This window comes from Desulfosarcina ovata subsp. ovata (assembly GCF_009689005.1).
Taxonomy (GTDB): Bacteria; Desulfobacterota; Desulfobacteria; order Desulfobacterales; family Desulfosarcinaceae; genus Desulfosarcina; species Desulfosarcina ovata.
Genome location: NZ_AP021879.1, coordinates 6,755,172 through 6,870,514, shown reverse-complemented (window position 1 = coordinate 6,870,514; position 115,343 = coordinate 6,755,172). Strand labels below are relative to the sequence as shown.

At 53.6% G+C, this 115,343-nt stretch carries 103 protein-coding genes, 1 tRNA gene, 2 pseudogenes and 1 riboswitch (2 of these 107 cut by a window edge); of the genes and pseudogenes, 28 read left to right on the top strand and 78 right to left on the bottom strand.

What is annotated here, in order from left to right:
• The 8 genes from GN112_RS30170 to GN112_RS30135 form a co-directional block, all read right to left on the bottom strand.
• Positions 1-159, bottom strand: partial view of a thioredoxin family protein gene (locus GN112_RS30170; RefSeq protein WP_155313535.1) — the 5' end (the start) only. The gene continues 1,191 nt to the left of window position 1, outside the view; 159 of the gene's 1,350 nt are visible here — the first part of the coding sequence; it begins with the start codon at positions 157-159; its stop codon lies beyond the left edge, outside the window.
• Positions 160-196: 37 nt separating this feature from the next.
• Entirely contained in the window at positions 197-1,078 is an 882-nt protein-coding gene (locus GN112_RS30165; protein WP_155313534.1) for a peptidylprolyl isomerase, read from the bottom strand.
• 261 nt (positions 1,079-1,339) lie between these two features.
• Positions 1,340-2,743: a type 2 periplasmic-binding domain-containing protein gene (locus tag GN112_RS30160; protein ID WP_155313533.1), complete on the bottom strand. Its 1,404-nt coding sequence runs from the start codon at positions 2,741-2,743 to the stop codon at positions 1,340-1,342.
• A gap of 69 nt (positions 2,744-2,812) precedes the next feature.
• Complete coding sequence (locus tag GN112_RS30155; RefSeq protein ID WP_155313532.1) at positions 2,813-3,610, bottom strand: VPLPA-CTERM sorting domain-containing protein; 798 nt, start codon at positions 3,608-3,610, stop codon at positions 2,813-2,815.
• A gap of 60 nt (positions 3,611-3,670) precedes the next feature.
• Positions 3,671-3,764, bottom strand: a riboswitch (cyclic di-GMP riboswitch).
• A 263-nt stretch (positions 3,765-4,027) separates the two neighbouring features.
• On the bottom strand, positions 4,028-10,081 hold the full coding sequence (locus GN112_RS30150) for a PKD domain-containing protein (RefSeq protein ID WP_162459180.1): 6,054 nt from the start codon (positions 10,079-10,081) through the stop codon (positions 4,028-4,030).
• A gap of 515 nt (positions 10,082-10,596) precedes the next feature.
• On the bottom strand, positions 10,597-11,088 hold the full coding sequence (locus GN112_RS30145) for a hypothetical protein (protein ID WP_155313530.1): 492 nt from the start codon (positions 11,086-11,088) through the stop codon (positions 10,597-10,599).
• Between the two features lie 55 nt (positions 11,089-11,143).
• Entirely contained in the window at positions 11,144-11,317 is a 174-nt protein-coding gene (locus GN112_RS30140) for a hypothetical protein (protein WP_155313529.1), read from the bottom strand.
• A 450-nt stretch (positions 11,318-11,767) separates the two neighbouring features.
• Positions 11,768-14,920, bottom strand: a complete 3,153-nt coding sequence (locus tag GN112_RS30135; protein ID WP_231717178.1) for a TOTE conflict system archaeo-eukaryotic primase domain-containing protein — start codon at positions 14,918-14,920, stop codon at positions 11,768-11,770.
• A gap of 283 nt (positions 14,921-15,203) precedes the next feature.
• On the opposite strand from GN112_RS30135, the gene GN112_RS30130 reads away from it, so the two are divergent.
• From GN112_RS30130 to GN112_RS30100, 7 genes are all read left to right on the top strand, one after another.
• Complete coding sequence (locus GN112_RS30130; RefSeq protein ID WP_155313528.1) at positions 15,204-15,830, top strand: class I SAM-dependent methyltransferase; 627 nt, start codon at positions 15,204-15,206, stop codon at positions 15,828-15,830.
• A gap of 45 nt (positions 15,831-15,875) precedes the next feature.
• Positions 15,876-16,268: a DUF2784 domain-containing protein gene (locus tag GN112_RS30125; protein WP_155313527.1), complete on the top strand. Its 393-nt coding sequence runs from the start codon at positions 15,876-15,878 to the stop codon at positions 16,266-16,268.
• 51 nt (positions 16,269-16,319) lie between these two features.
• Positions 16,320-17,813 carry a succinyl-CoA:acetate CoA-transferase ScpC gene (locus GN112_RS30120; protein WP_155313526.1) on the top strand — a complete coding sequence of 498 codons (1,494 nt, stop codon included), beginning with the start codon at positions 16,320-16,322 and terminating at the stop codon, positions 17,811-17,813.
• 455 nt (positions 17,814-18,268) lie between these two features.
• On the top strand, positions 18,269-18,805 hold the full coding sequence (locus GN112_RS30115; protein ID WP_155313525.1) for an acyl-CoA dehydrogenase family protein: 537 nt from the start codon (positions 18,269-18,271) through the stop codon (positions 18,803-18,805).
• 88 nt (positions 18,806-18,893) lie between these two features.
• Positions 18,894-20,288 (top strand): IS66 family transposase, encoded by a 1,395-nt coding sequence (tnpC, locus tag GN112_RS30110; protein ID WP_155308543.1) that lies wholly within the window; start codon positions 18,894-18,896, stop codon positions 20,286-20,288.
• 37 nt (positions 20,289-20,325) lie between these two features.
• Positions 20,326-21,021: an acyl-CoA dehydrogenase family protein gene (locus tag GN112_RS30105; RefSeq protein ID WP_331457574.1), complete on the top strand. Its 696-nt coding sequence runs from the start codon at positions 20,326-20,328 to the stop codon at positions 21,019-21,021.
• Between the two features lie 66 nt (positions 21,022-21,087).
• On the top strand, positions 21,088-22,698 hold the full coding sequence (locus GN112_RS30100; RefSeq protein ID WP_155313524.1) for a long-chain-fatty-acid--CoA ligase: 1,611 nt from the start codon (positions 21,088-21,090) through the stop codon (positions 22,696-22,698).
• A gap of 108 nt (positions 22,699-22,806) precedes the next feature.
• Here GN112_RS30100 and GN112_RS35490 read toward each other — a convergent pair.
• The 20 genes and pseudogenes from GN112_RS35490 to GN112_RS30000 all read right to left on the bottom strand — a co-directional run.
• Positions 22,807-23,040 (bottom strand): annotated as a pseudogene (locus GN112_RS35490) (DUF2780 domain-containing protein); the annotation flags it as partial.
• A 143-nt stretch (positions 23,041-23,183) separates the two neighbouring features.
• The gene (locus GN112_RS30090) at positions 23,184-24,605 is read right to left on the bottom strand and encodes a dihydrolipoyl dehydrogenase (RefSeq protein WP_155313523.1); all 1,422 of its coding nucleotides are present in this window, start codon (positions 24,603-24,605) and stop codon (positions 23,184-23,186) included.
• A 60-nt stretch (positions 24,606-24,665) separates the two neighbouring features.
• Positions 24,666-25,190, bottom strand: coding sequence for a DUF6691 family protein (locus GN112_RS30085; RefSeq protein ID WP_155313522.1), 525 nt, complete (start codon positions 25,188-25,190; stop codon positions 24,666-24,668).
• 12 nt (positions 25,191-25,202) lie between these two features.
• Positions 25,203-25,424: a YeeE/YedE thiosulfate transporter family protein gene (locus tag GN112_RS30080; protein ID WP_155314455.1), complete on the bottom strand. Its 222-nt coding sequence runs from the start codon at positions 25,422-25,424 to the stop codon at positions 25,203-25,205.
• Between the two features lie 63 nt (positions 25,425-25,487).
• Positions 25,488-26,852, bottom strand: coding sequence for an IS4 family transposase (locus GN112_RS30075; RefSeq protein WP_155308537.1), 1,365 nt, complete (start codon positions 26,850-26,852; stop codon positions 25,488-25,490).
• Positions 26,853-26,938: 86 nt separating this feature from the next.
• A complete protein-coding gene (locus tag GN112_RS30070) occupies positions 26,939-27,250 on the bottom strand; it encodes a YeeE/YedE thiosulfate transporter family protein (protein ID WP_155313521.1) in 312 nt (103 codons plus the stop codon).
• A gap of 200 nt (positions 27,251-27,450) precedes the next feature.
• Positions 27,451-27,657 carry a YfbK domain-containing protein gene (locus GN112_RS30065; RefSeq protein WP_155313520.1) on the bottom strand — a complete coding sequence of 69 codons (207 nt, stop codon included), beginning with the start codon at positions 27,655-27,657 and terminating at the stop codon, positions 27,451-27,453.
• A gap of 473 nt (positions 27,658-28,130) precedes the next feature.
• Complete coding sequence (locus tag GN112_RS30060; RefSeq protein ID WP_162459179.1) at positions 28,131-28,625, bottom strand: DUF2780 domain-containing protein; 495 nt, start codon at positions 28,623-28,625, stop codon at positions 28,131-28,133.
• A gap of 483 nt (positions 28,626-29,108) precedes the next feature.
• Positions 29,109-29,303: a hypothetical protein gene (locus GN112_RS30055; RefSeq protein ID WP_155313518.1), complete on the bottom strand. Its 195-nt coding sequence runs from the start codon at positions 29,301-29,303 to the stop codon at positions 29,109-29,111.
• A 33-nt stretch (positions 29,304-29,336) separates the two neighbouring features.
• On the bottom strand, positions 29,337-30,224 hold the full coding sequence (locus tag GN112_RS30050; protein WP_155313517.1) for a F0F1 ATP synthase subunit gamma: 888 nt from the start codon (positions 30,222-30,224) through the stop codon (positions 29,337-29,339).
• The gene (locus GN112_RS30045; protein WP_155313516.1) at positions 30,178-31,767 is read right to left on the bottom strand and encodes an alternate F1F0 ATPase, F1 subunit alpha; all 1,590 of its coding nucleotides are present in this window, start codon (positions 31,765-31,767) and stop codon (positions 30,178-30,180) included. The genes GN112_RS30050 and GN112_RS30045 overlap by 47 nt, the downstream gene beginning before the upstream one ends.
• A complete protein-coding gene (locus GN112_RS30040; RefSeq protein ID WP_155313515.1) occupies positions 31,764-32,519 on the bottom strand; it encodes a F0F1 ATP synthase subunit B family protein in 756 nt (251 codons plus the stop codon). Before GN112_RS30040 ends, GN112_RS30045 begins: the two co-directional genes overlap by 4 nt.
• A 3-nt stretch (positions 32,520-32,522) precedes the next feature.
• Complete coding sequence (locus tag GN112_RS30035; protein ID WP_155313514.1) at positions 32,523-32,801, bottom strand: F0F1 ATP synthase subunit C; 279 nt, start codon at positions 32,799-32,801, stop codon at positions 32,523-32,525.
• Between the two features lie 36 nt (positions 32,802-32,837).
• Entirely contained in the window at positions 32,838-33,578 is a 741-nt protein-coding gene (locus tag GN112_RS30030) for a F0F1 ATP synthase subunit A (RefSeq protein ID WP_155313513.1), read from the bottom strand.
• Positions 33,562-33,864, bottom strand: a complete 303-nt coding sequence (locus GN112_RS30025; RefSeq protein WP_162459178.1) for an ATP synthase subunit I — start codon at positions 33,862-33,864, stop codon at positions 33,562-33,564. The genes GN112_RS30030 and GN112_RS30025 overlap by 17 nt, the downstream gene beginning before the upstream one ends.
• A complete protein-coding gene (locus GN112_RS30020; RefSeq protein WP_155313511.1) occupies positions 33,861-34,181 on the bottom strand; it encodes an AtpZ/AtpI family protein in 321 nt (106 codons plus the stop codon). Before GN112_RS30020 ends, GN112_RS30025 begins: the two co-directional genes overlap by 4 nt.
• Positions 34,174-34,560 carry a F0F1 ATP synthase subunit epsilon gene (locus GN112_RS30015; RefSeq protein ID WP_155313510.1) on the bottom strand — a complete coding sequence of 129 codons (387 nt, stop codon included), beginning with the start codon at positions 34,558-34,560 and terminating at the stop codon, positions 34,174-34,176. Before GN112_RS30015 ends, GN112_RS30020 begins: the two co-directional genes overlap by 8 nt.
• Entirely contained in the window at positions 34,557-35,957 is a 1,401-nt protein-coding gene (atpD, locus tag GN112_RS30010; protein ID WP_155313509.1) for a F0F1 ATP synthase subunit beta, read from the bottom strand. The genes GN112_RS30015 and atpD overlap by 4 nt, the downstream gene beginning before the upstream one ends.
• 553 nt (positions 35,958-36,510) lie before the next feature.
• On the bottom strand, positions 36,511-36,978 hold the full coding sequence (locus tag GN112_RS30005; protein ID WP_155313508.1) for a universal stress protein: 468 nt from the start codon (positions 36,976-36,978) through the stop codon (positions 36,511-36,513).
• 227 nt (positions 36,979-37,205) lie between these two features.
• On the bottom strand, positions 37,206-37,400 hold the full coding sequence (locus GN112_RS30000) for a hypothetical protein (RefSeq protein ID WP_155313507.1): 195 nt from the start codon (positions 37,398-37,400) through the stop codon (positions 37,206-37,208).
• Between the two features lie 505 nt (positions 37,401-37,905).
• Between GN112_RS30000 and GN112_RS29995 the strand changes: the two genes are divergently transcribed.
• Complete coding sequence (locus GN112_RS29995; RefSeq protein WP_155313506.1) at positions 37,906-38,757, top strand: HD domain-containing protein; 852 nt, start codon at positions 37,906-37,908, stop codon at positions 38,755-38,757.
• Between the two features lie 1,088 nt (positions 38,758-39,845).
• Here GN112_RS29995 and GN112_RS29990 read toward each other — a convergent pair.
• Entirely contained in the window at positions 39,846-41,168 is a 1,323-nt protein-coding gene (locus tag GN112_RS29990; protein WP_231717175.1) for a type II toxin-antitoxin system HipA family toxin, read from the bottom strand.
• Positions 41,150-41,503, bottom strand: coding sequence for a helix-turn-helix transcriptional regulator (locus tag GN112_RS29985; protein WP_155313505.1), 354 nt, complete (start codon positions 41,501-41,503; stop codon positions 41,150-41,152). The genes GN112_RS29990 and GN112_RS29985 overlap by 19 nt, the downstream gene beginning before the upstream one ends.
• A gap of 593 nt (positions 41,504-42,096) precedes the next feature.
• On the opposite strand from GN112_RS29985, the gene GN112_RS29980 reads away from it, so the two are divergent.
• The gene (locus GN112_RS29980; protein ID WP_155309156.1) at positions 42,097-43,215 is read left to right on the top strand and encodes an IS110 family RNA-guided transposase; all 1,119 of its coding nucleotides are present in this window, start codon (positions 42,097-42,099) and stop codon (positions 43,213-43,215) included.
• Between the two features lie 434 nt (positions 43,216-43,649).
• Here the strand turns inward: GN112_RS29980 and GN112_RS29975 are convergent, their stop codons facing one another.
• The 16 genes from GN112_RS29975 to GN112_RS29905 form a co-directional block, all read right to left on the bottom strand.
• The gene (locus GN112_RS29975) at positions 43,650-44,336 is read right to left on the bottom strand and encodes a substrate-binding periplasmic protein (protein ID WP_162459177.1); all 687 of its coding nucleotides are present in this window, start codon (positions 44,334-44,336) and stop codon (positions 43,650-43,652) included.
• A gap of 62 nt (positions 44,337-44,398) precedes the next feature.
• A complete protein-coding gene (locus GN112_RS29970; protein WP_155309028.1) occupies positions 44,399-46,267 on the bottom strand; it encodes a hypothetical protein in 1,869 nt (622 codons plus the stop codon).
• 35 nt (positions 46,268-46,302) lie between these two features.
• Positions 46,303-46,995 (bottom strand): hypothetical protein, encoded by a 693-nt coding sequence (locus GN112_RS29965; RefSeq protein WP_155312427.1) that lies wholly within the window; start codon positions 46,993-46,995, stop codon positions 46,303-46,305.
• Between the two features lie 573 nt (positions 46,996-47,568).
• Positions 47,569-48,090, bottom strand: coding sequence for a hypothetical protein (locus GN112_RS29960; RefSeq protein WP_155313503.1), 522 nt, complete (start codon positions 48,088-48,090; stop codon positions 47,569-47,571).
• Positions 48,091-48,093: 3 nt separating this feature from the next.
• Positions 48,094-48,432 (bottom strand): type II toxin-antitoxin system PemK/MazF family toxin, encoded by a 339-nt coding sequence (locus GN112_RS29955; RefSeq protein ID WP_040874629.1) that lies wholly within the window; start codon positions 48,430-48,432, stop codon positions 48,094-48,096.
• Positions 48,417-48,659, bottom strand: a complete 243-nt coding sequence (locus tag GN112_RS29950) for a CopG family ribbon-helix-helix protein (protein ID WP_040874630.1) — start codon at positions 48,657-48,659, stop codon at positions 48,417-48,419. The genes GN112_RS29955 and GN112_RS29950 overlap by 16 nt, the downstream gene beginning before the upstream one ends.
• Positions 48,660-48,982: 323 nt before the next feature.
• Positions 48,983-49,759, bottom strand: a complete 777-nt coding sequence (locus tag GN112_RS29945; protein ID WP_155313502.1) for a hypothetical protein — start codon at positions 49,757-49,759, stop codon at positions 48,983-48,985.
• Between the two features lie 248 nt (positions 49,760-50,007).
• Positions 50,008-50,721 carry a flavodoxin family protein gene (locus GN112_RS29940; RefSeq protein ID WP_231717174.1) on the bottom strand — a complete coding sequence of 238 codons (714 nt, stop codon included), beginning with the start codon at positions 50,719-50,721 and terminating at the stop codon, positions 50,008-50,010.
• A gap of 168 nt (positions 50,722-50,889) precedes the next feature.
• Positions 50,890-51,195: an NIPSNAP family protein gene (locus GN112_RS29935; protein WP_155313501.1), complete on the bottom strand. Its 306-nt coding sequence runs from the start codon at positions 51,193-51,195 to the stop codon at positions 50,890-50,892.
• Positions 51,196-51,411: 216 nt separating this feature from the next.
• Complete coding sequence (locus tag GN112_RS34105) at positions 51,412-51,741, bottom strand: hypothetical protein (protein ID WP_197743435.1); 330 nt, start codon at positions 51,739-51,741, stop codon at positions 51,412-51,414.
• A gap of 63 nt (positions 51,742-51,804) precedes the next feature.
• Positions 51,805-52,218, bottom strand: a complete 414-nt coding sequence (locus GN112_RS34100; protein ID WP_197743434.1) for a transposase — start codon at positions 52,216-52,218, stop codon at positions 51,805-51,807.
• 147 nt (positions 52,219-52,365) lie between these two features.
• Entirely contained in the window at positions 52,366-52,944 is a 579-nt protein-coding gene (locus tag GN112_RS29925) for a hypothetical protein (protein ID WP_155313500.1), read from the bottom strand.
• 110 nt (positions 52,945-53,054) lie between these two features.
• On the bottom strand, positions 53,055-53,366 hold the full coding sequence (locus GN112_RS29920) for a hypothetical protein (protein ID WP_155313499.1): 312 nt from the start codon (positions 53,364-53,366) through the stop codon (positions 53,055-53,057).
• A 176-nt stretch (positions 53,367-53,542) separates the two neighbouring features.
• Positions 53,543-54,799 carry a hypothetical protein gene (locus tag GN112_RS34670; RefSeq protein ID WP_231716904.1) on the bottom strand — a complete coding sequence of 419 codons (1,257 nt, stop codon included), beginning with the start codon at positions 54,797-54,799 and terminating at the stop codon, positions 53,543-53,545.
• Between the two features lie 141 nt (positions 54,800-54,940).
• On the bottom strand, positions 54,941-56,377 hold the full coding sequence (locus GN112_RS29910) for a hypothetical protein (RefSeq protein ID WP_155313498.1): 1,437 nt from the start codon (positions 56,375-56,377) through the stop codon (positions 54,941-54,943).
• Positions 56,343-56,744 carry a hypothetical protein gene (locus tag GN112_RS29905; RefSeq protein ID WP_155313497.1) on the bottom strand — a complete coding sequence of 134 codons (402 nt, stop codon included), beginning with the start codon at positions 56,742-56,744 and terminating at the stop codon, positions 56,343-56,345. Before GN112_RS29905 ends, GN112_RS29910 begins: the two co-directional genes overlap by 35 nt.
• A 211-nt stretch (positions 56,745-56,955) precedes the next feature.
• Here GN112_RS29905 and GN112_RS29900 point away from each other — a divergent pair, with 211 nt between their 5' ends.
• The 3 genes from GN112_RS29900 (at position 56,956) to GN112_RS29890 (ending at position 59,313) form a co-directional block, all read left to right on the top strand.
• Positions 56,956-58,221 carry an IS4 family transposase gene (locus GN112_RS29900; protein ID WP_155309288.1) on the top strand — a complete coding sequence of 422 codons (1,266 nt, stop codon included), beginning with the start codon at positions 56,956-56,958 and terminating at the stop codon, positions 58,219-58,221.
• A 582-nt stretch (positions 58,222-58,803) separates the two neighbouring features.
• On the top strand, positions 58,804-59,130 hold the full coding sequence (locus tag GN112_RS29895; RefSeq protein ID WP_155313496.1) for a response regulator: 327 nt from the start codon (positions 58,804-58,806) through the stop codon (positions 59,128-59,130).
• Between the two features lie 9 nt (positions 59,131-59,139).
• Positions 59,140-59,313, top strand: coding sequence for a hypothetical protein (locus GN112_RS29890; protein ID WP_155313495.1), 174 nt, complete (start codon positions 59,140-59,142; stop codon positions 59,311-59,313).
• Here GN112_RS29890 and GN112_RS29885 read toward each other — a convergent pair.
• Entirely contained in the window at positions 59,310-59,585 is a 276-nt protein-coding gene (locus GN112_RS29885) for a hypothetical protein (protein ID WP_155313494.1), read from the bottom strand. The two genes, GN112_RS29890 and GN112_RS29885, sit on opposite strands and share 4 nt — an antisense overlap.
• Before the next feature lie 379 nt (positions 59,586-59,964).
• Between GN112_RS29885 and GN112_RS29880 the strand changes: the two genes are divergently transcribed.
• Complete coding sequence (locus GN112_RS29880; RefSeq protein ID WP_155313493.1) at positions 59,965-60,432, top strand: PaaI family thioesterase; 468 nt, start codon at positions 59,965-59,967, stop codon at positions 60,430-60,432.
• A gap of 164 nt (positions 60,433-60,596) precedes the next feature.
• Here GN112_RS29880 and GN112_RS29875 read toward each other — a convergent pair whose 3' ends face one another.
• Positions 60,597-61,352 (bottom strand): sulfite exporter TauE/SafE family protein, encoded by a 756-nt coding sequence (locus GN112_RS29875; protein ID WP_162459176.1) that lies wholly within the window; start codon positions 61,350-61,352, stop codon positions 60,597-60,599.
• Positions 61,353-61,555: 203 nt separating this feature from the next.
• Positions 61,556-63,106 carry a sigma-54-dependent Fis family transcriptional regulator gene (locus GN112_RS29870; RefSeq protein WP_155313491.1) on the bottom strand — a complete coding sequence of 517 codons (1,551 nt, stop codon included), beginning with the start codon at positions 63,104-63,106 and terminating at the stop codon, positions 61,556-61,558.
• Positions 63,107-63,319: 213 nt separating this feature from the next.
• On the opposite strand from GN112_RS29870, the gene GN112_RS29865 reads away from it, so the two are divergent.
• From GN112_RS29865 to GN112_RS33890, 4 genes are all read left to right on the top strand, one after another.
• Positions 63,320-63,625, top strand: coding sequence for a hypothetical protein (locus GN112_RS29865; protein WP_155313490.1), 306 nt, complete (start codon positions 63,320-63,322; stop codon positions 63,623-63,625).
• A 94-nt stretch (positions 63,626-63,719) separates the two neighbouring features.
• Complete coding sequence (locus GN112_RS29860) at positions 63,720-65,048, top strand: efflux RND transporter periplasmic adaptor subunit (RefSeq protein WP_155313489.1); 1,329 nt, start codon at positions 63,720-63,722, stop codon at positions 65,046-65,048.
• The gene (locus tag GN112_RS29855; protein ID WP_155314452.1) at positions 65,048-68,221 is read left to right on the top strand and encodes an efflux RND transporter permease subunit; all 3,174 of its coding nucleotides are present in this window, start codon (positions 65,048-65,050) and stop codon (positions 68,219-68,221) included. Before GN112_RS29860 ends, GN112_RS29855 begins: the two co-directional genes overlap by 1 nt.
• A 1-nt stretch (position 68,222) precedes the next feature.
• Positions 68,223-68,543, top strand: a complete 321-nt coding sequence (locus GN112_RS33890; RefSeq protein WP_176603548.1) for a hypothetical protein — start codon at positions 68,223-68,225, stop codon at positions 68,541-68,543.
• A gap of 397 nt (positions 68,544-68,940) precedes the next feature.
• Here the strand turns inward: GN112_RS33890 and GN112_RS29845 are convergent, their stop codons facing one another.
• Complete coding sequence (locus tag GN112_RS29845) at positions 68,941-70,059, bottom strand: IS110 family RNA-guided transposase (protein ID WP_155310363.1); 1,119 nt, start codon at positions 70,057-70,059, stop codon at positions 68,941-68,943.
• A gap of 74 nt (positions 70,060-70,133) precedes the next feature.
• Here GN112_RS29845 and GN112_RS29840 point away from each other — a divergent pair, with 74 nt between their 5' ends.
• On the top strand, positions 70,134-71,390 hold the full coding sequence (locus GN112_RS29840; RefSeq protein ID WP_155313488.1) for an efflux transporter outer membrane subunit: 1,257 nt from the start codon (positions 70,134-70,136) through the stop codon (positions 71,388-71,390).
• A 30-nt stretch (positions 71,391-71,420) separates the two neighbouring features.
• Here GN112_RS29840 and GN112_RS34665 read toward each other — a convergent pair whose 3' ends face one another.
• Entirely contained in the window at positions 71,421-72,677 is a 1,257-nt protein-coding gene (locus GN112_RS34665) for a hypothetical protein (RefSeq protein ID WP_231716904.1), read from the bottom strand.
• A 220-nt stretch (positions 72,678-72,897) separates the two neighbouring features.
• On the opposite strand from GN112_RS34665, the gene GN112_RS29830 reads away from it, so the two are divergent.
• Positions 72,898-73,851 (top strand): universal stress protein, encoded by a 954-nt coding sequence (locus GN112_RS29830; RefSeq protein WP_155313487.1) that lies wholly within the window; start codon positions 72,898-72,900, stop codon positions 73,849-73,851.
• 46 nt (positions 73,852-73,897) lie between these two features.
• On the opposite strand, the gene GN112_RS29825 is transcribed toward GN112_RS29830, so the two are convergent.
• The 11 genes from GN112_RS29825 to GN112_RS29775 all read right to left on the bottom strand — a co-directional run bounded on the left by GN112_RS29825 (position 73,898) and on the right by GN112_RS29775 (position 85,550).
• On the bottom strand, positions 73,898-74,707 hold the full coding sequence (locus tag GN112_RS29825) for a DUF2914 domain-containing protein (protein ID WP_155313486.1): 810 nt from the start codon (positions 74,705-74,707) through the stop codon (positions 73,898-73,900).
• A gap of 310 nt (positions 74,708-75,017) precedes the next feature.
• Complete coding sequence (locus tag GN112_RS29820) at positions 75,018-75,329, bottom strand: putative quinol monooxygenase (protein ID WP_155313485.1); 312 nt, start codon at positions 75,327-75,329, stop codon at positions 75,018-75,020.
• A 73-nt stretch (positions 75,330-75,402) separates the two neighbouring features.
• The gene (locus GN112_RS29815; RefSeq protein WP_155313484.1) at positions 75,403-76,713 is read right to left on the bottom strand and encodes a DVU_1553 family AMP-dependent CoA ligase; all 1,311 of its coding nucleotides are present in this window, start codon (positions 76,711-76,713) and stop codon (positions 75,403-75,405) included.
• Positions 76,710-78,125, bottom strand: coding sequence for a radical SAM (seleno)protein TrsS (trsS, locus tag GN112_RS29810; protein WP_155313483.1), 1,416 nt, complete (start codon positions 78,123-78,125; stop codon positions 76,710-76,712). Before trsS ends, GN112_RS29815 begins: the two co-directional genes overlap by 4 nt.
• Complete coding sequence (locus GN112_RS29805) at positions 78,106-78,543, bottom strand: DVU_1555 family C-GCAxxG-C-C protein (RefSeq protein WP_155313482.1); 438 nt, start codon at positions 78,541-78,543, stop codon at positions 78,106-78,108. The genes trsS and GN112_RS29805 overlap by 20 nt, the downstream gene beginning before the upstream one ends.
• Positions 78,536-79,258, bottom strand: coding sequence for a DVU_1556 family methyltransferase (gene trsM / locus GN112_RS29800; protein ID WP_155313481.1), 723 nt, complete (start codon positions 79,256-79,258; stop codon positions 78,536-78,538). The genes GN112_RS29805 and trsM overlap by 8 nt, the downstream gene beginning before the upstream one ends.
• 6 nt (positions 79,259-79,264) lie before the next feature.
• On the bottom strand, positions 79,265-79,483 hold the full coding sequence (locus tag GN112_RS29795; RefSeq protein ID WP_155313480.1) for a DVU_1557 family redox protein: 219 nt from the start codon (positions 79,481-79,483) through the stop codon (positions 79,265-79,267).
• A 375-nt stretch (positions 79,484-79,858) separates the two neighbouring features.
• Entirely contained in the window at positions 79,859-81,673 is a 1,815-nt protein-coding gene (locus GN112_RS29790; protein ID WP_155313479.1) for an acyl-CoA dehydrogenase, read from the bottom strand.
• Positions 81,674-81,847: 174 nt separating this feature from the next.
• Complete coding sequence (locus tag GN112_RS29785) at positions 81,848-83,200, bottom strand: sigma-54-dependent transcriptional regulator (RefSeq protein ID WP_155313478.1); 1,353 nt, start codon at positions 83,198-83,200, stop codon at positions 81,848-81,850.
• Positions 83,197-84,408 carry a two-component system sensor histidine kinase NtrB gene (locus GN112_RS29780; protein ID WP_155313477.1) on the bottom strand — a complete coding sequence of 404 codons (1,212 nt, stop codon included), beginning with the start codon at positions 84,406-84,408 and terminating at the stop codon, positions 83,197-83,199. Before GN112_RS29780 ends, GN112_RS29785 begins: the two co-directional genes overlap by 4 nt.
• Positions 84,408-85,550, bottom strand: coding sequence for an iron-containing alcohol dehydrogenase (locus GN112_RS29775; protein WP_155313476.1), 1,143 nt, complete (start codon positions 85,548-85,550; stop codon positions 84,408-84,410). The genes GN112_RS29780 and GN112_RS29775 overlap by 1 nt, the downstream gene beginning before the upstream one ends.
• 423 nt (positions 85,551-85,973) lie before the next feature.
• On the opposite strand from GN112_RS29775, the gene GN112_RS29770 reads away from it, so the two are divergent.
• Positions 85,974-87,140: an iron-containing alcohol dehydrogenase gene (locus GN112_RS29770; RefSeq protein WP_155313475.1), complete on the top strand. Its 1,167-nt coding sequence runs from the start codon at positions 85,974-85,976 to the stop codon at positions 87,138-87,140.
• A gap of 88 nt (positions 87,141-87,228) precedes the next feature.
• A complete protein-coding gene (locus tag GN112_RS29765; RefSeq protein ID WP_155313474.1) occupies positions 87,229-88,968 on the top strand; it encodes an aldehyde ferredoxin oxidoreductase family protein in 1,740 nt (579 codons plus the stop codon).
• A gap of 107 nt (positions 88,969-89,075) precedes the next feature.
• On the opposite strand, the gene GN112_RS29760 is transcribed toward GN112_RS29765, so the two are convergent.
• From GN112_RS29760 to GN112_RS29735, 6 genes are all read right to left on the bottom strand, one after another.
• Positions 89,076-89,387, bottom strand: coding sequence for a hypothetical protein (locus tag GN112_RS29760; protein ID WP_155313473.1), 312 nt, complete (start codon positions 89,385-89,387; stop codon positions 89,076-89,078).
• Between the two features lie 174 nt (positions 89,388-89,561).
• Positions 89,562-90,278 (bottom strand): hypothetical protein, encoded by a 717-nt coding sequence (locus tag GN112_RS29755; RefSeq protein WP_155313472.1) that lies wholly within the window; start codon positions 90,276-90,278, stop codon positions 89,562-89,564.
• 187 nt (positions 90,279-90,465) lie between these two features.
• The gene (locus GN112_RS29750) at positions 90,466-90,990 is read right to left on the bottom strand and encodes a hypothetical protein (protein ID WP_155313471.1); all 525 of its coding nucleotides are present in this window, start codon (positions 90,988-90,990) and stop codon (positions 90,466-90,468) included.
• A 5-nt stretch (positions 90,991-90,995) separates the two neighbouring features.
• Positions 90,996-93,083 carry an ATP-binding cassette domain-containing protein gene (locus GN112_RS29745; protein ID WP_231717171.1) on the bottom strand — a complete coding sequence of 696 codons (2,088 nt, stop codon included), beginning with the start codon at positions 93,081-93,083 and terminating at the stop codon, positions 90,996-90,998.
• On the bottom strand, positions 93,058-95,052 hold the full coding sequence (locus tag GN112_RS29740; protein WP_162459174.1) for a TonB-dependent receptor: 1,995 nt from the start codon (positions 95,050-95,052) through the stop codon (positions 93,058-93,060). The genes GN112_RS29745 and GN112_RS29740 overlap by 26 nt, the downstream gene beginning before the upstream one ends.
• A gap of 210 nt (positions 95,053-95,262) precedes the next feature.
• The gene (locus GN112_RS29735; RefSeq protein WP_155313468.1) at positions 95,263-95,532 is read right to left on the bottom strand and encodes a hypothetical protein; all 270 of its coding nucleotides are present in this window, start codon (positions 95,530-95,532) and stop codon (positions 95,263-95,265) included.
• A 124-nt stretch (positions 95,533-95,656) separates the two neighbouring features.
• On the opposite strand from GN112_RS29735, the gene GN112_RS29730 reads away from it, so the two are divergent.
• Positions 95,657-99,334 carry a response regulator gene (locus tag GN112_RS29730; RefSeq protein WP_155313467.1) on the top strand — a complete coding sequence of 1,226 codons (3,678 nt, stop codon included), beginning with the start codon at positions 95,657-95,659 and terminating at the stop codon, positions 99,332-99,334.
• Between the two features lie 42 nt (positions 99,335-99,376).
• Here the strand turns inward: GN112_RS29730 and GN112_RS29725 are convergent, their stop codons facing one another.
• From GN112_RS29725 to GN112_RS29695, 7 genes are all read right to left on the bottom strand, one after another.
• Positions 99,377-100,087: a winged helix-turn-helix domain-containing protein gene (locus GN112_RS29725; protein ID WP_162459173.1), complete on the bottom strand. Its 711-nt coding sequence runs from the start codon at positions 100,085-100,087 to the stop codon at positions 99,377-99,379.
• A 61-nt stretch (positions 100,088-100,148) separates the two neighbouring features.
• The gene (locus tag GN112_RS29720; RefSeq protein ID WP_231713983.1) at positions 100,149-101,363 is read right to left on the bottom strand and encodes an ABC transporter permease; all 1,215 of its coding nucleotides are present in this window, start codon (positions 101,361-101,363) and stop codon (positions 100,149-100,151) included.
• Positions 101,360-102,079, bottom strand: coding sequence for an ABC transporter ATP-binding protein (locus tag GN112_RS29715; RefSeq protein ID WP_155313465.1), 720 nt, complete (start codon positions 102,077-102,079; stop codon positions 101,360-101,362). The genes GN112_RS29720 and GN112_RS29715 overlap by 4 nt, the downstream gene beginning before the upstream one ends.
• A gap of 4 nt (positions 102,080-102,083) precedes the next feature.
• Positions 102,084-103,400, bottom strand: a complete 1,317-nt coding sequence (locus tag GN112_RS29710; protein WP_155313464.1) for an efflux RND transporter periplasmic adaptor subunit — start codon at positions 103,398-103,400, stop codon at positions 102,084-102,086.
• 5 nt (positions 103,401-103,405) lie between these two features.
• Positions 103,406-104,887 (bottom strand): efflux transporter outer membrane subunit, encoded by a 1,482-nt coding sequence (locus tag GN112_RS29705; RefSeq protein WP_155313463.1) that lies wholly within the window; start codon positions 104,885-104,887, stop codon positions 103,406-103,408.
• The gene (locus GN112_RS33885; RefSeq protein ID WP_155313462.1) at positions 104,868-105,740 is read right to left on the bottom strand and encodes a hypothetical protein; all 873 of its coding nucleotides are present in this window, start codon (positions 105,738-105,740) and stop codon (positions 104,868-104,870) included. Before GN112_RS33885 ends, GN112_RS29705 begins: the two co-directional genes overlap by 20 nt.
• Before the next feature lie 16 nt (positions 105,741-105,756).
• Positions 105,757-106,392: an SH3 domain-containing protein gene (locus tag GN112_RS29695; RefSeq protein ID WP_162459172.1), complete on the bottom strand. Its 636-nt coding sequence runs from the start codon at positions 106,390-106,392 to the stop codon at positions 105,757-105,759.
• 290 nt (positions 106,393-106,682) lie between these two features.
• On the opposite strand from GN112_RS29695, the gene GN112_RS29690 reads away from it, so the two are divergent.
• The gene (locus GN112_RS29690) at positions 106,683-109,904 is read left to right on the top strand and encodes a S8 family serine peptidase (protein ID WP_162459171.1); all 3,222 of its coding nucleotides are present in this window, start codon (positions 106,683-106,685) and stop codon (positions 109,902-109,904) included.
• Positions 109,905-110,107: 203 nt separating this feature from the next.
• Here the strand turns inward: GN112_RS29690 and GN112_RS34660 are convergent, their stop codons facing one another.
• Complete coding sequence (locus tag GN112_RS34660; RefSeq protein ID WP_231717170.1) at positions 110,108-110,248, bottom strand: hypothetical protein; 141 nt, start codon at positions 110,246-110,248, stop codon at positions 110,108-110,110.
• Between GN112_RS34660 and GN112_RS35485 the strand changes: the two genes are divergently transcribed.
• The 5 genes and pseudogenes from GN112_RS35485 to GN112_RS29665 all read left to right on the top strand — a co-directional run bounded on the left by GN112_RS35485 (position 110,195) and on the right by GN112_RS29665 (position 113,283).
• The gene (locus tag GN112_RS35485; RefSeq protein WP_414736156.1) at positions 110,195-110,440 is read left to right on the top strand and encodes a protease complex subunit PrcB family protein; all 246 of its coding nucleotides are present in this window, start codon (positions 110,195-110,197) and stop codon (positions 110,438-110,440) included. The two genes, GN112_RS34660 and GN112_RS35485, sit on opposite strands and share 54 nt — an antisense overlap.
• Before the next feature lie 172 nt (positions 110,441-110,612).
• Complete coding sequence (locus GN112_RS29680; RefSeq protein ID WP_155313458.1) at positions 110,613-112,049, top strand: ATP-binding protein; 1,437 nt, start codon at positions 110,613-110,615, stop codon at positions 112,047-112,049.
• 23 nt (positions 112,050-112,072) lie between these two features.
• Positions 112,073-112,753: a response regulator gene (locus tag GN112_RS29675; RefSeq protein WP_155313457.1), complete on the top strand. Its 681-nt coding sequence runs from the start codon at positions 112,073-112,075 to the stop codon at positions 112,751-112,753.
• Positions 112,754-112,769: 16 nt separating this feature from the next.
• A pseudogene (locus tag GN112_RS35480) lies at positions 112,770-112,892 on the top strand (type II toxin-antitoxin system HigB family toxin); the annotation flags it as partial.
• A complete protein-coding gene (locus tag GN112_RS29665) occupies positions 112,873-113,283 on the top strand; it encodes a helix-turn-helix domain-containing protein (RefSeq protein ID WP_155313456.1) in 411 nt (136 codons plus the stop codon). The pseudogene GN112_RS35480 and the gene GN112_RS29665, both read left to right, overlap by 20 nt.
• Before the next feature lie 87 nt (positions 113,284-113,370).
• Here the strand turns inward: GN112_RS29665 and GN112_RS29660 are convergent.
• Positions 113,371-113,447: transfer RNA gene (locus GN112_RS29660), tRNA-Met, on the bottom strand.
• 76 nt (positions 113,448-113,523) lie between these two features.
• Positions 113,524-115,343, bottom strand: partial view of a zinc-ribbon domain-containing protein gene (locus tag GN112_RS29655; protein ID WP_155314449.1) — the 3' portion only. Its footprint extends 736 nt past the window's final position; 1,820 of the gene's 2,556 nt are visible here — the last part of the coding sequence; its start codon lies off the right edge, out of view; it ends in the stop codon at positions 113,524-113,526.

Sequence of the window (115,343 nt, the reverse complement as noted above, 5' to 3'; positions counted from 1 at the left end):
CATTGTCTGAAATTGCTCATAATCGCTGACCATCACCTCTTTGGGAGCAACCGCCGGCTCGGCCTCTGCAACAATCGCGGCAGCGCCGCTGCCGATCATGCTTAAACCAATAAGAAGTATAAATAACGAAAATTTCCGTACACCTGCGATACTATCCATGGGCTTTTTTCTCCTTAACCGTTTACCCGTTTACAGGTTATTCTTTTTTAGAATCCGATTCCAAGTCGAGCGCGGCATGATCGTTTTCTTTCTTTACGGTCACTTCGCAGGATAGTTCGCGTCCACCGAAGGGATGCTCGAAATCTATGATAAATAGTTTATTGGTAATGTCCACGATTCGTCCGATATAAGGGCCGACCCGTATCAAACTTCCCGGACGCCCCTGAATCTCTAGGTTATAATGATCATCCTTTTCCCGGACAATCGCTTCGCCAAAAGATGGAAGGGTTATCCTCTGGCCTTCTTCAGCCAGATAGCGTATCGTCACGCTGTCTTTCTGTACGTCCATGACCCTCCATTGAAGTGATCTGTCTTCAAACAGGATTTCTCCGACTTTCGGTTCCTTTCCAGCAACCTTGATGAAATCAGCTTTCGGCATGTCGCGCTGCTTCGGCCTCCGTATGATCTTAGCGATTTGCAGATATCTTTCCATTTTCGGCAGGTTTTCGATCGCTTCGGATGCAACGGCCAAATGCAGGATCTGGTCATATGCTTGGCCAATAAGCTGTTTTCCAAGGCGATAGCTGATCTCCTCTTGCAGACCGCGAGTAATCGGTTTTCCGGTTTTTTTCATCTCACGATTGACCATCAAGGGAATGGATCCATAACTTTTCATCGGTACAAAGGCGTGCGATACCTGCGCCTCTTTTTCGAAGACTATTTGTTCTTGCGTGGAAGCCAGAATGTCGCCATTTTCTATGCGACATGTGTAATCTACTAAGACCGCATCCCCTGCGTTTATTCTTTTTACTGATGTGGATGTCGTAGTGCACCCGTATAGCATGCTGAGTGCCAGGGCACCGGCTATAATCGTTCTCCCCAATTGAATATTACGTTTGCACATCATAATTCCCATCATCGATGTTTTTCTCCTGTATTGTTCGGTTTTTACCAGTGTTGAACAGGCAGCAGCAGAATGGTATCGTTGCAGTCTGATTATGACGAATAGATGTTTATATATCTGGCGTGTTAGCGATCGATTAGCAATCGACAGAACAAAAAAAATTAGTATTGGCCTTTCTGGGAGGGTAGTAAGAAAAGCTCTGGAGTAAAAAAAAAAGAGGGCGGGTCTTGAAAAAAAGATCCGCCCATCACTTTTTTAATTTTGCGAGGTTAGAATTTACGGAGCGTAATTACCGGTTTTCTTGGGCCATGTAAAATCATCGGCCTTGTAAACGCGCATGTCACCACCGGCGACCCAGAACTCTTTTCTACTGCAGGGGATGTTGTCACCTTCGGAAGCATAGGCGCACAATTCTGCGATTTTTTCTTTTACTTCCGTGCTCTCATTTTCATCCCAATAGAGCCACTGGGCTGACCAAAAGTCATAGACGCCGTATTTTACCCAATGAGCGTTGCCGTCAGCGCCCATGTAGGTCAAACGTACGATATTTGTATTTTTATCAGAGCCATCCGGAGCGCCACCGTTTTTATCAGAATCAGCGTAGCCAACGGCACCGGCGCCAACAGTATCGATGCAGGACATCATATCCGAAGAGCCTTTGTTGAAGTAAACGACGGGTGTAGCCCCCCCCATATATGCGAATGAGCCTGGCAACACTTCCGTTTTCGCCAACACGGCGTCGCCACGAAAAACATCGGCATCCAGAGTGGCATGCGTCCCAGAACCGGCGTGACGCATGCAGGCGGTAATCGCCTGGGCGGAATAACCAAAGTCTGCCCAGTTATTAATATGGCCTGCAAATATAAGGGTAGCCATGAGCCGGGTCATGTTACCGGTAATGCTGCCCGGAAGAATGGTTGTGTCCCACCAGCCGAACAGTTCCGGATCGCAGACGCCAGCGTACAGCGCTTCGAGATCGACAGTGCTGTTGATGGCGGTGTCCTTATGAGCATAAAAGGAGAACGGCACGATGATCGGCTGGCAGTTATCCAAACCAGTGGTGTCCTCTGGATTGGCATAGGAATCGTACCATCCTCCGGAGGTATCGGGACCATACAGCTCGCCATGGGATTCCTGGCCGAAGGTTTCGCCGGCAACATCCGAGGCGCCGATTGTAATGTCCTTGCAGGTCAGGTCGTCAACGGTTCCGGCAGCAGCAGGGTACGTCCCCCAAGTAATGCTGGCATTATCACCATCCGAGTTGTCCCAGTCAGGAACGGCAGCTTCGCCGTTGGCGCAATTATCGAAGGCGGTGGAGCCTTTCACGGCCTGAATCCCTGCGATGGAAGCGAAGGTGGTGTAAGTGATGACCACATGCTCACCGGTACCCTGGCAGTCAAAACCCTGGGCGGCGCCTGCGTCACGGGTATCTACCGGAGTGGCACCGTCAGGATTGATCAGCGTATCGGTATCTGTAACATCCTCTTTGAGCGCATGCTGAACAATTCCTTGGCAGTCGGCACCACTTGGGCTTGCCAAAAATTCGGGTGCGGCCGAGGTCCAAAACTTGTACTGTGCAGAGGCACCGAAAAGATGGATTTCGATCGTGGCCTGAGCCGGGGCAGCGATCATGAAGGCTGCCGCGCCGATCAGAGCGCCTTTAACGACTTTTTTAAACATTTCTTTCTCCTCTTTGTTTTCTTGTTGGTTCGTGAATCATTTTAATCGCGATTTAGCCATTGATACTGTTTAGCTGTTCTTTCTGCGAATACCGACAAGCCCGATCAGTCCAGAGCTAAGCAGCCAGACGGCAGCGGGAACCGGAACCGTGTTGTGAGTGGCATTCAACACGACATCGCCAGCCGAATAGCCGTCGATGTTGCCCGCGCCATAGATGGTAATAATCGCTTCCCAATCAGTATCAGTAACCACGCTTTCAGACCCATATGCATAGTTGTAAATGTAAATATCGATATAACCATCAGTATCGATGCCGGACAAGGTAGGCATAAACCCGGTATCGTAAATTAAACCAGCATAATAGCCGGTCGTACCAAGAAGTTTTGCTGCAGAACTGTTGTCGCTCAAAGGTGAGTCGATCGTTACGGGACCGGACAAGTTTTCATATCCACTATTGTAGATTGACTGTACAACGCTTACGAAAGCTAAGGCATCAATACCGGTAGGTTTCGTTGTAGCAGTAACACCTGCAAAGGCGTTGGCGAAGGATGCATAGTCAGTTTCGGCGCTATAGATTGCCACTGTGGAACTGGTGTCGGAGACATCAATGCCAGTGGCCAAAATTGTTCCGTCCGCTTGTGCCAATGTCAGGTCTACGTCATATCCAAGTTCATATCCAATCTCCACCGTATCGGTGTAAATCGATAGCGCAAGAGTACTTTGTCCCGCGGAAGTATCTATAGTAAAATTTGCCATCGCGTTGCCGGCCCCGGCAAATACAACCAAAGCAGTTGCTAATATCGTAATAAGTTTTTTCAATTTTTCCTCCAAAAAAAATAACTGTTTTTTTCCAGGCGGATCAGCCATCCTTTGCAACGCTTCTATGACCTAACGCTAATTTTTTTATCCAAGTATCTAACATGAGTTTACTGGATCAAATATCTTTGCGCGGTTTTATTTATCGTGCTTAGGACCCGTATCTTTCCGTCCTCCGGTCACCCGGAGTTTGGCTTTTTCTGGAGGTTTGTGAGTTCTTTAATTTTACTTCATGAATGAAAGGAACGGAATCGAATTAATCGCGTCGTCTTTTTCACCTCCTTTGTTTGGGTGGGTATTGGTAGATAAAAAAAGCCCGAGAAACGTTGACTTCACGTTACTCGGGCTTTCTGGTACTCTGACGAGTCAGCAAAGGACCACGAACGATTTTTATGCTAACTTGTGACGTTCGAACTGATTGCTTTTTACGCGCCGTTTATTAGGCGATTATTAAAGCTATGTTTTATGTCAGTTAATTTTCTTTTGATGAGTGATTCCAAAAATTGCGATTCCGGCGAGCAGGGCCAACACCAGCGATGACAGGCAGGGCCGGCCCGAAACGTCCATGCTGCCGATAAAACAACCCCCGCCGCCTCCACCGCCACCACCACTACCGCTGCTGCTGACTTCGCTCTCGTTTGAAGCGTCTCCCCCCACGGCGTAGAGGGAGAAGTGGTCCAGCTCGCAGACGAGCCACTGGTTCGCCTCATCCAGTTCGACGCCGTCGATGGCCGTCCACTGACCGTCGTCGTACCAGTAGACGATCAGTTGATCGGCGGTCAGCCCGGCGCTGTCAAGGGCTTCCTGACTATAGGGGATATAGACCGTCACCGGCGGATCGAAATTGATGTCCGACGGATCGAACTCGATGGCGGCACCGATACCGATGGCGCCGTCGGGCAGATTCGGTGGATCGGCCACTTCGCTGACTTTTACGGTGAGACTATAATCCTCGCATTCGTCGCCGCAGATCGTCGTCAGCGTCTGTGCATCGATCACCACCCGCAGGCCATCCAGATTGCTACCGTTATCTTCGACCACGATTTCGACGGTTTCCTCGTCGGCGGCAAACACGGTCTGCCGGGCGACCAAGTCTGTTTTCCAAACAGTGGCATCCAGATCCACGAGAAAACTGGCCGTTGCGGTCCAGTCGCTGGTTTTTTCGCCGTCGTTGGCCCTGGCGCGCCAGTAATAGGTGCCGCCGTCGGCCAGGGCACTCTCCATCGACCAGGCGGTGATCAGCGCGTCGTCGGCCTGGCCGGTCTCGAATTGCGCGATGAACGCGGTCAACGCCGCATCGGCATAAAGTTCAAATTCTATGCGGATCGCTTCACTGTCGGCGTCGGTGGCGTTGATCACGCTGAGTTCCGGATAAAGCGTGTTCACTGTGCCGCCGTCATAGGGCTGATTGATCACCGGATCGGTGGGGCGATAGGTGTTGGCATCCACCGTGAATCCTGCATAGTCGCACCACTGGCCACAGGTTTCATCGTCGCAGGCCCGGGCGCGCCAGGCATAACCGCCGCCGTTTTCGATCTCCTCGACACCGTTCGCCGTCCAGGAGACCTGACCGGCTGCGCTGTCCGCCAGGGCGAGGCCGCTCCTTTCCGCAATGGTCTGGTCGAGATTGTCTGCTGTGTAGAGTTCGAAATCGTAAGTCAGACCGGCATCGTCATCATCCACGTCGGTAGCCGTTTTCACGACGAAGGTGGGCCCCAGGGTATCGACGCTGCCTCCGTCAACCGGGCTGTAAACCACGGGGATTCCTGGCGCATCGTTTTCCAGGTTGACGAAAAAGGTACCCTCGCTCCAACTGCTGGAGGCCGTCCCGTCGTGGGCACGAACCCGCCAGTAATAGGTCGTGTTGTCGTCCAGCGTTCCCGGCTGCCATGCAGTGATGCCACCGCCGGCCTCCGCGATATCTCCCGACTGGATTAAATTCTTGCTGTCGTAAGTATCGACGGTATCCAGTTCGAACTGGTAGACCAGTTCATCCCCGTCGGTATCGACGGCATTTTCTATCTCCAGGTCCGGGGTCAGCGTAGCGATGGCGGAACCGTCGTCCGTCGAGCGCAGCAGCGGTGCCGTCGGTGCGGCGTTGGTTGCATTGACCTCGAACCTGACGGCATCGGTCCATTCACCGGTCATGCCGGTGTCGTCGATGGCCCTCGCCCGCCACCAGTAGATCGTGTCTTCGTCCAGCGTTCCGCTTACGGTCCAAGCGCTGGTGCCTTCATCGTAGACGATTTCTTCCGCCTCGCTCGATAAATAATAGTCATTCACGCCGACATCGCTGCCGGTATAGACGCGGAACCCATAAATGAGATCGTCCCCGTCCGGATCGCTGGCGTTGGTTATCTCCAGGGTGGGGGTGGCCGTGGCCACGCTGTCGCCGTCGGTTGGCGACGAAACCACCGGCCGGCCCGGCGGCTCCTCGACGGCGTTCACGAAAAAGTGGGCCGTCGTCATCCAGTCGCCGCATTCTTCGGTGCTGTCGCAGGCCCTGGCGCGCCAGTAGTAAGTGGTGTTCTCACCGAGTTCTTCGTCCGGTATCCAGAATGTGGTCGCCGTCCCCTCGACAATCGCCACCGCGCTCTGGACCAGGTTCTCGATATCCTTGTCGTCATACACCTCGAAGTCGTAGGTCAATGCCGCTAAAGATTCATCGCTTTCATTGTCCGCGTCGACCGCATTGTTGACCGAAATAACGGGACTCGGGGTATCGACCTCACTGCCATCCTTGGGGGTATTGACGCTGGGCGAACCCGGTGCGTGGTTGTTCAAGACGGTGATGGCGACCGTGTCGGTGGCTGATAAACCGGCCGAATCGGTCACCGTCAACCTGAAGGTCAGCGTGAGACGGTCCACGCTCAAAGCCGGGGCCTGGAAGGTGGCGAACTCGCCGGATGCGCCGCTCAAAGCGATCCCCGCGGCGGTGGTCTCCTCCCAGAGGTAGGTCAGGCTGTCTCCCGTGTCGACATCATCGGACCCGCTTGCGTCGAGAGTGACCGTCCGTCTTTCGTAAACCGTTTGAGCATCGCCCGCATCGGCGGTTGGCGGATTCAGGACATCGATCACACAGGTCGCCATCGCGCTGCCGCCATGGCTGTCGGTGACGGTAAGCAGCAGGGTCAACAGACTTGTTGCCGGCGCCTGGAAAGAGGTCTGGTTTGGATTTGCCTCATCCACAGTAATAACCACGCCATCTTCCACTTCTATTGGGTCCGCTTCACTGACCACCTGTTTCCATTGATAGGTGAGCGTGTCGCCGATGTCCGGATCCGCGGCGCCGGCGCTCAGCCAAACCGTCTCTCCTGCGGTAACGGAAGAAGGCGCGTCGATCGAGGCGATCACCGGGTTCTGGTTGACAAATTCGACGGTCACCACAAGGAAGTCGACGCTCGCAAAGCCCCCCGCATCGGCCACTGTCAGCATAAAAGTCAGTTCCGCATCGGCATCCACTTCCGGGGCGGTAAAGGTCGCCTTGGCCGGATTCTCCTCGTCGACGGTAATCGTGACCCCATCTTCCACTTCGGCAGGATCTTGCTCGCTGACGACCTGGGTCCACAGGTAGGAGAGGCTCTCTCCTTTGTCTGGGTCGCTCGAAGCGCTGCCGTCCAGGATCACAGTCTCGCCTTCGGCAACGCGCTGGTCGTTACCCGCATCGGCCGTTGGCGCCTGGTTGATGTTGGTAATCGTCACGGTTACCGTATCCTCGGCGCTTGCACCGGAACCGTCAGTTACCGTCAGGCCAAAAATCAGCACGGCGCCGTCTGCATCGACGGCCGGAGCCGTAAACGTCGGTCGGGCCACCGTGGCACTGGACAAAGTGACGCTGACCGCTTCGCTATCCTGGCGTACCCACGCATAGGTCAGCGTATCACTACCATCCGGATCCGTGGAACCGCTGCCATCCAGCGTCACCGTCGCCCCCTCGGCAACGCTCTTGTCTGCGCCCGCATCGGCCGTCGGCGCATGGTTGATGTTGGTGACCGTCACAGTAACTGTATCTGTCGGCGTGAAACCGGCACTATCCGTTACCGTCAGCCGAAAGGTCAGTTGGATGTCCTGGCCGACGGCAGGCGCCGTGAAGGTCGGTTGGATGGCATTGATGTCCGAAAGCACGACGGTGGTTGCCTCTGTCGGGTTCAGCTGCTCCCATTGATAGCCGATGATATCGTCTGCACCGTCCGGATCAGTGGTGCCGCTGGCGTCCAGGGTAACGACGGTTTGCTCCAAAACAGTCTGTTCTTCCCCGGCGTCGGGCACCGGCGGCTGGTTATCGCCCGTGGAGACGTTGACTTCGCAGGTCGCCGCGTGGCTCCCGCCGTGGTTGTCGGTCACGGTCAGGCGGAACGTCAGGGTAGCGTTCGTGGACGGCGCCGAAAACGTCACCAATTCGGCTGCGGCCGACGGAAGCAGCGTCACATCTGGGCTGCCGCCAATCTGTTCCCAGGCGTAACCAGCGATCGAATCGCCGCTGTCCGGATCGGTGGAACTGCTGCCGTTCAGGGACACCGTCTCTTCGGCGTTGACGTTCTGGGATACCGGCGTGGCAATGGCCACCGGCGGCTGATTTACGAATCGAACCGTTACGGCGATCACATCCTCGTCCGTCGCACCCTCACTGTCGGTCACGGTCAGGCGGAATGTCAGGGTTTCGTCAGCATCCACAGACGGAGAGACAAAGGTCGGTGACATGGTCGACGCACCCGTCAGAACCACCGCGCTGCCGCTCTCCTGGCTCCACGCATAAACCAGCGTTCCAGTGGCCTGGTCCGGATCCGTGGAGCCGCTGCCGTCGAGCGTCACCGTCGCCCCCTCGGCAACATCCTGATCCTCTCCCGCATCGGCCGTCGGCAACTGATTCACGTTGCCGATCGTCACACGAACCGTACCCTCGTCCGTCGCACCCTCACTGTCAGTCACGGTCAGGCGGAACGTCAGGGTTTCGTCGGCATCCACAGACGGCGAGACAAAGGTCGGTGACATGGTCGACGCACCCGTCAGAACCACCGCGCTGCCGCTCTCCTGGCTCCACGCATAAACCAGCGTGTCAGTGGCCTGGTCCGGATCCGTGGAGCCGCTACCGTCCAGCGTCACCGTCGCCCCCTCGGCAACATCCTGATCCTCTCCCGCATGAGCCGTCGGCGACTGGTTGACGTTGGTGACCGTCACGGTAATCGTATCTTCCTCGGAGGTGTTCCCGGAAGTGTCCGTTACCGTCAACCCGAAGATCAATACCGCTCCCTCGGTTTCGACTGCCGGCGCCGTAAACGTCGGCTGCGCCGCCGTCGCGCTGGACAGGGTCACCTCGACCGTTTCGCCGCCCTTGCGCGCCCAGGCATAGGTCAAATTGTCGCCGTCCTCGGGGTCACTGGAGCCGCTGCCGTCCAAGGTCACGGAAGCCCCCTCGGCAACACTCTGGTCGGCTCCCGCATCGGCCGTCGGTGACTGGTTGACGTCGCCAACCGTTACGGTTACCGTATCTTCCTCGGAGGTGTTCCCGGAAGTGTCCGTTACCGTCAGGCCGAAGATCAACACCGCGCCCTCGGCACCGACTGCCGGCGCCGTGAACGTCGGCTTGACCGCGGTGGCGTCGGACAGGGTCACCGCGACTGATTCGCCATCCTTACGCACCCAGGCATAGGTCAAATTGTCGCCGTCTTCGGCATCATCGGAACCGCTGCCGTCTAAGGTTACACTGTCCCCCTCGGAAACACTCTGATCGGTACCCGCATCGGCAGTCGGTGCCTGGTCGGCGTTGGTGATTGTCACTTGGACCGTATCTTCATCGCTGGCGCCGGAACCGTCCGTTACCGTCAGCCCGAAGATCAACACCGCGCCCTCGGCACCGACTGTCGGCGCCGTGAACGTCGGCTTGACCACAGTGGCGTCGGACAGGGTCACGCTGACCGATTCGCTGTCCTGGCGTACCCAGGCATAGGTCAGCACATCACCGTCATCCGGATCCGTGGAGTCGCTGCCGTCCAGCGTCACCCTCGCCCCCCCGGAAACGCTCTGGTCGGCTCCTGCATCGGCCGTCGGCACCTGGTTGACGTTGTTGACCGTTACCGTTACCGTATCTTCCTCGGAGGTATTCCCGGCGGTGTCCGTTACCGTCAGGCCGAAAATCAACTCTGCGCCGTCGGCACCGACTGCCGGCGCCGTAAACGTCGAGCTGACCGCCGTGGCGTCGGACAGAGCAACACTGACCGACTCGTTGTCTTTGCGTACCCACGCATACGTGAGGTTGTCGCCGTCCTCGGGATCACTGGAGCCGCTGCCGTCGAGGGTCACCAGAGCTTCCTCGTCAACACTCTGATCGTCACCGGCATTGGCAACCGGGTCCTTGTCGATGTTCCTGTTGAGCACCACATCACCAGCGCTGTGACCATGCATGCTGGTGCCGTAAATGGTAATAACGGCGACGTAGTCAGTTCCGACTGAATCAAAAAAATCATACTCGTAAAGATAGATGTCAACGTAACCATCGGTGGCAAGACTGCTCAGGCTTGGCATATATCCAATTTCAGTAGTAAGGCCACCATAAGAACCATTCGTACCAAAGATTGTAGAGGCGCTATTATTGTTACTCGTTTGAATTGATACCGGAGAAGACATGTTGTCGTATCCAAGATTAAATATTCCCATAACAAGGCTCTGAAAGGCATATGTATCCACGACTGTTAGCGGATTCTCCGAAGTTACTCCCATCCAAGCCCAGGCGTTAGTTACATAATCGCATTCGGCACTGTAAAGCGCCACAGTTGAATCAAGATCGCTAACATTGACGCCGGAATAGAGTACCACTTCTTTTTGGGTAAGATCCACTCCCACACCCAGATCATAACCGGTTTCCACGCCGGTTTCCGTGTTATAAATGGAGAGAGCCAGAGAACTTGGTAGACCATAATCGAAATCGGCAAAAGCATTACTCGTAAGTACAAAAACAGCAATTAAAGCAATGGCGATCTTTCTCATTATGTCTATTATCCGGTAATATTTTATGGCAAAATCAACATTGATTTTAAAAATCAATCATTCATTACTTGATCTAGTGTATATTTTAGACTGCCGGCATTTGGCCTACCATAATAACGCAACATGATCGTAGTCCCTTCCATTTTCCAGGCCAGCATTTTCATTTTTTTGTTTTTTATCGTCGGGGGCCCAAAAACCGATTCCAGCTGTCTGATCAGACGACCAAGGTTCTCATAACCCGAGAATTGGATATCGACGCCTGAAAATGCATCATCGACAAAAATGTACTCGAGATTATCGACGTCGACATCACCGAATTTGAGTTTTTCGGGTTCACGCGTAGCCCATTTCCATCGCCCATTCCCCCTGGGAATGATGGTTAAATTAGGTATGCTTTCAAGCGGCGTGTTCCATGCGATATCCCGGAATCCAGAAACGGGACTGATATCGGATACGGTTGCCGCACAACCCGCAACCATAAAGGTTATGAGAACAATCAAAGCTGAGAAGCGCATGGCCTTTAAACGAGTAAAAAAATCCCACAAAACGGTTCGTTTCCTTTCGTTCCAGATACAAAAATCGGTCTAATCGCAAAGCTCCTCATTTTTTTAAAATCTCCTCAAACTTCTCTACTCGGCCAATATTGCCTTGAGAGAAATTGACTCTTATATAACCGGTAAATTTCTCAGTACGAATATTGGCGAGATACTCGTAAAGCTGCTCGAGTTTGTCCGGCTTTCCTGTTTTCGGCTTTCTAATGATTTCAGCGGGCATTGGTTGTCCTGAATGGAAAAACAATTTTATTCCAATCCAATAGATACGCATGCGTTACCGTTGGATGACGGAAGTCCGGTTTTCCAAAATTGTACTGAATTGATGTTGATTATGACCCCGACAGCGGGTCTTCGGAAAAATTTTCGGTGAAAAATGTCAACCCTAACGTCTCAAGCGTCAGGATTAACGTTGTTTAGGATCTGTGTGTTAAATTTCGATTAGCAGGGTGTGAATATTTGATTAGATGAGTTAAAAAGTGTAAAATCAGTGTAATTACAAATGATTGTCAATTACTCTTGAACCAGTCGAATTTCAATAGTCACTACCGCTTCTTTTTGTGTGTGACTATGTGTGTTATGCTACGGCAACTCCGGTTTCATAATAGTCAGCGAGGTCACCAAGGCGCTCGGTTGAAGGTGGTGTGATGCACTTAGGAACCACTTCTTCAGATCATTCCCTATCGACGCTCTTCATCAATTCATTCGCGATATTGGAACTTTTGATGCGCATGATGCTTTCCTGTGCGCTCCCATAGCTCAACAGATTGATACTGCCGTACCACACGATTCTTTGATCCATAACTGCAAATTTTTGGTGGATATTGGATTTGAAAACGACACTGGCGTTGCAATCTGTCAACAGGTCCAATGTCTTTTGGATGGAGACCTGATCTCTCGGTTTAAAATCTTCCTTAGGACGGGTAACAATTAAAACACGAATCTTCTTGTCAAATGCCACGTTCAGGTGTTTTGTCATTTGAAGCGTGCGCATTTTTCTGACGAACGGACTTACAATTAGAAGCTCTCTCTTTGCGGCGTTGATATCCTGATTGAAAACAGGCAGAAAATTATCTTTATCAAAGATAATATCCAAAGGTGTGTCATTCAGCTCCTCGCCTTTGGCCTTGTATCCCATGGAAGCGTAGCCATTGAGGCGCTTTTGATACATCTTTTCCAGCATCTTTACCTGGATATCCACATAATCGTAAATTTTGACCTTTTTTTTTGTCTCGTACAATCGGTGGAGTCGCCCGGCATATTGCTGCAAGGTACCTTTCCATGATATCGGCATGGCTAAAAAAAGAGTGTCGAGACGTGGTTCGTCAAAACCTTCTCCGATAAAATGACCGGTAGCCACCAGGATGATATTCCTGTCGGCAGGAATGTCAGCAATGCCTTGAAAGATTTCCCGAGTGGCTTTTCTCCCCATTCCGCCCGTCAGAGCGATAACATTCGGTACTTTTTCCTTCAGTCTTTTGGCAAGCCATTCAACATGGGCGGTTCTGAGGGTCAGTACAATGCAGTTCCTGCCCTGATGATAGTTGTTCAGCACATCGTCAATAATCTGCTGATTGCGAAAATCGCTTTCCATGATTTCGGTATATAATTGCTGGATGGATACTTCTTGTTCGTCTATATCCAGCGGAACCCGCAATGATGTGAAACGGGGAACGATGTAATGCTCAAACGGCCTGTTTTCCGCCTGCTTTTTGGGATTGTCCCGATATCGAATGGGGCCGCAATGCATGAACAGAATCGGATGATGCCCATCTTTTCGTGTTGGCGTTGCCGTCAGGCCGTAAATGTATTTGGCATTGGTGGTTTTCAAGATTTGTTCATAGGTGAATGCCGATGCATGGTGGCACTCGTCGGCAATGATCATTCCGTAATTTTTCACGCATTCCTTAACCTCACCTTTTCGGCTGAGCGATTGCATCACGGCAATATCAACAATGCCGCTTAGAGAATTTTTCCCGGAGCCCAATTGGCCGATCACGCTTACTTTCTTTTTCCGCCCTCTTTTCTTGGCTTGGGTGGCGGGCTGCTCCGGCAACGGCTCATTCACAACCAGGAATTCCGACAACCGTTCTTTCCACTGCGACAATAGGCTGACCTTATCAACCAAGATCAGCGTATTCACTTTTTTCTCGGCAATCAGCTTAATCGCCACAATTGTTTTCCCAAATGCTGTCGTGCCTGAAAGGATTCCGGTATCGTTCTGCAACAGGTGATTGAGGGCCAAGGATTGTTCATCTCGGAGCTGGCCATTGAATTCCACATCAATCCTTCTCCCACTAATTCTTTTATCGCAAATCCGAATTTCAATTCCCAATTCTTCCAGTTCGGAGACCAACTCAGTCTCGCATCCTCTTGGCAAACACAGGTACGCATTTGTTTCATCTGCACAGGAGATGACGCGTGGATGCCCATAGGTCGGTAAACGCATGGCTTGCTGTTTGTAAAACATCGGGTTTTTAAAGGACGCGAGCCGTTTTAACCGATTCATCGCTTTTTGGGAGACACCCGCTTTTGGGATAAACAGCATATTTGCTCTGACGATTTCGATGCACTTCGGGAAATCATCTCTCTGCAAATCGATTTTGGTTTTCGGGGGTTCCCATGGTTTTTCAGAACCATCTTCTTCATCCTGTTTCAAGACGCCCAGTTCATGAACTTCGCCAAGCTCGGAAAGAACCTCTTCAAGTCGGCCTTGAGATATTCTTTGGATTGTGGATAGGAACGCCCATTGGTCCTCATGGGATTGGAAATGCTCATCGACAAACTCACTATTGGATTTCTCTCTGGCCGTTTTTTGTAACGGCAATGCAATCAGATTACCCAATCCCCCTTTGGGCATAGTATCCTGACTGGGAAACAGCCGATCATAGGACTTGAATTGTATTGCATGCCTTTTGTTCATGGCAGTAGTAAGCAGAATCGTGCCAAATTTACGTGCCAAGGCAGAGGAAACCGGGGTTTCGAAAAAAAACCAGATATGCCCGCCGTTGCCGGAACGTGACCGCTCAACGGCAACGGGAATAGCGAGTTCAATACAGACATCTCTGAAAACGGAAATATCACTTTGCCAGTCTGTTTCGTCAAAATCAACGGCCAAAAAGTGGCATGTTTCATCCTGTAGCATTGGATAGACGCCAACAACGATGTTCCCTCTCAGATGATTTTCAATGGCATTTTCATCCAGGGCCGCATAATCTTTGTTTTCACATTTTGAACAGGAAATTTTTGGTTTTTTGCACACTCCTGCCTGCCATTGGTTCAGGCAAACCGGTGAATAGCCGGATGTGCCTTTGTTTTTGCTTTCCCATCGCTTCGCATAAACATCACTGCGGCCTTTGAAAAGCGACATAAAAAGATGAATCTTGGCATTGGAGTCCGACTTATTATCAACATCTGTTTTGAAATTATTCGTAATGGATTCGTCGCAAGCCTTTTTCTCAACGTTTTTTATTTCTTCAGGAGCCTTCCCGGAGGTCTCGGACGTCAGCAGCTCCAGTTGAGCTTTCAAGCGGCTATTTTCTTTTGTTAATCGTTCTACCTCTTCCAATAAGACAGTATATTTCTTCAGCAATTCCTTATGGTCCATCCGCCAAGTCAAATCGTTGCCTCCAGGTAAGGCTGGCGGAAAGAAATAATTCCACCATCCTGCTTGTCTTTGTGCCCATCTACCGTGTTGCCGCCACAGGCACATATTCCCGATATGCACCGGTGGCGGCGCCTTGTAGACGACCCCAAATCCGGCGCGATCTGGGGGAATTATTTTTTTCCGCCAGCCTAAGGCATCATAATATTTTTCACCCGACATACTTTTGCGTATGTGAGCAACTTATCAAGATGTGGAAATAATATGTCTGTTTTTCATCTAAAAAGAAATGGGAAATTTCCAAAGCCGTTGTCTACCAGAGATGGATGACTTTATAGAAGTTATGGCGGTTGGAAAAAGGCGATCACCAGCATTTCGGTGAACATGAAATCGTCACACCGGTGTGCAGAGCTACTTCCCGAGGCAATCTCCTTTTCGTCGCGGTATCGGTTGACATCCCCAGCAAAAAGTCGGAATATCCGTATTGTTGAAGGGACCTGCCGCCATGGGTAAAATCAGACGCAACTATTACGACCTGTTTTCGAAATTCTATGACCGGTTTATCGCCATGCACGCCACCGACGGGCAAGGCGCTTTGCGTGATATCCTCGCCGAACACACCGCCGCCGGGCCTGGAGATATCGTGCTCGACATCTGTACCGGTACCGGTGCGGCCCTGAGGCCCCTGGCCGCCCGGGTGGAAAACACGGGCGTGGTCGTGGGGCTCGATTTTTCATCGGGGATGCTCAGGGCGGCCCACGAAAAGACGCGGAGCAACGCTCGGGTCTGCCTGGTGCAGGCGGACTGTTCCCGGCTGCCGTTCAAAACCGGTGTCTTTGCCGCCATTACCTGCTCCCATGCCTTCTATGAACTGAAAGGCAAAACGCAGGTCAAGACGATAGAGGAAATCAAGCGCTGCCTCCTGCCGGGAAAGCCTTTTTTGATGATGGAGCACGAGGTTCCTGAAAACCGACTGGTACGGCTGCTTTTTTATATCCGGCTGATGTCCATGGGCCGGGAAAGGGCTGTTCAAATCCTGAAGCATGAGCTGGTTTTTCTGAAACGACATTTCCGCCACGTCAAGAAAACGACCACGATAACCGGCAGATCGAAAATCTACACCTGTATCTGATGGTCCGTTGGTATCCCCATTAAAAGATGAACGGAAAGACGGCAGATGGTTTACCGCATATTGGCAGATCTGGTCCTGATCGTCTATTTTGCCGCTGTCATTTTCGCACTGTTTGGTGCATTCGGCGTGCTCCAATGGCGCCGCTTGATCGTATTCCATGTCCCCGTCGCGCTTTGGTCTGCATGTGGGATGCTCACGGGCTGTTTTTTCCCGCTGGGCCCGCTTGAGCACGGGTTGCGTTTAAAAGCCGGTATGGCCATTGATAAAATTGGCGTTGTTGAGCAATATCTGACGCCTTTGCTTTATCCAACGCCGCTTAGCCGGCATTTTCAATTCCTTCTGGGAGCTGTTGTTCTTGTTGTCAATGGTGTGATCTATTCCTGGATACTCTGGCGGCGCCCCAAACCCCGTAACCGTCAGGCGTTAAACGGGAAATGATACAGTGAACTTCACATTGATCTGGCTGAAGAAAATAAAACGGAGCATAAAATGCTGGAAAAACGGATTCGCTTGAAACATCTTCTGGATAAAGTCACTGATCCGGACACGGCATGTCGCCACATTCAAAATGGAACCAATGTATTTATTTCCGGTTTTACCGCGGGCTATCCGAAACTGATTCCCCAGGCGCTGGTCCGCCGCGCCAAAGATGGAGACCGTTTCAAAATCAATTTGTTTGCCGGTGCATCCACCGGAGATGCCGTGGATGGCATTCTGGCCGAAGCCGGCCTGATCGCCTGGCGGCGGCCTTATATGAGCAACCGTGGCATGCGTGAGAAAATCAACCGTGGTGAGATCCGTTTCAAGGACGACCATCTTTCAAGGTTGTCCGCCCAAGTTCGCGACGGTGGCTTGGGAAAAGCCCATGTGGCTGTCGTGGAGGCCATCGCCATCACCGAGAAGGGCCACCTGATTCCCTCCATGTCCGTGGGCAATACGCCGACCTATGTTCAGGAGGCCGAGAAGATCATCATCGAAATCTCTTCGGAGCCCCCCGAACTGGAGGGAATCCATGATATTTTCATCCCCGAGGATCCGCCCTATCGGATGCCCATTCCCATTTACCGCAGCGGAGATCGTATCGGCAAACCGTCCATCGAGATGGACCCGAACAAGGTTGTGGCTATTCTCTATAGCCGGGAGGAGGACAGCTGTGCCGTATTCAATGAGCCGGGAACGGTATCGCAACGCATCGCCGAACACATCCTGGATTTCGTCGCCCACGAAATTCGACATGACCGCATGCCTCCTGCCCTGCCCTGGCAGTCCGGCGTGGGCGATGTGGCCAATGCGGTACTGAGCGGATTCATCGACAACGACTTCTTCCAAAACATTGATATCTATTCAGAGGTGTTGCAGGATGCCGTCCTGGATCTGATTGATCTGGGCAAGGTGCGGGCCGCTTCCGGCTCTGCCATGACGCTTTCACACAAAGCCAGAAACCGTTTTTTCAATGAGATTTACCGCTATCGAGATAAAATCGTGCTTCGACCGGTAGAAATATCCAACTCACCGGAAGTGGTCAGACGATTAGGCGTTATCGCCATCAACACGGCCATCGAGGTCGACATTTATGGTCAGGTGAACTCCACCCATGTGATGGGTTCCCAACTGATGAACGGCATCGGTGGATCCGGCGATTTCATCCGCAACGGCGCTTTGTCGTTCATCGTTACCCCCAGTACGGCCAAGGGGGGGAAAATCTCGGCCATCGTGCCCATGGTCTCCCACGTTGATCACAGCGAGCACTCGGTGGACGTGGTCGTCACTGAGCACGGGCTGGTGGATACCCGTCCCCTGACCCCTCGCCAGGTGGCCGAGCAGGTAATCAAGCGTTGCGCCCATCCTAACTATCGCGACCTACTATGGGACTATTACCAGCAGGCCATCCGGGCCTCGGGCGGTCACGAACCGCATATCCTGAGCGAAGCGTTCAGTTTTCATGAACGCTTTATGGCCACCGGGGATATGCAGGTTCGATAAAGCAGGAGAAAAGCAACGTACCCCTTTCGGGGAAATATCCATGTCCACGAAGTCACCCTAATTTTCGGGTGACTCCCTTAGAACATGAGACCGTCAAATTTGTAGGTTTAAACATTACCGCCCATCAGGCAATCGGCAATATGAAAATCGGTTGCTGACCGATTGAATCTTTCCCCCCCGTTAATTAGGATCGGGGATGAAATGAATTGGACGTAATTGCGCCGGGCTTGTGTTCGTCTTCAAGGCGCATCAAGGGTTGCATACCGGGAGTATGTGGCCGTTGATGCAACGCGGAAGACGGGCGCAAGAACAAGCAATTTTGTTTAATTAATAAAATTCCCGATCCTTAGGGTACAGGCAGTACATTCACCTGCGTTTTCATGCAACCGGACAGCCCGTCTCTGCAAAGTGATTCCCCCATCCCCGGTCCGGACGATAAAAAAAAAGGAGGCAATATGGAGTTTGCACTAACCACCGAACAGCAACAGATCCAGAAAGCGGTCAGGGACTTTGTCAAAGGCGAATTCGACAAAAACCTGATCGCCGAGATGGAAGCCAACCACCAGTATCCCGAAAAAATATGGAAGAAGGCCGCTGACCTCGGTTTCATCGGCATCCATTTTCCCGAAGCCTACTCCGGCCAGGGGATGGGTGTCATGGAGAACATCCTGGTCGCCGAAGCACTGTGCGCAGGGGACTCCACCGTCGGGGCCTGCCTGATTCTGGCCGACTTTGCTTCCGAAATCATCCTGCATTTCGGCAGTGACGCCCAGAAAGAGACCTGGCTGCCCAAGGTGGCCGAAGGTGACGTCCTCTCCTGCGGGGCCTTCACCGAGCCGGATCATGGTTCCGACATCACCTCGCTGAATACGGTGGCGGTGAAGGATGGCGACGATTGGGTGATCAACGGCAGCAAAATTTTCGTAAGCGTTCACGGGGTATATTGGGCGCTCAATCCGGCGCACTTTTTTCGCTCCGCTAACCTCTCGTAATTTCAATATTTTTATACAAAATCAATAACTTATTGAAATAATTAAAAATATCTAGACTTTCCATTTCTAGTATGCTATCGTGCTTTTCATGAAGCCCGATAGACCCATTTCAGATGCCGATTGGCAAGCTACTGCTGAACCGGTACGCCAGTACATCGTTTCTTTGGAAGATGAGCTGCGGGCGATTAAAACTCAAAACGACAAGCTGGAGAAAAACAACGAGAAGCTTGAAAAGCAAAAACGCCAAAACTCGACCAACTCCAGCAAACCGCCCTCATCCGATCCGCCCTATAACAAACCCAAACGCGAAAAGCCCAAAGGCGAACGCAAGCCGGGCGGACAAAAAGGACACCCGGGGCATGGGCAAATGCTGCTAACGCCCAACAATACTCAAAATGTGATGCCCGAGTGCTGCGGTTGCGGTCTCCATTCATCGGATTGGGATAATCTGCGACCCTTTCATACTCACCAACATATCGAATTGCCTGAAATCGAGATGGACATCACCCATTTTGTTCTGCACCAAGGTCAATGCCCTGGGTGCGGCAAGATTGTCAAAGCACAGGTTCCGGAGGCGTTTAGCACCGGCTACGGCCCGCGGTTTTGTGCGTTTATCGCCGAACTGAGTGGTATCAAGGCCATGAGTCGGAGAAATGTGCAGCAACTGGTCCACTCCGTGTTTGATATCAAAATCGCCACCGGCACGATCCAAAAGGTTATCGACCGCGCTTCCGAGGCCATTGCCTCCACCTATGAGCGTATCGGCCAGGTGGCCCGCAGCAGTGAGTGCAACTTCATCGATGAAACCAGTTGGTTTAAAAAGCACAATCTGCAATGGCTCTGGGTAATGGTCAATACGATGGTGGCCTTTTTCCGCATCGATCCGAAAAGATCCAAACAGGCCTTTCTCGAACTGATCGCCGACTGGAAAGGCATCTTGATCAGCGATGGTTATCGCCTTTATTGCAAATGGGTCCATGGCCGGCAAACCTGCCTGGCCCATTTGATCCGAAAGGCCAAGGCGTTAATCGAGAGTAGAAAACTCAACGAAAGGCGAGGCGGCAAGTTAATCTTGGCACATTTGAATACCCTGATCGAATTTTCAAAAAACAAACCGCCACCTTTAAAATGGGAGCGTTTTTATAACTCCTTGTTGCTCATCCTCAGCCTTTTTGAAGACGACACCGACGGTGCCGGTCGCCTGGCCAGGCAAATAATACGAGAAATTGACGCATTGTGGACCTTTCTCGAACATGATGGCGTCGAACCCACCAACAACCGTGCCGAACGCTCTCTGCGCTTTGGCGTGCTATGGCGCAAATGTAGTCTGGGAACGCAAAGCGACAAAGGCAACCGCTGGGTCGAACGAATCTTGTCTGTAAAAGAAACCTGCCGACTGAGAGATAAAGCCACATTTCCGTTTATAGTCGAATGCCTGGAATGTTACTTTGCAGGCATCTCTGTTGATGTGAGTTGGATCTAAGCCTCTCTTCAGCTAATAGCCCCGTGACCGTTTACAAATTTTCATCACCAACGGCGGGCCGCTGGCCGGCTTCTACAGTGTATTGTGCCAGACCGATCCCGAGGCCAGCCCAGGCTACCGCGGCATGAGCCTGATCCTGGTGGAGGCCGATCGCACCGGTGTCTCCACCACCGACGTCGGCGCCAAGATGGGCATCCGCATGATGCACACCGCCGAGGTCACCTTCAAGGATGTACGGGTGCCGTCGAGCAACCTGATCGGCAAGGAGAACAAGGGCTTTTACCAGGTGCTCGAGTTTTTTGACGAAAGCCGCATCCTGATTGCCGCCCAGGCCCTGGGCACGGCCCAGGGGGCCTTTGACCGCGCCCTGGCTTACATCAAATCCAGGGAGCAGTTCGGCCGCAAGATCGCCCAGTTTCAGGTGAACCAGCACAAACTCGCCGACATGGCCACCAAAATCGAGATGGCCCGTCTGATGACCTACAAGGCTGCCTGGAATTTCGATCAGGGACGCATCGATCCCAAGCTGACCAGCATGGCCAAAATGGCCGCGGCCAGGGCCGCCGTGGAAGTATGTGACGAAGCCATCCAATTGCTCGGCGGCTACGGTTACATGCAGGAGTACGAAGTGGAGCGCTTTGCCCGGGATGCCAAGATCACCGAACTCTACGAAGGCACCCGCGAAATCCAGAAAAACACCATTGCCAGTGCACTGCTGGGAAAACTCAAGTAATCATCCCCGGCGGTAATGTGATGGTCTTGTAAAAATGTAAAACTTCTCTCCGAAAGGAATACGACGATGTCTCAACCCACAGTCAACTACGATATCCTCAGCCCGGTAAAGTTTATCGTCCGCAGCGCCATGGTGTTTCCCGACAAAACGGCAGTGGTTTACGGCGACATCCGGCGCACCTACAGTGAATTTTTCGAGCGGGTCAACCGGCTGGCCAGCGCGCTCAAGAAACGGGGCATCGGCAAGGGCGACAAGGTGGCCTTCATCTGCCCCAATACGCCGCCCATGCTCGAAGCCCACTACGCCGTGCCCATGATCGGCGCGGCCCTGGTGAGTATCAATATCCGCCTCTCATCCAACGAGGTGGCCTACATCATCAACCATTCGGACAGCAAGGCCATTTTCGTGGACAATGAATTCGCCGACCTGGTGGCCCCGGCCATGGACCAGCTGGAAAAGGTTCAGACGGTGGTCAACATCTGCGACATCAGCGCCGACACGCCCCTGGACGGCCCGGATTACGAGGCCTTCCTGGCGGAAGGCGATCCGGATCCGATGGAAATAGAGGTCGACGACGAACGCCAGGTGGCCACCATCAACTACACCAGTGGCACCACCGGCCTGCCCAAGGGAGTCATGTACCACCACCGCGGCGCCTACCTCAACGCCCTGGGCGAGCAGCTGGAGTTCAGCACCACAGCCAACTCGGTCTACCTGTGGACGCTGCCGATGTTCCACTGCAATGGCTGGTGTTTCACCTGGGGCATCACGGCCATGGGCGCCACCCATGTGTGCCTGCGCAAGGTGGTTCCGGAGGAGATTTTCCGGATCGTCGCCGAGGAGGGCGTCACCCACCTGTGTGCGGCCCCGACCATTTTGATCAGCATGTCCGCCTACGCCACCGAACACAAGCTGAGCCTGGAAAAACGGCTGGAGATCATGACCGCCGGCGCCCCGCCGGCACCCACGGTGATCCAAAACATGGAAGGTATCGGCGCCAACATCACCCAGACCTATGGCCTGACCGAGGTCTTCGGCCCCCATAGCGTCTGCCAGTGGCAGCCCCAGTGGGACGGCCTTTCCGACGATGAGAAGGCCCAGCTCAAGGCCCGCCAGGGCGTACCCTACATCGTTGCCCAGCACATGGATGTGGTCAACCCGGCAACCATGCAACCGGTGCCCCGCGATGGCCAGACCATGGGCGAAATCGTGATGCGCGGCAACAACGTCATGCTGGGCTACTACAACGACCCCGAAGCCACCGAAACGGCCTTTGCCGGCGGCTGGTTCCATAGCGGCGACCTGGCGGTGATGCATCCGGACAACTACATCCAGATCATGGATCGCAAGAAAGACATCATCATCAGCGGCGGGGAGAACATCTCCACCGTCGAGGTAGAAAACGTACTCTACCGCCATCCGGATGTCATGGAAGTGGCCGTGGTGCCGGTGCCGGATCCCAAATGGGGCGAGGTGCCCAAAGCCTTCATCGTGCCCAAGCCGGGATCGAGCCCGACGGCCGCCGAGATTATCGATTTTTGCAAGGCCAACCTGGCCCGTTTCAAGGCCCCCAAGACAGTTGAGTTTGGGCCACTGCTCAAAACGGCCACCGGCAAGATCCAGAAATTCAAGCTGCGCGAGAAAGAGTGGCAGGGACGCGACCGCCGGGTAAACTGATCGCCGGCAGTCCCGGCCGTCAAAATTCTTTGTAGATCCTGGCCAGGGGATGACCGGGCGCCTCGATGGAAAGATCGAGGTTGGTCCGCCCAGGGCGCTGGAACTCGAACCGCTCGATGAACTCGAACTGGCTGACGAGCTGCTCGACAGCAGGGATGATACTTCGGGTAGCGCATCGGTGACCTTGGAGAAATAGTCGGCACTCAAACCGTTGGAGACGACATCGAAAATTGATCCGGCGCCGCCCTCTGCCTGTTCGGTGGTAATGCCCAGTTTTTCAACCAACGTACCGGCCAGACTCAAGTCGGCCGCACAAACGGGTGCAGCCACAACGTTCAGCATTTAACCCATCATCGCCAACAATCCGATCATTGATACGACGTATTATAGATGTTGCCGCACATTATGGAAAAATGACGATCGCGAGATCTCCAAGTCCAAACTCAAGGATGCAGTGCCCGTGGCTTGGCACGGGCATCGCGTCCCTACCGAGCCGCCGGCAACATGGTTACGCCGGGCATCAGACCCGGCGGATTCGGCAATCCCAGCTCGGTTTGCGTCAGACAGTCCTGCAACGCATCCCGCAGCGTCTCTTCGATCACCGGATGATAGAACGGTTGGGTCAGGCACTCGTCGAGCGTCATCGCCTGCCCGATCGCCATGGCCAGCCAGTGCGCCATATGTTCTCCATCCGCGATCGCAAGCGAGGCTCCCAGCAGGCGGCCGCTCTGTTTGTCGGCATAGATGCGGATCAGCCCATCCGTGTCACCGTTGATCAGCGCCCTGCCGTTCATTTGCGCGCTGGCGCTGCCAATCGCAGTGGTCTCTGCGTCCAGTTCATTCAGCTGAGCACCCACCGAGGCGATTTGCGGCGCGGTGAATGTCACCGACATCCGCACCCTTCGAGGAAACGGTCGGCGTTTGCCATATATGATGTTCAGTGCAGCGATCTGCCCTTCGTCCGCAGATTCGTGCAAAATCAGGCGATAGCCATTGGCATCGCCGATGATATAAACCGGTAGATCACCGATCTGCAGGGTTTCGCGGTCAAACGGCGGAATGCCATGCTCATCCAATTCAATTCCGAGATTCTCAAGCCCAAGATCGCCTATATTCGGCCGTCGTCCGAGGCTGGCCAGCACGCGCTCCACCGTATACCTGCGATCACCGGCCTCAATAACCACCTGGCCGTTTTCCAGATGTGGCACCACACGAGCGCCCATTGTAATCGACATCTCCCGTCCGAAGAGTTCAATGACCTTTTCGGCAGCGACCGGATCTTTCACACCGGCGATGAAACGTCCACCAAAACCATGAACCTCCACACCCAATCGCGCCAGGGCTTGACCCATTTCACAGCCGATGGCCCCCAGTCCGACCACCGCAAGTGAACGTGGTAACGATGTCTGCTCGAACAGGGTATCGGTTGTCAGCAGGGCATCGCCCAGTTCACTAAAGGCAGGAGGAATCACGGGTGAAGAGCCTGTCGCGATAATGATGGCACCAGCCTCTATGCGTTCGCCGTTGACCTCGACGCAATCCGGCGCCACGATCCGTGCGTGACCGCTGATGAACTGCGTATCATCCATGATTTGATGATAACGGCCGACCACGCCTTTCACAAGCTGATCGCGCACGGCACGAACCCGTGCCAGAACCGCCGGTCCATCCACAATCACCCCTTGAGCGCCACGCAAGCCGAATTCATCGAATCGTTCCCTCGCATGATGGAGTGAAGCCGCCTCGATCAGCGCCTTGGACGGCATACAACCGACACGTGTGCAGGTTGATCCCTCTTCGCCACTGTTGATCAGCACAAATGATTTTCCGGCACGCGCCAATGTGAAAAGCGCGGTAACACCGGCACTGCCCGCACCGATGATAACCACGTCAACTTTACGCCTCATAAAATTCCTCCTCTTCTGAAAACAGGAATGATAGAAATATCGGTCTTACCTGCGGTGCGGCTACAGCCCTTTTTTCTCGAACAACCAGAAAAAGAATCCCACGACGATGGCGAAGATCGGTATCACTACCCAATGGCTGACACCCAGCACCTGAGGCAGAGTGATCTTACCGAAATCCCCAAGGGGTACAATCGACGCCTTCAGAAAGGGGTAGGCCCACGCGTGCAGGGCCGCGCCGGCCAACATACCGGCGATCCCCCAGGCGGCGTCGATACGGCCTTCCCCCAGGGCACCGCCGGCCGTTCCGGGGCAATAGCCGAGAACGGCCCAGCCGATGCCGAACAGGCTGCCGCCGAGCACCTGGGCACCGATGGAGGTGGCTTTGAGGTTAAGCTGAATGACGCCCAGATCCTTGAGCAGGTAAATCCCCACGGAACCGACCACGATGGCACTGAGCATGAATTTGAAGATGGTCATATCCTGAAGCCGCAGAGCACCGACTTGTTTGTCGAAACGCAGCACCTCGGCCCGTTGAAGCAAAATACCGAACAGAAGACCGGTAACCAATCCGTAAACAAGACTCATGGCAGCACCTCCCTATTTCCGTGGACCATAGACCAGCCGGGCCGTGACCAAACCGGCAAGAAAAAAGAATGCCAGAGCGATGAATCCGCTCACCGCCAGTTGAGACAACCCACTCAAACCGTGACCGCTCGGGCACCCACCGGCCAGGCGTACGCCAAACAGGGCGATGGCGCCGCCCAGGAAGGCGGCCGTACCCCGCTTCCAGGGGTTGTCACCGAACCGCGCCGACCACATGGGCGGCACCGGCACCACCTTGAAGCTATGGGTGAGCAGGGCAGCCCTTTCAAGGTAGTACTTTTACTTTTTTCTCTCCGCAAGAATTCTTGCGGTTGAGACATGTGGTTTATTTTTCATTGCAATTCGCTTTGGCCGTGGTTTTTTAGGCCCTCGAGGGTGCTTTTGGTACTTTGATAATTTTACGTTGCCAGATAGTTTCTTAAGTAACCGAACCAGGTCGCCTGTTGGCATATCCCGAAAAACAACCCAATGCTCAACGTCGATGACGATCATCATCCCTTGGTAGACGCCTTCGATTTCATTGGCCACATAATAGCCCGATACATTTTGATCTATGAAATCGATACCATGCACACTGCCCAGCGCGGCTTTTACAACGGACATGCCGATGTAGGCGACCAGGGCAACGCAAAAACCGAAAAGGGCAGCACGAGGATAGCCCAAGGTGTTAATTTCAGAATTTAAATATTCAGCGAGACGTTGAAAGGCGGTTTCGATGGTCCAACGGTCCCGATACAACCTCGCGACTGTCTTTGCGTTCGCTGCGCTTTTTGACAGATTCGTGATGATGAGGATCTCGGTATCTCCATCACGGGTTTCGCCCTTCAGCTTCACGCGAATCCGCCTGAAGGGGTGCTCTTCGCCGGCCTCATCACGAACCCGAATGGGTTGCTCATATACCGCTCCGGTTTCAATTTTGCCGATATATTTTCCCTTTCCAATTAACTCGAAAGGATAATTCCCATGCTCCCGGATGATGAACCACGCATCCCGCTTATCGATGCCGCAGGTGAATTCAACCACGCAGAAATTGCGATCGGCAATCCAGACATCATCGGCAACAATGGTTTCAAGCACCGTTTTCAACATTGAGCGTTCTTGTGCATGGCCGTCTTCACAAGGAAACACATCGATGGGCAGGTGTAACATCGGATCATACACAACCAATGATTTTCCTGGAAGCGGACCCGCCGCTATGGACCGCAACTCTTTGATTCGGTGATGACTTTTTTCGATACAGTTGCCATCAAGCAGCTTGATCCGTTTGCCAGGCAAAGGGGAGTTCTGTTTCCCCAACAGCTTTTGGATAATTGGTTCCACTTGCTCAGCGGCATATCGGACCAACGCTGCCGATGTGCTGGGTTCCATGCCGTTCAACTTGTTGTAAATTGACGTGATTGAAACGGTAATATCCTCTTTTGAGGTCTGGAAAGCCGCGTGAATCGACCGCTGGCTGCCCTGGACAACCTGGCTCATCAGGTTAAAAAGGGTCGAAAACAAAAGGTCCTTTGTGTATTGCTCCTTTGCTGTGGTATCGAACCATTCGTCTAACTGCTCGGGATTCAGCACCCGCTCTACCATGCCGCGGGCCATAACGGAAATCGGGGAACTCTTGATGAACGGCGTGAAAACAGGACTCAACATAGGATCCACCTCCTCTGGGTACAGTTGTTTTGCTGTACCGTACTTCAGACAGAGGCATTTGTCCAGTGTTTTATACATAAGTTCAATCAGTTAAAGTGGCCCGATAGTACTACCTTGAAAGGGCTGGTGAGCAGGGATATGCCGAAGGATCCGGCAACAACGCCGATTACGAACATCAACTGCCAGTTTGGCAGGGATCCCGGCCCGTATTTGCCTTTTTTGGCGGTGAAATAGTCGAATCGATTGGTGTCGACACCGGCTTTATCTTCTATGTATGCCGCACTGCGTGAAAATGTGGTCGATGCGCCCAAGTACTGGCCGGCCACGGCCACCGAAGCCACCAGCAGGATGCCGGCAAGGGCTCCCGACAGATAAGGGTTCCACGTTTCGAATTTCATTTTCTCCCTCCTCTATACATCTATCGTCAGGTTATGCATGGATTCAACATCAGAAGAACAAAATTCTCACACTGATATCCCATAGAACCACTTACCGGAAATACGTTACATGAAAAAAGCGAAACAAACTGCAACACTGTTTTTAATCTAACTTATCGATAGGTTAGCATTCCGTTTGGTCCGACCCCATTACTCCATTCCTATTTTGCCAGCATTTGGCACGTCCTCACCATGCGGATCATTTCCGCCCGGTCTCCGTCTTCGTCCGCGCCCTTTGCCCCGGCCGCCAGTATTCTCACACCCTCCCAGGTGAGATCGCCCTTGAACCGGGAATCGCGCAGCAGCATGCCGAATCCGGCCACGGCGGCGGAGAAATGGTGAACAGGCTTTTTCTCCTTTTCGGTTATTCTCTGTTGTTTGGGGACCGATCACAAGACATGGGCGCCGCATCGGGAGCGTCTTATAGGGTTTTCAGGGTCGGATGCCAGGCAAAACGGTCGCAATACCAGAACAGTATACGCATTATCTCCTCATTTCTTGGAGTGCCAAGGCGGCGGAACCGGTTGGAACGTTCCCGGATGGCGCAGGGGATCTCCCATCCTCCTGGCAAAAACATCGGCACCATGATATCCGTGTTTTTGGATGCTATATCCCAAGGATAAAGACCCTTTAACCGTATCTGTATCAGGGTGTTGAAGAATTTTGGCTCAATGGATAGTGGATATCTGCAATCGGGACTATTGAAAAGGTCGGATGCGAGACGAAGCGTACTGAGCCAATCGGTCAGCTAGTCGTCAAGCAAAATTGTCTAAAAATTTTGCACGGGGGTGCTTTTTCTCTTGACGAGCCATTTAATGGGCAACCCCCTTGTAGGCCCATACTATTTGAGGACGGAACCGATCAGGCTGGCGATCTCGCTGCCGCCCTTGGATTCGGCATATTCCAGGATAACGGACGAGAACTTGCTGACCATATCGCTGCCGAGCCCAAAATCGGAGAAGGTGGATGCCAGACTGGCAACGGATGTCAGGTTGCTGGTGCTGCTGCTCTTGCCCATTAGCGAGGTCAGTCCGCCCAGGGCGCTGGAACTCGAACCGCTCGACGAGCTCGAACTATCGGATGAACTGCTCGACAGCAGGGATGATACTTCGGGTAGCGCATCGGTGACTTTGGAGAAATCGTCGGCGCTCAAACGGTTGGAGACGACATTAAAAATTGATCCGGCACCGCCCTCGGCCTGTTCGGTGGTAACGCCCAGTTTTTCAACCAACGTACTGGCCAGGCTCAAGTCGGCCGCATAAACGGGTGCTGCCACAACATTCAGTATGCAACCCATCATCGCCATCAATCCAATCATTGTAATAACCTTGCTCATGTTTGCTCCTTTTTCATTAAAAATTAAAAAACGAAAACCGCTTTCGGTTGCGAAACGCATTGATCAGAGGTTTGTTGATACAATGTTTAAAATAATGTTTTTGGCAAGGCCAGAGGGAGGAAGTCCAAAAGCATTATCTTGAATGCTATAGCATAGTTGGCAGAGCCGTTTCAAGCAAACATCGGGGGAGAGCAGGATAAATTTGTTCTACTTGTAACCCATTGATTTTACATACCTATGAAATATAAAGCGAATCTATCATTTCAGTGGGTTAGCATTAGAACAAATTCACCCTGCGGGGGAAAGCGATACTCGTCGACGTCTTCTCACATTTAGCATAATGTAAAATGATATCTGATAAATCAGTCCATTGCAAACAAAACGGCAATTGCTTTTTGAATGGAAAAATGGCTATTGCGAGAGCTCCAAATCCAAACTCAGGGATACGCTACTTGCCCGTGGCTTGGCACGGGCATCGCGTCCCTACCGAGCCGCCGGAAACATGGTTACGCCGGGCATCATACCCGGCGGGTTCGGCAATCCCAGCTCGGTTTGCGCCAGACAGTCCTGCAACGCATCCCGCAGCGTCTCTTCGATCACCGGATGATAAAACGGTTGGAACAGGCACTCGTCGAGCGTCATCGCCTGCCCGATCGCCATGGCCAGCCAGTGCGCCATATGTTCTCCATCCGCGATCGCAAGCGAGGCGCCTTATAAAGAACCCTCATCGCTGAGTGCTTCGAAACCGGAAACGATATCCAATAACTCGGCGGTGATGGCGGTCTGGCGCTGTTCCCGGAACTGGCCCGTAAGGTCGTCGAGGGTTTCCAGAATATTTTTTTCGGCGGCCTGCATGGCCACGAGCCGGGCTGCGTTCTCGCTCGCCAGGGACTGGGTGAGCGCCCTGTAAAGGAAGATAAACAGATATTGCCTGAAGAGATGGGCGAACATCGTTTCCCGTGAGGCGCTCAGCATGGGCAGGCAGCGTCCCGGCCAGGTTGTGCGCCTGTGTTCTTCAGCCCAGGTTTCATCGAGAGGCAGAACCCGCTGGAACACGGGTGCGTATCCCCCCTGTGCGCCAAGTACATGGTGGCAGATGAAGAACGTTTCCATCTTTTTGGCCGACCACCACTTTTCGATTGCCAGGACTATTTCGTGAATTTTCCGGTTGACGGCATTCAAGCTCCCCGGGGGCGACAAGTGTACGTCATGGACCACCCCCGCATCTTCTATGATGCCCCGCACTTTTTCACCCACACTCCAGTATCTCCATTTCCGTCCGTTGGCCGACTCCGTCTTTGCCACCTGTTCGAGAACAAATGGCCAAAGGGATTCATTGAACTGACCACACATGCCTTGATCGGACCCCACCACCATACAGACGTCTACATCGTTTCGGGACCGCTGGAGCATGGGGCGCCCCATTCTGAGAAACACGGACCATCCCATGTCCACCACGCGGCGGTATTGCTCCAGGGACGCCACCGCCCGCTCGAACTGACGGATATTGACGGCGGCCAGGCTCTTCATGGTCTTGACCACGCTCAACAGTTCATGGGCGGTCCGGATTCTGCGGCCCAATGTCTCCAGCGTCGGCATACGCCTCCTTGAACGGACCGATGGCCGTTGAGATGAGTTGTATCAACCGGTCCCACACCGGATCATCGTCGCCGGCCCTAGTTATGGCCTCTTCAATGTCGGGGATGCCGGCCGTCACCGATTCGAGGATGGCGGTTTCGGCCTCCTGCATGCGTACCTCGGGGACCTCATCCATAAGTCCCTTGGAAACGGCAAACAGCACGGCAATCTGTTCACCGGCCGACATGGTGAGCAATTCCGGCTGCCTGAGCACCGCCCGTACCCGGCGACCGTGTTCGAGGGTTCGACGGGTAAGGTCGTCCAACCGGGTGCCGAAGCGGGCAAAGGACTCCAACTCCTGAAATTGCGTATAGGATAGGCGCAACGCTCCGGCCACCTTGTGATAGGCCGGAAGCTGTGCCTTGCCGCCCACCCGGGAGACCGACTTGCCCACGTCCACGGCCGGGAGCACCCCTTTCTGGAAGAGTTCCGGGGAGAGGTAGATCTGGCCGTCGGTAATGGAGATCAGGTTGGTGGGAATGTAGGCGGATATGTTTTGTGCCTCGGTTTCGGCAATGGGCAGGGCCGTGAGCGTGCCGCCGCCCAGTTCTTCCCGCAGATGGGTTGCGCGTTCCAGCAGCCGGGAGTGCACGTAAAAGATGTCGCCGGGAAAGGCCTCGCGACCCGGAGGACGTCGCAGCAGCAGGCTCAGCTGGCGGTAGGCCACGGCGTGGCGTGTAAGGTCGTCGTAAACGATGAGCACATCCCGGCCCGTATCCATGAAATGCTCACCCATGGCGGTCGCGGCGTAGGGGGCGATATACTGCAGCCCGGGCGGGGCGTCGGCATCTACCACGACCACCACACTGTACGCCATGGCCCCGTTTCGTGCCAATGCATCTACGACCCGGGCTGTCCCCGAACTTCGCTGGCCGATGGCGCAGTAGATGCAAAGGACATCCTTGCCTTTCTGATTGACCATGGCATCCAAGGCCACCGCGGTCTTCCCCGTCTGGCGATCTCCCAGGATCAGCTCCCGCTGGCCCCTTCCTATGGGAATCAGGGCGTCCACCACCTTGAGGCCGGTTTGAAGCGGACGCACCACCGGCGCCCGGTCCATGATCCGTGGGGCATCGTGAAGCACGGTCCGATAGTCTACCACGTCGGGACGGCCCCGACCGTCAAGGGGCCGGCCCAAAGGATCCACCACACGACCGACCAAATCGTTCCCCACAGGCACATCCAGCACACGGCCGCTACGGCGCACTTCATCTCCGGCACATACCGATTCGCTGGAACCGAAGAGGACGATCCCCACCCGGTCGGGCAGGATGTCCAGCACCATTCCGGCGACGCGGGTTCCCACCTGCACCTGTTCCTCGAACTGTACCTGCCCCAGACCGTCGACCCAGGCGATCCCCTGACCGACCGATTGGACGCGGCCCACCTCCCCGGTCTTCAGTTCGGGTAAAAAGTGTTCCACCCCCTGTTTGACGGCCCGGTCAACGTCGCCCAGTACGTCCTCCAGCCCGCTCGTTTCCAGGCTGTGATACTTCTGGTTCATGAATTCACCCGCACATTGTCAAAGAGACTTTCCATGATCTCAACTTCCAGGTCCTGAAGATAGTCGAGCAGGTTCCAAGCGGCCGTGCGGTCGCCCACCACCAGTTGAATTCCCAATCCTATCTGCGGATGCGCCTCCAGCCGGATTGGGGTAGCCGTGGGGAACCATTTTGAAAGACGTTCCCGCAGCATGCGGTCATCCTCATCATCCAGGGGAATTCCCGACTGAACGACAATCTCCCGGTTGGCGGCTTGATGGTTCAGCAGATCTTTTTGGTCGGAAATTTTTTCCATAAAAACCCGAAGCACCTGCTGGTTCAAGCCCTGATCCGAAAGATCCCGGAGCGTCTTCTCGCCGATGCGCACCACCTGCCGCGCCACCTGCCGCTTGAGCCGGTCGAGAAATGCCTGTCGGTCCCGGGACATGCTGGCCATCCAGGCGCTACGAAGTGATTCCACCTCTTCCCGGGCCCTTTCCATGGTGGTCTCCCGCCATTGCGTCACCTCTTCCCGGGCTTCGGCCATGAGTTTTTCCCGGGCTTCGGCAAATGCGACTTTCTCCCGCTCCAGCGCAAGGGAATTGGCCTGCGCCTCCTGCTCGGCCTGCCGTGCCCGGCCCAAGACATCGGCCATTTTCTTCTCCCGCCTTTCCATGGCGCCGCGGATCGGCTTGAAAAGAAAGCGGTTGAGCAACCAGATCAGGATGAGAAAATTGACGATCTGCGCTACGACCGTGAACCAGTCGATCAACACGGGTTATCCTCCGGCCGTTGAAAGAAAGTACTTCCAAAATGGATTGGCGAAAATCAGTATCATGGTCACCACGAAACAATAGATGGCCGTCGATTCCACCATGGCCATGCCCACGAACAAGGTCCGGGTGATGGTACTGGTCTCATCCGGCTGCTGGGCGATTGATCCTAGTGCCTGGGCCAGAGCACGCCCTTCACCCAGAGCCGGCCCGATGGCACCAATGCCCATGCAGACCCCCGCCGACAGAATTGAAGCCAAAGCGACCCAACCGAGTGTATCCATACGATTACCCCCTAAAATTGGCAATTTCGCGACAGGTCAGCTACCTGTGGCTGCGTTTTCACGTGCCGAGCTCATGCCCGTCGGGACTGCCGGCACTTCTTTTTGTGCCGGCACGGTCACCTCCATGCCGGCACTGATATAAACCGCTGCCAGAATGGCGAATATGTATGCCTGCACCATCCCCGTCAACAGCCCCAACAGCTGCATGAGGATAGGAACGATCAGCGGCGCGATGATCAGCAAAATGGCACCGATCATGGTGCTGCTCATGACATTGCCGAACAGGCGCACACAAAGGGCCAGGGTACGGCTGAACTCACCCATAATGTTGAACGGCAGCATAAAAGGTGTCGGTTGAAGATAATTACCCACGTAGCGCTTTACGCCGATGACCCCGATGCCGTATATGGGAACCGCAAAAAAGACGCAGATTGCCAGTCCCGTCGTGGTGGAGAGGGAGCCCGTCGGTGGCTCGAACCCGGGAACCACGGCCAAAAAGTTACATACGGCGATAAAGAGAAACAAGGTTCCCAAAAACGGCAACAGACCTTTGGGCCGGCGGGAAGTAATTTCGTTCAACTGCTGTTCGATAACGTGGACCACCACTTCAAGAACATGCTGCATCCGTGACATCCGGGCACCGGTTTGCAGGCGCCGGCTGATCAGCCAGGAACCGGCGGTGAGGAGCACCATCACGGCCCAGGTGAACAAAATGGTGCTATTGACCTTTAGCAGGCCAAACTGCCACCAGATGTGATCGTCAGGGGTGAGTTGCATGATGAGGACCTTTGCTTTCAGGGCCCAGTATACGGGTCAGAGCGATACGGACCAGGAAAAACCCGGCCAGGGTAAAGAAAAAGGCTGCCGGATCCATCCGCAGTACGATCCAGAAGCCGGACAGGACCGTGGCCAGGCGGACGATGGCACTGATCGCCAGCCAACGTCCCGGCCGTCGTTTGTCGAGCGCCGTCTTTACGGTCAGCCACAACCCGCCGAAATAGAGCAGACCAAGAAAGGCTCCCCACAAGAACGCCAGCCCCCACATTGTGCCATCGACTTTCATGGTTCTTCCCTCTCCCGATCGATAGAGTGCTTTTCCCGCTTCACCCAGAAACCGGCGTTGAGACATCCCAATGCCACGCCGGCAACCAGCAGCATGAGCGTCCAGCTGTAAGGACCGGGCCAGCGCAGATCGATCCACACCCCCAGGAAAATGCACAGCACCGTGGGAATCGCCACGGCCCACCCCACCACACCGAACATTCCCAGGCCGAACCAGATGGGGTCCTTTTTTTTCTCACGAGCCCACAGTTTCCGCTTTTCGACGTTGTCTACCGCATCTGGAAACGTTTTCCGATGTTTTGACAGGTTGTCAGGCATTTTTTCCAAACTCCACGAACCGCCGGATAAAGTCGGCCTCCAGGCGGGCTACCACCGCCCGGGTCTGCCGTTCGCGGTCATCCATGTCGGTGACAAAGCGCCGTACCGCCGCCTGGATGGCGCCGAGCTCGCCTGGAACCGCCATATGCGTGGCCACCTGCACCGTCTCCCCCTGTTTGACCAGGATGCCGCCGTTGACGGCCAGAAAATGTTCGGCGCCATCCGGGGTCCAGTAGGCCAGGATGCCGGGTGACAGGGCGGCAGCCATGTCCAGGTGCCGGGGGCGGAGCCCGAAGGCCCCCTCCGGTCCCTGGGCCACGACCTTGGTCACCGATTCGTCCAGGCACACCGTTTCCGGCTGGAAGACCGTGAGTTTCACCGTGTCACCTCCCCGATGCCTCCGATCATGTACAGGGCGCTTTCGGGATGCTCGGAAAATTCGTCGTTGAGGATCCGCTCGCATCCGTCGATGGTTTCCTCGACCTCCACCAGCTTGCCCGCCAGGCCGGTGAACTGGGTGGTGGTAAAAAAAGGCTGGGTCAGGAATCGCTCCAGGCGCCGTGCCCGGTGAACGGTCCGCCGGTCCTCCCGGGACAACTCCTCGATTCCCAGCATGGCGATGATGTCCTTGAGCTCCTCGTAGGTCGCCAGGGTACGGCGTACCTCGCTGGCCACCCGGTAGTGGCGCTCGCCCAGGATGCGGGGTTGCAGCATGATCGAGCGGGATTGCAAAAGGTCGATGGCCGGATAGAATCCCTCGCTGGCCCGCTTGCGCGAGAGCACGATGGAGGCGGAGAGATGGCTGAACGTGTGGACCGCCGATGGATCGGTGAGATCGTCGGCCGGTACGTAGACCGCCTGGATGGAAGTAATCGCCGCCTGGCTGGTACTTGCGATGCGCTCTTCCAGTTCGGCCAGTTCAGTAGCCATGGTCGGCTGGTAGCCCATGCGCGAGGGCAGCCGGCCCAATAGCCCGGACAATTCCGATCCGGCCTGGATGAAACGGAAGATATTGTCGATCAGCAGCAGCACATCGCGGCCAAGATCGTCGCGAAAATATTCGGCCATGGTCAGGGCCGTGTGCCCCACCCGGAAACGGGCGCCCGGGGGTTCGTTCATCTGCCCGAAGACCATCACCGTATTGGGCAGTACGCCGGCGGCGGCCATCTCCCGGTGTAATTCCTCACCCTCCCGGCAGCGCTCGCCGATGCCGCAGAAAATGCTCATCCCCTTGTGCTTGCCAACCACATTATGGATCAGTTCGGTGATCACCACCGTCTTGCCCACACCGGCCCCGCCGAAAAGGCCCGCCTTTCCCCCCCGTTCCAGGGGAACCAGCAGGTCGATGGCCTTGATTCCGGTAAAAAACACCTCTTGGGAGGTCACCCGCCGGGCCAGTTCGATGGGCGCCTGGTGCACCGAACGGTGGTCGAGCCCGGGCGGTGCCGCCTCACCGTCGATGGGTTGTCCGAAGACGTTAAACATACGCCCCAAAAGCTTTTCGCCCACCGGTACCATGAGCGGGCTTCCGTCGGTCCAGACCGGCTGGCCGCGATAAAGTCCGGCGGTGGTGTTCAAAGCGATGCCGCGCACATGCCGTTCGTTGATGTGGACAGTGGTTTCGATGCAAATCCCGCCGTCCTCACCCGAGCGGATCAGTGCATGAATAGGGGGCAGAGATTCCGGGAATTCAAGATCCACCACGTTGCCGCGTACAGACACAATTTGTCCTTTGATGGTTGCCTCGTCACGCTTCTGGTATGAAACTGGATCCATTTCTCATTTCTCGACTAGACCGCAGGGGTATTTGCCTTCCGTCACATGGCAAGGTCGTGGATGGCTTTCCATGGTGCAAAAGATGTTGACAGATCACCGGATGTTCGACATTCCCCCAATAGATCGGTTAAACTGGCAATAGGTCGTGGTTGAGCGGTTTTGCTGCGTACCGACCGATCTCGTGTATAGACCTGTCGGCCAATGAAAAAGCGCATGCTTGCAAGAAATCATGCAAAATGAATGCACAAAATCGATGAATACTTTTCGTTCAGCAAAGATGTCCGATGTTCTATAGTATTTGAGATAATGTTTTTGGCAAGGCCAGAGGGAGGAAGCCGTATTGTAATACTGCGACGACCGATAACGCAGCCCAAAAACATTATCTTGAATGCTATAGGGCGAACGCGTCCAATTGAGGGCGCCAATCTTCTCATCGATCCATACTGGGGCACCGCATGCTTCAAGGAAGAGAAAAGCATATCTGGGCCTGCGACGGGTCCGTCGGACCAGAGGCTTCATTGGATACTGAGTAAGGTGCCGGTGCGCAAAAGGGTCAACTTGCGCTGGGTTTGAGGTAACGCGAGCGGATTAGCAACAGGGGCCGATCAATGCGATTTAGCACGCTGACGGCAACGCTGCCGTAAAACGTCCGTTCCTCGCCGCCCTCGCCATGACTGGCCATGGCCACCAGATCGGCCGACGTTTGCTTGGCGGCATTGATGATACCGGCGACAACTGCGCCCCGGGCGATGCGCACCTCGGCGGCAATGCCGGTACTCTGCCATTTGTCAGCGATGGCCTGCAAATACAGGTGATGCTTCTTGATTAGCCGTCGACGCGTATCGAGGAAAGAATCCACATCGGGCACCTCATCGCGCTCGAACATCAGATCGGAACCCGCATCCACATAAAGCAAAGCAACCTCGGCATTGAAGCGCAGCGCCAGGCTCTCCACATGGGGCAGTATCGCCTCGGCTCGCAAGGAACCGTCCAAGGGAACGAGTATTTTTTTGTACATCATGTACCTCCCTGGGGTGATAAGGGATGAAATCGCGTAAGGTTGCCGGAAAGAAATAATTCCCCGACAAGCAGGATGGAGGAATTATTTCTTTCCGCCAGCCTTAGACACTCCAAGCCTTTTCCCTTCTTGCCATAGGCCATTGTTTGATAGAAGCGGATGTTATGGACAGCGTTCTCCGTTGATTCGGTGCAATGGATGGTTCGGCCCGTGCGTGATACCAAGACCATTCATGATAATGTTCTTGTTTGATGCGTTACGCCGCCCAATTGCCGTTGAACCTGGCTTGCTATCTGTTGGTCCGTTACACTCTCGTCAATGCCTGGTTGGTAGATGGCTGTTCTGTCGTCGGCGTCCGTATTCAAGCCGACCTTGGCTGGAGGGGTAACCAATTTGCGGGCAATTTTTTTCAACAAAGCTTCCATATTATTGCCTTCCTTTCATTGAGGGGTGAAATGGCTGAGTGGGAAGGATAATGAAACCAACAATGATAATACCTTCTTTTCAATCAATTTTGCCTAATCCTGAATTTTCTCTTCTTTTTTAGGTGATTGGGAACATCAATGCTCTGCAGGACCCGATTCACAAAAACATAACCAAAGTTCAAAATGTTAGCAATTGGTATAAAGGACTATTTTTAGGCGCTTGAATAGGTATTTTTACCGATTGGTTTGATTTTCTATTCGCTGTTATGCTGCTGATCGCCGGCATCGTCATGCTCATTCCTGCCTCTAATCGAAAAGCTTCAACCGAGGATAACGTCAGGTGGTGCTGATCGCCCGATGGGTGCAGTCCCATTGCAGAAAAATATCTTTCCAACGCCGGGGTAGGAATTGTCACTGGCCTTCACAGTTCAAATAGTCCATTTTCTTTTTAGCTTTATTTAAGTATTCATGATATCAATACGCGTATTGTGAAGCAATCAAGGGAATGAAAAACATTGACCGGCAGGATACAACGCCGAAAACAGCGGCCAAAAAAATGAACCTGGATTCTTTGTTATCGAATTTGAAAAAATGGTTTGATGCTTACATCTGCAGGTTTGATGGTGATGATGCGGAGCTTCGCAAAAACATCGACCTGAAGGCAGACCATACCCGGCATGTTTGCAAGAACATCAAAAACATCGCCAACAGCCTGAGCCTTGCGCGGTCCTATCAGGATCTGATTATTGCTGAGACCGCTGCGTTGCTGCACGATATCGGCCGCTTTGAACAGTATCAGCGCTATCGGACCTTTGCAGACCAAAAATCTGAAGATCATGCCGCCCTGGGGGTGCGAATTATCAGGGAAAACCGGCTGCTGGAAGGTTTCGATCCAGGATCGGCCGACGTCATTTTGCAGGCCGTGGCCTGCCACAATCGTTTGGCCCTTCCCCGCCAGGCCGGTGCACGTTCCCTTTTGATCCTCAAACTGCTCAGGGATGCGGACAAGGTCGATATATGGCGGGTGGTGACCGGCTACTACCGCAATACATCAGACAGCCGCAACAAGGCCGTTGAACTGGATCTGCCGGACAGCGATGAATACTCCGAAGCTGTCTGCCAATCGCTTTTACGAGGAGAACTCGTCCGTATGACCGACCTTCGGACCCTGAATGATTTCAAATTGCTGCAGATCGGGTGGATTTACGATATCAATTTCCGCCGGACATTTGAACTGGTAAAGGAAAACAAATACCTGGAAGCCATCCATGATCAGCTGCCGCAGCAGATCCCTGAAATTGATGCCGCTTTTGCACGGGCCCGGGCGTACCTGGAACAAGGGATAAATGGGGTATAAATAATTTCGAACCACCGGAATGTGGTACTTTGTCGAGAACCCGAACGGATTGGGATCCACCATGCTCCCGCTTTGTTGAACAACATTTCCGAATGGATCAAATTCGTAGTGAGCCGCTACCTCTCCATTGTCAGCGCTGACAAGCCGGCCGACATTACCGTCAGGCTCAGAGATTAACAGTTAAACATAGGTTTTGCCATTTTTTCATTGTGATAAAGATATCAACAAACATAACCTCAACGATAACACTCTTTCAGGACGAGGATTGCTGATGTAAAAGGCTTGAAACAGGCGACGTTAATGCATTTGATTTCTCACTTGATTTGAAAGGCTATTAATATGCAGATACCTCGTACAACTCACCAGCGATGCGTTAGGTACATAATGCAGATTATATTTGTCCTTGGCAATTATTTTGGTATGAATTTGGACTGATTCCTATTGTTCGCGGTCAAGGACCGCTCCTACACGTTCTTACGATATGGTTGTTTAATATAGCATTCAAGATAATGTTTTTGGGCTGCGTTATCGGTCGTCGCAGTATTACAATACGACTTCCTCCCTCTGGCCTTGCCAAAAACATTATCTTAAATACTATAGGTTGCGTTGTAAGAGCTGGCCATGCCTGCGACAACGGTTTTCCATAGAGGTTGCCAAATGCGGTGACCCTGTTGGGGGCTTTAAAAACATCGTCGCCGATGGCAAAACAAAATAATGTGTATTGAGCGACGACTTGCTGTGAACCGCCCGCACGGCCACAACGGCCACTCTATCGGCAACACATCGAAAACGGTTTTTCAAGGCTGCCACGAAAGGGAAAACGACAAAATGACTCTCAAGGCATTTCAGGATTACTACCCGGACAATTACGCGCACTGTTATGGCTGCGGCAGGCTTAACGACCACGGGCTAAAAATTAAACAAAATTGCTTGTTCTTGCGCCCGTCTTCCGCGTTGCATCAACGGCCACATACTCCCGGTATGCAACCCTTGATGCGCCTTGAAGACGAACACAAGCCCGGCGCAATTACGTTCAATTAATTTCATCCCCGATCCTTACCGGTTTTGTGGTCAAAACCGGTGACGGTTCATCCAAACCGTTCTAACCGTAGGGTGGCGTGGATCCGATCCCGCCAGTCCGGTGGCACCCCGGCATCGTCGGCATAATCGCGCCAACGGGCAACGACGCGCTGCACGGCTTCAATGATCGCCTCGGCCCGCCCGCGTTTCATCATGGCCGCCCTGGCGCAGGCCCGGAAATCCGCCAGGGTGAAACCGTCCCGTTTGCCGTTCAGTGTCATCTGATGGCTGCCGGTCCATGCACCGTCGGGGTTGTAGCTGTAGGTCACGTCAAATGCGGGTGAGAGTGACCATGCGCCGTCAGGTGTCATCATAAAAGCGATATTCTTCACATGGTCATCCTGGTTGCGGGCGACGATGTTGAAGACCATGCGCCGGAACTGCTCTTCCACCGCGTCCATGGAGAGTCCCAGCTGCCGGATGACCAACAGGGCCTGCTCGTAGGCATAAACACCGGCCAGATTGAAATCCAAATGGGCCATGGCGCACAGCGACTGCATGTGCAGCTTTTCCCCCCGGGGGCCGCGATCGAAGCGCCGGGTCATGAAATGCCGGCGGTCATTCTCCTCAAGCAGGCGGCACTCGCTCATGGTAATGCCGGCATCGGTGGCCATCTTCCAATAGGCGTATTCGACAACACCGTAGCCCCTGGGGTCCTCCAGTTCCTTGTCCCGGTTGCCGCCGACCCCGTCGAATTTGAGCAGCCAGTACTCAAAGCCATCTCCGGCGTCGACCTGCCCCGAACGGACCTCATCCGTTTCCGGGTTCAAGGCGATAATCGCCTTGGCCCGGGCACCGCCCGCAGACGTACCGACGCGCAGGATATTCGCCAGGGCCTTGGCTTTCTGCGGGCCGGCAAACGAATCGGCCAAATGATTGCGCTGGCTGAGGATTTGCGACGCCAGTTCGACGAGCCGGTCGACATTCAGCCGCATGGAACGCCGGTTGCGCGGGCCGATCACCGGAGCGAATTCAAGTGCCCCCGTGCCCCGTTGCCCGACATAACAGAGTCGCTCGACAGCATTGAAGGATTCCGCCGATCGCCCCTGAGTCGCCAGCCAGGCATCGATCAGGGCGTTGCCGAAACGGTCGGGCAAGGAATCGGCAAGCAGACCGGGCAGGCCGTGAAAAGTCCGGTAGGCCAGTTCCGGAAACGCATACACCCGGGTGGAAAGCGGCATCGTCAGGGGAGCGATTTCGATGCCGCTCTTCGCGAAGGCGGGGTCGTATTCAAAGGCGGCGACGGTCTGGCCATCCTGCAGGGCGACCGCACCAATGGTCCGCCCCCAGAGGTTCACTTGCGCATAGGTGCTCATGGGTCCCAGGTCCATGGTTCATCCGCGCCCTGGGTCTTGCGGCTAGATGAGGCTCGCTGGCGCGTCCGGCCCTTGCGGGCGACCAGATCCATCGGCCGGAGGTCCGGCTGGGGAATCCACTGATCGATCCCGGCGACGAGATCCAAAACCCTGCAGATACGGATGACACTCACCATCTGGGCCGATGCGCCGGCTTCGATGCGCTCCACGGTGCGTTTGGAAACACCGGCCTGGTGGGCCAGCGCCGCCTGGGTCAGCTGCCGGTCGATACGGCACCGGGCCATGCGAAAGCCCAACTCGGCCAGAATCGCATCGTCGGTCATGAGTTTTGAAAGTTTGTCAATCGTCATATCAGGCGAATAACTCCTAAAAGTTTACATTAATCGTCATATATGACGTTTTATATATCACATATTTATATCTTTCAAGTCGTCATTGTTGGCGATAAATTTGATAATTTTGCTGTAATTCGCAATAAATGCCGATTTACATTAAATATACAGACGAATCCACCGTTCAATGGCCGCAAAAAAGGCCACGGGTACCGACCGGTAAGGTTCCCGTGGCCTTCTTTTGGAATGAGAATCGTTAGGCGATCGTGGGTCCGGGATGGGTCCGGGGTCACCCATTAAAGTTTTGGTTTACATCGATTTGAATATCGACGTAGGAACTGATGGTGTTTGGGATAGATTCGTCTACTCTGTAAGATGAGCTCAACTATTTCCAATAATGTAATTCATATCGGTCAAGAATTTGATCAAGCTCTCCTGATTTTTTCAAATTTCGTATTCCTTTTGAAAAAGTCTCGGTGTATTTTTTAGACAATATGGTTGAACGTTAACCAAGACGGCAATAAAAAGGCCTGCCAAACCTTGAAAACGTGGGTTATAGTGAGCGGTCCGTAAAAAACCTAACTACAGAGCCAAAATCAAGGAGGCAGGCCATGAACAAGATAGTAAAGTATGTTGGTTTAGATGTCCACAAAGATTCGATTACCATTGCTATCGCCGATGAAGGACGTGACGGAAACGTTCGAGTGTATGGAAAAATCAGCAACGACCTGGGGCAGATTGATAACGTCATGCGAAAACTGATTTCACAAAACGCCGAATTGCATTGTGTTTACGAAGCAGGTCCGTGCGGATATCCGATCTATAGGCATTTAACAAGCAAGGGGATCGATTGCGTTGTCGTTGCTCCAGCGTTGATCCCCAAAAAAACAGGTGATCGGGTTAAGAATGATCGCCGTGATGCAACCCACCTGGCGACGCTCCACCGTTCCGGAGAACTGACGCCGGTGTATGTCCCCGATCAGGCCGATGAAGCGCTTCGTGACCTGGTACGTGCACGAAAAGACATCCAAATATCGCTCCGCAAAGTCAAACAACAGATCAATGCCTTTTTATTGCGACAAGGAATCAGTTATCCAGGTAAAAGCAAATGGGGTAAAGCTCATTTAAATTGGCTGGCGGAGCTGAAAATGCAGCATCCTGCCCAGCATATTGCCCTTACCGAATACCTGGACGCCATGGAAGACCATGAGGCCCGCGTTAAGCGCATCGAAAAAGCGATTGAGCAATGTTGCCAAACCAGTCGACTGCTTCCGGTTATCGAGGCTCTGCAAGCGCTCAGGGGGATTTCTTTGCTCAGCGCGGTGACCGTCGTCGCTGAACTGGGGGATCTGAGCCGTTTCGATACGCCGGCACAGCTGATGGCCTATTTGGGTCTGATCCCATCGGAGCATTCAAGCGGTGGCACCATCAAAAAAGGCCCCATTACCAAAACCGGCAATACCCATGCCCGCAGGACGTTGATCGAATCGGCTCAGGCCTATCGTATGCCGGCCCGGAAAAGTAAGGCGATCCGTAAACGCCAGGAAGGCTTGCCGGACGATGTTTTGGATATTGCCTGGAATGCACAGCTACGACTATGCCACCGCTACCGCAGGTTGATTGCAAAGGGCAAAAACCATAACGTGGTCATCACCGCGATTGCACGCGAGTTGGCCGGTTTCATCTGGGCCATTGCCCGGGCTGTTCCAATCGTGGCCGCTGAAAGATGATTTGTTATAGCGTGGAAACCCAGGCCTATCAAGGCCAAGCCCTAAAGGGTGCTCCCTAAGGTCGCAGCCTTGACAGCCCTGACTTTCCACGCTGGGTGGGAATTAGCGACGGCGAGAGAAGCGCGACTGTTGCTCCGGCTCAAGAAGCTGGATAAGTACTTCTCTATAATCGATGATGCAAATAGAAAAAGAACTTATTGATTTTAAAAATGCTCAAGAAAGGATCGGCTTTATCAAAGAACAAATATAGCCATCGAGCTTTTGGATAGGGGCGCGGTCGCGGTTTGGAGAACCCTCGAAAAAGCTATCGGAATAGGCCTTCAGGCCGAAACTCCCGTCTTTAGACCGAGGCAGCTCCACGACGAAGCCTAGTCATGCGGTATCCAATCCGCGAATATCAGAGTGCTCTACCGTCGTTATTGCAGACCCCGCCTCTATCCAAACGCTCGATGAAAATTATTGGCCCAAGTTTTTTGGGTATGGATAGGTTTTTCTCTTGACAAGTGTTCAACCATATCAGATTTTTTGTTTATTGGTGAAAAGGCGATATACAAATTGGCACTAATATCGGTAACACCTGAATTAATGACCTCGCCCACAACTCCCATTTCTTTGATTTTGTACGTCATGACATTTTCGCCAGCGATAAGGGTATCAAACCTGCCGGCAAGCAACTTCCTTATATTCATAGAAAGTGGGTCATCGCCAGACACATATTGGACACGTTGAGCATTTTTCTCAAAATATGCGTTGAGTTCTTGGCCATATGAGTAGCCCTTTATCAAACCTATTTTTTTCGATTGCAGGGATTCTATTCCAGAGTACGTCCATAGACTTCCTCGCTTGGAATAAAAAGCATATCGTGAAACGCCAAACTCTTCTTCCGGAAAAACAAAATCCGGTGCCTCCTCTTTGTATGCGCCAATAATGGCGTTATACTTCCCTGCACGAGTCTCTTTAATCGCTCTGGTCCAAGGTATATTCAAATATTTAAACTTGTGCCCGGCCGCCTCAAAAACCTGTTTGGCGATCTCAACCCCATATCCGGGGTATGTCGAACCTGCCTTACCGCAATATGGTGGCCATTCATCCGCGACAATAATTATCTCATCGGCATACACTGGGGCCGTAAATAATAGAAAACACTTAAGCGTCATTCTACGGTTGGATTTTACAATATCCCTCAACACGCGACGCGCGGAGCGCGGCTTCTGGCTGCCTTGATGATGCGTTGATTCATATTTTCCGTTCTTACAACATGGCGATCAGCGGAAGATAAAGATGAAGTGGAAAGTTGAAGTATTTTATCCAGATTTGACATCTTTTGGGACGGTAACCCTTTTTCTTTTCTCCGCGCTTCTTCTTTATCGAGTTGTGCAAAAGCAAGAGGAAGACGATCAATGGATCCGCAAACGGCACTGACATAATCGGGTTGGTTCAGATTGTACACCAGCGCTGCCTCAGCCGGTAATCGTTCAAAATCATGTGTGAGGTTTTTCCGCCCACTCCTGCGTCGTTCGCCATGTTTTATGGTGCCGAAAAAATTTTCTATAATTTCGTTTGTACGACTCACAAGTCGCATTCGAGAAGGGGCGTTCTCCGGTAACGTAATAACGTGGCCCCAAAGGTGTTCGCCATGAACATCGATATGTTTCAAGATGATATCAATGGCATCACGCATATCTTGGGCCGGGCCTCTTTTGGGACGACGTTCTTTGAGCGATGCCGTCCAATCGTAAAATCGTTTCCGCATCAAATCAATGTCTGCCACTGTTTCATTTTCGGGCAGTTTTTTCGCGGTCCGCAGTTGATCCCGCAATTCATCGAATAGCTCAGCACGGCGTTGAAGACGCTTGATGATGTGACGAAAAGGAACTTCACATGCAACTTTGGTCAAAATCCGGCCAAGCCGTTTGAGTGCACCCGTTACTTTTCGATCATCGGATGGGATACGAAGAAACGCATCAATCGCTTTTGATCCGATCATGCAGCGGTTAAAAAAATCGAAATAGGGTCGGTCAAATGGAAAATCCAGCCCGGAGGCGTCGGCATGATAGTCGATCACCCATTGGCTTAGCGCACGGACAACCGCTATCCCATTTTTTCCCGGCGGCAATTGATATGTATGGTCTTCCATCTCTTGCCATGCAATAACCGTTTGCCGAGCATCATCGATCTGTAAACCAATCTTTCCGCCGAACTCGCGAATCAGGCGCTTAATGTCGGCCTGAACCTTGGTTCTGCGAAAAAGGTCGCGAAGGGCACAATGGTCAGAATTTAAAAGATCTTTGCCGATATCCGCCAGAAAATGCTGATGGCAGGCCAAAACAGGGATCTCCAATCCCAATTCGGAAACCAAATCGTTCAGCGCCGGTGTGACCGCTCGCCCTAAATCTCGCATCCCCGCACAAGGCGGGCCGAATCTTTCAACGGTGTCGCGCAGACATGGCAAAATAAGTTCAGCTTTCTCAGTGGCTATCTTCCATGCGCCAAGCACCCATTTTCGCCAACCGGCCATCACAACAAAAAGCGTGCCTCGGCCGTTTTCTCCGCTTGCATCGATGTGCATCGGCCATCCACCGTCATTTTCCAATATTTTTCTTATGCGGTCGGCTTTTGCATAATGAAGCCGTAGAAAATATTGTGAAAACCGCATGGCCAAGTCACTGACTTCACCAGCTGAGATACGAATGCCATAGTCGTCATTGAGCGCTGCCATGATCTCTTCTCGCTGCCGATGTTCAAGCAACCGCTGGCGTCCGACAAAAACCATCAAATCATAGCCGGCATTGCAGTTTGGCATAATAGTTTGCGACACGGATAAAGATCTTTGGGTCACCAAGGTGCCGACGGGATGATGGCATCGGCCGGCACAAACATACACTGTTTCACATACTTCGAATACTCCATGTCGAAGGGTCCTGCCTTCATGGCGGTATGTTTTCTGAACTTTCATTGGGCCATGACAGATTTCACAGCGTCCACGCTCCTCTTTGGCCGAAACAACAACATCGGTCAGTCCGAAAGCCTGTTTACAACAACGGTCATTCAAACGACGCGCCTCATCTCTCAAATCGCTCAGGACGTTTAAGGGAGGCTTGCCGTTTTTTTTTCTGTCGGGATCCCGTGTCGAGTAAAAATCTGTTTGACTTGCTCGACTGTAACCGACATCCCTCGTACGTCCAGGCGCTCAGCAACCAACGTTGGAGACACCCTGATCTTTACGGTTTTAAACGCTTCAATCAGCACGGCGATGGTTAATTCTGCTGATGGTGGTTCAACAACCGGTGCTGTCTTTTGCAAAAGAAAACGGCGCGTATTTAACTGCAGTTGTGCTTTTTCAGGATTTGCATCTGTATATAGAAAGAAACGTTCCAGCCGACGGCGACCGATCTGATTGTTTTTAACCAGCCCATGCAGTGCATTATGCAACGTGTTGGGAATTCTTATTTTCAACAAATTCAGCATTTCTTTGGGCATCATGCCGGCATCTGAAGAATGGACGATTTTGATGATGGTGTTTTTCAGCGTGCCATATTGTGAAAAACCAATCCCCTTATGAAACCACAATCCCCACTCATCAAAAATCGGTACATCCTGAAGCGTATAATAACGACCGGCATCCGTAAAACTCGTTAAATATCCCATGCGTTTGAGTCTTCGAAAAACACTCATTCGCGACGTCGTTTGAAGTAAATGATATAACTGGCCAATATCTGCGATATACTTCTTGTTGAAAAAGTTCCGAAGTACTGTCTTGGATTCTTCAAATGAGAGCATATGGCCTCATGATACAATTATTTGTATGAGTTTGAATTCATTCAAATAATCGTATCAATTCGACCCTCCTATGTCAACCCTCAGGTTTAATAATATCAAATGGTTACAAATTTTAGTGCCGCCATAATAATCGAACAGTGATACAATTATGAATGGATGTAGTGATATATTTAAATACATTTCGGTGGGTTAGTGAATCCAACTGTATTCTGACGCTGTAGAGAAAACAGATCGATAAGATTATCCGAAGCGATGACCCATTATAATTTGACTCTTTAACCAGCTCAATCATTTATGTCGCTCAAATTAGGGACATCCTCGGTTTATCGGATTATCAGATAACCTCATCTGAAAGTTTAAACCCTTGCTCTTCGACAATCCGCAAGCCCCTCGCCGCGGACTCGCTGGCCGTCGAGGCAGCGATGTTCAGTCGTTTTGATACCACCACCCCGCTCATCCCAAGTTCCCGCGTCGCCCAATAGCACAACGCGCTGCGCGCCGCTACCGTTTTGCGTTGTTTCCCACCAGTCAACAGCTCCTTTGACGTGAGGCCGAACAAACCGGTCACCAGCCCTACCAACCATTGAAATTAGCAGTAGTTTCCTGAGATTTATCTACAGGCTTTAAGCGCCAAACAAGAGTTGCTGCTAATAATAATAACACCAAAATGATCACAATATTAATAATAATTCGATCAAGCATAATCCCATAATTGTTGTAGTAAACAGGACTCAGGGCATTTCCCAAATTTCCAAGTAATCTCATCTTTTCTTGTGAGGCGTTATAAAAAAGGAATGCAATACGGATGTGTCCAACTGCGCATACAAAAAGAACAAAGAGAACTGCAAACTTTGCAAATCTATCGCTGGCCAAATAATTACGGGCCTTTTCGGAAGTCAGCAGCCAACCGATAACAATAAGTGCTGATCCGAGGGCAGTCCAAAAATTACTTAAGTAGTTTGTGTAAATGCTCTGAAGTGACGCGAGAGCGATATCAAATTGTTTGTCAACATTCATCTGAATTACCCCTTTTTCAATTGTACCTGATAACCCAGCTTCACGCGCGGCGGCTTTTTGCCGTCGCCGTGAAAGCAAAGGTTAACCGCCAATTATTTCATTCAAACCGTCAATGATAAGAGCTAATTCTTCGTCAGATGCTTTTGCTATTTTTTTGCGTATCCGTTTCGTAGAAAGAATTCGAATCTGGCTGATCTTTACCCAAGACCTTTTGGGGAGTTTGGTATCCGATAGTTCCATGGTCAACGGATAGCCAGCCTTTTGTGGCTGGCTGGTGATCGCCACAGCAATGACAGTACCAGATCTGTCGTTGAAAACATTGTGGCTTAAAATAAGAACAGGGCGTAATCCGCCCTGTTCACTACCAATTACTGGATTCAAATCCGCCCAGTATATATCACCCCTTAATATTCTGGCCATTCTTCCAACTCCGATGAGAAGCCCTCCTCCGCTAAGGATTGTTCGAATTCTGGATCTAGCTTAGCGCACTCCTGGGCAAGACGGCTTTTCTCAAGGCGCATTAATTTTTCAGCAACAGCCTCCTGAATAGCTTTGCTGCGGTTTGGAAAAAATTTTGATTTGACGAGAATATCTAAACGTTTAAGTGTGTTGTCGTCGATTGTAATTGCAATTTTAGATGCTGCCATTCAAATCACCTCCAGTATGACAATATATCATACCATTGTGCTATGCAAGCTTAATTTGCCTGACGGTTCGATTGCTTCACCGGCCGGGCGGATAGCCAGAAAAGCTTTTAAAAAAGGTCCCACAATTCATGAAATTACAAGCACTCAAAAGGAATGCCGAGGCCCGCCCGGTCGGGGTTAAAGCGGTGGTTGGCGAAACCTGTTACGTTAACAATGGCAACCTGGTTCTCTGAGGTTGCCATTTTCTTCAATTTATTGCCATGGCTGCATCACCCTCACTCTTTATAAAAATCCCTGTTTCATAACAATGATAATAAAACATGTTACAGAAAGCCTGATAATAAAGTTTGACGTGATTCGAGTCCGAGGTTTTCCGACATTAGCATGACAAAAAGCTTTTCATCATTTTTCGGCATGACGAGGATTTTAAGCATATTTTCCAGAGTCAGGTTCAAATATTCTACAGTGTCCCTGTGCTCTCTTAACTCCTCGATAAATTCATCTACCCGAAACGTTTGGTCCTTCAGTCTGATGACCTCAGGGGCCTTTTCATATGTTGGCTGCCCGATACCAAGCAGAGGATCGAAGCAGGACTGGAGCCATAGTCTGTGTTGTAGTTCTATCGGCACAACATTTATCGGCGATGCAATTCCCTCGGGTGGTATGAGTTTGTTTTCTGGGGCCTCCACGCACTCATAAAGATTCGGCCATCCCTCCGTAGCACATGCGAAATGCACATCTGAAGTTCTTAGCTGATCAAGCAGCAACCATTCTGCAATCCGCTGGATGATAACATACCACGGTTCCATAGGACGCGCGATTTCGTCGATGTACAATATTGGCTGGTTGGGATCTTCGCAAAAGGAAACCAAGTCATCCATTGTTTTCTGTTGAAGTGGGGTGAGGGGCAGTCCGTGTTCTGTCCGTTCGACGGCTTCCCATTGTAAAAAATAGCCATCCTCAATGCTGTTAATGAAATCCTCTATAAGCCTATCGACATCTCCATAGTCATTGATGCTTCCATGAGCGCCCACGAAATCGTAGGTCGGAACATTCTGACAATCATTTTCGAAATGATTATGGATTTCTCTATCATTCATTTATGCTTTTCATTCCTATCGTAATACTGGTTTTCCATGCTGCGAATAAACTGGATATTCTATTACCTGACAACATTCGGTTTTTACAAACCAATTCCGCTTCTTTATCGCCAACGCGGAGCTGAGGGCCGGGCTTTTAAACCCCAAAAGCTCAGATAACAGTTAAATTTTTCTGAACCAAATACTTCCAAAAACGCCGCTCAGGTAGCCCGGTCCCTCTCCAGCGTTTTGTTAACTTATATAATCCATTATTTCAGTTCGTTGGCGAGCTTTTGTCCAAGTTTATAAGCATCGTCCATAGCTCTTTCATCATTTTTTACCTTCGCTTTATCAAAAATTCTAAAAACGGACAGTTCACCAATTATTTCATAGCCAAGAGCTTTAAGTGGGGCTTTCATTGCCTCCAACGTAAAGCCCATATCCTCAACAGATTCTTGCTCGCATATTGCTGCAACAACGGCCTTTCTATTTTGATTTCCAAGTTGGCTGGACCAACTTCGCGGCCTATTGTTCTCAAATGTATAAAAGCAATAAAGACGATCAATGAACGCTTTCATCCAAGATGTGATATTGTAATTGTGGGTTGGAGATACCAATACCAAACCTTTTGATGAATACAGTTTTGGGTATAGTGATGTCATGCCGTCAATTAATCCTGTGCATATTTTTGTTTTTCTGCACTGTTCGCACCCAATACACCCCTTGAATTGTACATCAGTTAAGTTCCATGTTGTTGCAGGAATACTAAGTTGTTTAACTCCTGAAATGATGGTTTTTAACAATATATCTGAATTGCCATTTTTCCTTGGGCTACCGCTAAATCCAAGAACTTTATTTTCAGGTTTGGTATGTGACAAATCAATTATTAATGATTCTGGCATGGTTGTTTTTTCAAAAATTCTCGTGGTAGGAACGCCGGACAGAAAGCCATTACTAACTTTCCTCCCGACAGGGACTTTCACCCTGCAAGATGCACCGAGCTTTCCTCGGCGCGATAACGCTACGCATGACCGGCCGGGAAAACGACCGAGGCCTATGAAAATGCAAAGTTCAATGATGACTGTGAAAAAGCCAAAAAATGGCATCGTTTTCCCGGTCCGCTGTCTATGCGGTTGTTATCTTATGATTTATTATTCGAGCAATGGTTTCATAAAGCTTCGCTCAATGCTTTTAATGCAACGTGTTTCCTCTTTAAACTTAAATGCTTTTTGGCAATCTCCATCCTGAGCTATTTTCATTCTATACTCTTCATATGCTTTCAAGCTTTGAAAGCTGAACAAAGCTATTGCAATATTGTTGGCTCCTTCATATGGAAGCCAGTATCCATGATGAGTGCCTTCAAACTTGTTTACTAATGGAATCCACATTTTGGCGTATTCTTCAAATTGATCAATTTTATATGGATCAATCTCATATCGCAGGTAGCATGTAATCATTATGCCTCCATTTTCAGTTCATGTTGAAAAGATAACAGTGGCAATACGTGGAAAATTTTCCACGTATTGCGGTTATAGGGGTCCGTGGGTGGGGGTCCGTGGGTTGTGGGGGTCCGTGGGTCGCCCAAGATACCCCACTGAAATAATGGACGAATGATTTAATTTCTATTCAATTTTCGGTCTTAGCCGTTCAGTTTTGGGGGCAAAATGCACGCTTTAAGAAAAAGCCTGCCGCCATGGAATCGAATTGGAAAAGCTTAATGGCAAATTGAGAGCCCCCAGGTTCTCATATCCAACGTCGCCATATTTCGAAATGATGTCCCTCAACTGATACCCTTCTGCCGGTAATTCAATCATCCGTCTTCCAATTGCCTGCGATTTCAGAGCGTGGCAAATGTTTTTGACAAATGCCTTGCTTCCGACTGCAAGGCTTTTGCTAAAATGTTCCTGTCGTGTCGGCATTCCCTCCAACTGGCTATCAATCCATCCTTGGTGGGTTTTGACCAATTCATCCTGGTCTTCTGTGTTGAGAAACTGCTTCAACATGTCATGATCAATCAGCCGGTACCGGGTTTTGGGATTTTGAATCTCATGAAACCCGCCCCATTTCTATTCTGAGGGGTGGGACACAACACCAGCTCTGACCATATTCAAATCGATATAAACCATGCACCGCCACAGATGCTTACCAGATTCTATCGCAGTGGCATGATAACGGTCTTCCCAAAGTGCGCCTTTACGATTCTTGCGGCGATTGTATTCCTGGCCAAGCCTGCCAGCAACGAATTGAATCGTTCGGGGAATGGCGTCGGCTTGGGTTGAATCGGAAACGATAAGGTGGATGTGGTTGCTGGTGACGATGAAATTTAAAATGGAAAGTTGATACCGCTTTTTGGCTTTAAATAGAAGATCAATCCAGCGATTCCGGTCTCTGGAGAATTTTAACAAAAACTCCCGCTTATGGCATCGATGAGTCAAATGCCAGATATATCCGGGGACAAAATGTCTGTTGGCGCGTGCCATATAAAATTTTCTTAGAATACGGTTTTTAGTATCAAAACTGACCGGCTAAGAGTAATTTGACCCTATTTTTTCACGCTTTATCTTATGATGTCAATGGATTGGTTTGGCGACCCCGAATTCGATACCCCGAATTCGATTTAACTTTTGCTAAAATTGGAAATGATCATAATATGTTTCAATGTCAATTTCTTTCCTGGCTACAGACAATAATGATTTTAAACTATCAGGATTTTCAGCAAGTTCCCAAAACCTCTCACCTTCTTGATAATACACTCTTTTAAGAATAAATAATCGATCATTTTCTGAAGATAAAACAAACTGAATGACAGGAGAATAAGTAATGATCTGATTTATAACTGCTTCTACTCCCTCGTTCTCCGCTTTAGGAGAGCTTTTAATAACTTCTCTAACCCGATTCACATGTTGGTCAGCCAAATAAATTATAATAGTATTTTTTTCAAACGTGATTTTACAATATTTCTTCTGAATCAGATCGTCCAATCTTTCTTGAACTAACACTACTTCTTTCTCATTGATTAGCTTAGGCTGAATCCTCCGTAAAAAAACTTGAGCATTAGGATTTTCGTATATCTCATATCCATCAGGAATGATGGTTAATGCATTTTTGTCTGATTGTGAAAATGTGTACCGAGAGTTGCCTTTTTTAGTCTTACCTTCATGAAGGAAATATCTTTTACCTTTTCTATTAGTGTATTGAAGTATCATATGTTTTCCTTCGATTTTAATGACGAGTGCCTTTAATCACAGAACGCTTGAGTTGAGACGCGCGCGTTTTTTGCGCGTCGATTCTCAAACGATTTGTTATGTGAATGATGTCATGTTTGACCAAGAACGCTCTCAATAATAGAAACAATATACCACGACCCAAAACCAGCGATAATAATAGCAACGAGATTCAATAAATTGCCCGCCAATTTTCCTTGCATTGGCTTCCTTCTAAAAAAAAGTCGTGGCATTTCTGATATAACTGTTCCCGCTAAAGCAATAAACAAAATCAGCAGCCACCCAAATATGTCGGTTGTGCCATCAAATGGATTTGAACAAAAATGATATGATACTGCATAAATGGTCACCGCCAATAGGAAAGTGAATTTTATAAATGTTGAAAAAGTAAAGTGGCTTTTCATGTCTTTATTGTGAGCACATATCGTTGCAAATAACCGGCTGGTGAAAGATGCAAAGCGAAGCGGCGCAGCTTTTACCAGTCCGAGTTAATTTGTCTTGTTAGCCGCTTTATCTACCCCAGCCAAAGCTAACAGCTCATTCCTGTCTTGTTTGTTCAGCCAAATTAAAAATCCTCTGATTATATCGGATTTTGGGGAGGTCTCCGGTACCCACCCAAAGAAGCCGAAACGTACAAGTTTTGCAACCAGTTGTTGTGATATCTGAATTGGTTTAGCTGTTCCGCCGGACTTTTAAATCCATTGTGCAACTTAACCGTTCGAGGATTGTATGGTGAAAAATTATTGATGAGCGTCCATCCTCGAATACTCAACTGCGCTGCATCCATCGATCCATGAAAATATTGGGTACTGTACAGGTGGCGATCCATTCTTTGCATCAACCGGTCAACCATGTTACTGGTTCGGTGTGCTTTAGGATGATCGTAGGCAACACGATAGGCGGCAATGTTTTTCCGTAACTTCGTTATGGGATCTATGATAACGGATGGCACAGCATTCTTTTCGCACCATTCGTACAACCTTCTTATTCTTTGGGAAAACGATGCCTTACTTTCAGCGCGATAACACTCCCATAGCTTTGATGCGGCGTTTTCAAAAATATCTCGGTATTTCTTTTTGGCACGGTCACGAATTTTGATAAACACATGAAGAAAACAGCAAATGATAACTACTGCCGGGAAGAGGAATTGCCACGCATTTCGGGTGGCTTTCCAGCCGTCCATATTCACGGTTTCCGGTGAATATTCCGGCTTTATACACTGGGCCTCTTGTTTGTACACTTGATACGCATCTGTTAACGCTTGTTCTCCGGCGTCTTTGGCAACGGCTGCACCGAGAATACAGCCATCACCAACTGTCGTGGCCACATACGTTTTTTCACCTAAAATTCGAGTATGCTTTTCATCAGCGGCAAGATGTTCGGGAACATCTTGAGGATTTCGGACAGTTGTTCCGACAATGCTGTTTCGCCCGATAGATTGTTCGATTCGATACCAATACATGGGATCTTTTCCGAAAACACGACTTATGGCCCAAAATGGTATGTCGAACTTTCTAAAAAACATTGCATCTTCGATTTCGTCAACAAATCCAACGAGGTATGGCAGTACAAATGAAGGACGAATGGTGTAAGCAACACCGGATATTTTAATTCGACGGATCCATATGGATTGTTTTTTTGAGTAATAAAGATCCTTCATCCGATATCCATTTTCGATTTCAGCCGGGAATAATTCCGGAAACAGTTCGATCCTTTTGTTTACGGAAGTTCTGAAATCAACCGGGTTGAGTATGTTGCATTCATAATTGCCTTGAGAAAAGGGCAAACATATGATTCTGTTGTTTCGGTTAGCGGATCTTGTATCTGCTATTCCCATATAGTTAGAGACCTCCTTTGGCGGGATGTGTCTCTAACTATATAAAATTATTAGTAAAAAGTCTAGACTCAAATCTTCAATAATATCAACATGTTGTGTTTTTGTCGGGGGATAGGCCACTGTATGTTCGGCTTATTGGAATCAAACTCCCCAAAATCCGTTATAATCAGAAAATCCTGTATCAACGACATTCAGTCGAAGATTTGTCTGGTCATAGTCAAGAATGATTGGCTTTATTTCCTTCTTGGCTTGTAAAGAAGCCGTAGATTGAAGTGCCTGTGTAATATTACCTGGGTTCAGATCCTTGCCCAACGGATGATATGTCTTAAGATCACTTCTGATGTCACTGTACCGAATTCCAGCTCTAAGGTTTGCTATATTGCCTGTTAATACCGGATGTAAAAGCCACTTGTGCATTTGCAATTCTGTTGTTTGAAACCCATCAGAAAACTGAGTGATGAATGAGTTGAATCGTCCAGTTTGTTGGTTTACCACGTTTTCAACAATCTCTGATGCGTCCTGCTCTGACCCGATAGTAACTAATTCGCTTTGAGTGTTATTGATGCCATGTCGTTGACAGCATTGATAACATGACTCTTGAACGATATAAACGCTTTGAAAACAGTTTTCTAATAAATGATTTTTAAAACCATCAGAAAAACTGACATTCAACATCGCTTCTCCATCCGATATTACTTGGCGAAGCTCGGTATCTTGCCACTTATCCGCATCGATAGAAACGACCCTACCTGTAAGGTCTCCGTTGTATACAGTTAGTCTATTTTCTTCAAGCCATACACCAATAATGATAAAGCAATATGGAGACTCCTCGTGAAATGCCTTTAACGCGACCGAGAAGTCTTTTTGGGTTTCAGTAGACAAGTAGTGAAAATCCTCTAACAGTATGTATCTGTTAAATTCAATCTGGTTTAGGCCATTTATAATATCGTTAACGTCTTCTGGATCTAATTCAAGTGGTTGAGTGGTTTTCTGCTCGGAGTGTTGCCTTTCGGCCTCAGCGCCTCCTTCTGCTCCTGATCCCCAAAAAGTAGTTTTAATCTTGGCAAATATTTTTGATTTACCAGAAACAGTTTTGGACGTTGATTGTGTAACTTCGAACCCAGCTTTTTTTAAGATTGCACTATGTATTTCAGAAATTGTCCACTTGTTCGAACAGTGAACGACAATGTAGTCATCATTATTAAGGCAATGCTTTCTCAAGCTAGTCTTACCTTGTTTTGAACTGCCATAGATTACCAGATGCTTATCTCTTGTTAAATTCTCAATAAAAAAATCATCAGCAGATTGGCGCGAAACATAATTCAGAGGCAAATCTCTGGAGATGCCAAAGACATCAGATGCTTTATGTGTTGTTTCCATCATAGAATCTCCGTACATTCGGCTAACGCTCAGCTTCACCGGCCGGGCGGGGGTGATAAGGAAAAAGATAAATAATCGATAGAAAGACATGCAAGTATGGCTTTCCATAAAAATGCCTTCGCCCGCCCGGTCAGAGTGAAAGCGGTGGTTCGCCAGTGGCGGTTTATAAGTGATGAGCAACAATAAGACCTGTCTCATCTAATTTTTCAAGAAGGTCTCTGTGCTCCCTTGCTAAAAACTTAAGCCGTTTCTTTTTGTATGGTTTCACCATTGCAACATCAAGTACAATTCCAGCCAATTTTGCGACCTCTTCGTCTGGAGACTCAATAAGTGAGTGCAAACGTGAAATGTTCTTTTTTGAAATATGCGACTGACTTAAAAAATTGAAAATTTCGTCTTTTTGATCAATTGAATCGATTTCACTTCTTGGGAGTTTTGAGCATACTTTGCATATATGATTTCTGTGACCCTTTCCGCTAAAGGCCTCATTGGGTTTTATTGAACCGCAAATTCTACAGTAATGTCCGTGTCTTTTTTTCATTTTTTGTTTGGCGAACAGTGGCAATACGTGGAAAATTTTCCACGTATTGCGGTTATAGAATGGACTTTTTTCCACGTATTACCGTATTACGTGTGAAAAGTGGAAAATTGACCAATACCGTTCGGCATACATATTGCCGTAACATCTTGTTATTAAAATAAAAAATAGCGCTGGACAAAAAGATCGCTTTGTGTTTTAATCATGGTGGGTACAATTAATTAACCAGGAGGTCTCCATGAGCGAACACATCGACAAAAATGTTTTTCAAACAATTCTATCACCGGTGCTACCATTGATTGAGGTTACTCAAAATAGTCTCCATAATGATTTGGACACTTACAAGCTTTCATTATCATCGTTCACCACAAATTTGCTTTTTGGAATAATAACCAGAATTAAAAGCGTTGGACAAATCGTCACTGAGATCAAAACATCACCAACTGCTAAGGCATTAGGATTGGTCGTCGCATCGAAGTCTATGTATAATGAAGCGTTTAATCGTTATCCCCCAGAAATATTTAAAGATATATTCCATCAGTTGGTAAAAGAATTGGATTTGCATAAAATTCCGGAAATCAGTCATCTTGGAAAAATGCTAATTGTAGATGGTTCGCTTTTTCCGGCCATTTCCAATATGGCATGGGCTTGTTACAAGAAAACCGCTAATGCGATCAAAATGCATTTATCTTTTGAACTCAACCGAATGATTCCAACCGAATTTATCAGTACGGAAGGTAACTTTTCCGAAAAAGAATTTGTTAAGCAAATTCTTCGCGAAGGCATTACATATGTCTGTGATCGAGGCTATATCGCTTTCAATCTGTTCAAGCAGATATCCGACAGCAATGCATTTTTTATTATTCGCGGAAAGTCGAATATGACGTACACTGTAAAAGAGTGTCTCACTGCCACCGTACCGGATACATTCTTGAAATTTTTCAGTGACATCACAGATTCAAATATAATATTCAATAGCGATGAAAACAAAGCAAGTTATCGTATTGTTAGCTTTACGGCTATGGGCGAAAACTACATTTTGATCACAAACAGAAATGATTTGACAACTTACGAAATTATAATGCTTTACGCTTACAGGTGGCAAGTGGAACTTTTTTTTCGCTTCATAAAAAGAACCTTCAAGGGAATTCACTTAATGAGCCAATCTCCTCATGGCGTACAGATACAATTCTACTTGTATATGATTGCTTATCTATTGTTATTATCATTCAAACAAGATACGGAAATAATAAGCAGAGAAAATGAAAAAGATGAGCATGAATCTGAAGAAAATAATAAGAACGAAACCTTGCTAACTTCATCTTCATGCTCCAATTCAAATGCAAAAAGACCATATGTTTGCGGGTTAGTAACTCTTCTTGGAGAAAAATTAAAACAGTTTTATAAAATTGGTCTTCACTGGTTATTAGCAGTAAAAAATAATTTGTTAGAAATATTTGATGTGAATATCGCCAAAGTTATTGCTCAATACTCTTATCAATGACTGTGCCGAACAGTATTGAAAATTGACACAAAAATTTTCCACTTTTCGTTTTCAGAATATACTCATATCTAAAACCACGCCATGTCAACAAGATTTTTGCTGAAAATCAAGACATTATCCTATCGTATAGTGACTCCGGTAATTGCCTTGACTATGTGGCTGAGCTCCGAGAGCAAGAATTACAGATACATTCAGTCATCCTATGGAAAACGAAAATTTGATGAGAAACAGATAGTGAACCAGAATTTTTGCAACCCTTTTTCTGACCATTTTTTGAGACAACACTCCCCTGTGCCGATTTTAAACGGTTTTTTCCAAAAGAACCAAGAACTAGGGTGACGATTTAATCATTGATCTTTCCAGTTCAGCAAAACGGGTGGTTCACCCCGCCCACTGATGTCCGATTGTGGCAAACCGGTATGACAGCGCAACCTGACCTACATACTTAAACCGTCCTTTTCGGCATCGAATACATCGATTTTAGGCCGAAAAATGGGCCTGTTTTTCGCTATAAAACCGCACCAATTAAGCAACCAGCTTGGTGCCCCACCCTTTAATGAGCGACCTGAAGTCACTTAAGATCTGGCCGGAGAAGGGTGTGAGGTTACCACGGCAGACAGTGGCGAGCGGGCCGTGGCCTTGTTGGAGATGATCCACTTCGATCTGGTGATCACGGATCTGGTCATGGACCGTATCGACGGTATCGGGGGCCTCAAGGCCGCCAAAGAAAAAAATCGGGAGACAATGGTGCTGATCCTCACCGGATACGGAGACATGGGGTCGGCCATCGGTGCATTGCGACTGGATGCCGACGATTACATGCTCAAGCCTTGCGAGCCCGATGAGATGAGGATCCGCGTGTCGCGCTGCTTCGACCGATTGGAAGCGGCCCGAAAACTCAAGTTGTAAGAAAAGATTTTGCCCATATGCTGCGTTTGCAAGAAGATACGGGACGACAGCGGCCACGAACCGGGTGGGGGGTCATGGGTATCCATCGAAAAATTCGCCGGGGAAAAAACCGGCGTCGCTCCCACCTCCACCTATTGCCCCCATTGTGCCGAGGCCGTTAAAAAGGAGTTGGGGCTCGATTAATCGAACAACTCGTCGGGTGCTACCTTGCTGTCGGCTTTTTTCCGTGTGAAAATGATTTTGTACTGATTTTCTGATCCTTCGTAACAGGAGGTGCAGGAGGTGCCCACCAAGGGAAAATCGGAAGGCTTCGCATCGGTCACGAAGGGTTCCAGGTGCACTTCGTAGCCGGTTTCCTCATACAGGGCCACAGCTTCGCTCAGTCTCGGTTCGTTGGCCGTGAACTTTCGGGTCCACCCTTCACGCGCCAGGGCCTCCATCCGGGATTCGGACATGGGATCGTTCCTTATCGTTTTTTCGATGTTGCCTTATTCAAATGCGTTGATACATGGGGCTTTGCCATTTGTCAATTCAGGCAACACGGGGCTGTTCAAATGGGTTGAGCGATCCGAAATGTAATGAAGGGATGGCCGATGTGTCAAGTGGAGAGGATGGCCACGTGATAACTGTCGCGGTGCTCCACAAAGAAAGTGTTGTTTGGCCATCATCCTCAATAGGGGGGCTTGAAAAACATCGTCGCCGATGGCAAAACAGGATAACGTGTATTGGGCGACGACTTGCTGTGAACCGCGTACGCACGGCCACAACGGCCACTCTACCGGCAACACATCGAAAACGGTTTTTCAATGCTGCCACGAAAGGGAAAACGACAAAATGACTCTCAAGGCATTTCAGGATTACTACCCGGACAATTACGCGCACTGTTATGGATGCGGCAGGCTTAACGACCACGGGCTAAAAATCAAAAGCTACTGGGATGGGGAAGAGAGTGTCTGCCACTTCAGCCCGCGCAGCTACCATACCGGCGGATTTTCCGACATTCTCTATGGCGGCCTGATCGCCTCGCTGATCGACTGCCACGCCGCCGGAACGGCCTCTGCGGCACAGGCCCGTGAAAAGGGAATCGATCCGGAAACCCAACCCCTGGAACGGTTTGTGACCGCTTCCATCAAGGTCGACTATCTGGCGCCCACACCCGTGGACACCGTCGAATTGCGCGCCAAGGTTCGTGAGATCAGTGGCCGCAAGGTGTGGGTGGATGTCACCGTTTCCGCCGACGGCAAAATCCGCGCCAAAGGTGAGACGCTGATGATTCAGGTTCCCGATCCCGAAAAAAAATAATGCGGTTCTCTATAAAGCGCCAGCTGTCCGGTTCCCTCGCCCCTACGTGGGAATCTCACCTAATCAGGTACAAAACAACTTGCGCTCCCACGCAAGAGCATGGGAGCGAGGGGTCCCTCACTGGAGCGTTATAGAGAAACGCGAACAATAATATACACGGGCCTTTACCACGCCATCAGGGATTGGAGGATCAACAGGCCTGCCAGCAGCGCCAGCAGCCAGCGCAACCAGCGCCGGTACGTGGCCGTGGCCATCCGGTCACGCAGTCGCATGCCCAGCAGCATCACCGTCAGTCCCAGAAGAGCCAGGGGGATCGACACGGACCATACGCCGGCGGTCATCAGCCCCGCATGGGCAAAAACCGCCCCCTGGGTGAGCTTACCGGTCAGAAAACAGAAATTGAACACCTGAATCATCACGGTCTTGGACATGCGCATTTCCAGGGCAACGATGATCAGGGCCGGCAGCATGACATTGACCGTTCCGGCCAAAACGCCGGCCGCCAGACCGAAAACGGCAAAGGCAACGCGCGGATGGCGCGGAATCCAGGCGAATCCGACACCCAGGCGCTCGGCATTGAGATAAAGCACCAGCATGACGGCCAGCACCGGCCGGAACAGCTCGGCGGGAAACACAATCAGCAGCCTGGTGCCCAGGAAACTGCCGATCATGCCGTAAAGCGCCAACGGCCAGTAGACGGCAAGGCTGCGGCCCCACCGCCCGCCCTTGAGGATGTTGGCCACATTGATTGCCGCCGTGGGCAGCACCAGCATCAGGATGGCCGTGCGCACGTCGGTCACCAGCGCCAGGAGCGGGGTGGCGACCATGGGAAAGCCAATGCCGAGGCTGCCGTGGATCATACCGGCGAAGCCGATGATGGCGGCATAGAAAACGATATCGGGAAAAGAGGTGTCGATCATGGGCATGGCGCCTTGCGTGGGGTTAAGGATCGGGAATTTTATTAATTAAACGAAATTGCTTGTTCTTGCGCCCGTCTTCCGCGTTGCATCAACGGCCACATACTCCCGGTATGCAACCCTCGATGCGCCTTGAAGACGAACACAAGCCCGGCGCAATTACGGTCAATTCATTTCATCCCCGATCCTAAGGCGATTCCTGTCACTTACCGATGCCTCCCATAGGGGATACCCAGTTTTCGCATACGTCCGCGCAATGTACTGGGATGAATCTTTAACAAATTGGCCGCACCGTCTATGCCTTCAACTTTTCCACGGGTTTGGGCCAAGGCCTTTTTAATGTGCATGGCTATGACGTCATTCATCGGCAGGATGGATTCATCGGTTTGGTCAGACGGTGTTATTGTGTGATCAACAGATGTACTGGCCAATCTGGAGAAAGATATCGCTTCGACGGGCTTTCCCGTTTTGGTTTGTATCAGTGCGCGTTCCACGAAATTTTCCAGTTCCCGAACATTTCCCGGCCAATGATAGGCCTGAAGCTGCTCGATGGCCTCCCGTGTTATTGACGGCATTTGTTCTATGCCCAATTCCCGTGACTTATGCTCTAAAAAGTGGCTGACCAGAGCCGGAATATCATCAGTGCGATGGCGAAGCGGTGGGATCATTATCGGAAAAACATTCAGCCGGTACAGTAAATCTTCGCGAAATTTTCTGGATTGGGTCATTAATTCCAGATTCTGGTGGGTTGCGCTGATGACGCGCACATCCACAGGAATGACCTCGCTCCCCCCCACCCTTTCGATTTCATGTTGCTGAAGGACGCGTAGCAGCCGAACCTGGGCGGCAGGTGGCAGTTCTCCTATCTCATCGAGAAAGATAGTTCCATGGTTGGCGCGTTCAAAACGTCCTCGTTTGCTTGAAATCGCACCGGTAAAGGCGCCTTTTTCATGACCGAACAACTCGCTGTCGATGAGATTTTCCGGGATGGCACCACAATTCACACGAATATAAGGGTCGTTTTTGCGTTTTGATGAGTAATGAATGGCGTTGGCGATGATCTCTTTGCCTACGCCGGCTTCACCCAACAGGAGTACCGGGCTGTTCAAAGGCGCTACCTGTGAAACCATTTCCATCACACCCCGCATGCCGAAGTTCGCTCCGATGATGGTTTTTCCGGTTATCTCCATCAGTTCCTGCCGAAGGTAGCTGTTATCGTCGGCCAAAATATCCTTGAGTCGCAATATTTCCTGGTGCTGCAAAATATTGGAAATGGCAATGGCGAACGGCTCGTGAAGCAGGGATATCAGATGGGCATGGGATTCGTTATAACGGTTTTTACCTTCCGCGAAGATCGCCAGAATGCCAAGTTGCATTTCCTCCAGCCGCAAACCCATGGTTATATGAGAAGTGTCATTTGGCCACATGGCGGCAAAAGCTTGCTGCAAAGGTTTTTCTTCTTTGCTGATATCATTTATAATCCGTATCCTTTCTTGATTATCCCACCAATTCTTCATCCACCCCCAATACTCCTTAGGAAACACAAAGGTTCGCTTCGGCCTATCGATACCGGGTGGCCATATAAAGGCCAGCAACCGTCCGATATTCAGGTTGGGATCGTATAGCGCGAAGAAGATACCGGAAACCGGCATGTGTTGTTGCAGGTAGGTCATCGCCCTCTGCAAAGCCGTCTCGCTCTTCAGGCTGCTGGAAATTCTTAAGGTCGCCCGCCGAAAGAATTCGTTTTCATCCACCATTTTCAAGTTCTCCCAAGATCGTGGCTATCAAATATGGTAGAAAAATAACATCGAGCTATTTTATATAACAGAAAACTTTTTAATACAACAGCCAAAAGTTTTAGAATTTATATAACTAACTAATATTATAATAAAATTAAAATGGCACGGTCTTGGCTATAAGGATTATGGAACGAATGAAAAACCCAAACCCTTTGCCGGAAATGAGCGCTTATGGATTGGATTGAAATTATTCAATTGCGGTCCCATTCACATCAGGACAAAGCACAAGCCTTGGTGGCCTTTAAACAGCTTTCTTTACCCAAGAGAATAGACCAGTTGAAAAGTGCGAGGATCTTTCGAAATCATACCTTGGCAAGCGATCTAACCATCATCATTACCTGGCATGACGAAAAGCAACAAGGGGGCAAGAGTCCATTGGGGCTTCAACTGGCTGCCGCATTTTCAGAATTCGGGCAGATCTACCATACCACGTGGGAATATGAATTCACTCTGTTCGATAATGAGAAGACACGTTGAAGCGATTCAGATGGAAACTGAAGTTACATGCAAGACAAACTCAGCGAATTAAACACATAGTTAAGTTCGTCAACAGGAGGAAAAAATAACACCGATGTTGCGTTTCAATCAGATGATCCCCATGGCCTTCCTGGCAAAAATTCTGCCGTTTATTTTTTTTACCGTCAGTTGCGACCTCCAACAAGAAACCCCGCCACCGCCGTCTGTTCCTGAAGTAGCCGCCGTGACGGTGCAATTTCAAAAGGTCATGCTGACCACTGAATTGCCGGGCCGTACGTCAGCTTACCGCAGTGCCGAAATCCGGCCCCAGGTCAGCGGTCTGCTTCAGAAGCGCCTGTTTACGGAAGGCTCCGATGTCAAGGCCGGCCAGGTGCTCTACCGGATCGACCCCGCCCCCTTTCGGGCGTCCGTCGACAATGCCGCGGGAAATCTATCGGCCATGCGAAAAACCGCCGACCAGGCACGCGCGGCATTGAAAGCGAGTATCGCCGATGTGGCGCGAGTGCAAGCCACCCTGGAACTCGCCCAAGCGAATCGGCAACGATATGAAGCGTCATATAAAGAAAAGGTGGTCTCCACGATCCAACGCGACCAATACGTGACCGAGGCCAAGACGGCCGAAGCCGCACTGCGGGCTGCCGAGGCACAGGTGGAAAGCAGGCGTGAATCGGTGGCGGCCGCCGAGGCGACCAACGAGCAGGCGCAAGCGGCGTTGAAAACGGCGCGTATCAACTTGGGATACACCGACATCACCGCCCCCATTTCCGGTCGTATCGGAAGGTCCAATGTAACAGAGGGTGCCATACTGACAGCTTATCAAGCGGCGGCAATGGCTACCATTCAACAGCTCGATCCCATTTATGTAGATGTTCCGCAATCCACCACCGAATTGCTGCGTCTAAAAAAACGAGTGAAAGACGGGCATCTCGACCAGGATGGAGCGGATCAGCAAACGGTCAAGATCATCCTGGAAGACGACACGGTTTACCCACAAGAGGGGATACTGCAGTTTAGCGAAGTAACGGTGAATCCGTCCACCGGCTCCGTCATCTTGCGGGTGGTTGTCCCCAATCCCGACGGTGTTCTCCTGCCAGGCATGTTCGTTCGAGCGGTGGTCAAAGAAGGCGTCAAACAACAGGCCATGCTTATCCCCCAACAGGGAGTATCACGGGATCACAAGGGCAATCCGACCGCGTTGATTGTCGATGCGGAAAACAAAGTCGAGTCGCGCATACTAACCCTTGACCGTGCCATTGGTGACAAGTGGCTGGTCTCGTCGGGCCTTACCCCCGGGGATCGGGTAATTGTCGAGGGGATGCTGATGTTACAGCCCGGTACAACGGTAAAGGTTATCCCTTTTGATGAAGAGACATCCGAACCCGGGTCTGCGTCCGAATCCGATTCACAGCCGGGAGGTGCATGATGTTATCACGATTCTTTCTGAAGCGCCCTGTTTTTGCCTGGGTGATTGCCATCATCATCATGACCGTCGGCATACTGGCGATCTACAACCTGCCCATATCGCAGAATCCGTCTGTCGCTCCTCCGTCCATCGCCATTGATGCGTATTATCCCGGCGCCTCGGCGGAGACCGTTGAAAATACCGTGACCCAAATTATTGAGCAGAAGATGACCGGTTTGGGCAATATGCTCTATCTCTCCGGCGCCAGTTCGTCCTCCGGCGCATCCCGCATTGAGCTGACCTTCGCTCCGGGAACCGATCCGGATCTTGCCTGGTCCAAGGTGCAGAACAAGCTGCAGCTCGCCATGAGCAGCCTGCCCGATGTGGTCCAGAGCCAGGGAGCCGATGTCAGCAAATCCACCCGAAACTATTTAATGGTCGTTGGGCTGGTCTCGGAGGACGGGAGCATGAACGGGGTGGATTTGCGGGACTACGCCCAGTCCAATCTGGAAAAGATCCTGTCCCGGGTACCGGGGGTGGGTGAAGTCGAAAATTTCGGTTCCCAATATGCCATTCGGGTCTGGGTCAATCCCGACAAGCTGACCAATTATAAACTGACCATCGAAGATGTAATCCTGGCGCTTCAGGATTACAATGTCGAAGTTTCCGCCGGTCAGTTCGGCGGGGCGCCAGCCCGCGAGGGGCAGCGCCTGAATATCGCCATTGTCGTTCAGCATCTGCTCCAGACCCCGGAGGAATTCGCCGCAATCCCCATCCGTACCGATACCGATGGATCGGTGGTTCGCGTCAGGGATATCGGCCGCACGGAGCTGGGCACCGAACGCTACGACATTGTGGCCAACTACAATGGCAAGGCCGCCGCAGCCATGGCCATCCGCCAGGAGGTCGGCGCCAATGCCCTGGAAACGGCCAATAACGTCAAGAAAAAACTCAAGGAGATGAGCCGTTATTTTCCTCCGGGCATGAAGGTGATCTACCCCTACGACACCACGCCTTTTACTATGGTGGCCATTAACGAGGTGGTCAAAACCCTGTTCGAGGCAATCCTTCTGGTCTTTATCATCATGTATCTTTTCATGGGCAACATCCGGGCCACCCTCATCCCAACCATTGCGGTGCCGGTGGTATTGCTGGGAACCTTTGCGGTTCTTGGATTTTTCGGATTTTCCATCAACATGCTGACCATGTTCGCCATGGTGCTGTCCATCGGCCTGCTGGTGGATGACGCCATCGTGGTGGTTGAAAACGTGGAGCGGATCATGGCCGAGGAGGGGCTCCCGCCAAGGGAAGCCACGGCCAAGTCCATGGACGAAATCACCAGCGCGTTGATCGGCATCGGTCTGGTGCTCTCGGCGGTCTTCGGCCCCATGGCCTTTTTTCAAGGTTCCACCGGGGTTCTTTATCGCCAGTTTTCCGTTACCATCATCGCATCCATGTTGCTTTCGGTGGTTGTGGCCCTGATCCTGACCCCGGTGCTTTGTGCATCGTTTCTTAAACCCATACCGCCCGGTCATCACTCTTCAGACAATGCGGTTTTGTTTCTGCGCCCATTTTTCAGGTGGTTCGACAGGAGTTTTCTAAAAGTCAGGAATTTTTATGTGGGAATCGTGGGTCGGTCATTTTCAAAAACATTGCGCTACCTGATGATTTACATCTTGATCGTAGCGACGGTGGGTTTCCTGTTTCAACGGATGACGAGTTCTTATCTCCCGGATGAAGATCAGGGGGTTCTGATGGTTCAGACGACACTACCGTCCGGTTCGACCATAGAAAAGACCCAGAAGGTCATGGATAAAATCAAGGATTATTTTCTTACACATGAGACAGACTGTGTGGAGTCCTTCGCGTCGGTGGCGGGTGTCAGTTTTTCCGGTCAGGCGCAAAACGTGGGAATCGCATTTTTAAAGCTCAAAGACTGGGAACTGCGCAAACGGCCGGACTTGAAGATTGAGGCCATCATTGGCAGGGCAATGGAGTTCTTTCCAAAAATAATTGAAGCCCGGATATTCGCCTTTTCACCGCCCCCCGTGATCGAACTGGGCAATGCCACCGGCTTCGATTTTCAACTGCAGGACCGCGGCGGCCTGGGCCACGCAAAATTGATGGAGGCCCGCAACCAACTCCTTGATATGGCGGCCCGTGATCCGCGATTGATCAGGGTCCGGCCCAACGGCATGGAAGATGTGCCTGAATACCGGATCGATGTGGACTGGGATAAGGCGGGGGCCATGGGGCTTCCCATCTCGTCCATCCACAATACCATCGAGGCCGCCTTTGGCAGTGCCTATGTCAACGATTTTATCCAGGCCGGCCGGGTCAAACGGGTCTATGTTCAGGCGGATATTCCCTATCGAATGCTGCCCAAGGATTTGGAAAAACTCTATGTGCGTAACAGCGAGGGCGATATGGCCCCCTTTTCCGCCTTCGCCTCCGGTCGGTGGACGTTCGGATCGCCAATGCTTGAACGCTACAATGCCTTTCCGTCCCTCAACATCTGGGGCGAGCCGGCGCCGGGAAAAAGTTCCGGTGAGGCAATGGCCGCCATGGAGGAAATCGCTGCCAAGTTGCCCCAGGGGATCGGCTACGATTGGACCGGCCTGTCCTATCAAGAGCGGCTGGCAACAGCCCAGGGGCCCATCCTTTATGCCTTTTCCGTTTTTGTTATCTTTCTTTGCGTGGCAGCCCTGTATGAAAGCTGGACCATCCCTTTTGTCAATCTGTTGATGCTGCCTTTGGGTGTATTCGGCGCGATACTGGCCACATCGCTACGCGGGCTGCCCAGCGATATTTACTTCCAGATCGGTTTTTTAACCACGCTTGGCCTTTCGACAAAAAACGCCATTCTGATCATTCAGTTTATCAAGGAGCGCATGGGACACGGAGAACGCCTTGTCGATGCAACCCTTGGCGCCGCAAAAACACGGTTCCGACCGGTGATGATGACCTCCCTGGCATTCTTTTTCGGTGTTTTGCCGCTGGCCATCGCCACCGGCGCCGGCGCTGGCGCGATGAATGCCATCGGTACGGCCGTTTGCGGCGGGATGCTCTCCGCCACTTTCATCGATCTCATTTTTATCCCTATATTTTTTGTCTTCGTATCACGACTGTTCAAAGGGAAAAAAGCCGCCTCAGAACAGCATACGGATGCCACCGCGCCCCAGGAGGTTCGTTAAAATGATGAGAAAAACACTGCTTGTTATGGGCGTCCTCGTTTTCCTGGGCGGCTGTTCCCTGGCACCCAAATACCAACAACCCCAGGCCCCAATCCCAGATACGTGGCCGCAGGGCGAGGCCTACAAGAACGCACAAACCATATCCGGAATACCGACAGCCCGGGAGTTGAGCTGGCAAGACTTCTTTACCGACCAAAAGCTGATATGGTTGAACACTTGTCAAGAGAAAAACCTATCCATACCCAAAAAACTTGGGCCAATAATTTTCATCGAGCGTTTGGATAGAGGCGGGGTCTGCAATAACGACGGTAGAGCACTCTGATATTCGCGGATTGGATACCGCCTGACTAGGCTTCGTCGTGGAGCTGCCTCGGTCTAAAGACGGGAGTTTCGGCCTGAAGGCCTATTCCGATAGCTTTTTCGAGGGTTCTCCAAACCGCGACCGCGCCCCTATCCAAAAGCTCGATGGCTATATTTGTTCTTTGATAAAGCCGATCCTTTCTTGAGCATTTTTAAAATCAATAAGTTCTTTTTCTATTTGCATCATCGATTATAGAGAAGTACTTATCCAGCTTCTTGAGCCGGAGCAACAGTCGCGCTTCTCTCGCCGTCGCTAATTCCCACCCAGCGTGGAAAGTCAGGGCTGTCAAGGCTGCGACCTTAGGGAGCACCCTTTAGGGCTTGGCCTTGATAGGCCTGGGTTTCCACGCTATAACAAATCATCTTTCAGCGGCCACGATTGGAACAGCCCGGGCAATGGCCCAGATGAAACCGGCCAACTCGCGTGCAATCGCGGTGATGACCACGTTATGGTTTTTGCCCTTTGCAATCAACCTGCGGTAGCGGTGGCATAGTCGTAGCTGTGCATTCCAGGCAATATCCAAAACATCGTCCGGCAAGCCTTCCTGGCGTTTACGGATCGCCTTACTTTTCCGGGCCGGCATACGATAGGCCTGAGCCGATTCGATCAACGTCCTGCGGGCATGGGTATTGCCGGTTTTGGTAATGGGGCCTTTTTTGATGGTGCCACCGCTTGAATGCTCCGATGGGATCAGACCCAAATAGGCCATCAGCTGTGCCGGCGTATCGAAACGGCTCAGATCCCCCAGTTCAGCGACGACGGTCACCGCGCTGAGCAAAGAAATCCCCCTGAGCGCTTGCAGAGCCTCGATAACCGGAAGCAATCGACTGGTTTGGCAACATTGCTCAATCGCTTTTTCGATGCGCTTAACGCGGGCCTCATGGTCTCCCATGGCGTCCAGGTATTCGGTAAGGGCAATGTGCTGGGCCGGATGCGGCATCTTCAGATCCGCCAGCCAATTTAAATGCGCTTTACTCCATTTGCTTTTACCTGGATAATTGATCCCTTGTCGCAATAAAAAGGCATTGATCTGTTGTTTGACTTTGCGGAGCGATATTTGGATGTCTTTTCGTGCACGTACCAGGTCACGAAGTGCTTCATCGGCCTGATCGGGGACATACACCGGCGTCAGTTCTCCGGAACGGTGGAGCGTCGCCAGGTGGGTTGCATCTCGGCGATCGTTTTTAACCCGATCACCGGTTTTTTTGGGGATCAGCGCCGGAGCAACGACAACGCAATCGATTCCCTTGCTTGTTAAATGCCTGTAGATTGGATATCCGCATGGACCTGCTTCATAAACACAATGCAATTCGGCGTTTTGTGAAATCAGTTTTCGCATGACGTTATCAATCTGCCCCAGGTCGTTGCTGATTTTTCCATACACTCGAACGTTTCCGTCACGTCCTTCATCGGCGATAGCAATGGTAATCGAATCTTTGTGGACATCTAAACCAACATACTTTACTATCTTGTTCATGGCCTGCCTCCTTGATTTTGGCTCTGTAGTTAGGTTTTTTACGGACCGCTCACTATAACCCACGTTTTCAAGGTTTGGCAGGCCTTTTTATTGCCGTCTTGGTTAACGTTCAACCATATTGTCTAAGAAAAATTATTGAAACCGCCTTGAACAACAACCGTGATCTGCAAATAGCCGCCTTAAACGTGGAAAAAGCGCGCGCACAATACGGTATTCAACGGGCGGAACTGCTGCCTGCGCTCGATACATCCGGAGCATGGAGCAAACAACGCCGTTCAGACGATCTGATAGACCCCGGGGATCCGAGAACCGTGGAGCAGTACAGCGTCGATCTGGGCATCGCTTCTTGGGAAATCGATTTCTTCGGACGGTTACGAAGCCTGAAAGATCAGGCGCTGGAAGCATACATGGCTACGGAGCAAGCTCGCCGTAGCACACAAATCATGCTGATATCCGAAGTTGCCAGGGCCTATCTGACGCTTGCTGCGGACAGGGAAAACCTCAAGCTGGCCCGATCTACCCTTGAAAGCCAGCAGACGTCCTATGATCTCATTCTAAAAAGCTGTCAATTCGGGCTATCGACCGAGATTGATTTGCGTCGTGCACAAACCCAGGTGGATGCGGCGCAAAGGGATGTTCACCGCTATACTCAATTAGAGGCACAGGACCAAAACGCGTTGAACCTTCTGGCGGGCGCACCGGTACCCGAAGAGATGTTACCCGCCGACCTCAGTAGTGTTGCGCCAGCTCAAGAAATCTCTTCGGGGATCTCTTCTGAAACGCTTTTGAACCGGCCCGATATTGTAGCGGCGGAACACCGCCTCAAGGGGGCTTATGCCTATATCGGCGCAGCACGAGCCGCCTTCTTCCCCCGTATCTCCCTGACGACCTCTGTGGGAACGGCAAGTGATGAGCTCTCCGGATTGTTCGGCTCCAAAGCGGACACCTGGAACTTTGCACCACAGATCGTCATGCCGATTTTTGACGCCCGCATCTGGGCCGCGCTGCGGATCAGCAAGGCGGACCGAAAAATCGTCCTCAAGGAGTATGAGAAAACCATCCAAGCCGCCTTCAAAGAGGTGGCCGATGCCCTTGCCGTCCGGGGTACCATTGATCAGCAGGTAGCGGCGCAAAAAGCCCTTGTGGGTGCATCCTCAGAGACCTATCGCCTTTCAAATAAACGTTACACATTAGGCATTGACGATTATCTCAGCGTGTTAGACGCGCACCGGTCGCTCTATTCGCAGCAGCAGACCCTTATCTCACTCCAGTTGACCAGGGTTGCCAACCAGGTGAATCTTTACGCGGTATTGGGTGGAGGCGATAAATAGCGTTGAGAAAATATCTTGGATAATTGCTGATTATATCGGATTTTGGGGAGGTCTCCGGTACCCACCCAAAGAAGCCGAAACGTACAAGTTTTGCAACCAGTTGTTGTGATATCTGAATTGGTTTAGCTGTTCCGCCGGACTTTTAAATCCATTGTGCAACTTAACCGTTCGAGGATTGTATGGTGAAAAATTATTGATGAGCGTCCATCCTCGAATACTCAACTGCGCTGCATCCATCGATCCATGAAAATATTGGGTACTGTACAGGTGGCGATCCATTCTTTGCATCAACCGGTCAACCATGTTACTGGTTCGGTGTGCTTTAGGATGATCGTAGGCAACACGATAGGCGGCAATGTTTTTCCGTAACTTCGTTATGGGATCTATGATAACGGATGGCACAGCATTCTTTTCGCACCATTCGTACAACCTTCTTATTCTTTGGGAAAACGATGCCTTACTTTCAGCGCGATAACACTCCCATAGCTTTGATGCGGCGTTTTCAAAAATATCTCGGTATTTCTTTTTGGCACGGTCACGAATTTTGATAAACACATGAAGAAAACAGCAAATGATAACTACTGCCGGGAAGAGGAATTGCCACGCATTTCGGGTGGCTTTCCAGCCGTCCATATTCACGGTTTCCGGTGAATATTCCGGCTTTATACACTGGGCCTCTTGTTTGTACACTTGATACGCATCTGTTAACGCTTGTTCTCCGGCGTCTTTGGCAACGGCTGCACCGAGAATACAGCCATCACCAACTGTCGTGGCCACATACGTTTTTTCACCTAAAATTCGAGTATGCTTTTCATCAGCGGCAAGATGTTCGGGAACATCTTGAGGATTTCGGACAGTTGTTCCGACAATGCTGTTTCGCCCGATAGATTGTTCGATTCGATACCAATACATGGGATCTTTTCCGAAAACACGACTTATGGCCCAAAATGGTATGTCGAACTTTCTAAAAAACATTGCATCTTCGATTTCGTCAACAAATCCAACGAGGTATGGCAGTACAAATGAAGGACGAATGGTGTAAGCAACACCGGATATTTTAATTCGACGGATCCATATGGATTGTTTTTTTGAGTAATAAAGATCCTTCATCCGATATCCATTTTCGATTTCAGCCGGGAATAATTCCGGAAACAGTTCGATCCTTTTGTTTACGGAAGTTCTGAAATCAACCGGGTTGAGTATGTTGCATTCATAATTGCCTTGAGAAAAGGGCAAACATATGATTCTGTTGTTTCGGTTAGCGGATCTTGTATCTGCTATTCCCATATAGTTAGAGACCTCCTTTGGCGGGATGTGTCTCTAACTATATAAAATTATTAGTAAAAAGTCTAGACTCAAATCTTCAATAATATCAACATGTTGTGTTTTTGTCGGGGGATAGGCCACTGTATGTTCGGCTTATTGGAATCAAACTCCCCAAAATCCGTTATAATCAGGATAATTGTTACAATAACCTTTCATCAATTCATAACCTGGAGAATCGAACGTGACAATCCAAAAAAAATCGCTGGTGTTGGTTGATGGTTCCGAACGGTCCATACAAACGGTCAACTACATTAAGGATTTTATGCCCGTTGATGAGAATATGCGGATCGTTCTGTTTCACGTTTTCGATGGCAGGCCGGAAGAATTTCGCGAATTGGAGCAGGCCCCAACCTGTATTGATGCGGTCAGTCAACTGCAAAATCAGGAAGCGGAACAAAAAGCCGCAATCTGGTGGTACCTGGAACGGGCGAAAAAGATTTTGACAAAGGGAGGAGTCCCGCAACAGTCAATTGAAATCAAACTCCATCTCAGGAAAGATGGGGTTGCCCGGGACATTATTGAGGAAGCAAAAAACGACTACAGCGCAGTCATTATGCGAAGGCGGGGGCTGGGTGCGCTGAGAAGGATCATCTTAGGCAGTGTTGCTGTAAAATTATTACAATCTATAGCATTTATTCCAATCATCATCGTAGGTCAGGTTCCCACCAATAAAAAAATTTTATTGGCCGTAGATGCGTCGCCATCTTCGAGAAAAGCAGTTGAATTTATTGGCTCATTGTTAGGCGGCCATGGATATGAGGCATGTATATTTCATGCAATTATAGGTCTGGGATCAATGGCTTTTAAATTTCCTGAGGTAAATGCACCCGAATTTCCAGAAGTTGGAATGCCTGATAATTGCATTGAAGCCTTTAAATTAAAAACAGCCCGACTGTTGCAGGCTACGAAAGATACGCTTTTGTTGTCCGGGTTCGACTCTGGAAAAATATCCGAAAAAATCATCACCGGTGCCCATAGCCGATCCTTGGAAATCTTAAAAGAAACAGAAGAAGGCGGTTACAGCACAATCGTTGTCGGACGGAGGGGGCTTTCGAAAGTTGAGGCCTTTTTTATGGGCAGAGTCGGCCATAAAGTTGTTTATGGGGGCGATAAATTTACGGTCTGGGTTGTCTGATGACCCTACGCCCCTTTACACCCTACGCATAGCGAAGTGCTTTGAGTCAGGGAACCACGGTGAATTCAATCTGACCAATTGTCTCACCCGCCTCGGTCATCACCTCGACCCGCCAGCGCCCCGCCTGACTCGGCCGCCTCAAGGTGACACGGCTCCATGTCCGCATTCGGGGAAAACGGATGGCCAACGGGATCTCGGAATACTTTTCGCCATCATGGAAGTAAACATGGGTCAGGGTAAAGGGCTGGGCGTCGGACAGCACATTCATCCAGACCACCGGCATGGATCCATCGTTGAGGGAAAACGTGTTTTGCGGAGATACGCACTGCCGGTTTAGCACGTCGGTGCAGGTGGCCAGCGCGGCAATCCGGACGGGGGACGGCCGGCGGTCCGTGTCCAGCGCCCCTGGATGGGAAGCCGGTATGGTTGTTGTTTCACGATTGGTGGGCGTATCCACCTCAGACGGAACCACCTTACTCTCCTCAACCGGCACGGTATCGACGGAATCACCGGAGGTCGGGGTTGGGGCAGCGGCGGTTTCCTCGGGCCCGGCGGACGGGGCAACCGGCGCCACCCGGGTGGCCGGGGTCGGCACGGCCGGCGCCGGCGCGAGCTGGGAGAGGTCACGATCAATACCGGCGGCAACCGATGACGGCGGCAACCGGCGGCGGGACGGCTCCCTTTCGAAAATTGTCAATCCGGCAATGACCACGGCCAAAGCGATTGCCGGCAGCCAGATTTTGGGGGATTTCCAGAGCGGTCGGACCACCTCTATTTTCTTTTCTTTACGATCGACAATATCTCTTATTTTTTTCAGGAGAACCTGATCATGGGTTTCGATCGTTTCTCTGGTCATCGGACGGACCCTGCTTTCACGGCAAAAAATTCAATGCAATAAAAAAGTTTTTTATTTTAAAGGATTTACTCCCCATTTTCAAGACGTCACCCGTTTTTTTACAGGGTGACCGTATTTGGATTGATTTTTATTTTTTCGCGGGCACGGCCCGCTCCTACGCGTGCCAATCGTTTGGTTCTACACCGTTTTCTGTAAGAGCTGGCCATACCTGCGACCAGATTTTTCTAATCCGGGCTCTAAATGCGGTTACCCTGCGTTTTTTCATTTATCTTGCCGCGCCCGGGCCGTTTCGTGGCTCCAGGATGGATCGTCAGTCGCCAATCACGTTGTAGAACTTCAGGTCGAATGACTCGCAGAGCGCCGTCATCGAAGCGGGGAGCTGCTCACCTGGTTTCGGGGGACCAAATACCGCAATCAGGTGCTTGATATGTTCGGCCAAGGCTTCCTTGTCTCGCCACTGTTCACGAAGGACGAAGTTTCTCGGATCGTCCTTTTGCTGATGGAATACATACCCGAGACAACCATCGTCCGCGCGTGACAATGGCGTGGCCTGCTCGGCAAATTCGCGAAACGCCTCAACCTTGCCGTCTACCACTCTGACACTAAAAAGAATCGTGATCATGCCGGTGCCTCCTGATCGTTGGGCCCTTGATCATCCAAAGGCCGTCTTGTTTGAAAAGCCCCTCTAAATCCCGCTACCCGATGGTGCGTTTGATCATGCCGGTACTGTCCCAGCGCAAAACATCCGGTGGGTGGGTGTGGATGCGGATGGCAGGCCCCCCGCCAGTACCGCTTTCCAATAAACGGGCCACCGCCGCGTGCACACCGTCTTTCAAAGTCGCCGAATGCTGCTCCCTGCAGTAAAGATTCAACGATAGTACCGTGTTTTCCCCGGTTTTTTCAAGAACCGCCTGAAACGAGTAAACCCCCGGCAGAGAAAGAATCGCCTCGTCCAACTGCGGCATGGACAGACGCGTCCGCTCCGAAGCGAGATCGGCGATGCGACCGCGTACCCGGCCCAAGCGGCGCAGGATACTGCCGCAGGCGCAAGGGCCTTCCAGCCAGGCGGCCCGGTCGCCGGTGCGGTAACGGATCAGGGGCATGGCCTGCCGGGCCAGCGTGGTAAAGACCACCTCCCCCTCGACACCTGGCGGCAAGGGGGTTCCATCATCGGGATCGACAACCTCCACCAGCAGGTCCGCTTCCCGCAGGTGATAGCCTTGGTGGGCGTCACAGGCCATCGCACCGCCCAAGCCCATTTCCGACATGCCGTAATGCTCGAACACCCGGCACCCCCAGCTTCGGCGGATACCATCCGCAGCGGCCCGGGGGACATAATCGGTGGTCAGCAGCACACTTTTAATGGAATTGGGAGGCAGTCGTCCGGCATCCTCGGCATGGCGGCAAAGGGCGAAGATCTGAGATGGCGCTCCAGCCAGGCAGTCGATCCGTTTTTCCTCGATCTCCTCGATCAGTCGCTCCAGATCCAAAACCGGCCAGTGGATGTGCGCCTCCAGGGGAACGCGCGCGGCGGCCCGTTGCAATTGATCGGCAGCGCTGTCCGGCGAATGGCCGGGAAGCATGATCAAAAGGGTTTGCCCGGGATCGGTCATGCAGGTCAGTCCATGGTGGAAAAAATCGATGTTGCGTTCCAGATCGGCCTCGGAAAAGTAGAGCCGTTTGGGCGCGGCCGTGGTGCCGGAGGTCTGCATGGTGACCACCCGGCTCACCTGGCCGTGGGACACACAGAGCATGTCCAGGTGGTGCCGGCGCAGGTCGTCGGCCGTCATCATCGGAAAATCGGCCAATTGGGCCAGATCGGTCAACGGGCGGTTCGGAAGATTCTTGAACCGCTCCCGGTAAAAGGGGCTGTTTTCGCGCACATGTGCCAATGTCTGGTTGAGCTCTGCCAGTTGGAATGCCGCCAGGGTGTCGAGCGATAACGGCTGCGGTGCAAGACGGTTGCGAAGCCAGTTTTCCAACCGGGTGGGAATGATGGCCGTCATGGTCGGTAAAGCCCCTTTCCTGAAATACTGGTTAAATTATACAGACAGAATGGAATCAAGCGACCCTTTTCGTCGGCGACATGGATGCAGCACTCCTGCACCCGCTCCAAATCCAGCGTCCAGGCGTCCTGAAAGGCCATGGCGGAGACCGCCAGCGTTCGGGTGCGCACCTGGCGGAGGAATTGATCCAGGTCCATAACATTATCTTTTCCCACGGGCGTGGCCACCGCCGGGACAGAATCGGCTTCTGATTCCATGGCCAGATGGTCCCGGGGAACGCCGGACCATTGCCGGGCGGTCTGGGAAATACTCCTGCGGGCACCCTCCTCGAAGGTCTCCGGCGTTCCGCAGCAGCCCTGCCAGACTGGCAGCAGCGGGCGTACCGAAAGATCGGGCTGAACCATGAACTTGGAGGAAAACGAGCACATGGCGTTTTCACACCCGGGCGGGCTGAATTGTTTGACCGGGAAGGCGCCATCGGTCTGAATCTCGATGGCACGCATCAACTCGGGCAGGGTGATGCGGTCTTTCAGCTCCGGCGGTTCGGGAAAGCGTCCGAAGTAACTGATCGGCTGAAAGTGCACACCACGCACAGCCGGGGTTTTCTCGACGCCCAGTTTCAGGATGGCGCCAAGATCGCCGTCATTGATTCCGGGAACCACGGTCGCCACCAGCACCACCCCCAGGTTCAGGGCCGCGCATGCATCGATCGTGGCCAGTTTTTCGTCCAGAAGCGCCCGACCGCGCAATTGTCGATAGATCGCATCCCGGGTGCCGTCAAATTGAAGAAAGACCGAGTCCAGGCCGGCATCGGCCAGGCGCTTCAGGAACACCTCGTCCCGGGCCAGGCGAATGCCGTTGGTGTTGAGCTGAATGAAGCCGAACCCGGCCCGCCTGCCCATGGCGACGATATGGGGCAGGTCGTCGCGCAGGGTGGGTTCGCCGCCCGAGAGTTGAATGTTACTCCCCGGACTGATTTGGGCAACCGATGCAAAGCGCCGCTCCAGTTCATCCAGGCCCGGATCGTCCGGCCCGGCGGGGTTGGATCGGGCAAAACAGACCGGGCAGACCAGATTGCAGCGCTGGGTAACGTCAATGATAACGGTGCATGATCGTTGGCGGTGGTTGCGGCACAAACCGCAATCGAAGGGACACCCTTTGTCCGGAAGCGGTCGATCCGCGACGGGCGTTGCCGGCTGTTTGGGACGCTGCCATTCACCCCAGGACGGACGGCCGCGCCAAACGGGCGTCGAGAAATCCCCATGCTCGGGACAATGCTTCTGCAGCCACACCACGCCATCGATTTCCCGCCGCACCGCGTCGATGCGCGCCAGGCACACCGGGCAGAGGCTCAAAGTATGCCCCACCAGGTGATCGGACGGATCGCTCGGCCTATTGGGGATGGATGTCATGGTCGGTAAGAATTTTCACGGTTTGGGCATAGGTTTCGGCGAGAATGCCGCCGCAGATGCTCCGCGATGCCTCCGGCCCGGCCTCGCCGACAATGGCCTGGCAGGTGATCCCGCCATGTCGCTCGCCGATCTGCCCCTGGAACCAGTCGTTCATCGTTTCAAGCATCAGCATCAGCTCTTCGCTGCCCGCCTCATCATCGGTGCCCTTGCCGGCGAAATAGCCGATCACGCAGCAGGCACCGGTCAAAAGGCCGCAGGTGGCCGCGCCGTTGCCGCAACCGTAGGCCAACCCAGCCATAGCGCGCACGAAACCCGGATTCGAGGCCTTGCACCGGTCCAGGGTCAAGAGGGCCATGATCTGGCTGCAGGCATATCCCTTGGCAGCATAACGCAGCATTTGCATCAACGTGTCATCCATCGGTATTACTTCCTTTGATCACGACCATGAGAAAATAGCCCGGTTTGGAGCGACAGGCCGCTTTTCTGATTTCAGGGCCATCGCCCATGAAGTTCCAGAACCAGTCCATGGAGCCTTGCGAGAAAACCATGTTGACCGCCAGTTGGGTCAGGTAAGGGGTGTGGTCTTCCCAGAGCCGGATCGTGAACCCGGCGTCCCGGGCCATCCGGAGCAACGCGGTTTTATCCCGTGCCCCGGCCAGGCAACTGCTTCCCGGAATCGCCATCGGGATTCCCTGGGGCTCAGGCCGGCGAAGGTAGAGATCGCTGACCACCAGGCGCCCCGCCGGGCGCAGGATGCGATGGCACTCTCCCAGCACCTCAAGCGGATCGGGCATCAGGGAGAGCACGCACTCGCAAAAAACGCCGTCCAAGCACCGGTCGGCAAAGGGGATGCCCATGCCGCTGGCCTGCACGAGCCGACCGGCATGCGGGTCGCGGCGGGCTGCATCGGCAAGCATTTGAAACGAGCGGTCAATCCCCCAGGTGCGCATGGCATGCACCTCGCTCAGATGGCGGAGCGTTGCGCCCGGCCCGCAACCGAGGTCCAGGAGATGCGACCCCGGAGCAAACCGGCAAACGGCCATCGCCCGGTCGGTGAGGGCCAACCCGCCCGGCCGCAGGGTACCACCGGCGGCGCGCTGCATTTCTGGGGAGAGATAGGCGGCGATCGACATTCGAGGTTACTTGTTTTCGAGCAGTTTTTCCACTTCGGCGATCTTGCCGACGGCCAGTTCCTCGGAGACGAGGACATTGTGACAAGACGGGCATTGGGGCAGTTGGGTGGTGATATTGTTCCCCAGGTACACCGCCAGGATCGCGTCCACGACCAGCGGCTTGTCACAACGGAAGCATTTCCAGACAAGGTCTTCGGGTTTGATATGATCAGGAGTATTTGACATTTCTCACCGTTGGGGTTGAAGGTACAAGCAAGGCTTTGTAACAAACCTCTCAATCGCCACGGGTGTTGCCGGTCTTCAGGTCCCAGGCGAAGATTTCGAGGCGGTACTGGTAGGCGTTGTAGATGTCGAAACCATCTTCCCGGGGGGCATACTCTACCCAGATCGTCACCTTGTCTTGCCTTGCCCCGGCGAGAAAATGGCCGCTGACGGGATGGACAAACTTCTTGCCGGTCTTTTCAGACAGGGAGATGGCGCCTTGAAAACAGGAAGGATAGGCATTGGGAAGTCGCCCGGAACACCCGGCTGGCGCCCATCCACAAGCATGGGAGCCAGCCGGGAAAAAATCCGGTACATATCATCAGACCAAAAAGGGACCTACTTGCCGCCGAACGCCTCGTCGGCGATTTCCATGGCAACGCCGTCGGCCTTCTGGATGGCCGCCATCTCCCCATGAGCCTTGGGCAGTAAGGTACGGATGAAAAAACGGGCGCCGGCAATCTGGCCCTCGTAGAACGCCTTGTCTTTCTTCTTGCCACCCTTTTCCAGCTTCTGGGCGGCCACGGCCGCCCGCCACAGCAGCATCCAGGCCATCACCGCATCGCCGGTGGCGTTCATGAAGGCGTAGGAATGGCAATAGGCGTCGAGCATCTTTTCCGACATGGCCAGGCTGCGGATAGAATCGGCGGTCGCTTTCAGTTTTTCCAGCGTGGCGGCCAGGTCGTCGGCCAGGGGGGCCAGGGCCGATATGGCCTTGGCATCGGCAACCGTCTTCCGGATCTGGTCAAGCATATGATCATAACCCGCGCCCTTGTCCATGGCCAGCTTGCGACCCACCAGGTCCATGGATTGGATGCCGTTGCTGCCTTCGTAGATATGGGTGATCTTGAGATCACGCAGGTACTGCTCCTGGGGATACTCACGGGTGTAACCGTACCCGCCGTAAACCTGGACACCCAGGCTGCATACATCAAAGGCGCGGTCGGTGATGTACCCTTTGGCGATGGGAATCAGCACACCGATCAGCTGCTGCAAACGGGCTTGTTCCTCGGGATCGTCACTGACGCGGCACAGATCCTCGCAATGGCCGATGAAAAACAGCAGGCTGCGGCCGGCCTCGCTGTAAACCTTCATGTTCATCAGCATACGACGCACATCCGGGTGGTTGATGATGGGCACGCCGGGGGCATCCTTGCTCTTGGCATCCAGCGAGCGGCCCTGGACCCGTTCACGGGCGTAATTCAGGGCGTTGAGGTAGGAGGCCGATGCACAGGCGACACCCTGCATGCCCACATCCAGCCGGGCCTCGTTCATCATCACGAACATGGCCCGCATGCCCTTGTTGGCCTCGCCGAGCAGCATCCCGCGGCACTGCCCCTTGCCACCCAGGGTCATGGAGCAAGTAGGGCTGCCATGAATCCCCATCTTCTCTTCGATGCCGGTGCAGACGATATCGTTGGGCTCGCCCAGGCTGCCGTCGTCGTTGACCCAGATTTTGGGCGCCAGAAAGAGGGAAATGCCGGCGGTTCCGGCCGGTGCGCCTTCAATGCGCGCCAGCACCGGATGGATGATGTTATCGGTCAGGTCCTGATCACCAGCGGTGATAAAAAGCTTGCTGCCGCTGATGGAGTAGGTGCCGTCCTCGTTTTTCACCGCCGTGGTGGTCAGCGCGCCCACATCCGACCCCGCCTCGGCTTCGGTGAGCATCATGCTCCCGCCCCACTCGCCGCCGTACATCTTTTTCAGAAACAGTTTTTTCTGCAGGTCGGTGCCGAACTTTTCGACCAGCTTGCCGGCGCCGTGGGACAGCAGGACGATCATCATGAAGGGGAAATTAGCCCCGTGAAAATAGTTCCGCGCCGCCAGGGCCACCGTATGCGGCATTCCCTGCCCGCCGGATTCAGGGTCGTCGGTAGGCGCGATCCATTCGCCTTCAGCAAAAAGCTCCCAAACCCGCTGGAAGGCACCGGGAACGCTGACCTTGCCGTTTTCAAAACGGCAGCCCTCCTCATCACCGATTTTTGAAGCCGGCGCCATCTCCTTGATAGCAAAATTGCGGGCCTCGGATACAATCAGGTCGATGGTCTTGCGGTTGAAATCGGCAAACTTTTCGTGCTTGCTCAGCGTATCCACACCCAGTTGTTCATGTAGAACAAAATCTACGTCCCTGCGGTCAACGATTGTCTGTGCCATACATCCCCCATCGTCCTTTTGATTGTGTTTTAGTTAGGGCCACAATGGCGAGCCCTCTGGTAACGGGACAACAAGTTACCGGGAAGCTATAACCCAGCCATAATTCCCGACTCGGACCACAAATGTCAAGCTTGTTCTGACAGGGAAAAGAATGTTCTCGATAATCGGGCAAAATCAGGGGAGGGAAAGCTGCTGGAGTTTGCGATAGAGGGTTTTGCGGCCGATGCCGAGAATCTCCGCCGCGCGGGTCCGGCTTCCGTCGACGTATTGTAAAACGGCCAGGATATGCTGCCGTTCGACCGCTTTGAGCGGCAGGAAGGGCCGGTCGACCGTTGTCTCGACAACCGCCTGGCCGGTCAGTTCCTGGGGCAGCGACCGGGTGGTGATCAGGTCGTCCTCCGCCAGGATCAGCCCGCGTTCGAGCACGTTCTGCAGTTCACGGATATTGCCCGGCCAGTCGTAAGCCATCAGGCACTGCAGGGCACGATCGGTAATGCGGGCCATGCGTTCGCCCGGCCGCAGCCGACCGAGAAAGTGCTCGATGAGCGCCGGGATGTCATCCTTGCGGTTGCGCAGGGGCGGCATGGAAATATTGAAAACGTTGAGCCGGTGGTACATGGCCTCGCTGAAACGACCGGCCTCCACCTCGGCCTGCAGGTTGCGGTTGGTGGCACAGATGAAGCGCACGTCCAGCCGTTTCTCCTCTTTTTCGCCCAGCCGCCGGAAGGTCTTGTTTTCGAGCACACGCAACAGGGCGCTCTGCACCTCCAAGGAGAGTTCGCCGATCTCGTCGAGAAACATGGTTCCCCGATGGGCGATGGAAAGCAGCCCCTCATAGGATTCGTTGGCGCCGGTAAAGGCCCCTTTGCGGTAGCCGAACAACTCGCTGCGCAACAGGTCCTTCTGGAAGGTGCCGCAGTTCTTGGTAATCAGCGGCTGGTCACGGCGATCGCTCAGCTCGTGAATCTGCCGGGCCACCACATTCTTGCCCGTACCGCTTTCGCCGGTGATGAGCACCGGGACCTGGGCCGGGGCCACCTTGCGAATCAGAAAACGGATATTCTCCAGAAGGCTGGAGTGGCCCACCAGATTGGGGGTGACCTGGGCCGAGCGGGCATGCCGGAGCATCCGGTTTTCGCGCTGCAGGCAGGTCCTCTGAAAGGCTTTTTCCATCACCATGTCCAGCCGCTCCAGGGCATAGGGTTTGCCGATATAATCATAGGCCCCCAGCTTCATAGCCTGTACCGCATTCTCGACTTCGCCGTAGCCGGTGAGAATGATCACCTGAACCTCCGGAGCCAGATCCTGAAACTGGGCCAGAAGCTCCAAGCCATTGCCATCCGGCAGGCGCATGTCCAGAAGGACCAGATCGAAGGTCTCCTGGCTGAAGATCTGCTGAGCCTCCTTGGCCGAGCCCACCGCGGTGATCCGCCGCCGCGGGCCGCCCAGCTCCTTTTCGATCAGGCGCCGGATCGACGGCTCGTCGTCCACCACCAGCACATGCATTGTCTCGCCTTCGGATCTCATGATTCCCCCGATCGTAAAGTTACCGGCAGTACCACCGAAAAACAGGCGCCCTGGCCAGGCGTGCTGGCCACCTGAATCTCACCCCCATGGGACTGAATGATATGGTAGCAGGTGGAAAGGCCGATGCCGATGCCCTTGCCCACCGGTTTGGTCGTAAAAAACGGTTCGAACAATTTCTGCTGATCCTCGGGCGCAATCCCGCAGCCATTGTCTTCGATTTCAAGGAGTACCCGCCGCTCGTCGGCCACGCGGGTACGGATCACGATGGCCCCGCGCTCCGCCTCAACGGCATCGATGGCGTTGAGAATCAGGTTCAGGATCACCTGCTCCAGCTCGGCCGCATTGGCCTGGATCGTGGGCAAGGCCTCATCGAGTTGCCGTTGGATCAACCGGTCGGGGTATTGCTTGAGCTTGTGATGCAGAATGCGCAGCACGTTGCGGACCAGTTCGTTCAGCCCGATGCGCGAAAACTCAGGGCTGCGGCGGGGACTGAAGGTGAGCAGGCTGCGCACGATGCCGCTGCATCGCCGGCACTCCTTGAGAATGATCTCCAGATACTCGGCGAAATCGCTTTTCAGGGCATCGTCGGACACCGCATCCGCCAGGGTCGCCATGCGCCGTTGAAGCCCTTCGGCAAAACCGCGGATGGAGGTGAGCGGGTTGTTGATCTCGTGGGCCACCCCGGCGGCGAGAAGGCCGATGGTCGCCATTTTCTCGGCATGGTAGTACTTGGCCTGAAACTCCTTCTCCAGGGTGACGTCCCGTTTGACCACCAGGATATCGGTGGGCAGGCCCCGGCTGTCGCGGAGCGGCGCCGCAGTGATGGAGAAATGCCGGTAGTGGTCGCCCACGGCGATCATGGCATCCTGGCGGCAGACACAATTTCGCTCCAGGGCATCGCGCAGCACACACGCATGGCAGGGCTTGCCGCGACCGCGGAAAACGTCGTAACAGCGTCCCCCCTCGGGCGAGTCCTGGGAATAGATCTCGAAAAAGCTGTGATTGACCGATGCAATGCGATAGTCGGGCGAGATGACGGCCACAATGTCGGTGATGCCGTCGAGGATCGCCTGAACGTGCTGGCGCTGATGTTCGAGCGCCCGGTTGGACTTGCGCAGCTCGGCAATCTTCTCCTGGACCTCTTTGTAAAACCCCAGCTTGCTGTGACCGAGGCCGATCAGGTCTTCAATTTTCGGTTTTTCGCCCATTACCAGCACGCCTTGCAGATATCGAGCATCGCGTCGACGTCGGCCTCCCGGGGATTGGTCACCAGGCAGGTATCATGAAGGGCCATCTCGCAGATCTTGGGCAGCACATCGCAATCGCTGACGATGTCGCGCAGCCGCGTCGAGATGTTAAAATCGGCGAAAAAGGCTTCCAGCCGCTCGATCCCTTCCTGGGCCGTGGCCTCCGCACCGGACCGGCGCCGGCCGATGATGATCTCTCCGATATTGGCCATCTTTTCCACACAGCTCGGCAGATTGAAACGCATCACCGACGGCAGCAGTACCGGATGGATCAGGCCATGGGCCACGTCCAGCTTGCCGCCCAGGGAGTGAGCCAGGGCATGGTCGAGCCCCAGGCTGGCGTTGCTGAAAGCCATGCCGGCAAAGGTGCCCGCGCTGGAAAGCTTCTCCATGGAGTCCATCGACCGGTCCTGGATGGCGATGGGCAAATAGTTAAGAATCAGGTCGATGGCCTTCAAGGACTGGATTTCGGTGAGCGTCGAGGCAATGGTGGAAACGTAGGCTTCGATGGCGTGGGACAGGGCGTCGATCGCCGATGAGATGACCAGTTCAGTGGGTTTGGTGGTCAACAACAATGGATCGGTGATGGATATATTGGGTACCAGGGTACGGCTGATGATGGACATCTTTACCTTGCGGCGGGTATCGGTGATGATGGCAAACTGGGAAATGTCGGCACCGCTGCCGGCCGTCGAGGGCATGAAGACCATGGGTGGCAGCGGCCGCTCGATCCGGTTGGCGCCTTCGTAGTCGTTGACCTCGCCCCCGTTGCTGGCCACCGTGGCGATCCCCTTGGCCGCGTCCATGGGGCTTCCCCCGCCGATGGCCATGACCACATCGCACCCCTCCACAAGATAGCGTTTGGCGCCCTCGCTGACCTGATAATCACGGGGATTGGAGTTGATTTCGTTAAAATAGGTCCAGGTCAGCCCCTCCTTGCGCAGGATGGAAAAAACCCGATCGACCCACCCGGCCTTCTCGAGCCCGGTATCGCTCACCAGAAAGACCCTTTCGCCTCCCATTCGATAGGCACACAGCGCCGCGTATTGCAGACTTCCCTGACCGAACAGAATCTCAGGAATGGAAAATTTACGCACGTCCATGGGCCCCCCTTCTTTTGCCGTGATGATTGTATGAAATCTATTTTTTTGCGAACCCGTCTGAAATGCAACCATTTTTGCATTGATCACGGATGAACTTGCGAAGGGTATGCCACCGCCCACCAGTAATGTCTTCAGGCAAGCCCGCCCATTGCAGGAAAACGACGTGTCATTTCGACCCAAATCACTTTCTCACAATGTGTCAAACTGCCCCGGAACAGACGCCAATTGCAAGGGGAAATATGGAAACGGTGGAGGCCCGATAAAAAAACGAATTCTTATTCGCTGAATAAAATTTAATTTTCAAGACCTTGACCAGTATCATGCCTTTCTGTTGTACCACAGCAACCAATCTGGTCCGGTCCTTGCCATAAGGGAAGCGAAACCTTGACAGTCCAATCAACTTTTCACCCGAGGAGGCACAACATGGCAGTACAGGAACAGGTATTCGGATTTTTCATTCCCACCGTTACACTGATGGGTATCGGCGCCTACAAAGAGATCGGCAATCAAATCAAGGTGCTCGGCGGAACCAAGCCGTTCATCTGTACGGACAAGGGCATCACCGGTGCCGGCATCGCCGATCAGATCGCCGAGGTGATCAAAACCGAGTGCGGAGTGGATCCGGTGATTTTCGACGGCACCCATCCTAACCCCACGGACAACAACGTGCATGAAGGCTATGATGTGTACACCTCCGAGGGCTGCGACCTGATCATCTCCCTGGGCGGCGGCAGCGCCCACGACTGCGGCAAGGGCATCGGCATCATCGCCACCAATGGCGGCAATATCCGTGACTACGAAGGCGTGGACAAATCATCCAAGGCCATGCCGCCGTTCATTGCCGTCAACACCACTGCGGGTACGGCCAGCGAAATGACCCGTTTCTGCATCATCACCGACACCAGCCGCAAGGTCAAAATGGCCATCGTGGACTGGCGGGTAACCCCCAACGTCGCCATCGACGATCCGCTGCTCATGGTGGGCATGCCGCCGGCGCTGACCGCCGCCACCGGCATGGACGCCCTGACCCACGCCGTGGAGGCCTATGTTTCCACCCTGGCGACGCCCGTCACCGATGCCTGCGCCCTCAAGGCCATCGAACTGGTCGCCAGCTATCTGCGTGCCGCCGTTGCCAATGGCAACGACATGGAAGCCAGAGATAAGATGTGCTATGCCCAGTACCTGGCCGGCATGGCCTTCAACAACGCCAGCCTTGGCCACGTGCACGCCATGGCCCACCAGTTGGGCGGGTTCTACGATCTGCCCCATGGTGTCTGCAACGCCATCCTGCTGCCCCATGTCAGCCGGTTCAACCTGATCGCCAAAATGGATCGCTTTGCCGACATCGCCGTTGCCATGGGCGAAAACATCGAAGGTCTCTCCACACGGGCGGCAGCGGAAATGGCCCTGGAGGCAATTGGCACGCTTTCTGCTGATATTGGTATTCCATCGGGGCTGAAAGAACTCGGCGTCAGCAAGGACGATCTTCCGATCATGGCCGAAAACGCCCAGAAGGATGCCTGCGGGCTGACCAACCCGCGCTGTCCGACCCTGGAGGACGTGATCGACATTTACAAAAATGCACTCTAATCGGGTTCCTGCCGTATTTTCGGCTTGTGGTTGGCCGGTCCGCCTTACCCGGGGTGGGCCGGCCAACCCCTCTTAATAGGAGATGCTGATGGACAAAATTCTGCGAATCGACATGGGCGCCCCCGGGGGACCCAAGGCAATCATAGGTCCCTTGGGGCCCTATACCGGAATGGGGGGGCGAGGCATGACCTCCATGGTGGTTTATGAAGAGGTCCCGGCCGACTGCCACCCCCTGGGGCCGGAGAACAAATTCGTTATCGCCCCGGGCATGGTCACCGGATCGCCGGCGTCCACATCGGGCCGTATTTCCGTGGGCTGCAAAAGTCCGCTGACCGGCGGCATCAAAGAGGCCAATGCCGGTGGCCAGGCCGGCCAGGTGCTGGCCCGGCTGGGTTATGCGGCCATCATTCTCGAAGGCGCGCCCGCTGCAGGCGCAATGTATAAAATCGTGATCAACGCCCAGGGCGTGGAGATCAGCGATGCCACCCCCTACCAGGGGCTGCGCAACTATGACCTGGCCGAGAAGATCAAGGCCGAGTACAGCGACAAAGTGGCCATGATCAGCATTGGTCCGGCCGGAGAGATGCGCATGGCCGCAGCCTCGGTGGCAGTTACCGACCGCGAATTCCGCCCTGCCCGGCACGCCGGCCGGGGCGGCGTCGGAGCGGTCATGGGCGCCAAAGGCGTCAAGGTCATCGTCATTGACGATACCGGTATGAAAATGCGCAAGCCCAAGGACCCGGAACGGTTTAAGGCGGCCAACAAACAGTTCACCCAGGGCCTGCGCCAGCATCCGGTCACCGGCGAGGGGCTGCCCACCTACGGCACCAACGTGCTGACCAACGTGGTCAACGAGGCCGGGGCCTATCCGGCGTTCAACTTCAGCCAGGGCCAGTATGACAAGGCGTCCCTAATCAGCGGCGAGACCTTTGCCGAACTGCAAATCCGGCGCGGTGGCAATCCCACCCACGGCTGCCACCGGGGCTGCGCCATCCAGTGCTCGGGCATCTATGTGGACAAGGACGGCAACTTCCTCACCAAACAGCCGGAGTACGAAACCGTCTGGTCCCACGGAGGCAACTGCGGCATCACTGACCCGGATGCCATCTGCCGTCTGGACTTCCTCGATGACGACATCGGCCTGGACACCATCGATATGGGCGCCGCCATCGGCGTGGCCATGGAAGCCGGCATCATTCCTGTTGGCGATGCCGAAGGGGCCATCCGCCTGGTCGACCAGGAGGTGGGCCAGGGAACGCCACTGGGCCGCATCCTGGGAGGCGGCGCAGCGTCCACGGCCAAAGCCTTCGGTATGGAACGCGCCCCGGTGGTCAAGGGCCAGGCCATGCCCGCCTATGACCCCCGTGCCGTGAAAGGCGTCGGCGTCACCTACGCCACCAGCACCATGGGTGCCGATCACACGGCCGGCTACGCCGTGGCCACCAACCTGCTGAAAGTCGGCGGTGACGTGGATCCCCTTTCTGCCGACGGGCAGATCGAACTGTCGCGCAACCTGCAGATCGCCACGGCGGCCCTGGACGCCACCGGATTCTGCCTGTTCATCGCCTTCGCGATCCTCGATCAGCAGGAAACCTTCGATGCCATGGTCGAAATCATCAACGGCATGTTCGACATCAACCTGACCGGCGATGACGTGGTGGCCCTGGGCAAAAAGATTCTCTCCATGGAGCGTGATTTCAACAAGAGAGCCGGCTTCACCGCGGCCGACGACCGCCTGCCGCGCTATTTCCGGCGCGAGGCGCTGACGCCCCACAATGTGGTTTTCGATGTGACCGACGAGCAGTTGGATTCATTGTACAACTGGTAGACCGACCCAACCTGAAGTGCCCCGTTTGCTGATTTCCGGAGTGACGCGAGAAGGGGGGGCGTGGCGGCGAATCGCAGCTTTTGCGGTTCGCCGCTTTTTTTAGGTTTTTATGCGGGAATGAACCGAATATCCAACTCCTCGGTATCCGGCTTCGGGATCAGTTCGAAGCGGCCACAAGGTTCAATCGTGAATTTCCGATCTTCCGCCACCTGACACAGTTGGGTTTCCAGTTTCTGTGCTGCGTCGGCCTCACAATCGACGTTGAAAAACAGCTTCAGGTTATTCGGATTGTCATCATCAAACTTGATCAGGAACGGACTGTGTTCGACAAAGACCAGGTCATCATAGGCATAGGTGACGTCCAGGCCGATTTCATTGACAATTTCTTTGGCGATTCCCAAGGGTCTGAAATGCGTCATTGACGGCTCCTTGCGTGTGATCCCGCTGAACCCGGAGGCGGTCTCCGTTCAAACGGAACTAACGTTTTGTTGATGGGGTCAAACTTGTTAAAAAAAACACCACTACCGGATGGTCCGATTCATATCCAATAGCACGCCTGCGGGAAGAACCGCAAGCAGCCACCGACGTTGATTCTAATGGTGCTGCTTGGTATTGATGGCGCGCCAGCAACCGGGGCCGTCGCTTTGCACCGGCAGAACCGCCCCCCCACCCCACAACCGGGGCCGCAACCAATTGCGGGTATCGACCCAATCGGCCGGACCGGGCACCAGGGCATTGCGGTCGATGGAAAGGACCCGGATCTTCCGGGATTCCAGATCGGCCACGCGCACAGTGGTCCCAAAATCACGCAGGCCGTTGAATTCGATAAAACGGCCGCTCCACCCCGAAAGGGTCAGGCCCACCCCGGCTGCCGCGCCGATGATGCCGTCCTGAGTGCCGCCATGGCCGGATAGATGGGCGCCGTTCACTGCCGCCATGGCCGCCTTCTGACTGACGATCTTTGAACAGGCCAGCCGGCCAAAATCCATAAGCTTATCGAGGTGGCCGTTCTTTTCGGTGACCACGCATAGACCGGGATCGCTGCCCACCATGAAATGTTCGCGGATGTGGTCGGCGGCCAGATCGATGAGAGCATCCACGATCCCTGGTTCGGCCACGTCAAGAATCAGGCAGGCGGAGCTATTCTGGGAAGTAAACGGAATCCCTTCCATTACCGGGAGCTGCTGGCGCACCACCCCGTTCAGCACCACGCCTTCAGGCAATTTATCGGCAAACCAGCGGGCCAGCTTTCCGGTGCCCCGGTCGGCACCAGCGATATCCGTATCGTCGAATCCAACGTATACAAGCATTGTTCTGTTTCCTTATCTTCAATGGAATTAGGCGATTTCTGTCAAAAAATATACCCGTCTGCTTGTCTTTTCATCCGTCTTCTACGTTGGGCTTTTCCACACATAGCCCCACTATGCGTAAAAAAGCCCGCCTTGAATACGAATGAAAATCATGCGCATCCTGGTATATTCTTTTCCGCCAATCGCCTTAATGGCCGTTGATAACGCCGTATGCCCTGAGTTTGCGAATCACCGCCGGAACCAGCATCCCGCCGGCCGTGCCAAACAGCACATTGCCAGCCGATTTGATCATGGCGTGCTGCAACAGGATATCCATATCCATCCCGGCCAGATAATCGACCAGGCAGTCGCTGAGGAATCGGGTGGCGGCAGCCGCGGCCGCAGTGATGAGACAAAGCGAAACGGAGTTGAACAGGCCGGGAATCATGCCGGCCATCAGGTCGACCACCAAACCGGGAATGAGAAATTTGACCAGAATCAGCGGGCCGCCCTTGCCCATCCCCAGGATCACGGCCATGACACCGGCCAGTAATGCCGAGGTACTGGCAGCCAGACGGTGCTGAACACACCCCCGCGCAATTAAAAGAAAAAATAAAGTAAAAAACATGCTGTGCCCCGGAATCTTCAAATGAAGCCGCAGCACCGCCTTGGCGGAAAGGATGAAAACCGCGCAAAATCCTAAGAAGAGGGCATCTTTCAGTGAAAGCTTCATAGTTATCAATCTCCGGGCCAGGCCGTCCGTTTGGGGTGAATTCCAAAATCCCTGGCCGTTGCCGCCATGGCGATGTCAGCAGACAGGGAAAGGGTTTTGATCAGGGTCGGCACCATCAGGCAGTACAGCCAGTCCGGCCAGTAGCGGGGCGATTTCAGATCGCCGGTCAGAATCCGGGCGCCCCGGAACACCTGGGCTTCACGGATCTGTTGCATTTCACCAAGCAGCAGGGGAAGAAATCGCAGGCAGGTGGCGGCCACGAACGCGATGCGCGACGGCAGAAAGCGGCCCAGCGTGCGTACGATCCGGGATTGGGTGTTGGCGGACATGAAAATCAATCCCGGCCAGAAAGCCATAAAAAGCTGCCCGGCCACCTGAACACCGGAAGCGATGCCCTGGGGAAACCCGAAACGGATGCCATAGAGCAGGACCACAAGCGCCGTTTGCCAGAGGAACAGGACCGCCCCTTTGCGCAGAAGGCGTAACGGCTGCGGGCAAAAAACAAGTGTCAGCAGCAGATTAACAGCGGTCAGGGCGACCAGAAAAATCCCAGACCGGGCGGCAAATGCCAGCATGGAAAGCGAAACACAGACGGCCAGCATAATTCCGGTGCCGAGCCGATACCGCGCCTTGGAGCGGTGGGGCGGTTGCCTGACGCTGACCGGTTCGTCTCTCTCCGCTCGCCGGTCGGCAGGGTCGGGCAGCGTGATGGTCCGATCAACCCACGGGTCAAGGCCGCCGGCTTCGTGGGAAGTCCAGACGACCGTCGTGCCATGGGCCTCCGCCTGTCGGCTGACTGCCGAAACGACCAGCCGCGCACACTTTTTGTCCAGGCCGGCAAACGGATCGTCCAGCAGAAGAATTTCCGGGTCGCCGGCCAGCACGGCAGCCAGTCCAACCAGGTGCGTTTGTCCGTAACTGAGCTGATGCGGCGACGCGTGCAGCAGGCCCGTCAGTCCAAGGCAATCGAGCAGATCGTTGACCTTGCTGTCGATCTCGTCTTCCGGGGTGCCGTTGCGTCTGGCGGCAAAGGCGACTTCGTCGAACACCGTGGTTTCGAACATTTGCTTGCGCGGATCCTGAAACAAAATGGCCAGCCGACCACGCAGGCGTGACGGGCGGGGCGGGGCGCCCAGCACCGTCAAAGTGCCGTCGAGGGGTGCCACCAAACCGGCCAGCGCACGGATCAAGGTGGTCTTTCCGGCTCCGTTGGGCCCGTATACGGCGATTCGTTCTCCATGACGGGCGCAGAAAGAGATCCCGGACAGATTCAGACCGTTTGGCCCAAGGGCCAAACGCAGATCATTGACGCGCACAACGGGAACCTCACTGCCCTCGGTGGCGGGCCGGCCGCCTGCGCCCGGCGCAGCCAAATTCATCACCGGCCGGCCATGCGCCGGGGGACCGGTTTCGCTGAGCCGGCCGGATGCATCCAGACACCAGAACCGATCAACGACCGTCTGAATCGGTTTGGGGCGATGATCGCAGATCAACACCGCCCGGCCAGATCGTTTCAGGCGCCGGATGATGGCCAGCACTTCCCTTCGCCCTTTGGGATCGAGCTGCGCCATCGGTTCGTCCAGCATCACCAGGACCGGTTCCATCACCAGCAGGCCGGCAATGCAGGCACGGTACTGCTGCCCCATGGAAAGGGCGTCCACCGAATGATTCAATGACCGCCGGAGCCCCACTTCGGCCAATGCCGCCCGGACCCGGTCAGGCATCTCGGAGGGCGCCACCCGATGGTTCTCCAGGCCGAAGGCCACCTCGGCCCCCAGGCTGGTGCACAGCAGTTGGGTTTTCGGATTCTGCCGAACGAGGCCGACACCACTGCCCGCGCTTGCGGCATCCGAACCGGTATGAATCGCCAAGGTGCCGGATTGACGCCCCGGCGGCAACAGGCCACGGATAGCCAAAAGCAGCGTACTCTTGCCCGCTCCGGTCGGTCCCTGCACCAGATGGCACTGGCCGGGACCGATGGACAGAGAGATCTCCCGAAGCACCCAGTCCGTCATACCCGGATAGGCATAGGCGAACCGGTCCAGGCGAACCACCGGACCGGATGCATTAGAACCGGTACTCAACGCCACCATAGACGGTCTGTCCGGGCTGTGGCAAACCATAGCTCTCTTCGTAATCTTCGTCGAACAGGTTGTCGGCGCCAACGTATATCTCAAGGCCCGATGCGACGATCTTTTGGCTGAGCTTGACGTTGACGACGGTAAAATCGTTCAGCTTTTTCTTTTCCAAAGGATCTTCATCGTCCTGGTCGTAAAAATACTGGTCGGCCACATATTTGAGGGAGGCACTGGCCGTCAGGCCGAAGTCGAATCGATAGCGGCCGTCCACAGAGACCGTCCACTCCGGACGGTGCTGCAGTTCGTCACGCTCGGAATCGTCGGAACGGTCTTCGGTTTCCAGCCAGCCCACCGCCAGGCGAAGTCTCAGCGCATCGATGGGTTGAACGATCAGGTCTGTCTCGACGCCGTGGAACCGAAGGTCCTGGTAGTTTTTGTTCATTTCGTTCGGATCACTCTCATCTTTTTCGATGAAATCCTCGGCACGAATGATAAAACCGGTCACGCCCAGCGACATGCCATAGGGCAGCATCTGGCGGATGCCGGCCTCGTAGTGCAGGGTCACCTCGGTATCCAGGTCCGGGTTAGCCGAATCTCCGTCGTAAAGCTGTTTGACCGACGGAAAACGGATTTTACGCGCATGGTTGGCCTTGACTCGGGTAGCGTCGGTGAGGTCGTAGCTGACTCCCACCAGGTAGGAAAAATCGTCGTCGCTGCCACCGCTGTCTTTATCCTGAAAATGGTGACCGTAGCCGACAACGATGCCGGCACGATCGCCCAGTTGATGTTCGTACTCGAGGGCCACTGAATAAATTTGGATATCCCTTTCATCGGAGTAATCCTCGGTACTGCTTTTGCCGACACTGAAACCGTCGACATCCCACTCGTCGTTCTCCGCGGTCAGTCCCAGGGTGGCGTTGCCGACGGTTCCCACATGGTAGCGCAGCTGCGTACTGGCCCCGTAAATCTTCATATCCGTGTTCTGGTGGTAGGCACCTTTCTTGTCCTGGGTCGAATAGGTGTCGTCATCATAGCGATTCTCTTCGATCTCCGACTGGCTGAAAAAGCCCCATCCACGCCACTCAAAAGGACCTGCGGTCTTGTGGTCAATGGCCACCTGGACCAGGGAGGTTTCCAAATCGTCGATGCGCTCATATTTGGGGCTCTTGGTAAATGGATCGGCATCATCGGAATTGGTCACCGCCGGTTTTCCGTTTTCACCGGTCGTATGACTGACGGTCAAGCCCAGCTGTGTGCGTTCCCCCAGGCGATAGCTCGTGTTGCCGAACAAACTGGTGCGTTCCCGGTCGCTGTTTGCCCGGTAGTCACCGCCTTCTGCATCCGTGTCATCAAAATCCCGAGACAGGGTAAATTTGTCGCGATCATAGGCATTCACTCCCAGGTAGAAATCGGCCTTCTCCCCGCCCCCGGAGAGACTGGCTTTTCCCAGGTAGCGTTCGCCTTCACCGATTTCACCGCCAACCGTGCCATGCAGGCCCCGCTTTCCGCTTTTGGTGATAATATCAATGGCCCCGCCATTGCCACCGGGACCGTAAAGCACCGATCCGCCGCCGGTGGTCACCTTGATTTCGGAGATAATCTCAGCCGGAATCAGCGTGGGATCGAACTGGCCGTCATAGGTGTCCACCACGGGGATGCCGTTGAGAAATAACGGCACATGGCGGGTACGAAACCCGCGGATATCGATTCGCGGAGAGCCCTCGGCCCCCTCGCGGACAATCAGGCCGGGAACCAGTTCGAGAGCTTCATCCAGGGTTCGGGCCCCCTGGTCCTGGATATCTCGCGCCGTGATACGGTGCACGGTTCCCGCCGACTCTACAATGCTTTCGGACTCCCCCGAGACAACAATTTCCGCCAGACGATACGCCCCTTCATGGGAATCTATTTCTTCCGCAACAGATCCACCCGGCCAGGATAGTGCCATCGCCAAGACCAGTAAGCCACCAACTACAGGTTTCTTCATCATCTTCTCCAAGTCATTTATCGTAATCAATGGTTTTAATCGGAAGGAAAAATACTTGTACGAACCGAGGGATACCGTAAAAGCGTAACAATCCTTACCAAAAGCAACCTTCCCCGACATTTTTATCAGCGGTTCTTGTATATAGATTTTGTTTATGCGTCAATGATTGTGATGCCGATTTAATAAATAGCGAGGCAAGCGGATAAAAGCTTACGCAAAAATACCGATTCCAACACAACCGCCAACACCCCAACAACTGACGGCATGGGTTGAATCAACCGACGGACCCACGGCTTCTGCTGAGCCCCCATAAGAAAAGGGCTCAGCAGAAGCCAACCGCCAAACCCTTTCCGGATGAATCGAAAGGAGCAGCGCGGCTTTTAGGCGATTGGCGGAAAAGAATATACCAGGATGCGCAGGATTTTCATGCGATTGCCCTGGTCTTTCAAGAATTTCCCCTGTTTCCATTTCTTCTGGCATGCTGTATTGGTTAGATTTCGCCGCGATAATGGAAATGGTACCGACTGCTGCAAGCTAGACAAATCGTTCAAACGCGTCTTGAAACTGAGATTGGCCGGGAGGCGAAAAGAGGAGTAACAGGTCCATGCAACGGTATACCCCGGGTATTCGCTCAAAACTGATTGCTATTTTTATTCTGATCAAAGTTCTCCCGCTGATTGCCCTGGCCTGGTTTGCCTGGGAGGAAATTTCCAAACTGACCGAGGCCATCGAAAAAAAAACGGTCCAGATGGCGGAACGCACCCATGACGTGGTCAAGGGGGTTACCGATCTTTCCACCGAGAACTCCATCCAGGCACTTGACGAAAAATCCCGCGAAGCCATCGAACGGTTGACCACCGACACGGCTGCCCGGGTGGCGGCGTTTCTTTACGATCGTGACCGGGACATTCAGCTGGCGGCCCGGTTGCCGATCGACAGGTCCCAGTACCGCAACTTTCTGAGCTCGCATTTCCGGCCTGTCATCCTGCACCGCCCCTGGAAAATGGACGCGCTGGGAGAGCGTTGGATTCCCGCCGAAGCGCCGGATGGTGATTCGGGCAAAATCATTACGGCCGGCAACGATGACAACCGCCGGGATTTTCACTACCGGGCGCCGGATCGTGACGGTATCATCGACAACCGGCCCCTCTACCTGGAAATGACCTTCATTGATCCTGCCGGCCGGGAACAACTCAAGGTGGGGACCTCTCCACTGCTGCCGCACGCCTGCCGGGATGTGTCCGATCCGCACAACACCTACTGCCGGGCGGAAACCTATTTTCAGGCCCTTAAACAGCTCAAGCCCGGAGAAATCTATGTTTCCGAGGTGATCGGCCCCTATGTCAGGAGTCAGGTAATCGGCACCTACAACCGAAAGGCGGCCCAAGCCCGCGGGATCCCTTTCTCACCGCAAACCGCCGGCTATGCCGGCAAGGAGAATCCGGTGGGCATCCGCTTTCAGGGCCTGATCCGCTGGGGCACACCGGTCGTCGAAAACGGTCGCATCCGCGGCTATGTGACCCTGGCCCTGGATCACACCCACATCATGGAATTCACCGACCATCTGGTGCCCACGCAAGAACGTTATTCGGCCATCTCGGATGCCGGCAGCGGCAATTACGCCTTCATGTGGGACTACAAGGGACGTAACATCTCCCATCCGCGTGACTATTTTATCGCCGGCTATGACCCTGAGACCGGCCAACCGGCCGTCCCCTGGCTGGACGAGGAAATGGCCGCGATCTGGCGCCGCGTCAATGGCTCCATGCCGGCATTCATCGACCAGGCCCCCCGGTTCAAATCCCAGGCCCTGGCCAAACGTCCGGCAGAAGCACTGACCTGCGCCGGCATGGTCGGTCTGGACTGCCGCTACCTCAATTTCGCGCCCCAATGCACGGGATGGTACAACCTTACCCAGGAAGGCGGATCAGGATCCTTTTTGATTTTCTGGAGCGGCCTCTGGAAACTCACCACGGCAGCGGCCATCCCCTACCACACCGGTATTTACGGACAGCATCCACGGGGGTTCGGATTCGTGACCATCGGTGCCAATGTCGAAGAATTCCACCGCGCCGCCGTGGAAACGGCCAAAACCATCCAAACCATCGAGGCCGACTATGCCGGCAAAATAGAAGAGGAAAAGAGAGAAAACCAGCAGATGATGCATGCTTCGTTGCAGAAAGCGTTCCGTCATCTCAGCCTGTATACGGCCCTGATGATCGTCTGCGTCATTCTCATCGCCATATTCATGGCCTCGACCCTGACCACCCGCATCACCAAGATGATCCACGGCATTCGCCGGTTCCAGCAGGGCGAACGTGGCCATCGCCTGAAGTTTACGTCCAACGATGAAATGGGGCAGCTGGCCCAGGCCCATAACGAGATGGCCGATACCGTCCAAACCCATATTGCGGATATCGAAGCGGTCAATGCCAGGCTTAAAGCGGAAATCGGCCAGCGCCGGCAAGCCCAGGCCGATCTTGCGGAGCACCGCGACAACCTGGAGGTTCTGGTCAAAGGCCGCACCCGGGAACTCGAGCGGGAGATCGTCGAACGCAAGCGGGTTGAACAGACGCAACGCGAAACCGAAAGCCGGCTCAGGGAACAGAACCAGGCGTTGCTGAATCTGGCCGGTCAGGATATTTTGTACGGTGGAGATTTTGACCGCGCCCTGGACGCCATCCTGCCGGCAGCGGCAAAGACCCTGAAGGTTCAGCGCTGCGGTGTCTGGCTGCTGAACGAAACCCGCACGACCACCCTCTGCAAAAAAAAATGGATTGACGGCAGCGGACTGCAGCATTGCGACGACGCCCTGCATCTGGCCGACTTTCCCATCTATCTGAATGCCATCCAAAGCGGACGCACCATCGCCTCCTCGGACGTTAGCAAGGACAAGCGCCTGGTGGAATTTGCCAGTGATTACATGCCGGCCCGTGGCATTCGTTCCATTATCATGGCCCTCTTTTTCGATGGCGGTGAGATGGCTGGCCTGATCACCTTTGCCCATACCCGGGATCAGCGGTATTGGCATCTGGACGAAATCAATTTTGCCAACTCCACTGCGGACATGGTCGGACTGGCCCTGGGCACGGCCCGGCGCCGCCAGGCGATGGAAGAGAAAGCACAGCTGGAAAGTCGTTTGCGCAGGGCGGAAAAGATGGAAGCCATCGGCACCCTGGCCGGCGGTGTGGCCCACGACCTCAACAATATCCTTTCGGGGCTGGTGAGCTACCCGGAACTGCTGTTGATGCAGCTGCCCAAGGAAAGCCCCCTGCGCGAACCCATCAGGACCATCTTCAACTCAGGGCAACGGGCCGCCACCATCGTTCAGGATCTGCTTACCCTTGCCCGCCGCGGCGTGGCCGTCGATGAAGTGGTCAATCTGAACCGGATCGTCAAAGACTACCTGAGCAGTCCCGAATATGGCAAACTGCAGTCCTACCACCCCCACACCCAGATCGAAACCCACCTGGCGCCGGACCTGATAGATATTTCCGGATCTTCCGTCCACCTGGGCAAAGCCCTGATGAATCTGGTTTCCAACGCCGCCGAAGCCATCCCCCAAAGCGGCCGGATTGTCATCTCAAGCGCGAACTGCTACATTGACCGGCCTGTCAAAGGCTATGATGTGGTCAATGAAGGCGAATACGCCTCCCTGACCGTGGCGGACAACGGCATGGGCATCAGCGCCGAAGACCTGGGGCGTATCTTCGAGCCGTTTTACACCAAGAAAAAAATGGGGCGCAGCGGAACCGGGCTGGGCATGGCCGTGGTATGGGGAACGGTCAAGGATCACAGAGGATACATCGATTTTGAAAGCTCCGAGGGTGAAGGCAGCCGGTTTACGCTCTATTTCCCGGTTACCCGGCGCAAGCCGGATGCGACCCACCACCTGGCCGTAGAGGAATATTCGGGAAGCGGCGAAACCATCCTGGTGGTGGATGATGTCAAAGAGCAGCGTGAAATCGCCACAGCCATCCTGACCACACTGGGCTACCGGGTGGAAAGCGTCTCCAGCGGAGAGGCCGCCATCACTCACCTGAAAACCCATTCTGCCGACCTGCTGGTGCTGGATATGATCATGAGCCCGGGAATGGACGGCCTCGAGACCTACCGGCAGATCATCCGCCGCCATCCCGACCAAAAGGCCATCATCGCCAGCGGTTTTTCCGAAACCGCACGGATCCGCGAAGTGCTGCAACTGGGCGCGGCCAGCTACCTGAAAAAGCCCTATACCATCGAAAATATCGGGGTGGCGGTAAAAGCCGCGTTGGAGGCCTGAAAAATACGAGGAATCCGAAAAGATTCGACGTCAGGCCCCTGATCAGTGTCCGTTGCCATCGTGACCGGCAAACAGATAGCCCACTCCGCGAACGGTCTTCAGGTAATAGGGATTGTCGGCATCGTCGCCCAACTGATGGCGGATCCGGGAGATGTAAACATCCACGGAGCGGTCGAAGCCATTGTATTTTTCGTTGTAGAGCGCCTCGTACAGCTCTTCCCGGGGGACCACGCGACCCGAGCGCTTGGCCAGGTACCAGAGCAGTTCAAACTGCATGGTGGTCAGATCGATGGGCTGACCGTCCAGGGAAACGGCGCGCAAGCCGGCATCCACCACCAGATCGCCCACACGGATCTGCCGGCCGCTGGCCATGCCGTGGCTGCGCTTCAGGTGGGCACGGATGCGGGCGGTCAGCAGGGCCGGGGAGATGGGCATGGTGATGTAATCATCGGCACCCCGTTCAAAGGCCAGCAACTGGGACGCTTCGTCTGCCTCCTGCCCCTGGAAGAGGATCGGACCGCTGTAATTGGTGCGCACCATGCTGCAGACTTCGTATCCGCCGGCCAGTGGCAGATGGGTGTCCAAAAGGACCAGGTCGGGTAGACGGGTGACAATTTCATCGACGGCCTGGCTGCTGTCCGGGATGCAATGAACATCATAGGCCTTGGCGGTCAGGTAGGCGACCAGCGGGTGGGTCGGTCCGTGGTCCGGCTCGCAAATAAAAATGGTGGGACGTTTTTCGGATTGTACCATGGGATGACGATGTTCTCCTTTCCGGGAAATATCTTTTAAATCGTTCATCGATTTCGTTTGGCTATTCATATCGCAATGCCTCGATGGGATTGAGTTGGGCGGCCTTGCGGGCCGGGAAATATCCGAACGCGATGCCCACGGCACCCGAAAAAAGGAATGCCGCGGCAACGATGCCCGGTCTGAAAACAAAGGGCACGCCGATCAGCCGGGAGCCGACGGCGGCACCGCACAGCCCGGTGGCAATGCCGATCAGGCCGCCGAACGAGGCCAGCACCACGGCCTCCACCAGAAACTGCATCAGCACTTCGCGTTCCAGGGCGCCGATGGCCAGCCGGGTGCCGATCTCGCGGGTCCGTTCGGTGACCGAGACCATCATGATGTTCATGATACCGATGCCGCCCACCAGCAGGCTGACTCCGGCCACGGCACTGAGCAGGGCGGTCAGAACGGTGGTCGTGCCGGTGAGCGTGTCGATCAGTTCTTTCATGTCGCGCACATGGAAATCGTCTTCCTGGTCGGACCGGATTCCGCGGCGTTCACGCATCAGGCTCTCGATCTCGGATTTGACCGTCTCGGTGGAGATCCCGTCGGCCACGGAAACCAGGATGGTGCCCACATCGGTGGTGCCGGTCATGCGCCGCTGCAGGGTACGCAGGGGGATGATCACGATGTCGTCCTGGTCGTCGCCGAAGCTGGATTGGCCCTTCTCCTTGAGGGTGCCGATCACCCTGAACGAAATCGCCTCCAGGCGCATGGCCTTGCCGATGGGCGATTCACTCCCGAAGAGTTCCTTCTGGACCGTATGGCCAATCAGGCAAACCCCTTTGCCGGCCTTGGTCTCCGCGTCGCTGAACACCCTGCCCTCGGCCAGTTCCCACCCCTGAACGGTCAGGTAGGCATTGGTGGCACCGGTCACCGAGGTGGACCAGTTGGCACTGCCGTGGATGGCCTGTTTGGACGTCTGGGCCGTGGGCGCTACGGCGCTCAATCCGGCCACGCTGTTGCGGATGGCCGTGGCATCGGCCACCGTAAATTGATCCGAACTGCTGCGAGCCCCGCCAGGGCCCCGCATCCCCTGTCCCGGACGCACGTGCAGCATGTTGCTGCCCAGCCGGGAAATGTCACGGGTCACCTTGGCCGTGGCGCCGCTGCCCAGGGTGACCATCAGGATCACCGCGGCCACGCCGATGACAATCCCCAGAATGGTCAGCGAGGATCGCATCACGTTGCGCCGGATGGTGCGCTGGGCCAGCAGAAAGGTTTCCCAAAGCATCATGCCGCCATCCCGCTTTGAAAATCGTCGGTCATGCGCCCGTCCCGAAAATGAACCTGGCGATCGGCAAAGGCGGCCATCTCCGCCTCATGGGTGACCATCACGATGGTAATCCCCTCGTCGCGGTTGAATTTGACGAGCATCTCCATGATTTCCCGGCTGCGCACGGAATCGAGGTTTCCGGTGGGCTCATCGGCCAAAAGGACCCGGGGGTTGCCCACAATGGCCCGGGCGATGGCCACCCGTTGCTGCTGACCACCGGACAGCTCGCCGGGCGTGTGACCGGCCCGGTCCGCCAGGCCCACCGCGGCCAAGGCGTCCAGGGCTCGGGTATGCCGGGCCTTGGCCGGAACCTTGCGGTAAACCAGGGGCAGTTCGACATTTTCCAGGGCGGATGTCCGGTTGAGCAGGTTGAATCCCTGAAACACAAAGCCCAGAAAATTCCGCCGCAGCATGGCCCGCTGATCCCGCGACAGGGTCTCCACAGCCACGCCGTCGAAACGGTAGCTGCCGCTGGTGGGCACATCGATACAACCCAAAATGTTCAGACAGGTGGACTTTCCCGATCCGCTGGGCCCCATCATGGCGACAAATTCGCCCGGCTGAATTCCCAGACTGAAGCGGTCCAGCGCCCGCATGGCGGTCTGGCCCTTGCCGTAGACCTTGGAGACGTCCGTGAACGCAATCAGGGGAGAGATGTTGGAAGATCCGTTCTGCATGGCGTTATCCGTCCGTTGTGACCGTACTAACGATCAGCGGTGTTCCCGCCTGAAGCTCATCCGACGTCACCGCCGTCAGCACGCCGTCGGAAAGGCCCTTTTCCACCGGCACCGGCATGGGGTGGCCATCGCGCAATACCCAGACTGCCGGCCGGTCAAAATCCGGTGCCATCGGCGGGCCGTCGGCACCGCTTTTCCTCGCCCCGGGGTGCCGCGGCGGACCGGGCATCAGGGATGCCAGCAGCCCGCGCCCCCTGCCCTTGCCCGGAGGAGGACCGCCGGATGGTCGGGGAGGAGTAAAGCGCAAGGCCGTGTTGGGCACCAGGAGCCTGTTTTCAACCTTCTCGACGACAATGTTGGCCGTTGCCGTCATCCCCGGCAGCAGGAGCAGATCCGCATTGTCCACGCTGAGCATACAGGTATAGGTCACCACCCCGTCGTTCTCCTCGGCACCGTAACGCACCTGGGTGATCCGGGCCGCAAAGGTGCGTTCCGGGTAGGCATCCACGCTGAAATGCGCCGTCTGCCCTTCCCTCACCTGTCCCACGTCCGCCTCGTCCACATCCACCTGAAGCTCCATGTGGCGCAAATCCTCGGCCAGGGTATAAAGCACCGGTGCCTCCAGCGAAGCCGCCACGGTCTGCCCCGGTTCCACGTCCCGGCTGAGCACGACGCCGTTGATCGGGGAGTAGATCACCGTCTTGGCAAGGTCGGTTTCATCGGATTTGAGCGACGCCTTGGCCACCGCGATCGCCGCCGCCGCCGAGTCCAGCGCCGCCTCGGCGCGTTCGAAATCGGCCTCCGCCGTCTCGAGGTCTTCCAGCGAGGGCAGTTTGCCGGCGGTCAGCTCGCGGGTCTTGCGGTAGCGCTGCAGCTTTTTCAAATCCGCCTTGAGGGTCGCCTGAGCCTCCTTATGGGCGGCTTGGGCCGAAGCGACCTCGGCCTTGGACTTCATCACCGCGGCCGTGTACTTGGCATCGTCCAGGTAGGCCAGCGGCTGTCCGGCTTTCACCGTGTCGTTGTAATCGGCCGTCATGGACTTGATGATACCGGAAAGCTCACTGCCCACCTCCACCTCGTTGGTGGCTTCCAAATTGCCGGTGGCGGTCACCGTGATCACCAGATCGCCCCGCTGTACCGGCCGGGTCTGGAAAGCGACGGCGTCGGGAGCACCGCGAAATTTTCCAAAAACGATCACCATGGCCGCGCCAAGCAGCAGTACGCCGACGACGATCCAGCGTTTCAGACGCTTGCGCCGGCCAAGGGTGGCGGTCTGTTGCATGGTCTCCTGGACGGAGAGGTCCTCTTTTCTGTCAAGCATCACCATCAACCTTTATGGACACTGCCTGGATTCGGTTCGGTCGCATCATCCGGAGATTGCCAGCCTCCACCAAGCACTTTGTAAAGATGCACCAGGTCGGATAGAATCGCTCCCCGGCTCTCCACCAGCTGATCCTCGAAAGAGAGTTGCGATCGCTGGGCATCCAGCACGTCGCTGAAACCGGTCATGCCGGTGGTATATTGCTGCTGCGCCAGATCGGCCGCCTGGCTGGCCGCCTGGGCAGCGGCCTCCAGGCGCGCCTGCTTCCGCTGCTCACGATCAAGGGCCACCAGTGCGTTTTCAACCTCTTCCAATGCCCCCAGAACCGTGCTTTTGTAATTGATCAAGGCTTGCTGCTGCTGCTCCTCCTGCACCTTGATCTGGTTTCGAATCGATCCGGCATTGAAAATCGACCAGCTGAAACCGGGGCCAATAGACCAAATGCGGCTCTCGGCTGCGAACAGGTCCCCCAGGGAAAGCGCCTCCAGGCCGATAGACCCGTTCAGGGTAAATGAAGGGTAAAGCTGGGCCTCGGCCTCGCCAATGCGCGCCGTCTGGGCAGCCAGTTGACGCTCCGCCTGGCGGATGTCGGGCCGCTGGCGCAACAGATCCGCCGGCACTCCTACCGCCAGTTCCACAGACGCCTGGGGAATCGGCCTGACCCGGGCCAACTCGGCATTCAGGGATCCTGCCGGCTGGCCGGTCAGAACGGCCAGCCGATGCATGGCCTCAGCCAGGCCGACTTCCAGGTCGGCGATACCGGCCCGGGAGCTCTCCAGGTTGTATCGGGCCTGGGCCACGGCCAGTTCGTCTCCCATGCCGGCCCGGGCAAGGGCATCCAGCAGGGACCAGGTTTCCTCCATGGAGGCCACATTTCTTGTCGCCACGCCCAGCCGGGCCTGGTAGGTTCTAAGATCGATGTAATTGGCGGCCACTTCCGCCAGCAACGTAACCCTCACATCGCCCAGGGCTTCCACTTCGGCGTTGATATCGGCCTGGGCCGCTTCCACCGACCGGTGGATGCCCCCGAAAAGGTCAAGCTCCCAGGCGGCATCGAAGCCGGTGGAATAGAGTTCTGTGGTATCACTCGAATCGTCGCCACTTAATTTGGCCGATCCACTGGCATCCAGGCCGGGAAAAAGCGCACTACGGGCAATCAAGCGTTGCAATCGCGTCTCGCGCACCCGGGACAACGCATCCTTGACATCCAGGTTGTCCGCCATGGCCTGTCGGATCAGCCCGGACAGGACCGGATCATCCAGCGTCTGCCACCATCGCGCCAGGCGGGCTCCGTTCGCTGACGGCACCTGCGGGGAAACCGCCTGCCAGGCATCGGGAAGAACGAGCTCCGGCGTCACATAATCCGGTCCCACCGGCGCACAGCCGGACAGCAGAAACAGCGCAACGCCGAGCAGGACGGCCGGCCACAAGCCAACCGACGGCCACGACCAATGGCCCCGATCTGGATTAGGATCGAATCGTTGCATCGGTTTCATCCGTGTCTGACAGCAAAACTTTTAGCCAGCACGCCTTTGACGCGCCTTTCGATCCGGGACCGCTACCCTTTGGAGCCCCCCCCATGGAACCGCCACCCATGCCTCCCATCCCGCCCGGAGGCGGGCCACCCATAGGACCGCCGCGACCGCCACCCGGCTTCATCGCACCTTCGGGAGCCCCGGCGTCGTGACGGTCGTTTGTCGCCGAGCCGCTCTGGATCCCCACCCCCAAAAACTGTTGCGGACCCAGCCGGCTCAATGAGGGCGCCGCGGCAAAGGCAATTTTGAATTCATAAACCTGACGCCCATCAGCGGTCCGGCCGACACCGATATCGATACCGGATCGCCGCACCTCATCCAGGGTCATCTCCAATGGACCGGTCGTATCCTTGTAGGTAATTTTCAGCGTCTTGGGAAGTTCCATGGATGGTGCGGCCGGTGGCCGGTCAGGTCCCTCTGGGCCGATCTTTTCGGGTGGCGGCCCCTGGGGAGGCATTCCACCCTGAAAATGCCCCCGCCGTTTGCGACCGGGCAAATGGATTCCGAATGTCCTGGTCTCCCCTCCCACCGGGTCGAGCCAGAGACTCAACCCGCTCATTCCCAGCGACCGCTGAAACTCATCGTCGCAGATGGCCAGGCACACAAACAGGCTCTGGTCGTCATTGCTCACCCGTACAACCAACTGGTGCTTTTCATCCACATACTGGGCAGTCCGGGGCCATTCATCATCGGTGCCGTCGACAACCACATCGTGCGGCGGCCGGGAACTGGTGATCATCGGAGCAGCACATCCCCAGAACAAAAGCATCAGCAGCAGGCCGATCGGTAAAAAAGTCGTTTTCATCACGCCCCAACCCTAATTATCCCTGAGCGGCGGGGGCGACGGGCCGGGTGTACTGCATCATGACCCAGCCATATTGCCCGTCGGGCAGACGGACATAGTACCACCCCGCCGATGTTCCGGCGGTGACCAGCCGATCCCCCAGGCGGACCTGGGTAACCACGGGATGATCGGTGCCCGGACCGGAGCGCACGTTAAGCAGGGAAACGGTAACGGCCAGCGTTTCTCCGGAAGTGACGGCCGGGGATTGAACGGCCGCTGGCGGGGCATCGACCACCACATAGCCGCTCGGCGCCTTCTGGTAATAGATGCCGGCCAACAGGAAATAGGTAATGCCGGCAACAATCAGCGTCTCGACACCCAGGGGAAGGTGGTCAATCCGCGTGCCTCTCGGGGGTCTGACCACCCGGTAGCCCTTTGGATCATGGCGATAGTAAACCCCTTTGTGGAAATAATAATTGTCGGCACCGTGCCGCGCCCGCTGATGATCGGACGGGATCTGTTTCTGGACATTGCCTGGCTGGGGATAAGACGCCGACGGCCGGTTCATGGGGGGACCGGCCCACACCGCGCTACCCGTGGACAGGCCGAAGACCAACAGCCCGATTGTCAGATTTCGCCATCCTGTGTTCCGTTTCAAATGAAGCAGTGTCATGACTGACTCCTTTTTTCCTGTCATCCAATGTTTTTCGGATCTTTCCGCCGGGGTATCCCGATGATGCAACATGGGAGTGTATTCTGCCGCCCCGATGATGATTGTTACAATACCGTTCAATTATGTATAAAATGTGGAGAGAGTATGCGCTTTGTCGTTAAAGTGGACAACCCCCATTGAAATCAGACAAGAATCGTATATTAAATTGAAAGCATTACATGATTTGGATCAGCGACCGGTATGCTGACAATTTCTTTGAAACGGTAATCCTGAGAAAGGGAGAGGGCTCAATGTGTAGCCAACGAGAAAAGTTGTCTCTTTTCTGCGTCGAATGGGTCAAACGCTTGCCTTGGTTAATTCTCATTGTATTGGTTCTTGGTTGTGGGGGAGGAGGAGGCAATGGTGGTGACAGCGAAAAAACCGAAGAGGAAACCGGCCAGACACCAACAGCCGCTTTTTCGGTTTCCTCCGATTCGGGAGTTATCCCCTTTAGTGTCACCTTTGATGCATCGGCATCGACCGATACGGATGGGTCGATTGTTCAGTACGACTGGCAATTCGGGGATGGCGGTACCGGAGACGGCGTCAGCGTATCGCACACCTATTCGGAAAGCGGTACCTATACCGCCCAACTCACCGTTACCGATGACGACGGCCTGACCGGTACCCAATCTCGCGAAATCGTTGCCGAGGAAGCGGAAACCGATCAGGCACCGACAGCCGCTTTTTCGGTTTCCTCCGATTCGGGGGTTATCCCCTTTAGTGTCACCTTCGATGCATCGGCATCGACCGATGCCGATGGGTCGATTGTTCAGTACGACTGGCAATTCGGGGATGGCGGTACCGGAGACGGCGTCAGCGTATCGCACACCTATTCGGAAAGCGGTACCTATACCGCTCAACTCACCGTTACCGATGACGACGGCCTGACCGGTACCCAATCTCGCGAAATCGTTGCCGAGAACCAAAGTTCACAGACATACACCATCAGCGGAACCGTTACATCCGCCGAATACGTGGTGGCGGACAGCGATGTTAACGATACGAGCACCACACCTGTCAGCAACGATACGTTTGACGAGGCCCAGGCGATAACGGCGCCGGCCACGGTTAGCGGCTATGTGAATGTGGCCGGGGCAGGAAACTATGGGAATTCTATGGTTCAGGGTGATCCAGACGACTATTTTCAGGTCGCGCTCACCGAGGAGATGACCATCACCCTGTACATGGTCGAAGATCCCCAGTCTTGCGAACTGACCCTTTATCTTTACGATAGTGACCAAAGCCTCGTTGACGCCGCTGCGATCGACGACCAGAGCAGTTATACATCCTTAACAATTCCGCAGAGTGCAACCTATTTCGTCAGGGTTCAGGCGGTCTCTTATTCTACCATCCAGACCGCCACAGGCTACACCTTAACCCTGGGCAGGGGCAGTTCATCCACGGCTCAAAGCTATTTAAGACTTAGCGACGATTTCATCCCAGGCGAGGTGCTGGTGCGTTTCGAAGATCAAGCTGACGCTTCGGTTTCCGCATTCTCCGACGAAACCGGTGGTCTATCGACCATGGGCTTGACCACCGCTGCCGATGGCGCCAGTCGTGACCGGCTGCTGCGCAGATCCGGATCGATTGACCGGGCAGCCTGCTTCGAAAAGCTCGGCATCGACCAGGCCTTTGAGCGCAGCATCGCACCGGGCAAGATGGGTTCGGAAATCCAAACAAAAATGGAAACCCTGTGGCTGGTCCGGGCGGTTCGCAAGCAATCCGGCGTGCTCTATGCCGAGCCGAACTATGTTCGAAAAGCCTGTACGGTACCCGACGATGCCTATTATTCCTATCAATGGCACTATCCATTGATCAATCTTCCCGATGCCTGGGAAATCACAACCGGCAGCAACGATGTGGTGGTCGCCGTGGTAGATACCGGCGTACTGCTGTCACATCCCGATCTCAGTGACCAACTGGTGGACGGTTACGATTTCATCTCCGATGCCGACATGGCCCTGGATGGGGATGGGGTGGACGACGATCCCGACGATCCCGGAGACCAGGATAGCGTTGACGGTAGCTCTTTCCACGGCACCCATGTGGCCGGTACCATCGCCGCGGCGTCAAACAATGGCACGGGGGTAGCCGGTATTGCGTGGAACACGAAAATAATGCCGTTGCGTGCCCTGGGCTACGGCGGCGGCACCAGTTACGACATCATTCAGGCGGTTAAATACGCCGCCGGCCTGGCCACCGATTACGATGGCGTTCAGATCGATCAGGCGGTGGATGTCATCAATCTCAGCCTGAGCGGTGAAAGCTACTCACAAACCGAAGCGGCTGTCTTTCAGGAAGTACGGGAACAAGGCGTGATCGTTGTTGCGGCAGCGGGTAACAGCGGAACAACCGAAAAAATGTATCCTGCCGCCTACGACGGTGTGATATCGGTAAGTGCCGTAACCATTGACGAAACCATCGCCTCCTACTCCAACACCGGCTCGACGATCGATATCGCCGCCCCGGGGGGGTCGTCAACCGACACCAATGGGGACGGATATATGGATGGTGTGTTAAGCACCATTGGAGACGATAGCAGTGGGACGATCGAAATGGGTTATGCATTTTCCATCGGCACCAGTATGGCGGCACCGCATGTCTCGGGTGTGGTTGCTTTGATGAAGGCGGTCTATCCGGAAATGACACCGGATGAATTCGACGCACTGCTGCAAGGGGGATACCTGACCCAGGATCTTGGCGATACCGATTGGGACAGCCAGTTCGGATACGGCCTGATCAATGCCTATAAGGCCGTTTTGATCGCCCAAGAGGGCCAGAGCAGTGGCGGAATCCCTGCGATTCTCTCTGTGAGCCCGGACAACTTGAGTTTCGGATCGACTCTCAGCAGTGCTACGGTCACGGTTGAAAACGGCGGTAACCCGGATGAAGAACTGACGATTATCGGCACCACCACTGATGCCTCCTGGCTTTCCGTCCAACCTTCCGGCGATGTGGACGAACAGGGACTCGGCACGTACACGGTCTCGGTGGATCGCGACGGCCTTGCCGACGGAACCTACAGCGGCAACATAACCTTCGAGTCGAGTGAAAATCAGGCGGTCGTTTCAGCCGTTATGCAGGTGGGAACCACGACGGAGACATCAGATGGCGGGTATCACTATATCCTGCTGCTGGATGCGGATACCAATGAGACCATGGCACAAGTTGACAGTGCGGGGGACAATGGTGTTTACACTTACAGCTTTTCGGGTCTTTCCTATGGCGATACGTACGTGATCTACGCCGGTACGGATCCCAACAACGACATGTATATCTGCAGTGAGGGGGAAATCTGCGGGGCCTACCTTTCGCTCGACGACCCCACGGTGTTGACCGTTCAGTCCGATATGGAAAATATCGATTTCTCGACCGATGTAATCGTCAATATGTCCAGCGCCGCCATCGCAGAAGAGGCGCTGGACCGGTTACCGCTTCAAGTGGGAAAGTTGAAAGGTGTCGTAAAATGAAAAATGGAAATCGCGGCGCTTGGATTCTGGCCGGCCTGGCGGCGATGGTCTTCTCCGGATGCGTGGCAGCGGCCGATCCGCCTGCCCCCTTAACGAATGCCCTTTCCGCCGTCGTCCTGGATAGTGGCCGACATTGTCTGCCGGCCAGTGCAACCTGGAAGGCCACGTGGATAACCAATCATAATCGGCTTCTCCAATTTGTATCACGCTGCCGGGAAAATCAGATAGGAACCGGTACAGCCGCCCTTGCCCCGGTCGATTTCAATCGTTTTGGTGTACTGGCCATTGAAATGGGACAACGGCGCACCGCCGGTTACGGTATCGATGGGGCATCGGCGAGGCACTCCCCTGCCGACCGGACCCTGGTCATCACCCTGACCTGCCGTAGGCCGTCACCGGATAAATTGGTCGCTCAAATAATGAGTAGCCCCTGGATATTAATTCAACTTCCCCTTGGGTCGTATGGAAAAATTGCGGTAAATGATCAAGACACCCAACTGCTTACTCAGCTTAGGATCGGGGATGAAATTAATTGACCGTAATTGCGCCGGGCTTGTGTTCGTCTTCAAGGCGCATCAACGGTTGCATACTGGGAGTATGTGGCCGTTGATGCAACGCGGAAGACGGGCGCAAGAACAAGCAATTTCGTTTAATTAATAAAATTCCCGATCCTTACCATAGAATAATGTTCAGAGTGGATTAACGACAATGCGCATCAATTTATCACTTAAGCTGTTCGCGGCCTTTTTTCTTATCCTGGCGATCACAGTGGGTGCCATGGCCCTATCGCGGCATCTGTTCGCTGTAAATTTCAAAATTTATTTCAACCAGATAGAAAAAAACAAACTGGAGCGACTGGCCCCCAAACTCAAAGCCGCCTACCAACACCACAACACCTGGGCGGATGTGGCAAGCAACGCACAGTACTGGCAAAAACTAATGCATGAGGATTTCAATTTACATGAATCCCCGCCCCCCCCATTACGAAACAATTTCCCATCCGAAAAATTCCACATGCAAAACGATCCTGCCCCGCCACCGGCCCCCATTCCTGGCGGGCCTCCAATGGTATTATTATCAGACGCAAAGCTGAAACCGTTAATTGGAAACCCAGGACCGGATGACAATCGACAGCTCGTTTCCATCGAGGTGGACGGCCAAGTCGTCGGCTGGCTTGGCCTGCATCGCCACGAGCCTTTTAAATCCGGTCCGCCGGCGGCCCTGTTGGCCCGTAACACGCGACAGTTCTACCTGCTCGGTGGGGCGGTCATCGGTCTGACCGGGCTGATTGCGTTTCTCTTCTCACGGCACCTGATCAATCCGATCCAACGGCTGACCCGGGTCACCCGGGAACTGGCGCAACGTAATTTCGCGGTCCGTATCGCATCGACCACCGGGGATGAGCTGGGCCAGCTGGCCAAGAACTTCAACATCATGGCCCAAACCCTGGAGGACTACGAAAAAATGCGTCTCCAGTGGCTGACCGACATATCCCATGAGCTGCGCACCCCCCTGTCTGTTCTGCGCGGAGAGATCGAAGCCATCCAGGATGGCATCCGCGAACCGACCCCCCAGAACCTGGCCTCGCTGTATGCGGAGACCCTGCGGCTCAACAAGCTCGTCGAAGATCTGCACCTGCTCTCCATGGCCGATTCGGACCGTCTCCAATTGAGCCGGCAGCCGGTTTCACCCTGCCGTGTGATCGAAACGATCATGGAGACATACCGGGACCGGTTTGAACGGAGTCAGCTCGAAATTGAATGGGAACCGGGCCCCGATGCCGACAGGGCCTATATCCAGGGCGATGCGGATCGCCTGGCACAGGTTTTTACCAATCTTCTGGACAATGCTCTCAAGTACGTCAAGGCACCCGGCCAAGTGAGAATATCGGGCCAGGCCGACGGCCAGTGGCTGACCGTCACCTTCCAGGACTCTGGTCCCGGAGTGCCCGAAGATGCGCTGCCACGGTTGTTCGACCGCCTGTACCGGGTGGATCCGTCACGCAACCGCGACACCGGCGGCAGTGGCCTGGGGCTCTCCATCTGCCGTAATATTATCAAGAATCATGAGGGTCGGATATGGGCTGAACAAAGCCCGCTGGGCGGCCTGGCCATCGGCATCAGCCTGCCGCTGGCATCCCAATAACCTTCTGTGTATGAGGCACCACTATGGCGGACGAACACATTCTGATCGTTGAAGATGAAACCAAAATCGCGGATCTGTTGAAAGATTACCTTCTGAAAGCCGGATTCAAAGTCTCCTGTTTGGCCCGGGGTGACGAGGCCGTGGACAAAGTCAAAGGACTCGCACCGGCATTGATGCTGCTTGACCTGATGCTTCCCGGTATGGACGGCACCACCGTGTGCCGTGAGGTGCGGAAATTCTCTGATATTCCGATTATCATGGCCACGGCCAAGGTCGACGAAATCGACCGGCTGATCGGACTGGAAATCGGTGCCGACGACTACATCTGCAAGCCCTTCAGTCCCCGTGAGGTGGTGGCCCGCGTCAAGGCGGTTCTGCGGCGGGCACGCCCTGTGGAAGCCCCCCAGCGCCGGATCGCCGGCCCCATGATTCTGGATGAAAACACCCGTCAGGTGACTGTTGATGGGCATTCACTGAATCTGACCCCCAGCGAGTTCGGTTTGCTCAGCGTGCTGATGGCATCACCGGAACGGGTTTTTTCACGCGCCGAACTTCTCGACATGGTTCAAGGGTATCGCTTTGAAGGGTATGACCGCACCATCGACAGTCACGTCAAAAACCTGCGCAAAAAGATCTCCGCGCATCTGCCCGATAAAGAAGTGATTCTGACCATCTACGGAGTGGGCTACAAACTGAGCGTGTGAAAACAAGGGGAACCACTTCAGGCTGATTGCCCACATCGACTTCAACCGCCAGGCCGCTTTCGTCAAATGGTTTGGACAGCATAAAGAGTACGATAAGATCGATCCATCGGAGGTGAAACATGAATATCCGCCCTGTTAAAACGGAAGCAGATTATGATGCTGCTTTGGCGCGCATCAAGGAACTATGGGGCGCCGAATCAGGAACACAGGATGGTGATGAGCTTGACATGTTGCTTGTTCTCGTAGGGGCGTATGAAGATGAACACCATTCGGTCCCACCGCCGTCTCCGATAGAGGCCATTCGCTTTGTGATGGAACAGAAAAGCCTGAAGAATTCTGATCTCATTCCTTACTTGGGGAGCCGCCCGCGGGTATCGAAAATTTTGAATGGAAAGCGACGGCTGACATTGAAAATGATTCGATCCTTGAATTCCGGGCTCGGGATCCCAGTAGAAATTTTGATCCGGGATCATTCAATCATTTCATCGGATGCTGTCTCGGCTCCAAAGGGATCGGAGTCCATTCAATAGGGATTTGTGTAAGGCGGGGTGTGATTTCACCAGGGAGTACCTAAATAAAAACCCATTGACTGTAACATCAATGGGTTAGGTATCGTCTGGTGGCGATGCAGGGACTTGAACCCCGGACGCTGCGGATATGAGCCGCATGCTCTGACCAACTGAGCTACATCGCCATTGGTTATTCTGTCCCGGAAGGACAGCGGACTATTAACAGCTCAATGGCGGTTAGTCAAGCCGAAAACGGACCTTTTATTTAAGGACGGTTGACCCGACGACTTCAATGGTAAATTCCTCCAGATCACCGGGAAGGTTGGAAAATACCACCATGAAGGGGATGGATTTTCCGGGCTCGATCTTCACGTTGCTCCTGTTGTCTCCCAGGCGATTGGAAAGTCTGGCCTGAATTTTATCCCACTCCAGATTGGCCAGTTCAAGATCGGACATGATGTTTCCAGCGTAGACCTTTTCCTCATTGACCGCAACTTTCCCTTTGGAAAAAAGCTTCCCCACCAGGGTGGCCATGCCGCGACTTTCCGAGTAACCGTTCTGAACCATTCCAGAGATCACGAAAAGTTTACCGACATTGATATTGTCAACAAACTTGCTGTTGATTTGAGAAGTGGTCAACTTCAAATTCCCGGGATCCTGAACCTTGGGTTTCAGGTAGTCGCTGACAAAAGGAATCTCAATACCGCTTTGACTCAGGAAATAAAGGGCTCCGGCGGCGGCGCCAAGGATAAGAATGATCAGCAGGACGATGATCGACTTGCTCTTGCCTTTCTTCACCGGCCTGGAGCTAGAGCTTGGGGGGGCGACCGGTTGGGGGGGCACATCGGGTTTGGGGGGGACCGCCGCGGGCTTTTCGGCCTGGACTTCGGAAACGGCAACCGTGGCTTCCAGGTTTTCATCCTCCAAGGTTTCTTCCGGCCCACCGTTCTCTTCCAGTTCGAAATCCAGTTCCATGTCACCGGACCCGTCGTCGGAAGCCGCACCCGTCGATTTTTCCTCGAAATCGGACAGATCAAAATCCAACTCATCGTCAACCGCTATGGTTTCCGTGGCAGCACCCAATGGACCGTCATCGTCCAAGGTCAATTCCAGTTCCGGTTCCTCGTCGCGCTCATCCGTGGCATCCATGTTCACATCTTCCAGCACCTCTTCAAGTTCTGAAAGATCCAGTTCCTCATCCATGACCAGCTGTTCGCTTTTGCCATCTCCGGACATCCATTTTTCGGTTTCCAGGCTGGCCTCGATGTCCAGATCAAGATCCTGGTCGGGAACCGCGGCAAACTTCCCGCCCTCCACGTCAGGCTCTTCCAGCATCTTCTCGATTTCGGAAAGATCGATTTCCTGATCGGCATCACCCTCGACATCAATCGTTTCCGCCTCGTCATCCAGATCAAGTTCCAGATCGTCCAGGGTATCTGCCGGGGAGCTCTCTTCCACAGCCGCTGCCGCCGCGGAAGGCTCTTCGTCCAGTTCAAGAGAGAGTTCCGGCTCTTCCTCATCTTGGATAATCATGGTGGCGGAGTCTTCGTCACCCCCGTCGTCATTCAACAGGCTTTCCAGACTGGAGAGATCCAAATCATCCGTCATTTCGGGAGACTCGGTCGATGGCTGGTCCGCGTCAAGATCCGTATCTTCAAAATCCAGTGTCAAATCCAGATCGTCCAACAGTTCTGCCGTTTCTCCTTCCGGCACGGTTGCATCTGCATCCGATTCATCCAGATCCAAGCTCAGGTCCAGGTCATCCGACAGTGCCGACGGTTCCCCTGCTGCCATCTCAGCACGATCATCGGTATCTTCAAGATCCAGGGTCAGATCCAGATCATCGTTGATGGATTCCGCTTCCGGGGATGAAAGATCAGTAGTATCCTCATCCAATTCCAGATCGAAATCCAACGAAAGCTCATCCGCCGAGTCGGCAAGCGTTTCCGTTTCGGCCCCCTCGTCAAGGGATGCGTCTTCAGAAGATTCCAGATCCAACGCCAGGTCAAGGTCATTGAGCGTATCATCAGCCTCCAGCGAGATCTCCTCCGCCGGCACCGACGGGGAAGCATCATCGTCCG

What these genes read in the sequence shown, in the direction of transcription:
- GN112_RS30165 (WP_155313534.1), bottom strand. Translation starts at nt 1,078, where the DNA reads ATGATGGGAATTATGATGTGCAAACGTAATATTCAATTGGGGAGAACG.
- GN112_RS30160 (WP_155313533.1), bottom strand. Translation starts at nt 2,743, where the DNA reads ATGTTTAAAAAAGTCGTTAAAGGCGCTCTGATCGGCGCGGCAGCCTTC.
- GN112_RS30155 (WP_155313532.1), bottom strand. Translation starts at nt 3,610, where the DNA reads ATGGCTGATCCGCCTGGAAAAAAACAGTTATTTTTTTTGGAGGAAAAA.
- GN112_RS30150 (WP_162459180.1), bottom strand. Translation starts at nt 10,081, where the DNA reads ATGCCAAGCCTGAGCAGTCTTGCCACCGATGGTTACGTTGACATCTAT.
- GN112_RS30140 (WP_155313529.1), bottom strand. Translation starts at nt 11,317, where the DNA reads ATGCCCGCTGAAATCATTAGAAAGCCGAAAACAGGAAAGCCGGACAAA.
- GN112_RS30135 (WP_231717178.1), bottom strand. Translation starts at nt 14,920, where the DNA reads ATGTCGGGTGAAAAATATTATGATGCCTTAGGCTGGCGGAAAAAAATA.
- GN112_RS30130 (WP_155313528.1), top strand. Translation starts at nt 15,204, where the DNA reads ATGGGTAAAATCAGACGCAACTATTACGACCTGTTTTCGAAATTCTAT.
- GN112_RS30125 (WP_155313527.1), top strand. Translation starts at nt 15,876, where the DNA reads ATGGTTTACCGCATATTGGCAGATCTGGTCCTGATCGTCTATTTTGCC.
- GN112_RS30120 (WP_155313526.1), top strand. Translation starts at nt 16,320, where the DNA reads ATGCTGGAAAAACGGATTCGCTTGAAACATCTTCTGGATAAAGTCACT.
- GN112_RS30115 (WP_155313525.1), top strand. Translation starts at nt 18,269, where the DNA reads ATGGAGTTTGCACTAACCACCGAACAGCAACAGATCCAGAAAGCGGTC.
- tnpC (WP_155308543.1), top strand. Translation starts at nt 18,894, where the DNA reads ATGAAGCCCGATAGACCCATTTCAGATGCCGATTGGCAAGCTACTGCT.
- GN112_RS30100 (WP_155313524.1), top strand. Translation starts at nt 21,088, where the DNA reads ATGTCTCAACCCACAGTCAACTACGATATCCTCAGCCCGGTAAAGTTT.
- GN112_RS30090 (WP_155313523.1), bottom strand. Translation starts at nt 24,605, where the DNA reads ATGAGGCGTAAAGTTGACGTGGTTATCATCGGTGCGGGCAGTGCCGGT.
- GN112_RS30085 (WP_155313522.1), bottom strand. Translation starts at nt 25,190, where the DNA reads ATGAGTCTTGTTTACGGATTGGTTACCGGTCTTCTGTTCGGTATTTTG.
- GN112_RS30080 (WP_155314455.1), bottom strand. Translation starts at nt 25,424, where the DNA reads ATGTGGTCGGCGCGGTTCGGTGACAACCCCTGGAAGCGGGGTACGGCC.
- GN112_RS30075 (WP_155308537.1), bottom strand. Translation starts at nt 26,852, where the DNA reads ATGTTGAGTCCTGTTTTCACGCCGTTCATCAAGAGTTCCCCGATTTCC.
- GN112_RS30070 (WP_155313521.1), bottom strand. Translation starts at nt 27,250, where the DNA reads ATGAAATTCGAAACGTGGAACCCTTATCTGTCGGGAGCCCTTGCCGGC.
- GN112_RS30060 (WP_162459179.1), bottom strand. Translation starts at nt 28,625, where the DNA reads ATGAGCAAGGTTATTACAATGATTGGATTGATGGCGATGATGGGTTGC.
- GN112_RS30055 (WP_155313518.1), bottom strand. Translation starts at nt 29,303, where the DNA reads ATGGCGCACTGGCTGGCCATGGCGATCGGGCAGGCGATGACGCTCGAC.
- GN112_RS30050 (WP_155313517.1), bottom strand. Translation starts at nt 30,224, where the DNA reads ATGCCGACGCTGGAGACATTGGGCCGCAGAATCCGGACCGCCCATGAA.
- GN112_RS30045 (WP_155313516.1), bottom strand. Translation starts at nt 31,767, where the DNA reads ATGAACCAGAAGTATCACAGCCTGGAAACGAGCGGGCTGGAGGACGTA.
- GN112_RS30035 (WP_155313514.1), bottom strand. Translation starts at nt 32,801, where the DNA reads ATGGATACACTCGGTTGGGTCGCTTTGGCTTCAATTCTGTCGGCGGGG.
- GN112_RS30030 (WP_155313513.1), bottom strand. Translation starts at nt 33,578, where the DNA reads ATGCAACTCACCCCTGACGATCACATCTGGTGGCAGTTTGGCCTGCTA.
- GN112_RS30025 (WP_162459178.1), bottom strand. Translation starts at nt 33,864, where the DNA reads ATGAAAGTCGATGGCACAATGTGGGGGCTGGCGTTCTTGTGGGGAGCC.
- GN112_RS30020 (WP_155313511.1), bottom strand. Translation starts at nt 34,181, where the DNA reads ATGCCTGACAACCTGTCAAAACATCGGAAAACGTTTCCAGATGCGGTA.
- atpD (WP_155313509.1), bottom strand. Translation starts at nt 35,957, where the DNA reads ATGGATCCAGTTTCATACCAGAAGCGTGACGAGGCAACCATCAAAGGA.
- GN112_RS30005 (WP_155313508.1), bottom strand. Translation starts at nt 36,978, where the DNA reads ATGATGTACAAAAAAATACTCGTTCCCTTGGACGGTTCCTTGCGAGCC.
- GN112_RS30000 (WP_155313507.1), bottom strand. Translation starts at nt 37,400, where the DNA reads ATGGAAGCTTTGTTGAAAAAAATTGCCCGCAAATTGGTTACCCCTCCA.
- GN112_RS29995 (WP_155313506.1), top strand. Translation starts at nt 37,906, where the DNA reads ATGAAAAACATTGACCGGCAGGATACAACGCCGAAAACAGCGGCCAAA.
- GN112_RS29990 (WP_231717175.1), bottom strand. Translation starts at nt 41,168, where the DNA reads ATGGACCTGGGACCCATGAGCACCTATGCGCAAGTGAACCTCTGGGGG.
- GN112_RS29985 (WP_155313505.1), bottom strand. Translation starts at nt 41,503, where the DNA reads ATGACGATTGACAAACTTTCAAAACTCATGACCGACGATGCGATTCTG.
- GN112_RS29980 (WP_155309156.1), top strand. Translation starts at nt 42,097, where the DNA reads ATGAACAAGATAGTAAAGTATGTTGGTTTAGATGTCCACAAAGATTCG.
- GN112_RS29965 (WP_155312427.1), bottom strand. Translation starts at nt 46,995, where the DNA reads ATGCTCTCATTTGAAGAATCCAAGACAGTACTTCGGAACTTTTTCAAC.
- GN112_RS29955 (WP_040874629.1), bottom strand. Translation starts at nt 48,432, where the DNA reads ATGGCCAGAATATTAAGGGGTGATATATACTGGGCGGATTTGAATCCA.
- GN112_RS29950 (WP_040874630.1), bottom strand. Translation starts at nt 48,659, where the DNA reads ATGGCAGCATCTAAAATTGCAATTACAATCGACGACAACACACTTAAA.
- GN112_RS29945 (WP_155313502.1), bottom strand. Translation starts at nt 49,759, where the DNA reads ATGAATGATAGAGAAATCCATAATCATTTCGAAAATGATTGTCAGAAT.
- GN112_RS29935 (WP_155313501.1), bottom strand. Translation starts at nt 51,195, where the DNA reads ATGATTACATGCTACCTGCGATATGAGATTGATCCATATAAAATTGAT.
- GN112_RS34105 (WP_197743435.1), bottom strand. Translation starts at nt 51,741, where the DNA reads ATGTTGAAGCAGTTTCTCAACACAGAAGACCAGGATGAATTGGTCAAA.
- GN112_RS34100 (WP_197743434.1), bottom strand. Translation starts at nt 52,218, where the DNA reads ATGGCACGCGCCAACAGACATTTTGTCCCCGGATATATCTGGCATTTG.
- GN112_RS29925 (WP_155313500.1), bottom strand. Translation starts at nt 52,944, where the DNA reads ATGATACTTCAATACACTAATAGAAAAGGTAAAAGATATTTCCTTCAT.
- GN112_RS29920 (WP_155313499.1), bottom strand. Translation starts at nt 53,366, where the DNA reads ATGAAAAGCCACTTTACTTTTTCAACATTTATAAAATTCACTTTCCTA.
- GN112_RS34670 (WP_231716904.1), bottom strand. Translation starts at nt 54,799, where the DNA reads ATGGGAATAGCAGATACAAGATCCGCTAACCGAAACAACAGAATCATA.
- GN112_RS29910 (WP_155313498.1), bottom strand. Translation starts at nt 56,377, where the DNA reads ATGAGACAGGTCTTATTGTTGCTCATCACTTATAAACCGCCACTGGCG.
- GN112_RS29900 (WP_155309288.1), top strand. Translation starts at nt 56,956, where the DNA reads ATGAGCGAACACATCGACAAAAATGTTTTTCAAACAATTCTATCACCG.
- GN112_RS29885 (WP_155313494.1), bottom strand. Translation starts at nt 59,585, where the DNA reads ATGTCCGAATCCCGGATGGAGGCCCTGGCGCGTGAAGGGTGGACCCGA.
- GN112_RS29880 (WP_155313493.1), top strand. Translation starts at nt 59,965, where the DNA reads ATGACTCTCAAGGCATTTCAGGATTACTACCCGGACAATTACGCGCAC.
- GN112_RS29875 (WP_162459176.1), bottom strand. Translation starts at nt 61,352, where the DNA reads ATGATCGACACCTCTTTTCCCGATATCGTTTTCTATGCCGCCATCATC.
- GN112_RS29870 (WP_155313491.1), bottom strand. Translation starts at nt 63,106, where the DNA reads ATGGTGGATGAAAACGAATTCTTTCGGCGGGCGACCTTAAGAATTTCC.
- GN112_RS29865 (WP_155313490.1), top strand. Translation starts at nt 63,320, where the DNA reads ATGGATTGGATTGAAATTATTCAATTGCGGTCCCATTCACATCAGGAC.
- GN112_RS29860 (WP_155313489.1), top strand. Translation starts at nt 63,720, where the DNA reads ATGTTGCGTTTCAATCAGATGATCCCCATGGCCTTCCTGGCAAAAATT.
- GN112_RS29855 (WP_155314452.1), top strand. Translation starts at nt 65,048, where the DNA reads ATGTTATCACGATTCTTTCTGAAGCGCCCTGTTTTTGCCTGGGTGATT.
- GN112_RS33890 (WP_176603548.1), top strand. Translation starts at nt 68,223, where the DNA reads ATGATGAGAAAAACACTGCTTGTTATGGGCGTCCTCGTTTTCCTGGGC.
- GN112_RS29845 (WP_155310363.1), bottom strand. Translation starts at nt 70,059, where the DNA reads ATGAACAAGATAGTAAAGTATGTTGGTTTAGATGTCCACAAAGATTCG.
- GN112_RS34665 (WP_231716904.1), bottom strand. Translation starts at nt 72,677, where the DNA reads ATGGGAATAGCAGATACAAGATCCGCTAACCGAAACAACAGAATCATA.
- GN112_RS29825 (WP_155313486.1), bottom strand. Translation starts at nt 74,707, where the DNA reads ATGACCAGAGAAACGATCGAAACCCATGATCAGGTTCTCCTGAAAAAA.
- GN112_RS29820 (WP_155313485.1), bottom strand. Translation starts at nt 75,329, where the DNA reads ATGATCACGATTCTTTTTAGTGTCAGAGTGGTAGACGGCAAGGTTGAG.
- GN112_RS29815 (WP_155313484.1), bottom strand. Translation starts at nt 76,713, where the DNA reads ATGACGGCCATCATTCCCACCCGGTTGGAAAACTGGCTTCGCAACCGT.
- trsS (WP_155313483.1), bottom strand. Translation starts at nt 78,125, where the DNA reads ATGACATCCATCCCCAATAGGCCGAGCGATCCGTCCGATCACCTGGTG.
- GN112_RS29805 (WP_155313482.1), bottom strand. Translation starts at nt 78,543, where the DNA reads ATGGATGACACGTTGATGCAAATGCTGCGTTATGCTGCCAAGGGATAT.
- trsM (WP_155313481.1), bottom strand. Translation starts at nt 79,258, where the DNA reads ATGTCGATCGCCGCCTATCTCTCCCCAGAAATGCAGCGCGCCGCCGGT.
- GN112_RS29795 (WP_155313480.1), bottom strand. Translation starts at nt 79,483, where the DNA reads ATGTCAAATACTCCTGATCATATCAAACCCGAAGACCTTGTCTGGAAA.
- GN112_RS29790 (WP_155313479.1), bottom strand. Translation starts at nt 81,673, where the DNA reads ATGGCACAGACAATCGTTGACCGCAGGGACGTAGATTTTGTTCTACAT.
- GN112_RS29785 (WP_155313478.1), bottom strand. Translation starts at nt 83,200, where the DNA reads ATGAGATCCGAAGGCGAGACAATGCATGTGCTGGTGGTGGACGACGAG.
- GN112_RS29780 (WP_155313477.1), bottom strand. Translation starts at nt 84,408, where the DNA reads ATGGGCGAAAAACCGAAAATTGAAGACCTGATCGGCCTCGGTCACAGC.
- GN112_RS29775 (WP_155313476.1), bottom strand. Translation starts at nt 85,550, where the DNA reads ATGGACGTGCGTAAATTTTCCATTCCTGAGATTCTGTTCGGTCAGGGA.
- GN112_RS29770 (WP_155313475.1), top strand. Translation starts at nt 85,974, where the DNA reads ATGGCAGTACAGGAACAGGTATTCGGATTTTTCATTCCCACCGTTACA.
- GN112_RS29765 (WP_155313474.1), top strand. Translation starts at nt 87,229, where the DNA reads ATGGACAAAATTCTGCGAATCGACATGGGCGCCCCCGGGGGACCCAAG.
- GN112_RS29760 (WP_155313473.1), bottom strand. Translation starts at nt 89,387, where the DNA reads ATGACGCATTTCAGACCCTTGGGAATCGCCAAAGAAATTGTCAATGAA.
- GN112_RS29755 (WP_155313472.1), bottom strand. Translation starts at nt 90,278, where the DNA reads ATGCTTGTATACGTTGGATTCGACGATACGGATATCGCTGGTGCCGAC.
- GN112_RS29750 (WP_155313471.1), bottom strand. Translation starts at nt 90,990, where the DNA reads ATGAAGCTTTCACTGAAAGATGCCCTCTTCTTAGGATTTTGCGCGGTT.
- GN112_RS29745 (WP_231717171.1), bottom strand. Translation starts at nt 93,083, where the DNA reads ATGGTGGCGTTGAGTACCGGTTCTAATGCATCCGGTCCGGTGGTTCGC.
- GN112_RS29740 (WP_162459174.1), bottom strand. Translation starts at nt 95,052, where the DNA reads ATGAAGAAACCTGTAGTTGGTGGCTTACTGGTCTTGGCGATGGCACTA.
- GN112_RS29735 (WP_155313468.1), bottom strand. Translation starts at nt 95,532, where the DNA reads ATGCCAGAAGAAATGGAAACAGGGGAAATTCTTGAAAGACCAGGGCAA.
- GN112_RS29730 (WP_155313467.1), top strand. Translation starts at nt 95,657, where the DNA reads ATGCAACGGTATACCCCGGGTATTCGCTCAAAACTGATTGCTATTTTT.
- GN112_RS29725 (WP_162459173.1), bottom strand. Translation starts at nt 100,087, where the DNA reads ATGGTACAATCCGAAAAACGTCCCACCATTTTTATTTGCGAGCCGGAC.
- GN112_RS29720 (WP_231713983.1), bottom strand. Translation starts at nt 101,363, where the DNA reads ATGATGCTTTGGGAAACCTTTCTGCTGGCCCAGCGCACCATCCGGCGC.
- GN112_RS29715 (WP_155313465.1), bottom strand. Translation starts at nt 102,079, where the DNA reads ATGCAGAACGGATCTTCCAACATCTCTCCCCTGATTGCGTTCACGGAC.
- GN112_RS29710 (WP_155313464.1), bottom strand. Translation starts at nt 103,400, where the DNA reads ATGCTTGACAGAAAAGAGGACCTCTCCGTCCAGGAGACCATGCAACAG.
- GN112_RS29705 (WP_155313463.1), bottom strand. Translation starts at nt 104,887, where the DNA reads ATGCAACGATTCGATCCTAATCCAGATCGGGGCCATTGGTCGTGGCCG.
- GN112_RS33885 (WP_155313462.1), bottom strand. Translation starts at nt 105,740, where the DNA reads ATGAAAACGACTTTTTTACCGATCGGCCTGCTGCTGATGCTTTTGTTC.
- GN112_RS29695 (WP_162459172.1), bottom strand. Translation starts at nt 106,392, where the DNA reads ATGACACTGCTTCATTTGAAACGGAACACAGGATGGCGAAATCTGACA.
- GN112_RS29690 (WP_162459171.1), top strand. Translation starts at nt 106,683, where the DNA reads ATGTGTAGCCAACGAGAAAAGTTGTCTCTTTTCTGCGTCGAATGGGTC.
- GN112_RS35485 (WP_414736156.1), top strand. Translation starts at nt 110,195, where the DNA reads ATGGGACAACGGCGCACCGCCGGTTACGGTATCGATGGGGCATCGGCG.
- GN112_RS29680 (WP_155313458.1), top strand. Translation starts at nt 110,613, where the DNA reads ATGCGCATCAATTTATCACTTAAGCTGTTCGCGGCCTTTTTTCTTATC.
- GN112_RS29675 (WP_155313457.1), top strand. Translation starts at nt 112,073, where the DNA reads ATGGCGGACGAACACATTCTGATCGTTGAAGATGAAACCAAAATCGCG.
- GN112_RS29665 (WP_155313456.1), top strand. Translation starts at nt 112,873, where the DNA reads ATGAATATCCGCCCTGTTAAAACGGAAGCAGATTATGATGCTGCTTTG.